Raw genomic sequence first — 114,092 nt, forward strand, 5'->3', positions numbered from 1 at the left:
GCCCCCTCCTTGGCTTTGGTCGGTAACGCCGCCTCTCCCTACACGCGAGTGCCTGTCTGTCCAGAGTCAAGACAGACTCTTTCCTTGCGCCATCGCGCCGATTTTGCCACGCCTTTGGCAACCGCAACAACGCGAAAGCCATCATGACCAATCCGCGGGCGCAGGCCCAAGAAAAGAAAGCTCCGCTGGCCCGTCGGCTTCGCGAGGGCTTCAAACGCTTTTTTGGACCTTGGGGCATGTTCGTCCGCGGGTTCATCAAGCACCCGGTCATGGTGGGATCGATCGTTCCCTCGTCGCCGACGCTGATCCGTCACATGCTGCGGCCCGTGGACTGGAAGAACACCAAGCTGTTCGTCGAATATGGTCCGGGTGTCGGTACGTTCTGCCGCCCGGTGCTGGAGCGGATGGCAGGTGACGCGACGCTGATCGCGATCGACACCAACGAGGATTTCATCGACTATCTGCGCAAGGATATTCGCGACAGCCGCTTTATCGCGGTCCACGGCTCCGCCGCCGACGTTGAAGAGATCGTTCGCGCGCACGGTTTCGAGAAGGCGGATTATGTCCTTTCCGGCCTGCCATTTTCGACGCTGCCTGCGGGTGTGGGCCCCGCGATCGCGGCTGCAACGCATCGCGTCCTTCGCCCCGGCGGCGCTTTCCTCGTCTATCAGTTCCGCGCCCGCGCCCGCGATTTTCTCGCGGCGCATTTCAACCGCATCGACAATGCGTTCGAATGGGTCAACGTCCCGCCTTGCTTCCTGTTCTGGGGCTGGAAGGACTAGGCCCGGCGATCAGACTTCGGGGTCCGGGTCGGCGAGGCCGAAATTGAGCTTTCGCGATACCGTATAATCAACCACGCCGACGACCAGCCAGGCGAGCGTCCAGCGGATGCGGGTCAGCCAGTTGCCGCGCGCCTTGTGCGATATTGACGTGATCGCCTCGCAATCCGGCCGCAATCCGGTCAGGAAATTGCGCATCTTTTCAGCAAATCCCGCATCGGCGATCCGCACCATCACCTCGACGTTCACGAACAGGCTGCGCACGTCGAAATTGGCCGACCCGATATAGACCACGTCGTCGATAACGATCAGCTTCATATGCAGCCGACATGGCTGATATTCCCAGACGTCGGCAGTTTTGCGCAGCAGATATCCATAGAGCAGGCGCGAAGCACCGATCGTCGCCGGATTGTCCGATTTCCCCGCCATCACGAAACGTGCGCGGCCGCGACGCGCCACGCGTCCCAGCCGGCGGAGCATGCCCTGGCCCGGCGAGAAATAGGCCATCGCCATGTCGAGCTGGCGCGCGTCTTCCAGATCTGCGCGCACCGCTCGTGCCCACGGCGACAGCCGCTGGGTGGGGCCACCGACGAGCCACGACACCGGACCTCCGTCGATCGGCCATTCGCGGATCAGGCGCCTGAGCATCAGGACCTTGCCATCGTCGTTGACGGTGTAATCGTGAATTTCGGCGAACCACTGTGCCGCGCGTATCACCGTCGGTCCCTTGACGATCATTCCGATGTCGAACCAGCAATCGCTGCGCGGCGGGCTGAGATAATCGTCGGCGATGTTAAAGCCGCCGGTCATGGCGATATATTCGTCGATCAGGATCAATTTCTGGTGGTTGCGGATCAGATAGGTCGAGCGCCAGCGACGCGAGAAAAAGGTGACGCTGCCACCGGCTTCTCGAAGCGGCGCAAACAGGCCGTCGGGCGTGTCGCCCGATCCGAAGCTGTCGATCACGGCGCGCACGCGAACGCCCCGCTTCGCCGCAACCAGCAAGGCATCGACGATGCGCACACCCGCAGCATCGGCCTCGAAAATATACATGATGATGTCGATGCTGTGCGCAGCGCCGTTGATCAGGTCGAGCAGCCGCGTCAGCCGGTCTCCGCCGTCAAAGAGCAGTTCAAGCCGGTGACCCGCCACATCCGCCGTCAGCCTTTGGTCGGGCGCGGCGGGGGGGCAAGCTTCGGTCATAACCTGCTCATAGGCTGGCATCCGCGGGGCCTGCAAGGGCGGCGCTTTGATTGACATCGGGCTGCGGGGCTGCTAGCGCGCAGCGCTTGCCGCCACGCCCCTCCAAAGGGCTGGCCTCTCCTATACCTAAGGAAACAATATGGCCCGCGTTACCGTCGAGGATTGCGTCGACAAAGTTCCCAACCGTTTCGACCTGGTTCTGCTGTCGGCGCACCGCGCCCGCGAAATCTCGGGTGGTTCGGAGCTGACCGTCGACCGCGACCGTGACAAGAATCCCGTCGTCGCGTTGCGCGAAATCGCCGAACAGACGGTGCGTCCGAAGGATCTGAAGGAAACGCTGGTCGGTTCGATGCAGAAGGTTGTCGTCGACGATGATGATACGCCCGATGAAATCAGCTCGATCAGCCGTTCGGCCGAAGCGCTTCGCCTGACCGCGGCTGCGCCGCCGCGCAGCCCCGCGGGCGGCGGCAGCGATTTCGATTAAGCGACGCAATCTGATCACCAAGGGGGCCGCAGGAAACTGCGGCCCTTTTGTTATGGAAGCTGGGTGAGTTCCGCGACGCGAATGGCTTTCGATGCGATCATCGGTTCGATGATTCGCTGGATGCGATGCGCGCGCGGCGATCCGATCGTGACATTGAACAGGCTGTTGGCGATCACGTCGGCGATCTGGACCCCGTCGCTGCGTTTGCTGTCGGCGAGCGACGCGCGGCCCCATTGCCCCAGCCCGGCCTGAATTTCTTCGCGCACATGCGACAGGATTTTCGGGTCATAACGTCCGTCGTCGATCACCACATCGGTGCAGACACCGCCGGTCTCGGGCAGCCAATGGCCGACGGCGCTGTTGAGCAGGGCGCCATAAAGCGCGAGATCGCTGGGAAGCGTGCCGTCCGGCTTCTGGGCAAGCTTGTCGCGCTTGGCGACGGCCACCCACGCGCGGCCGCCGGCGCGGTCGAAGAGTTCGAGCAGATAGGCGCGCTCGACGATGCTGATCCGGCTGCCCTTGAGTTCGCCGCGTAGCCCGGTCACCCCGCGAAAGCGTGCATGGATATCGGCGGCCGCCTTTGGGGTTAGCATCACCGCCGAAAAGGTCATCGCGCCGGCGTTGAGGCCGCCCGATTCATCGCAATAGATTGTCACCTAGCGGATCACCGGACGCGGCCGAAAAAAGCGACCGAGCGGCTTTGTCCGGAACCGATCGCATCGGGCCAGAGCCAGCGGACGTGGCTCACGTCGGCGGTCGTCGCGGCGCGGCGCGCGGCGCCGTCGACGGGCACTGTCAGCGCCGCCAGCGCCCCAAAGGTCTTGCCGCCATCGGTCGATACGTCGAAACCCTCCGTATCGGCGGTGCCATCGAATATCAGGCCTTCGGGGATCGGGTTGACCAGTTTGACCCCTGCAGCTGGCGCAGCGCCATTGTTCATGAAGATCAGCGTAACGCGGACGCGGTCGCCGGGGACGACCACCTCGGGCGCCACATAGGTCTTTTTCGGTGGTTGGCCGTCAGAAGAGGGTGTCGATTTTTCGAGTTCGATCTTGCTTGTCAGCGCTCCGGTTCCCTGTGCGGCGGCCGACTGCGCGCCCGCCGCGAGAAGAACCGCCAAGGCAAGGGCATTCCACGCTTTGTTGATCACCGCTGTCTCCTTTGGTCCTGTTCGCACTTTTGGCGCATCAGGCGGGGCAGGGATAGCGTTTCTTCATCAGCGTATCGAATGCCGAGTAAACGCTGACCGATTTGCGCGCCGACGCGGGGTAGCTGCGGAGATGCGAAAGCCATTGATCCGGGGTCAGGCTCCCCGATTCAGGCGGGCAGCTTGTGGTTTTGCGGCCCGCGCGACGTTCGGCATCGATCCGCGCCTTGTAGCGTTTGCCTGCGGCGACGACTTCGTCCTTGAGCTGATTTCCCTGCGGCGTCGCGAGGGCCAGCGGGCCGAGGCGTTCAAGCGACGAAGCTCGCGCAAGAAACGCCGCGACGCTCATATCCCCGGGCGCCATCGCGCACAGAAAAGGCGCGGCGACGAGGGCGGGCAAGAGGCGTACATATGTCCGTCTGGTCATACGTCGGAACTTGCCCTCAGCCAATGAATAGTCCCTGAATCGAGGGGGCTAGGCGTAATGCCTATGCCCCTTGGGGATTCGCGTCGCCGAACGGGCGCGGCTTGCGCTTGATCTGCGGGATGCCGCCCGCATGGCCCGACACGGGCTTGCCGCGCTTGGTCGCATCGTCCTCGCGGCCGATGTCTTCGCCCTTGATCGCGCGCTTCGCTTCCTCGCCCGACAGCGTCTCATATTCGAGCAGCGCGCCGGCGAGCAGGTGGAGCTCGTCGATATTGTCGGTCAGCACCTTCCGCGCGACCTTTTCGCCTTCCTCGACGAGGCGGCGGACTTCTGCGTCGATCAGCTTGGCGGTTTCTTCCGACATATTCTGCGCGCGCGACACGCTGTGGCCGAGGAAAACCTCGTCCTGATTGTCGCGATAGCGCAGCCAGCCGAGCTTTTCGGACATGCCATATTCCATGACCATCGCTCGCGCCATGTCGGTCGCCTGCTGGATGTCGTTCGACGCGCCGGTGTTGAGCTCGTCTTTGCCATAGATCAGCTGTTCGGCGATGCGGCCGCCGAAGCAGAGCGCGAGGCGCGCCTTCATCTGCTTCATATTCTGCGAATAACGGTCGCGTTCGGGCAGGTTCCACGTCACGCCCAGCGCGCGGCCGCGCGGGATGATCGTGACCTTGTGCAGCGGATCGTTGTGCTCGACATGGAGCGACACGAGCGCGTGGCCCGCCTCGTGATAGGCGGTCGCCTTCTTCTCGTCTTCGGTCATCACCATCGAGCGCCGCTCGGCACCCATCATGACCTTGTCCTTCGCCTCTTCGAACTCGTCGTTGGCGATCAGGCGCTTGCCCTTGCGCGCCGCAAGCAGCGCGGCTTCGTTGCAAAGATTAGCCAGATCGGCGCCCGAGAAGCCCGGCGTGCCGCGCGCGACGCGGCGGAGGTCGACGTCGGGTGCGAGCGGCTTCTTGCGCGTGTGGACTTCGAGAATCTTCTGGCGGCCCTCGATGTCGGGGCGCGGCACGACGACCTGGCGATCGAAGCGGCCCGGACGGAGGAGTGCCGGGTCGAGAACGTCGGGACGGTTCGTCGCCGCAACGATGATGATACCCTCGTTCGCCTCGAAGCCATCCATTTCGACGAGCAACTGGTTCAGCGTCTGTTCGCGCTCGTCATTGCCGTTGCCGAGGCCGGCGCCGCGATGGCGGCCCACCGCATCGATTTCATCAATGAAGACGATGCAAGGCGCGTTGCGCTTGGCCTGTTCGAACATGTCGCGGACGCGGCTGGCGCCGACGCCGACGAACATTTCGACGAAGTCCGAACCCGAAATGGTGAAGAAGGGAACGCCGGCTTCACCCGCGATCGCGCGGGCGAGCAGCGTCTTGCCGGTGCCGGGCGAGCCGACGAGCAGCGCGCCCTTCGGAATCTGACCGCCGAGCTTCGAAAATTTGGTTGGATCGCGCAGGAATTCTACAATTTCTTCGAGCTCTTCGCGCGCTTCGTCGATACCCGCGACATCGTCGAAGGTCACGCGGCCTTGCTTTTCGGTCAGCATCTTGGCGCGCGACTTGCCAAAACCCATAGCGCCCGAGCCGTTGTTTTTCTGAACCTGGCGGAAGACAAAGAATGCGATGCCAAGGATCAGCAAGAAAGGCAGCGACTGGACGAGCATATACATCCAGAAGTTGGGCGCTTCGGTCGCCTTGCCATCATATTTGACATTATTGTCGTTGAGCATCTTCAGCAGCTCGGGATCACGCACCACGTTCGCGCTGAAACGATCGCCGTTCGACAACGTGCCCGTCACCTTGTCTTCGGAGAGGACGACGTCCTTGACGGCGCCTTCCTCGACTTTTTGACGGAACTCGGAATAGGCAAGCGGATTGCCGACAGGCTGCGAAGCGCCGCCGAACATCGAGGCGACGAGGAGCATGGCAAGCAGGATGCCGCTCCAGATCATCACACTCTTCATCCAGGGGTTGCCCTGCGGTTCCTTGTCGTCCTGCATTCGGAATCTTTCCTCAACGGCGCGGCACTGCGCTCCTATCCCCAACAAGATAGGATAATCCGGTTAAATGACAATGAGGCAATCAGCCCTTTTTCGGCGCTTTCCGTCGTGGTGCCGCGGAAATGCGCCAAATCGTCCCTTCGAGGCCGCGAACCGCGTCGATCAGCAACGCGCCAACCATCGCGCGGCGCCCTTCGTGCATCGCCGCGATCACGCCGTCGAGCGATGCGCCGCGCAGCACGAGTTGCGGTGCATTGGCGCGCAGGCGCAGCGCAACGATGCGGCGGAACATCTCCGCCGGATAGTCATCGTTGCGGATGACCGCGATATCCGACGCGTCGGGCCAGGAGGCGATCAGCCTTTCGACCGCCCAGTCGAGCGCCTCGTCGGCTTCCGCCAGCCATGCTGCCGAGTTCGCCGCGGCGACGGGGTCGAGTGCGGTTTGCGCCCGTAGCGCATGGCGCAGGCGCGCGCGGTCGAAGCGGTCGTCGCTGTTCGACGGATCATCGACGAAGGGCAGGTCGTTTTCGAGGGCGAGATGAACGAGTTCGCTGCGGCGCCATTGAAGGAGCGGACGCAGGATCACGCCGTTCTTCGCGCGGATCGCGGCGAGACCGCCGACCCCGCTCGACCGGTTGAGCCGCATGACGATCGTCTCGAGCTGATCGTCGGCATGATGTGCGGTGACGATATGATTGAGGGCATTCGCCTCACGCCATTGTTCGAGCAGGCGATAACGTTCGGTGCGCGCGGCGGCCTGCTGCGATCCTGTAATCGGTGCCGAGGGGCGCAGCGTCGAGTGCGGAATATGTTCGCGCTCGCAGAAGCCCGCGACCATCCGCGCCTCTTCGTCCGAGCCCTTGCGCAGGCCATGATCGACCGTTGCCGCCCAGATCTGACCGGGAAGCAGCGATGCCATCAGCCAGAGCAGCGCCATGCTGTCGGGGCCGCCCGACACGGCGACGCCATAATGGAGGCGGTGCCAGCCGGGCCCAAGGAGGGCAAGCAGGTCGCCGGCGAGACGGCCGGCGACGTCGCGATCAGCAGCCTGCTTTTGTTTTTGCGGCGGCAGCATCGGTGCGGACATCCTGTGGCGCCTTGTCGCCATAGACTTCATCGAGTTCGCGGAACGCCTTGCATGCGTCGGCCTTGCGTCCGAGCTTGTCGAGCGCGACGCCCATATACATCAGGCTGTGCGGCGCGCGCGCGCCGCTCGGGCGATCCTTGTAATTATTATAGAAAGCGACAGCGGCGAGGCTCGGCTTGCCTTCGTCGAGATAGGCGCGGCCGAGCAAATTCTGCGCAAAGCTGGCCTGGCTGCTCTTCGGCCATTTGGTCACAACGGTCTTCAATTGGGCCTGCGCCTCGGGATAGAGCTTCGCTTCCCACAGGCGGTAGCCATAGTCATAGGCGTCCTTGGTCTCGTTGCCGCTCGCCGGAACCTCGACCTTCTTGACGAGCGCGAGCCGTGCGGCGTCGGTGGTAGCGGGCTTCGCCGCGGGCTTGTCGGCAGGCTTTTTCACCGTCGTGGTTGAGGCAGCCGGGGGCTTCACCGTCGGCGCGAGGCTGGCGGGTGTCGCCGCCGGTTCGGTGACCACCGCGGGATCGGCAAAGCGCTTCTCCACCTCGGCCTTATAGGCGGTAAACTGCTTTTCGAGTTCGCGCAGATGGAAGGCGTTCTGCTCGGTCTGGCCGGTCAGCGTCTGCAGTTGCGATTCGAGTGCGTCGACGCGCGCGGTCAGGTCGATCACCGGCGCGTTGGTGCGCGCGCGCTCGCCGGGCGTGTTGTCGGGCGCGATCTCACCCTCGAAGAAGGTCGGGCTGCCGCCGGGGAAGACCGAACGCTGGACCGCGCGCATTTCCTTTTCGAGCCGTTCGACGCGCTTGACCACCGTATTGTCCTGCGCGGCGGCGGGCATGGCCGCTGCGAGCGCGATCGTTGCGGCCCCAAGGAAATTAATCTGACGCATCATCATCTGCCGTTCGGTCCTCGATTATTAACCAATATGGTCGTCCATAACGCGGCAAAGCGCCGCAGCGCAAACCCATTTCGGCGCGCTGCGGTCTCGGCCGGCCCGGATGACGGGAAGGCTCAGCCCTTGGGGCGCGGTGCCGTGGCCGGGGGCGCCGTGCCTGCCGCGCCACTGCCGCCGGCGCGTGCGATCAGATCGGCGGGCTTCAGCGAGACATTCTTGACCAGCGTATCGGCAGCGCCGATCGGGCCCACGTCGCGGCCACCGACCGTGACCTTGAGTGCCTGCGGGATGCTGGTGCGCAGCGTGAACTGTTCGATATATTCGGGCGGAACCTGATAGGTCTCGCCCGCATCGAGCGTGCGCCAATTCTCGGTCTTGCCCTTGGCGTCGTCGAAGCCGATCCAGACTTCCGACAGGCCGGTGAGAACCACAGGTGCGTTCGCCGCGACGGCGGCCGCGCTGCCGGCCTTGGTCGCGGGCGTTGCCGCGGCATCGTTCTGCGGCGCTTCGGACGCATCGGCGTCGCGGTTCTGCGCTGCGATCAGCGCCTCGTCGGGCTCGACGGACAGGAAGCGCCAAACGCCATAGGCCGAGGCCAGCAGCAGCGTGATAATGACGAGTGTCCACGTCAGCCGCGCAGTGGGCAGGCGTGCCGGGTCGGTCGGTTCATAGGCCTCGTAAAGCGGACGCGAACCATAGGCGTCTTCTTCGAGTTCCTGGCGGATGGCGGCGCCGATTTCCGCTTCCGGAAGATCGACGGCACGGGCGTAGGCGCGGGCGAAGCCGGTGACATAAGTCCGGCCCGGAAGTTCCGAATAATCCGACTTTTCTATTGCGGCGAGATGGCGTTGGGTGATCCGCGTGCGCGTCGCGACATCGGCGAGCGACAGCCCCGCAGCCTCCCGCGCCAGCCGAAGCCGATCGCCGGTGCGCGTGATCGCCAACTCGCCCTGTTCGGGGGCGACGTCTTCATCTGCCATTACTGTCTCCGTGCCGGCCGTTTGACCCAGATCGACCGTGTCGTCCGTTCATCGCATTGACGGCGCGCGAAAGTCAAATGAAGTTCGGTAAACGGACGGCTGAAAAGAAGCGGAATCAAGACCGTCTGCGAGTTGGTGCCATCGTTTTCGCGGTTGGGCGCGCGAAAGCCTCCTTCGGGTAGGGACGGGCATTCAAACTATGCGTCGCCCCCGCCTTCGCGGGGACGACGACGGGTTCCGGCCGCTGGCCGACCTCAGCGGTTAAAGCACATATTTGCTGAGGTCGGTGTCGCCGACGACGTCGGCAAGCTGGCTGTCGACATAGGCGGCGTCGATATCGAGCGTCGTGCCGGGTGCGTCCTCGGCGGTGAAGCTGATTTCCTCGACCAGTCGCTCCATGATCGTCTGGAGGCGGCGCGCGCCGATATTTTCGACCTTCTCATTCACATCCGCCGCAAGCTTTGCAACGCGTGCGATCGCGTCGGGAGTAAAGTTCAGCGTCACGCCCTCGGTGCCGAGGAGCGCCACATATTGTTCGGGCAGCCCCGCCTTGGTCTCGCTGAGGATCCGCACGAAATCCTCCTCGGTCAGCGCGCCGAGTTCGACGCGGATCGGCAAGCGGCCCTGCAATTCGGGGAGGAGGTCGCTGGGTTTCGCGACATGAAAGGCGCCCGAGGCGATGAAGAGGATATGGTCGGTCTTCATCGGGCCATATTTGGTCGCGACGGTCGTGCCCTCGATCAGCGGCAGCAGGTCGCGCTGGACGCCTTCGCGGCTCACCGATCCGCCGCGCACATCGCTGACCGCGATCTTGTCGATCTCGTCGAGGAAGACGATGCCATTGGCCTCGGCATCGGCGAGCGCGACGCGCGCGACATCGTCCTGATCGAGACGCTTATCCTGCTCTTCTTCGATCAGGCGGGTCGCGGCTTCGATCACCTTCAGCTTGCGGCGCTTCTTGGGCGGGCCGCCCATCGCCTTGCCGAGCATGTCGGACAGGTTGATCATGCTCATCTGGCCGGGCTGGCCGGGCAGCTCGAAGTTCATGCTGGGCGCGTCGGCGACCTCGATCTCGACTTCGCTGTCGTCGAGATGGCCTTCGCGGATGCGCTGGCGAAAGCTCTGGCGCGTCGCCTCGCTCGCGCCCTTGCCGGTAAGCGCGTCGAGCAGGCGCTCCATCGCGGCCTCTTCGGCGGCGGCGCGCACGGCTTCGCGGCGGCGGTCCTTTTCGAGCCGCACGGCTTCCTCGACAAGGTCGCGCGCGATCTGTTCGACGTCGCGGCCGACATAGCCGACCTCGGTGAATTTGGTCGCTTCGACCTTGATGAAGGGGGCGTCCGCGAGTTTGGCGAGACGACGCGAAATCTCGGTCTTGCCGCAGCCGGTGGGGCCGATCATCAGGATATTCTTGGGGCTCACCTCGTCGCGCAGGTCGGCCGACAATTGCTGGCGGCGCCAGCGATTGCGGAGCGCGACGGCGACCGCGCGCTTCGCGGCGTTCTGGCCGATGATATGCGTGTCGAGGGCGGCGACGATCGCCTTCGGAGTCAGATCCTTGTTCATATGATTATGCCTGAATTTCGATGATTTCTTGGGTGAACTGGTCGTTGGTGTAGACGCAGATGTCGGCGGCGACTTCCATCGCCTTGCGGGTCAGCACCTCGGGATCCTTTTCATAATCGACGAGCGCGCGGGCAGCGGAGAGAGCGAAATTGCCGCCCGATCCGATCGCGGCAATGCCGCCCTTGGGCTCGAGCACGTCGCCGTTGCCGGTGATGACCAGCGTCACCTCCTTGTCGGCGACGATCATCATCGCCTCGAGGTTGCGGAGATATTTGTCGGTGCGCCAATCCTTGGCGAGTTCGACCGCGGCGCGCAGCAATTGGCCGTTATGGCGTTCGAGCTTGGCTTCGAGGCGTTCGAAGAGGGTGAAGGCGTCGGCGGTTGCGCCCGCGAAGCCGCCGATCACGCTGCCGTCGTGGAGGCGGCGGACCTTGCGGGCGTTGGGCTTCATCACCGTCTGGCCCATCGATACCTGACCGTCGCCGATGATGACGACCTTGTCGGCGCTGCGGGCAGAAAGGATGGTGGTTCCGTGCCAGGGCGCGGCACTTTGCGCATGGGGATTGGTCATGGCGCCGGATATGGGAGATGGCGGGCGGGGCCGCAAGGGGAGGGGGTTGTGGTCAGGCGGGCCAGGTCAGGAGCGCCCGGCCGCCCGCGTCGATTTCGATCGCCGACGGATCGGTGAAAAGCACCGCTTCTCCGAGACCCACGCTTTCGCCGGCGACGCGGCATCCGGCCGAGAGCGGAACGAAGGTCAGCTCGCCGGTAGCCTGTGCGAGAAGCGCCGGGTCGATCGGCGCGGCGAGCTGAGCAAGATGGAAATGCGGGCCGCTGACCAGCATATGATTGGCTTTCGAATCGACGACCGTGTCGCGCGGGTCGTGGACAGGACCGGGGTGCGAGACCTTGAGCCCCGCGTCGAGGTGCAATTCGCGCGGGCGGCCATAATCGTAGAGCCGGTATGTGCAGTCGACATTCTGCTGCACCTCGACCACGGTCAGGCCGGGGCCGATCGCGTGGATCGTGCCGGCGCGATTATAGACGAAGTCGTCGGTTTTCGACGGACGCCAATCGATCATGTCGACGATCGATCCGTCGAGCGCCGCATCGTGCAGAGCTTCGCGCGTTGTTTCGGCAGTGAGGCCGACGCCGAGTTCGGCACCTCGCTGCGCATCGAGGATCAGCCAGCACTCCTCCTTGCCGCGCGGGAAGCCCGCAGCCCGCGCGGCTTCGTCGTCGGGGTGAACCTGGATCGACAGTCGCTCCGACGTGAAAAGGAATTTGATCATGATCGGCGCATCGTCGCCGGCGGGGTTCGAGAACCAGATTTCGCCGATGCGGCGGCCGCCGAAATCGCCGAAGTCGCTCGGGATATCGGTGCGGCCCCACGGCTTTTCGACGACGATAGTTTCGAGACGAGTTAGCATCGGCCCAAAATGCGGGCGGGCTGCGGGAGCGTCAAGCGAAGAGCGTCACGCGGCCCTATGCAAACGATTGCCATTGCCGCCATTCGGCTGATCGAGCCACAGGCCGCGGGTGTCATAGACGATCTTGTCGCCGCGCTCCTCGATCGGGATCGACCGGAAAAGGTCATGGTCGACGAGGACGATGAGTAGGTCGCATTCGGCGAGCGCGCTGTCGAGGTCGATCAGTTCTGCGCCGGTGCCGGCGAATTCCATCGGCAGGCCGCGAGCGTAAGGCTCGACGATCTCGATCTGCTTGCCGAAGCGGCGGGCGAGTGCGGCGGCGACCTCGACCGCGGGGCTTTCGCGGAAATCGTCGATGTTCGGTTTGAAGGCGAGGCCGAGGCAGGCGACGCGCGCCTGCGGATGCTGCGAGACGAGCATTTCGGCAGCGCCGATGACATGCGCGGTCTTCGCCAGATTGACCTCGCGCGCGGTCCGGATCAGGCGGCTGTGATCGGGCGCGCCGTGAACGAGGAACCAGGGATCGACCGCAATGCAATGGCCGCCGACGCCGGGGCCGGGCTGCAGGATATTGACGCGGGGGTGGCGGTTGGCGAGGCGTATCACCTCCCACACGTCGACGCCCATATGCTCGGCCATCATCGACAGCTCGTTCGCGAAGGCGATGTTGACGTCGCGATAGCTGTTCTCGACCAGCTTCACCATTTCGGCGGCGCGCGCCGAGGTGGTGACGCAGGCGCCCCGCACGAACTGGCGATAGAAGGTCATCGCGCGGCGTGCGCAACGCGGCGTGATCCCGCCGATGCAGCGGTCGTTGTCGACGAGTTCGATCAGGATGCGGCCCGGAAGGACGCGTTCGGGGCAATAGGCGATGAAGATATCCGCGGCACCGGTGCAGGCGCCGGGGATTTTCAGGTCGGGGCGGAGCTCGGCGAGGAGTGCGGCGACCTTTTCGGTCGTCCCGACGGGCGAGGTCGATTCGAGGATGACGAGGTTGCCGGCGGCCAGCTTCGGCGCGATCGACCGGGCAGCCGAGAGCACATAGGCGATGTCGGGGCGATGTTCGTCGTCGTGCGGGGTCGGCACGGCGATGACGAACACGTCGGCGGGCGCGACTTCGGTCGAGGCGACGAGCGCGCCGCGCGACACGACGCCCTGGACGAGGCCGTCAAGGTCGACTTCCTCGATATGCACCTTGCCGTTGTTGACCGTGTCGACGACATGCTGGCTGACATCGACGCCGGTGACCTTGTTACCCGACCGTGCGATCAATGCCGCGGTAGGAAGTCCGATATAGCCCAGCCCGAGGACCGTGACTGTCTGTTCCGTATCAATGGGCACGCGCAACTATCTCCGCAATCTGTTTTGCCGCCGTGCCGTCGCCGAAGGGGTTATGGGCACGCGCCATGGCCGAATAGGCGTCCTTATCGTCCAGAAGCTTGAAAATTTCGGAAACAATACGCGCTTTGTCGGTTCCGACAAGCCGCGCGGTGCCCGCTTCGATGCCTTCGGGGCGTTCGGTCGTCTCGCGCATCACCAGCACAGGCTTGCCGAGCGCTGGGGCCTCTTCCTGTACACCGCCGCTGTCGGTGAGCACGAGTTCGGACGTCGCAAGCAGGCGGACGAAATGCGGATAATCGAGCGGGTCGATCAGCGCGACATTGTTGAGGCCGCCGAGGATCGGCTCCATCGCGGCGCGGACGTGCGGATTGGGATGGACGGGAAAGACGACCGCGACGTCGCTGCGCGCGGCGATGGCGGCGATGGCGTCGGCAATCGCTTTCATCCCGTCGCCGAAATTCTCGCGCCGGTGCGAGGTCACGGCGATGATCCGCTTGTCGGCAAAACGGTCGACCAACGGATCGAGCCCGGCGGCAAGGGCGGGCTCCTCGTCGATCCGTGCCCTTGTCGCGAGCAACGCGTCGATGACGGTGTTGCCGGTAACGTGGATGCGATCGGCGGGCACATTTTCGCCGCGAAGCGCGTCGGCGGCGGTTTCGGTCGGCGCGAAATGCAGGTCGGCGACCGCACCGGCGACCTTGCGGTTCACCTCCTCGGGCCAGGGATGGTAGATATTGCCGCTGCGCAGGCCAGCCTCGACATGGCCAACTGGAATCTTGTGGAAATAGGCCGAAAGCGTTGCCGCCATCGTCGTCAGCGTGTCGCCGTGAACAAGGATGCGGTCGGGCTTTTCGCGGTCGAACACGTCGCCAAGGCCGGTGACCAGCCGCGCCAGCAATCCGTCGAGCGTCTGGTTCGCCTGCATGACGTCGAGGTCGATGTCGGGGGTGATGCGGGCGATCTGCAAAACCTGGTCGAGCATTTCGCGGTGCTGGGCGGTAACGCAGACGCGCACATCGATTCCCGATTGAGCGCGCAGCGCATGAACGACGGGAAACATCTTGATCGCTTCCGGCCGCGTGCCGAAAACCGTCATTATTTTGCACGCGCTGCCCATATTTTCCGGTTTTCCTCTGGCACTTTCAAATGGCTGCTCGTCTATGAAATAGCGAAGTTTAGGATCGATTAACCCAATAGCGCATGAAAATTTCCGCTTGCCGCTACGATCCTCGTCCGGGGCTGGCGGATCGGGGCATGATCGGCTAGAGCGCGCCGCACCGGGAGCGGCCATTCGCCGTCTTCCGTTCCCCCTTTGTCATACAGTAGCAGCCCCATGTTTCGTTCGCTTTTCCGGAATAAGAAGCCGGACACCCATTCGGTTCGTCCACCCGTTTTGCCAGAGGGGATGCGCGTTTACGCCATCGGCGACATCCACGGCCGGGACGACCTGTTCGCCGAACTGCTCGACCTGATAGAAGCCGACAAGGCGGCGCGGCCGGGTGCCGACTGTGCGTTGATCCTGCTCGGCGACCTCGTCGATCGCGGTCCGTCGTCGGCCGCGGTCATCGACCGCGCCATTGTGCAAAGGGACCGATGGTCGGCCTTTCACTGGCTGACCGGCAACCATGAAGAAGTGTTCGTCAAGGCACTGACTGGCGATCTGTCGGCGCTCAAATTCTTCAGCCGTATCGGCGGCGAGGAAACGATTTTGAGCTATGGCATTGATGAAGCCAACTATGCGCGTATGACGTATGAGGAACTGTCGGTAGCGTTGATCGCGGCCGTTCCGGCGGCGCACCGGGAGTTTCTGGCGGCCGGCGAGGAATTGATCATCCTTGGCGATTATGTGTTCGTACATGCGGGCGTGCGGCCCGGCGTTTCGCTCAAATCGCAGAAGCCCGCCGACCTGCGATGGATTCGCGAACCCTTTCTGTCGGCAGGCGAAGATTTCGGGGGATTTGTCGTCCATGGGCACACGATCACTTCCACCGTCGACGAGCGGCCGAACCGGCTGGGCATCGATACCGGAGCCTATGCCAGCGGCAAGTTGACCGCCGCTGCGTTCGAGGGCGCCGAGCGATGGTATTTGTCGACCGGACAGTGATCCGGGCCGGTTTGCGAGAAGTAAACCGGACCAACCGAGTTGCAAATGCTTCTAAATACTTGTTCTGCAGTCTGGACGGGCCTAAACGGCCGGAGTGATGCGAAGCTGGAATTCAGTGGCTGAACTTGCGCTGTCATGTTTTGCGGTCGGCTCGTCGGAAGCGTCCGCGCGGCGGCCAATTTGCGGGGCGGCGCTGGCCCCGCCTTCGAAGATGTGAAGAGAGTGGTCGATTTGCACAGCCCGACGTCAGGTGCCGCGTGGCACGAAATGCTCCAGAAGCTGAATTATCGTATCACGAACGCGTTGCTGTGGCTGGCAGACCGGCCGCGCAACGAGCGGCGTGGCCTGGCGATCGCGATGGATGCCGTCCTTTGCGTCATTGCCGCGTGGGTCGCACTGTCCTTGCGCATTGGCAGCTGGGAGCTTTGGGATCGCTCGATCGCGATCGTCATCGGTTGCGCGCTCGCGTTCTGGTTTCCAATTGCATGGGCAACGCGAATCTATTCGTCGCTGATCCGCTTCGCAGGCGGACGGACGATGGCGGGTCTTGGCATCGCTTGCGCCTATTTCTCCGTTCCGATGTTGTTCGTCCTGATGGTCGTCGGCGTTCCGGGGGTCCCCCGTACAATGGGGCTCCTGCATCCGATCATCTTTCTGGCGTTGCTGACACTCAGTCGGCTCGTCATCCGGTTCGGGCTCACCGATATTCTCGGCATTATCAAAGGCAGTGCTAGCCGGCGGCGCGTGGCCATCTATGGGGCCGGACGCGCCGGCCAGCAGTTGGCGCTCGCGATGCGGCATGAACCGCATATGTGGCTCGTCGCCTTCTTCGACGACGATGCCCGGCTGCACGGGCAGCTGCTCGACGGCATCCCGGTGTACAAATCGACATCGCTGGACTCGCTGATCGACGAGTTGCAGGTCGACGAAGTGCTGTTGGCGATCCCGAGTGCATCGCGGGCGCGGCGGCGCGAGATCGTCGAAGAGATATCGGCGCACAATGTCTTCGTCCGGGCGCTTCCCAGCGTCGGGAGCATCATCGACGGCGACGTGTCGGTAAGCGATCTTCGCGAGGTCGAGATCGACGAGTTGCTGGGGCGCGACCCGGTTGCGCCCAACACCCTCCTGCTCGGGCGCACGATTGCGGGTAAGCGCGTGCTCGTCAGTGGCGCGGGCGGGTCGATCGGGAGCGAGCTTTGCCGCCAAATCCTGAATTTGCGGCCGCGGCAATTGGTGCTGGTAGAGCAGTCGGAACTCGCGCTCTATCAGATCGAGCGCGAACTTTCGCAGGTGATCCGGTCGAACGGCTTCGATACGCAGCTGGTCCCGCAATTATGCGACATTGCGGACCAGGGGTCGGCGCATCGCATTTTTGACAGATACCGGCCGGAAACCGTATTTCATGCCGCCGCCTACAAACATGTTCCGTTGGTCGAGGCGAACCCGATCGCCGGATTGCGCAACAATGTGCTCGGGACGTTGAACGGCTGCCTCGCAGCGGAAAAAGCGGGCGCGTCGCATTTCATCCTGGTCAGCACCGACAAGGCCGTGCGGCCGACCAACGTCATGGGGGCGTCGAAACGGATTTGCGAACTCGTCCTGCAGTCGCGTGCGAAGGAGCAATCCGGCACCATCTTTGCGATGGTGCGCTTCGGCAATGTTCTGGGATCGAGCGGTTCGGTCGTCCCGCTCTTCAAGGAGCAGATCCGGCGCGGCGGGCCCGTTACGCTGACGCACCGGAACGTAACACGCTATTTCATGACCATTCCCGAGGCGTCGCAACTCGTCATACAGGCCGGCGCGATGGCAAAGGGTGGCGAGGTCTTCGTGCTGGACATGGGACAGCCGATCCGGATTTACGATCTGGCGACGGCGATGATCCAGCTTTGCGGGTTGACCGTTCGATCGGACGAGCATCCGAATGGCGACATCGAAATTCAGGAAATCGGACTTCGGCCGGGCGAAAAGCTGTATGAGGAATTGCTGATCGGCGACGATCCGAAGCCGACGACGCATCAGCGAATCATCCAGTCGCACGAATCGATGATCGAATGGAACAAGTTGCAGCCGCTGCTGGCGGAATTCGCCGTCGCGCTGGAGGCTGGCGATGCCGCCCGCGCGCTGGCGATCATGGCAGGCCTGGTGCCCGAATACCGATCGGCCACGACCGATGACGGTCTGAAGGCGGCAGGTTAGTATATCGTTCGAAGCGCTTGCCATGCGCCCTCGCTCTGCGCCATCTGGACCTTGGATCGAGATAGTGCCAATGGCGCGCTTCATTGATTCGCAGGCATAGCGGCGACCCGGCTTCCGTGGGATTTTCTTATATGGTGTTCATTTCCGAAGCGTCGGGTCGGCAAGCGGCGTTCCAACGGGCATATGGAGCTATTGTTCTTCTGCTTCTGGTCTTCCTGATGGGCGGCAGCGGTCGCGCGGATAACGCATCATTCCTTTTGTTGCGGCCGATTTCGGCGTTCGCACTGGTCTTTGCGCTGTGGAAATATGGCGCGCCCTTCTGGCGCCAGCATCGTTCGCTCGCTTATCTGACGCTCGCGGTCGTCCTGGTGCCCGCGATCCATCTGGTGCCGCTTCCGCCGGCCATATGGACCGCGCTTCCGGGGCGCGAGCTGGTCGTGGATGTTTTCCGTGAAAACGGCATGGCGCTTCCCTGGCAACCCATATCGATGGAGCCGCTTTCCACGCTCAACGCCCTCCTGTCGCTGATGTTGCCGATTTCCGTGCTGCTGCTCGCCGTTTCGGCATCGCGGCCGCAGCAAGCCGATATGATGCGTGTCATTCTGCTGATCGGCGCCGTGAGCGGATTGTTGGGGCTGCTTCAGGCCATAGGCTCACCGACAAGCCCGCTCTATTTCTATCGTATCACCAACAATGGCATGGCCGTGGGCCTGTTCGCCAATCGCAACCATCAAGCCATATTCCTGGCATGCCTGATCCCCCTTATCTCGGCACATCTCTCGCTCATTTCGGGGCGGAACGAGACCGTTCGGCTGCTCAAGGCGTCGAGCGCGGCGGCGGCGATCTTCCTTATCCCGTTGATCCTCGTGACGGGCTCGCGGACCGGTCTCCTGCTTACCTTGCTGGCGATCCCGCTGTCGCTCTGGATCTATCGCGAGCCGGTCGTCGTCGGCAGGCGGATTGACTTGTCGAGTGCGCGGCGGCTGTCGCTTTTCGCTTACAGCGTCGTCGGGTTGCTGATGCTCGGGCTTCTGACGCTCGCGAGCTTCCGTGCACCCGCCGTGTCGCGCCTTCTCGCCAGCGACGCGGCGGGCGATCTTCGCTGGACGGCTCTTCCGACGTTGTTGAAGGCGACCGGGGACCTGATGCCCTTCGGAAGCGGTGTCGGAAGCTTTGTGCCAATCTATAAGGTTTACGAACCGCGCGACTTGTTGTCGCCGAACTATTTCAACCACGCGCACAATGATTATGTCGAGGTGCTGCTGACCGTCGGCCTGCCGGGCGCCCTTTTGATCCTGGTTGCCGGATTCATGCTCTTTCGTGCCGCGATGCGGGCGGCGAAGCCGTCGGCAGCGCTCGCCGCTTCGCGCGAGGATTTGATCCTGCTGCGGGCAGGGGTCGCGGTGCTAGTCCTTCTTGCTATCGCAAGCGTTGGTGACTATCCCCTCCGCACGCCTTCCATCGCTGCCCTCGGGGCTGTCGCAACGGCCTGGATAGTTGGCGCGCTCCGGAGGACCCGGCCGCAATGAGCGTGATGCAGGGTATGTGTTTTCAGGAGTCTAGGTGGATTATGGCGGTCGGAATGAGAGCGTTTGGGATAGCGGTTGCCGCCTTGGCCTTGTCGGGCTGCAACAAAACGCCGCCGCTTAAGTCGAGCGACGCTGTTGCCGTGGTGCAGCCGGGTGAACTGCCGGCGCCGTCCGATGCGATGCTGGCCGGCGTCGACGGCTATCAGATCGGGCCTTTCGATCGCATAATCCTCGACGTTTACGGATTCCCGGACCTTTCGCGCCGCGAAATCGAGATCGATGCGGCGGGTCGTTTTTCGGTTCCCATCGCAGGCGAGATCAACGCGAAGGGACTGACGCCGGCGCAAGCCGCCGACCTCGTCCGTCAGCGCCTGCAGGCGGCCTATGTCCGCGATCCGAAGGTTGCCATCAACCTGCAGGAAACAAAGAGCCGCTACGTCACCGTCGAAGGTCAGGTGACGCAGCCCGGCAACTATCCAGCCTTCACCGACATGACGCTGATGCGCACGGTGGCATCGGCGAAGGGGCTGACCGAATTTGCGAAGATCGACGATGTCGTGGTTTTCCGCACTGTCGGCGACAAGCGCATGGCTGCACTCTATAATCTGGGTGCGATCCGCCGCGGCGTCTATAACGATCCGAAGATTTATCCGTTCGACGTCGTCGTCGTCGGAAACTCCCCGGGTCGCCGCCTGTTCCGGGACTTCCTGAGCGCCGCGCCGCTGCTGGTGTCGCCGCTGGTGGCTGTACTCGACCAAAACAACTGATCGGCGCGCAGCCGTCCTTTTCCTGAATAGCGAGCATTTTGATGAGCCCAGTGGTTGAACTTTCACCGGACACTGTCGACGCCGAGAACATCGACAGCCCCGGCACGGCGAAGTCGCTGCCCGTTCTGTTCCACTATTGGAACATCGCGCGGCGGCGGTGGTGGCTTATCGTCGCGATCATCGTCGCGGCGCTGTCTGCCGGGCTGGTGATGACATTGCTCGCGAAGCCGCTCTTCACCGCGACGACGCGGATCGAAATCGGCCGTCAGCAAGCCAATGTCACCAGTTTCGAAGGCGTCCAGGCGCGCGATATGGGGCAGAATCTGGAATTCTATTCGACCCAATATGACTTGCTGAAGGCGCGCTCGCTTGCCGAGCGCGTGGTAAAGCAGATGCGCCTCGCCCGCGACCCGCAATTCGTCGAGGCTTTTGATCTCGACAATACGGGCGACGCGCTGGTTGCCAATAGCGGCTTCCGGCAGCTTTCGAGCGCGCAGCTCGAGAAGCGTGAAATCGCCGCCACGAATATTCTGTTGAGCGGGGTCAGCATCGCGCCGATCCGCGGCTCGGCACTGGTCGATATCCATTTTACCAGCCCCAGCCCGGCGCTTTCGGCTCGCATATCCAATGCCTGGGCGGAAGGATTCATCCAACAGAGCATGGATCGTCGTTTTGCGTCGACGTCCGACGCGCGAAAATTCCTCGAGACGCGTCTCGAAGGATTGCGCGCGCGATTGCAGCAGTCGGAAGGGGCGCTTGTCGATTATGCGGCGCGTCGGAAAATCGTTCGGCTTGAAGACACGCAGTCGGCCGACGGCCGCACGCGGACGACGCAGACGCTGGCGCGCGCCGACGTCGAGGCGATCAACAACGAACTTGCGAAGGCGACGGCCGATCGCGTCGCGGCAGAGTCGCGCATCGGGTCGGCTGGCCGCGGACGCAACAGCCTTGAAGCGGTCACGAACCCGGCGATCAACAGCCTGCGCGCGCGTCGCGCCGACCTGGCTTCTGAATATGCCAAGATTCTGATCCAGTTCGAACCCGAATATCCCGCCGCGCGAGCGTTGAAAGACCAGATGAGCGCCATCGATGCGAGTATCGCGAGCGAGGAGCGCCGGGTCGGGGATTCGCTCACGGCAACCTATCGGGCGGCGGCCGATCGGGAAGCGCAACTGCGCGCACGGCTCGATACCATGCTGGGCGTTCTGTCGTCGCAGGACCGCGATTCCATCCAGTATAATATCTATCAGCGCGAGGTGGACACGAACCGCCAGCTCTATGACAGCCTGCTTCAGCGCTACAAGGAAATCGGCGTTGCAGGTGTTGCGACCAACAATATCTCGGTCGTCGATGCCGCCATTGCGCCGCAGGCTCCTTCCTCGCCGCGCCTGATCCTCAATCTCGCTCTCGCGCTTTTCGGCGGCATCGGTCTCGCTGGATTGGTCGTGCTTGTCCTCGAAAACCTCGATGAAGGCATCCGCGAGCCGTCACAGCTCAGCACCGCGCTGCAGCTGCCGATCCTCGGTGTCATTCCCGACAGCGGCGATCTTACGACGATCGACCTGATTGCCGATCCCAAGTCCGAGCTCTCCGAAGCCTATATGACGGTCCGGACGAATCTGGCGCTGACGACGGATCATGGCTTGCCGCGGACCCTGTCGCTGACCTCGTCGTCGCCGGCGGAAGGCAAGTCGACATCGAGCCTGGTGCTCGCGGCGACGATCGCGCGCGTCGGCCGTTCGGTCGTTCTCGTCGACGTCGATCTTCGCAAGCCTTCGGTGTGGGACTATCTCGGCCTGCGCAACGATGGCGGCGTCAGCAACGTGCTGACGGGCCAGGGCGACTGGCGGACGTGGGTCCAGAAGACCGATCTTCCGAACCTCAGCCTGCTCGCCGCTGGCCCGACGCCCCCGAGCCCGGCCGATCTGCTGAGCGGCGACAGTCTGCGCCAACTGGTCGAGGAGCTGAGCCGCGAATATGATCATGTCATTCTCGACTCGCCCCCGCTGCTCGGCCTGGCGGACGCCGCGCTGATCGCGAATGTCGTCGAAGGCGTGATCTATGTTACCGAGGCGCAACGGACTTCCGTGCGCGCCGCGCAGCAGTCGATTGCGCGTTTGCGGCAGGCGAAGGCTCGCCTGTTCGGTGCCATTTTGACCAAGTACCGCACCGACCAGCACGGCTATGGATATGGCTATGGTTACGGCTATGGCTATGGCCGCGACGAAAACGCCGAAGGCGGAAAGAACTGATGCAACGTCGTCGACGCTCCCCCGCCAAATGGGCGAAGGAGCAACTGCTCGGAATCCGGATCAGCCGCGGTTTCGTCGGCGCCGCTGTGGTCGCCGCGCCGATCGCGCTGTTTTCCTTTTTTGCCGTTGCCGCCAATAGCGGCATTGCAATTCCGCTTTTCCGGGCGGCGGGACCGTCTCTCTATCCCGATTTCGACATTCTCGATAAGCGCGATGCTGCGATCGTCGGAAAGAAGATCACGCCGGCCAAAGCGCGCGAGCACGTTGCGGAAAGCCGCGCGCTGCTCGTCTCTGCGCCCCTGTCGTCGACGGTCGTGCGCTCGATCGCGCTCGGCCGCGACGCGTTGGGAGACAAACAGGGTGCGGCCCGATCGATGGCGATCGCCAGTCGATTGTCGCGTCGCGATGGCCTCACGCAAATGTGGCTCGCAAATGCAGCGCTTCGAAAGGAGGATGCCCAGGAAGGTTTCCGTCATTTCGACACGTTCCTGCGAACCTATTCGCCAGCGGAAACACAGGTTGCGATCGAGCAGATGGTTGGCGCTCTTCGTTTTCGTGAAGCGCGGGTGGAACTGGCGCCATATGTCAGCGCTAGCAATCCCTGGTATGAGCGTTTTATCGGTGTCGCCGCCGGGCGGGCACCAAAGGCGGCCGATGTCGCGGACTTGCTGCTTCGCGCCAAGTCGATCCCCGACAATCCCTATTTGCGCGGATATTATGCGACGCTGTTCGAGCGTCTGATCAACGAAAAGGCCTATGCCGAGGCGCTTCGCCTGTATCCGCGCCTACCCGGTGCGAAACCCGGCGTGCTTCGCGCCGTTGCCGCCACGCCCGAGACCCTGTCGGTCGGCTATGCGCCCGCGATCTGGAGCTTTGCGGACGACGTCGATCGGGGGGGCGCGCCACGAGAAACGAACAATGGCATCGGCCTGGAGTTTTATGCTCAAGCGGACACGATCGGCATATCCGGTCAAAAGCTGATACAATTTCCGGCAACTGGGAAACCGCAGACGTTTTACTGGACAGTTGCGGAGCAGGAAACCAATTCCGGATCGAGCGCGCGTTGGAAGCTGAATTGCCTTGGGCCGAAGCAACCTGCCGAGATTCAGTCGGTCAATCTGATGACGGTGCAACCGGAATCGCGGCTGCGTATGGCCGTGCCCGCAGGTTGTGAGATCGCGGTCCTGCGTATGGAAATGGCGGGCGGCGTCGGCAACAATATGGCGCGGATCGTCGTCGATCGCTTGCGCACGGAAACGGATGGCGATTCGCCAGTGAAAGCCCGCACGGCCCGGTGATGCTGAAGCGGCTGATCGATCTGACGGCGTCGGCTGCGGCGTTGCTGATCCTGTCGCCGCTGATCGGGATGGTGGCGCTGCTGATCCGCATGAAGCTCGGATCGCCCGTGCTGTTTCGGCAAATGCGGCCGGGCAAAGACGGTAAACCGTTCGCCATGATGAAATTTCGCAGCATGACCGATGGCCGCGATGCCATGGGGGAGTTACTTCCCGATAGCGAGCGGTTGACGCGGTTCGGGCGCTGGTTGCGTAGCTCGAGTGTCGACGAACTGCCGGGGCTTTGGAATATCGTGCGCGGCGATATGAGCCTGGTCGGACCGCGGCCGCTTTTGATGGATTATTTGCCGCTCTATTCTGCGGAACAGGCGCGGCGTCATGACGTCAAGCCCGGTCTGACCGGTTGGGCGCAGGTCAACGGTCGGAACGCGCTGAACTGGGATCAGAAATTCGCGCTCGACACCTGGTATGTCGACAACCAGTCATTGTTTCTGGATATCAGGATCATCGCGATGACGGTCGGAAAAGTCCTGCGTCGCAGCGATATATCCGCCGCTGGCGAGGCGACGATGCCCCGGTTCACCGGAACCGAAGCATCGCCCCCCAAAGAGATATAGTCCGCGTCCCGGGGGACGATCAGAAACTATATTCTTCGTTGTCGACGTAAATGAGCCGTGGGTCGGCGGTCGGAGCTTCGCTATCCTCAAGTATATTGTGCACCACTCTGGCGATCGTGGGCGCCGCTAGGGGCACAAATTCCAGCTTGCAGTAGGTGAAGGTGTTTGCGGTGATCACATGCGCCGATGCGAATTCGACGACCGTCCGCCCGAAAGCCGGATAATTGTCATGGCCGCGGATGCCGTTTCCGCTGATGATCGTGTTGTAGCTCAGGCTTTGAATCGCGCGCGCGATGCGGCCGCCTTCGCTGCTTATGACATTGTTGACGATCGAGCCGCGATAACGGCTGGGCCAGGTACGATGAACGGCCTGGGTTATAAAGCCGCCGGCTTTTACGATGGTCAGATTACCCTCGATCGTGAAGTCCGAGAAATCGTCGGTTCCAAAGCCGTAACCGCCGGTTTCGCCGGAAGCGACCGTCAGCACGCACCCGGTAATGTCGCCTTTCGAACCGCCGCATAGCTCGGCTGCATCATGGTCGGCGGTCGCAAAGCTGCTGTTGCGCAGGTGGACATCGTCCCCCCACAGATACACGCCGAGCCCCTCGACCCGGCCGACGTTCACATTGTCGATCCAGATGTCGCTGTTGCGCACCGATCCCGTCGTTCGGGTCTTGATCCCGCAAATCTCCAGCCAATCGCTGCCGGTGCCGACGAGATTGTTGACGCGGTTGGGATCGATCGTGAAATCGCGGAATTGCAGCGAGGTCAGGCCGTCGCCGATCGTGCGAATGACGTTGCAGAACTGGCCGTCGTTCAGATGGATCACGGCCGCGCGGCTTTGGCCACGTAATGTCGAGTGGCTCTGCGTCACCAGAATCGCGCCGGTCACACCAACCGGCAGACCAGGGCTCGCTGCAACTTGATAATTGCCATCATAGAGAAACACCGAGCCGCCAGTGGCGAGGGCTTCGTTGATTTCGATCTGATCGTCGACCCCATCGCAAACCATATCGGCGAATGCCTTGTTCGCGGGAAGCGAGTCCACAGCCGCGATCGAGATCGTGCGCGGGAATGCGACGGTGCCGGAGGTCATATTGCGAAGTTCACTGGCGGATGGCGCCAGTTCGAACGTCGCGACGCGAAGCAGCCGGCTGTTCAACTGATTTACGCCGTCCCAGGTCGCGCCAAGGTGGAGATCGGTGATCGCGATCGGATCGCCACCGGACGCGCCGCCATATTCGACACCGTCCTGACAGAACAGCCATTCGCCGTCCTTCCACGCTACCGCAATGCGCACCTTGTCGCCCGGCGCAGAGGTCGCGAGCGAAACGGAAGCAAAGGCGTTTCCACCGATGACGACCGAGACGTCGATCATGCCGCCGGTCGTGCACGCAACGGTAATCCGGTTGGTTCCGGTTGCGTCGGCCCAGTCTGCGATAGTTTGCGATGCGGTGCTCGCCGGACCGATCAGCGCTTCGACAAACAGGCCGCCGTGATCGGGAGAGGGGATGCGGGCGAACAGAACTTCATCCTTCGCCCGGGATACTACGGCGTCGCTGGTCGGGATGTAGGATAGACGCTCTCCGAGGTTCAACTGCCCGCCCCAAAGCTGGACCGTCGCGTTCGGCGATGCGCCGAAGGCTCCGCCTCGCAAAGCGATCTGGAATGCGCCGCTGGAAGCGCCCGCTATCTCCTGGCGCCCGACGCGCTGCCATTCACCGGTGACCTCGACGACCAGATAGCCGCCAGCCGCAACATGCCGGATCAGCAATGTGCAGGGCGTTTCCGAGCGAACCCATATATCCCCGGAATAGGCGGCGTTAGGCGTGAGATCCGTAACAGCCTGCGACAGCTGGCTGATATCGCTTCCGCTGTTGTTGCCGTTCAAATCGAAAACCACCTGCGCCGCCATGGATGTTCCGTCGGGAGCCAGGGCTGCATCGGGGGTCACGACGGGGGCGAGCGCGCCGCCGAAAGCCGACGCGGTCCAGGGGGACTGATCCAACTGCGCCGAACGGAGCAGGAGGTTCGTTGCGGAGCGTTCAACGAGCAGGCCGAGGTCGGTGAGGCGAGGCATGTCGGGCGCGAAGGATTCCACGCTGCCGGTGCGATTTTGCGCCGTGCCAGACGTTGGGCGCTCGACCGCAATTGCGTCATTGTCGGCAAGCGAGGCAAAGTTCGTCAGGCCGTCGCGGAAATATCCATTCGCGAACAGAAATTCGGCGCCATAGACGGCGAAGGCGATCGCCTCGTCGGATCCGCTTATGCCATAGCGAACCGCGCGGAAGCGCAGCGGGCTGGCGGCAACGCGTATCGCCTGGTCGAAGAGATCGCGCACCGCGATTTCGCCTTCGATATCGGGCGATCCCGGGACGCGCGCGGTTACCAATGCGTTCTGGATAGACTTACCGGAAATGGGGGTCTCGCTCATATGTTCCTCCTTCGGGGCGGCGAACAGTTTCGCCGATGGGATACAGCTTCATGGTCCCGGACCACGACTGGCCCGGGCTGCGATCAGTCCACGAATGCTGAACGAAGCTCTAAGAACATAGATTGAATGTAGGAAAGCGATTTTTACCTATTTGGTAAATATTTCATTCTCCGTTTTTCCGGGAGTTATGCGATGACGGTCAGTTTGCCTTGTCGTTGCGCACCACATCGGACAGGCAGTTTTCGAGTTCGCGTGCCAAGTTGTTCCGGCTGAATCTGCCATGTGCAAGAGCCTTAGTGCGCTGGGCCGCCCCCGCGAGCCACGCACTATCGCGTGCATGGTGTAGCAAGGTTTCGGCCGCCGCGTCGGGGTCGTCGGGGCTCATCGAGCCGCCGATGTCATGTTCTATGGCGATATGGCATTGCCAACCAGCATGGTTGGAAAAAACCGGCTTTCCCGCAGACAAGGAGTCGAAGAACTTGTTCTGAACGGCATCCTTCCACAGGATGGGCGGCCCGGAGAACATGGCGAGGCAGATCGAGGCGCGCTGAATCCAGCCGGCGAGAATCCTTTTCGGGACCGCCGGGACCAGCTTCAGGTTGTGATCCAGTACCCCGAGGTTCGCCGCATGCTGGGCAATCGCGTCGCGGTCTGCACCGGCACCGATGATCGCAAAACGCACCTCGGGATCGCGTTTCAGCATCGCCGCGGCGACATCGGCGAGGTAGCCGACCTTGTTTGCCTTGCCCAAGGTTCCGGCGAAGATGATGAGCGGACGGTCGCCAAGCCATTCGGCATAGTCCGCGAGCGCATCGACGGGCGGGGGCGCTCCGAAAATGTCGTTGTCGCAGCCATTGGGAATGATCGTGATCCGATCGCGCGGATAATCGGTGCTGGCAACCTCGTCACCCATACCCGGCGCCAGCGCCACGACGCGAGCCGCGCGGTGGTAAGCCTCATGCTCGAGGCGAAGGGCCAGCCAGCGAAGGATCGGATTGTTGAGGGCCCCCAGTGCGATCGGAACCGCGGGCCAGACGTCGCGGACTTCGAACACATAGGGTTTCTTCAGGCGCCAGGACGCATAGATCGCGGGGATCGCGATCGTCAGCGGGGTGCTCGTCGCGAAAATCACGTCGGCGTCGTGAAAGGATGCGGCGCGGCGCGAAGCGGCGATGGCAAAACCGAAAAAGGCCTTGATCCGGTCCAGCCAGCCCATGCTGTTGTTGTAGGGCTGGTTCTTCCAATGAACGCGAATGCCTGCTTCTTCGGTGACGCGCCAGTCGGGCCCGCCCGCGACCGGTTGCTGATCGCTGGTGATCATGTCGACCCGATGTCCGGCAGCGACGAGGCGGCGCGCCATTTCATAGGACCGCGTGCCGCCCGGTTGGTCGGGGGTGAAGAAATATTGATGCAGATAGACGATGTGCATATGGGCGTTACGGCTGGAATGCGCGCACCGCCGCAATGACCTGATCGACGTCCGCATCGGAGAGATGCTCGCCCATGGGAAGGCTAAGCAACGTCGGCGCGAACTCCGAAGCCAGCGTGGGTGTGTTGTCGCTGCGCAGATAATCATAGGCGGCGAGATCGGGAAGGGCGATCGGATAGTGGACGCCGGAGTCGATCCCTTGCTGTTTCAGCCAGCCTTGCAGCGCATCGCGATGCGCGGTTCGAACGACGAAGAGATGGAAAGCGTGGCGGACATTCTGCTTGATCGAGGGCAGCGTGAGCCCGTCGGTGCCGGCCAGTCCCGACAGGTAGCGCTGGCCGATGGCATTGCGGCGGTCGATCCAGCTCTGAAGATGGGGCAGTTTGGCGCGAAGGATTGCGGCCTGCAGCCCGTCGAGGCGGCTGTTGCGTCCCTCGAATTGGTGGTCATACTTGTCGATGCGGCCGTGATTGGCGATCATCCGCGACCTGCGGGCGAGGTCGGCATCGTTGGTCAGGATCGCGCCGCCATCGCCATAGGCGCCCAAATTCTTGCCCGGATAGAAGCTGAATGTGCCGATATGGCCAACAGCGCCGATGCGCCGGCCGTCTATTTCGGCGCCATGTGCCTGCGCGCAGTCTTCGATCACTTTGAGATTGTGACGGCCTGCGAGTTCCATCAGGCCCGTCATGTCGCAGGGGTGGCCGTAAAGATGGACGGCGATGATCGCCCCGGTTTTCGGTGTAATGCGGCGTTCGGCGTCGGCGAGATCGATCGTATAGCTGATCGCGTCGGCCTCACAGAAGACAACGCGGTGGCCTGCGCGGGTCACGGCCTCGGAACTGGCGATGAAGCTGTTCGCGGGGACGAGGATTTCGGAGTTCGCGGGCAGATCGAGCGCCTCGATCGCGATCTCGATCGCGTCGGTGCCATTGGCGACGCCGATACAATGCTCGGCCTCCTGAAAGGCGGCGAATTCGCTTTCGAAGGATTTGAGATCGGGGCCGCCGATGAAGGCGGCATTGCCGATCACGCGGGCAATGGCGGCATCGACGTCGACCTTGATCGATTCATATTGGGCGACCAGGTCCAGAAACTTCACCACCGTCAGAGATTCCTTATCTTGCGTGCGGGATTGCCCGCGTAAATTCCGGGTTCGTCGATATCGCGCGTGACCACCGATCCGGCACCGACGACGACATTGTCACAAATGGTTACGGGCAAGATCGTCGCGTTCGACCCGATCGACACCTTGTTTCCGATCCGTGTCGAACGCCATAGCGCGCGATCGCCCATTGCCGGGCCGCCGGTCTGGAAAAGGTCGTTGATGAACATCACGCCATGCGCGACGACGCAATCGTCGCCGATCGTCACCAGTTCGCACACAAAGCTGTGCGACTGAATCTTGCATCGCCGCCCGATCGACACATCCTTCTGGATTTCGACGAACGGTCCGATGAAACTATGGTCGCCGATCGTGCAACCATAGATGTTGGCGGGTTCGACCACCTTGACGCCTTCGCCGAACTGGACATCCCTTATACCGCTTTGCAGCAAAATGGGATCAGCCATCGGCGCGGCCGAGCTTGGCCATGCGCGGGTTGAAGCGCAGGTCCACGGTCTTGCCGGTCTCGATCGATTCATAGATCGCCGAAATCAGTTCGAGACTGCGACGCCCGGTCAGGCCGTCGACCAGTTGCGGGCCACCCTTGTTGATCACGTCGACGACATGCTCGTAATAGGCCTGATGGCCGAAACCATAGACGTTCGGCGGATTGACCGAATAATTTTGGATCACGGCGTCATCCTCGGCCTCGGGGTCGACGAAGTTCCAGGTTTCGAGCTTGTTCACCGCGAAGCCACCGATAACCACCGTGCCGCCTTCGCCGAGGATCGAGATCGATCCCTCGAGATCCGTGGGCCGCGTCGCCCCCGTCGCCTCGATGACGCCAAGCGCGCCATTGGCGAATTGCAGCACGACGGCGGCGGTGTCTTCGGCCTCGATGTCGACCAGCCGTGTCGCACTCATTGCCGACACACGCACAACATCGCCCATCATCCATTCGAGAAGGTCAACGTGGTGGCTTGCCTGGTTCGTCAGGACGCCGCCGTCCTGCGCCCAGGTGCCCCGCCAGCTGTCCTGATCATAATAGGCTTGCGGACGGCACCAGCGGACGCGGACGGTGCCCATGACAAGCTTGCCGAACCGGCCTTTTTCAAGCGCTTCGCGCAGCTTGGCGACAGGAACGTTAAAACGGTTCTGTTTGACTACGAACAGGCGAACGCCCGCCTTGTCGCATGCCGCGATCATCGCGTCGGCGTCCGACAGCGTGAGGGCCATTGGCTTTTCGACAACGACATGCGCACCATATCGTGCAAGTTCGATCGTGTGGCGTGCGTGGTTGCCGCTTTCGGTCAGGATCGTGACGACGGCGGGTTTGATCTCCTGCATCATCTTGTGCATGTCGGTGTACCAGGGCACGCCGAACTGCTTGCCGATCTTCTCGGCCTTTTCGGGAACAATGTCGCAGACGGCAGCCAGGCGCGCACCCCCGATGACGCCGTTCCCGAGCAATTCGCTGTGCCGCTTGGCGATTCGACCGCAACCGACAATGCAAAAGTCCAACATCGATATCCTTCCCGGGTATTTCGAACCCGCCGTGATTTTGGGAATAGCGTCCGGCGCAGCTATGCGTCCGCCGGAAAGGGGGCGCCGCCGTGGGTCAGGTACACACCGTGAGATTCAAGGGCGATTCCATGGATTCCGGTCACTTTGGCTCCTTCGCGTCCGCATAAAGCCCCTTGAGATTAAATCAATAGCTTGTAGAGGCCGGGCCAAGGGGAAGCGGCCAAGGGTGGCCCTTGTCAGGCGCATGCAAATGCGGTGTCGGGCAAGTTGACGAAATAGGATTCCCTGTGGAACAGAAAAGCGCGATGGACGGGAATGCGGATGAGATGACGGCAAATCATGTCGGCATCATCGACTATGGGATTTGCAATGTCGGATCGGTCCGCAACATGCTGCGCCGATCGGGAATTCTGGCTACCTGCATCTCTTCGCCGGACGATCTGGAGCGCTTCGACCGGATCATCCTGCCGGGTGTCGGACATTTTCGCGCCGGGATGACCAATCTCGAAAAAGGTGGCTGGATCGAGCCGATCCGCCATGTCGCGCTGACGGAGCGCAAACCCGTCCTCGGCATCTGCCTTGGCATGCAGCTTCTGGCGCATCATAGCGAAGAAGGCGATTGCGAGGGGCTGGGCTTGCTCGACATGGAAGTCCGGCATTTCGACCGGACCCGGCTCGACGCAGCCCTGCCGGTTCCGCACATGGGCTGGTCCGAAGTCGACGCCGACAAGTCGCATCCCCTGACGCAGAGCGAACAGGCGGAAAACCAGCGCTTCTATTTTGTGCACAGCCTGCACGTCGTCCCGCGTAGCGACGCGGTTCAGCCGCTGTTCTGGTGCAATTACGGCTATCCGTTCGTTGCCGGTTGCGCGCGCGACAATGTGATGGGCGTGCAGTTTCATCCGGAAAAAAGCCATATGTTCGGCGTCGAATTGCTGACCAATTTCGCGAGGATCTGATGCGCCGGCTTCGATTTATTCCCGTGCTGCTGCTCGACGGCACAAGCGCCGTCAAAACGCACCGGTTCCAGCCCGCGCGCTATATCGGCGACATCGTCAACGCCGCGCAGATCTTCAACAGCAAGATGGCCGACGAATTGATCGTCGTCGATATCGGCGCCCATCGCGGCAATGCGTCCCGGCCCGACGTCATTCGCCATCTTGCCGAGGAATGTTTCATGCCGCTCGCTTTCGGCGGCGGGATCGAGAGCGTCGAGCAGGCGGCGGGGCTTTTCAAGGACGGGATCGAGAAGATCTCGATCAATACCGCATTCGTCGAAGGCGGCGGGCTCGTCGAGGAGGCCGCAAAGCAGTTCGGTAGCCAGAGTGTCGTGGTGTCGATCGATGCGAAGCGCGAAGCTGATGGCAGTTACCAGGTCTACAGCCGGGGTGGCACGCGCGCGTTGGGCGTTACGCCGGTCGAGATGGCGCGCCGCGCCACCGATCAGGGCGCGGGCGAGATCATCATCCAGTCGATCGATCGCGACGGGTTGCGGTGCGGTTATGACAGCGAGCTGATCCGGTCGATCGTGCAGGCGACGACGCTTCCGGTCGTGGCGCTCGGCGGCGCCAATACGGTCGATGACCTTGCACAAGTCATTCTGAACGACGGCGCCTCTGCAGCCGCAGCGGGATCGATGTTCGCCTTTTACGGACGGTTGCAGGCGGTGCTGATCAACTATCCTCGCCCCGAGGAGCGCGCTGCCGCGGTCGCCACTGCACGAGCAACTTCTGAGGCGACGACTGTCGCATGACCTCCGCTTATCAGATGTGCACCCGGACGGTCATGGACACGACCGATCCGGAAATCCAGTTCGACGAAAATGGCGTATCCAGTCACTATTGGCATGCGCAGGATCTGATCGCGCGCCTCGTCAAGCCGGGCCTTACGGGGGAGGGCGAACTTCGCGCGCTCGCCGACCAGATTCGCGCAGAGGGCAGGGACAAGCCCTATGACTGCGTCATGGGGGTCAGCGGAGGGGTCGATTCCAGCTATGTCGGCGTCATGGCGCGCGACCTCGGACTCCGGCCGCTCGCGGTTCATCTGGATAACGGCTGGAATACGGACACTGCGGTGTCGAACATTCATTCGCTGCTCGAAAAGCTCGATATCGACCTGTACACCCATGTGGTGAACTGGGATCAGTTTCGCGATCTGCAGCGCTCGGTCTTTCTGTCGTCCCTGCCGAATATCGAGGCGGTGACCGATCATGCGATCAAGGCGCTTTTGCTGCAGACCGCGGAAATATTCGGCGTCCGTTATGTTCTGAGCGGATCAAATGCCAATACCGAAGCGATCCTGCCGGGGGCCTGGGGCTATAATGCCGACGATTCCCGGATCATCCTTGCGGCGAAAAAGAAGTTCGGCGATCGCCGCATCGGCATCGACACCTATCCGCACATGAGTTTCATCGACTATGTGCGCTATATTTATGTCAAGAAAATCCGGATCGTCCCGCTGCTTAATTATGGCGACTTCAACAAGGCGCGGGCGCTGGAAATCATGAAGCAGCGCATCGGCTATGTTCCCTATGCGCGCAAACATGGCGAGAGCCGCTTCACGCGCTTTTTCCAGGAATATTATCTGCCGGAGAAATATGGGTTCGACAAACGCAAGGCGCATCTGTCGAGCCTGATCGCATCGGAGCAGATGACGCGCGACGCAGCGCTGGCCGAATTGGAGAAGCCGCTCTACGATCCGATCTCCAAGATGATCGATATCGAATATTGCACGCGCAAGCTGGGTTTTTCGGAGGAGGAATGGAAGCGGGTGATGGAAATGCCAATTGCCTATCCGCGCGACTTTCCGAACAATGAAAGGCTTATAAAAGCGTCCGTTCGCGTCCGTCATTCCCTCCAAAGGACTCTCGCTGCAATTCGCGGCCGCTTCTGATGACAGGCGAAAGCACCTTGCCGCGAAATATCGCTATTTATGGCACGGGTGGATGCGGGCGTGCTTTGGCCCACTCACTCATCCAAGCGTCCAATATATGGGCTAAGAACACCGGCACAAAGATGCAGGTCGTCTTCGTCGACGATGATCCCGGCGCGATCGCGCCATTGCCGGTTGTTCCATTTGAATGTCTTGGCATAGGCGATCGTTTTGTTATCGGCGTAGCTGACGGACATACACGTAGGCGCCTAGAAAAAAAATGTCTGGAGGCAGGATTGTCCGCCTTTGATTTTCGAGCACCAAGTGCCGAAATCGGCCTTGGAAATTCGATCGGCACGGGGGTCGTTTTGATGTCGAATGCAATGATAACCACCAACGTTCGAATTGGGCGTCAGTTTCAGTGCAATATTTATAGTTACGTAGAACATGATTGCGTAATTGGGGATTTCGTGACCTTTGCTCCCCGCGTTAGTTGTAATGGCAATGTGCATATAGGCGACTATGCCTATGTTGGAGCGGGCGCTGTTATCAAACAAGGCGCCCCCGGCCGTCCGCTGACGATCGGGCAAGGCGCAGTCGTGGGTATGGGCGCCGTCGTTACGAAAGACGTCGCGCCGGGTGCCATCGTCGTCGGCAATCCGGCGCGCGTCATGGAGCAGCAATAACTTCCCGGAAATTATCCGTTTTCCGCGACCAGCTTTTTCAGCGCATTTTGCGTCGCCCGGAACCTTGCTTGATCGACCGCCGGGACGCCCATCACGGTTTCGCCATCGCCGACGGGTTTTACAACCAGCGCACCGAAACCGACGGTCGCGTCGACCCCGATGTCGACCTTGTTCAGCACCATTGCGCCCGGTGCGAGCCAGGCGCGATCGCCAATCTTGCAACTGCCGGCCACCATGGAAAGCGCAATGACCGCAGCATCTTCACCGATCTGGACATTGTGCGCGATGTGGCAAAGATTGTCGATCTTGGCCCCCCGTTTGATGACTGTGTCGGTCAGTGCTGCCCGATCGATGCAGGTGTTCGATCCGATTTCGGCATCGTCTTCGATAATCACGCCGCCGATGTGGGGAAAGCTTTCCAGTGCACCGCTCTGGTTGCGTTCATAGCCGAAGCCGGCGGCCCCGATGACGACCCCGCCATGAATGGTGACGTTGGCGCCGATCCGCGTCGGGCAATAGATGGCGACATTGGGGTAGAGGATCGATCCCGCGCCGATCACCACTTCAGGGCCGATGTAGCAATGCGCGCCAACCGACGCACTTGGGTCGATGCGGGCACCGGTCTCGACCACGGCACTCGGATGCACTCCGGCGCCCGGGCGCGCCGGTGGGAAGAACCGCTGCAGCGCACGAATGAACGCGAGGCGGGGATTTGTCACTTCGACGAGCGTCACGCCCTCGGGCGGGGATGCCGCTTCGTCGGCAATCGCCGAGCAGAGGATGACTGCTCCCGGTGCCTTCGCGATGGCGTCCGTCAGCGCGTCACCCGTTGCACGCGCGAAGGTCAGCTGGTCGGTGGCAACGCGATCAAGCGCCGCTGCGCCGGTAATGATGCGATCGGGCGTCCCGCGAACGCCGACCACGAGTTCACCGAGGCTGGCGAGAATTTCCGACAATTGCACCGTCATGGGGCTCTCCAAAATCAAAGGATGGCGCGGATGAGTTCATAGCATTCGGCGTAGGTAGCGCCGCACTGCATCCCGCGGACCCGCGCCAGTGACCGGATCGCGTCGGGATCGGTATAGATGCTGCCTTGCTGCGTCTGATAGCATTGGATCGCCGCAATCTTGCGTTCGAGCTGGCTGTCGGTGAGGCGGACGAGAAAATCGTGCCGCATGACCCGGCAATTCCAAGGAAGCTCATAGCCCAAAATCGTCGAATATTTGAACGCGCGGATGGCCTCGATCGTCAGCGTGGAATGATCCTGGTGAATGTCGTCGCGGCTCGCCGTCATCACCAGCTGCGGATTGATTTTCTGCCGCAGGCGGATGAGTTCGTCGAGCAGTTCCTGGCGGACGCGCGGGAATTCGCGCACCGGAAAGTCGAAGCCGCCGCAATGGGCGGGATCGAGGCCCAGCGTCCGCCGGCTTGCTTCGCATTCCTCGATCAACAGTTCAGGCGGGTGGCCGCGCGCGATGGTGCTGATTGCACAGTCAGAGAAATAATAGTGATGCACGTCGACGCCCGCATCGCGCAAACGGCATATCAGTCCGGCGCAGCCCATCTCGTCATCGGGGTGTGCGCCGAGCACAAGCGCGGTTTTGATCGAAAAATCCCCAAGATTCTGAAGTTCCATGCGCGTTCCTATCTTTACGATCGGGTGAGGTCTTTGATGATATTTATGTAGAGGGCACGATCGTCCTCCCAGCGCGGTATCGGCCGCGCCGCGGCACAGACTCTGGCGACTTCTGCCTTGTCGATCGTCCGGACGAGATTTTCGACATCTGCGACATTCTGATCAACGATCCAGCCGCCGCCATGAGTGCGCACGAAATTGGCCATCTCCAGCATGTTCGCGACGATCACTGGCAGGCCTGCGTGGCGCGATTCGAACAGTTTGTTCGGCAATGAATAGCGATAGCTGAGCGAAACATCCTCGCCGAGACTGAGGCCCACATCGGCCGATGCGATGAAACCGATGACTTCGGCGGAGGGGACGGGGGAAAGGACGTGGATGTTCGGGTTGGCGGCAGCCACGCCGTGTAGCCATGTTTCCATAGAGCCATCGCCCAGCAATACCAGATGACGATCCGGCGGGCAGCGCTGAAACGCCTCGACAAGGATCGGAATGCCGCGTCCATGCGTCAGTTTGCCGAGATAGACGAAGATCATGTCGGTCTCGGCCAGACCCAATCTGCTCCGAATGCCGTCGACCCGAGTGCCATTTTCCTGCGGCGTCTCGGGCATGTTGCGGATCAGGTAGGGCTTTGCGATGCGATAATGCTCGGCGTACCAGTCTGCGATGGTCGCGCTGACGACGATAACCGCATCGGCCATGCGCACGAACCGCCGTTCGCCGACGCGCGCGATGCGCTTCAGCCCGTTCGACCAGCCGGTTCGTTCGCTTTCCAGTTCGTGCGCGTCATAGACGAGCTTCGCTTTCCCGATGATCCGCGCCGCCAGGATGCCGGCGGGCATGGCCGCGAGACTATGCGCCTGGACGACCGACGGGCGGGCGCGTGCCGTTTCGCGTGCGGCACGCAGGGTCCAGAGCGGCCAGCGCATCAGGCGGGCGATCTTGCCGCCGCCGCTCGACCATTTGGGCGGCCGGATCCGGCGAAAGGTGACGCGGTCGGCCATGACCTCTTCGTCCGCAAATGCGCCCTCTTGATACCCGATCCCGATCGCCTCGCTGGCCAGCCCTTCTTCGACCGCCGCTTTCGCGGCGCGCAGCAGCCGGCTTTCATGCGCCATGTTGCTGTAATAGATATGGACAATGGGGGCTGTCGGGGTCACGCGTCGCCACCTTTCTTTCCGAAGAGTTCGCCTTTTGCGAACTTGCGTACCAGTGCCGTCGCGCGGTTGTTGTTGTGATCGAACAGCCAGCCATTGTTGGGATAATTTGTCGCGTGAACCGCCGGAGCGGCCACTACGGCGCGCCATTCGGCTTCCGAGAAACCGAGCTTGCGCGAGCAATATTCGATATCGATCATCTTTTCGACCGGGTCGTACATGTCGCGGTCGAGTTCCGCCATCGCCGCTTCGCGCGTAATCGTGTCCGATGCGATCATGCTCGAAAAATGGGCCCGGCGCTTGTCGAAGCCGAATTTTTCCGGGAGGTAATATTCCTGGAAAAAGCGGGTGAAGCGGCTCTCGCCATGTTTGCGGGCATAGGCGTTGTAGCCGAACCGTTGCTGCATCACCTTGACCGCCTGCGCCTTGTTATATCCGCCATAGTTGAGAACCGGAACGAAGCGGATTTTCCGGCGAAGGATATAGTCGAGAAAGCGCAATGGGTTCAGATGCGGATAGGTTGCAATGCCGACGTCGGGGTTGCCGAAGCGGCGTTTGATCGCCTTGATCGAACGCCAGTCGCGATTGTCGTGCCCCCAGCTGCGCGGCAGGATCGATTCGGTCTCGACATTCGATCCCGAGAGCAGGAAGCGAACGCCATGTTCGGCCGCCTTGTGATACAGAAGCGCGGTGATCGCATGATCGGTCGCGACCTCGATATTTGGAACCGAGGCGAGAAAGAGCGACCGCTGGATGTCCTTGAACTCTTCCCAATCGATGACATGCGTAAAGAGATCGATATCGAGTTCGCGCAGCAACAGTTCGATGTTCGACACGGCCGTGTCGGTGTTCCAGCCGTTGTCGAGATGCACGGCGAGCGGCCGCAGACCCAGTTCCTTTGCGCGGATCGCCACAAAACTGCTGTCCGCACCGCCGCTGACGCCCATGATGCAGTCATAGGGCTTGCCTGCGCCTTCGGCACGGATCGTTGCGGCGATATCCTCGATGCGGCGCGATCCGTCGTCGCCGGGGAAATATTCCTTGGCGAGGCGCATGCGCGCGTTGTGAAAATGGTTCGATACGCCGGCGGCGTCGAAAGAAATCGCCGGATCCGACGTATCCATCACAGTGCGGGTGCAGATTTGATAGGGGCGGGCCATCCGCTGAAATTTCCGTATTTTATCGAGCGAAACGGCTGTTGCCGCCGCTGATCCGCCATTGGACGAATCCGTCGACGAGGTAAACGGTGGCGTTCGCAAAAGCGACGCCAACGACGAAATAGGCGGCGGGGAGTTTCCACACCGCACAAACGGCTATCACCGCCGCCATCAGGCTGACGCGGAAATATTCCCAGATGCTGATATAGCGTACCGCGCCGACGATGAGCGCGCCCTTGTCGAGCGGCGAAAGGACGAACTGGAGCGCGGCCGCGACCGCGAGAGACTGGGCATAAAAGCCCGAGACGCGCCAGGTTTCTCCAAAGACCAGCGCAAAGGCTTCGGGGGCGATCAGGACGACGACCGCAAGGGGGGCGACCACCAATGCGGCGAGCGATAACATCGTGCGGACGAACAGCGACCGGAACTCGCGTTGCCGCCGCCATGCTTCGGTCGCGTTTTGCCGATAGACGTCGCCCACCGCGTTGGCGATCAGCGAGGTGGGCAGCGCGATGATCCTTTGCGCCATCATGAAAAATCCGGCTTCGCGCGGACCATATAGCGCGGCGATCGCGATCGTCGGACTTTCGATCGCGGCCTTGTCCGCGACGTGGGCCGCGAGAAGATATTTCGGGTGATGGGCATAGCGACGCGCGACGGCGACGATGTCGTGCCGCCATGCCCGTAAGGACCGGCGGCGTACCTGCCGCAGAAAATCCCGAAAGATCGTCGCGGTGGTCACCAGTTGAGCTACGAAATGGCCGAGCATCAACCCGGCGGGGCCGGACATCGTCGCCCCCATCCCGAGCTGGCCGCCAGCGAGCAGCGTCGATTGCATGACGCGGTTTCGGCTCATCACGCCATAGCGGCCCTGCCGGTTGAGCCAGTAGGTCAGCGAGACATAGCTCGCCATCAGGATCGTCGCGGGTGCGACGAGCCACAACCAGGGGAGCATCGCCGGGGCATCGACGCCGTGTGCCATCCACTCGCCGGCGAAGAAGACAAGGACCATGAACAGCAGGGCGGTGACGACGGACAGGCCCATCGACAACAGGGTCAGCGCGACACCTTTGTCGCGGTTGGCGGGCAGCATGATCGCGAGGTCATATCGGCCGGTCGCCACCACCGCGAGGAACATCGTCAGCGAAAAATAGACCGCGAAAATCCCCAGTTCCGCGGGCGTGTACAGCCGCGTCAGCAAGGGGCTGATCAGTACGGGAATGGCCTGTGCGATCAGGGTGCCGCCCATCATGATGGCGACGTTACGAACGAAAAGGCTGCGCTTTGCCTGCGCGAAGAGCGATGACAGCCGCGACACGCGCGTCAGGCCTTCTGGAAACGCTCGACCGTTTCGACGATATGATCGATTTCCGCGTCGCTCAGATAGGGGTGCATCGGGAGGCTCAATACGCGGCGCGCGGCGCTTTCGGCGTGCGGCACCGGCGCGGGAAGGCGGCAAAGGTCGCGATAGGCCGGCTGATGGTGCAGCGGCACCGGGTAGTGGATCGCGGTCGGCACGCCGGCTTCATTCAGATGTTTCGCCAGCGCGTCGCGCTCGTCGGTCAAAATGGTAAGCTGCGCCCATACGCAATCGTCGCCCTGTCGGAGGAGCGGCAAGTCTATTCCCGGGATATCGCGCAGGCGCGCCCGGTACTTGTCCCCGATCGCGACGCGGGCGCGGACTTCCTCTTCGAACGTGTCCATTTTCGCGAGCAGGATTGCGGCCTGAATCGTGTCGAGCCGTCCGCCGACGCCGATGCGGGTATGATAATATCGGCGTTCCTGGCCGTGAACGCGGATCTCCCGCATGGCCGTCGCCAGTTTGGCATCGCGCGTGAAGATCGCGCCACCGTCGCCGTAACAGCCGAGCGGCTTCGAGGGAAAGAAGCTGGTGCAGCCGATCGTCGACACACCGCAGCTCTTGTCGCCGCTGAAGGTGGCGCCAAAGCTCTGCGCGGCGTCCTCGATGACCGGAATATTACCATGGCGGGCTGCAATCTCGTTGATCGCAGCCATGTCGGCACATTGGCCATAGAGAGCGACGGGCATGATGGCCCGCGTGCGGTCGGTAATTGCCGCCTCGATCAGCGCCGGGTCGACGTTGCAGCTCGCGTCGATGTCGACAAGGACCGGCGTCGCGCCCAGCAACGCGATGACTTCGGCCGTTGCGATGAACGTGAAGGGGGTCGTGATGACTTCGTCGCCCGGACCGATGTCGAGCGCCATCAGCGCAATCAGCAAAGCCTCGGTTCCCGAGGCGACGCCGATGCAATGTTCGACGCCGACATAGTCCGCCAGTCGCGTCTCGAGCTGAGCGATCTCCGGACCCATGATATATTGACCATGGTCGAGAACGCGATGGATCGCCGCATCGACCTCGGGCTTCAGCTGCTCATATTGCCGGGCAAGGTCGATGAAACGAATGGGGGGCTGCGCGTTCATTGAGGCGTACATCCATCTTGATCGATCTGATATTCAGATGCGCAGGCGCCGCACGTCACATCGCCTTCGCCCTCCAGCCGGACGCCGCAACGGCACATCCAGCCGATACGTCGCGCGGGTACGCCTGCAACCAGCGCATGCGCGGGAACGTCGCGCGATACGACTGCGCCGGCGCCGACAAAGGCATAGGGCGCGATCGTCACGCCGCAGACAATGGTGCAATTGGCGCCCAGCGTGGCACCGCGCCCCACCAGCGTGCGCCGGTATTCATTCTTGCGTTCGACCGCCGCGCGGGGGTTGTGCACATTGGTGAACACCATGCTCGGACCACAGAATACGTCGTCTTCCAGCGTCACCGCATCATAGACCGAGACATTGTTCTGGATCTTCACATTGTTGCCGATGAGAACGTCGTTGCCGACGAAGACATTCTGGCCCAGCGAGCAATTGGCGCCGATCTGCGCACCGGCGCAAACATGGACCCAGTGCCAGATCCGCGTGCCATCGCCGATGCGTGCCCCGGCGTCGACAATGGCGGTTTCGTGGATGGTCATGGCCGCTCGCGTCAATAGTGAAGCGGCAGGGCCACGCGGCGGCCCTCGCGCGCCGAAAGATAGGATGCGATGAGCACCTCGAGCGAGCGCAGGCCCTCACGCCCGTCGGTTTCCGGTTCGGCTTCGCCGCGGAGAACCGAAATCAGATTGTCGTAATAGAGCGGATGGCCGAACCCATAGACGGAGGTCGTTTCATATGATGCCGATTTGACCTGGTCGTCGATCGGGTCGGGAGTTTCGAACTCCCAATGCTGGATTTCATTGACCGCGACGCCGCCGACGCGGACGCTGCCTTTTTCGCCAAGGATCGTGATGCTGCCTTCGAGGTTTCTCGGATAGGTCAGCATGGTGACGTTCATCGATCCGAGCGCGCCCGAGCGCCAGCGGACATTGACGACGGCGCTGTCCTCGACCTCGATGTTGCGCGCGAGCGTTGCGGTGTAGGCGTGGAGGCTTTCGATCGGGCCAATAAGCCAGTCGAGCAGATCGACATAATGGCTGGCCTGATTCATCATCGCGCCGCCATCGAATTCCCACGTGCCGCGCCAGTCGGCACTGTCGTAATAGTCCTGCGGCCGGGTCCAGAAGACGTTGATGTTGACCATATAGATGCGGCCAAACCGGCCGCGGCTGACCGCGTCCTTCAACAGTTGCAATGTCGCGTTGCGGCGGTTCTGTTTGACCACGAACAGGCGGACGCCGGCTTCGTCACAGCCGCGCACCATTCGCAGGCCGTCTTCCCAGCGCGTTGCCATCGGCTTTTCGGTGACGACATGAAAGCCAGCCTGCGCGGCTTCGATCGCCTGGCGGGAATGGAGGCCACTCGGCGTCGTCAGAATGACGGCATCGGCATCGGTCGATTGCAGCATCGCGGTGAACGAGTCATGCCCGCGCGCGCCGGTTTTCGCGACCGCCTGTGCGAGCGCCGCCGGATCGATGTCGCAGACATCGACGACTTCGGCGCGATCGCTGTGGCTTTCGATGGCGCCGAAATGATTGTTCGCAATGCGGCCGCAGCCGGCGAGGGCGAAGCGGACAGGGCGGTCGACAACGGGGGGGCGTCGAAAGAGCATCGTTATGCCTTTATGATATTGGGGCGCGGAGTGCGGTAGCGTCCGCGGGTGTCGACGATCAGCGGCGAGTTGTTCGCGATCAGATCGTAATCGAAGCCGTCATGGTCGGTCGCCAGCAACACGACATCGGCGGCGGCCAAGGTCGCAGCGTCCAGCGTCACGCTCGCCAGGTCGAAATGTCGGTGATCGCGCATCTTCGGAAAGACCGGAACATGCGGGTCGTGATAGGTCACGACCGCACCCATGTCCTCAAGGCGCTCCATCAGGACGACAGACGGGGATTCGCGCATGTCGCCGACATTCTTCTTATATGCGATTCCGAGTACGAGAACGCGCGAACCGCGGATCGTCTTGCCAGCATCGTTCAAGGCCGTTGCAAGCTTGCCGATGACATAGTCGGGCATCGACGAATTGATTTCACCCGCCAGTTCGATGAAGCGGGCGTTCACCCCGAACTCTCGCGCTTTCCAGCTGAGATAGAAGGGGTCGATCGGGATGCAGTGACCGCCAAGGCCGGGGCCGGGCTGGTACGGAACGAAGCCAAAGGGCTTTGTCGCCGCCGCGCCGATCACCTCGTGAATGTCGATGCCCATCTTGTCGGCAACAACCTTCATCTCGTTGACGAGGCCGATGTTGACGGCGCGATGGATGTTCTCGAGCAGCTTGGTCATCTCCGCCGCACGCGTCGAGCTTACTGGCACGACCGTGTCGATGATCCGGCCATAGAGGGCGAGGCCGGCCTGCTGCGACGCTTCCGTATCGCCGCCCACGACCTTCGGGATCGTGCGGGTGGTGAAGTTCGGATTGCCCGGATCTTCGCGTTCGGGCGAAAATACGAGGAAATAATCTTCGCCCACCGCGAAACCGCGAGCCGCGATCCGCGGCAACAGCTCTTCGTCGGTGGTACCGGGATAGGTGGTGCTTTCAAGCGCCATCAACTGTCCCTCGCGGATATGGGGAAGCAAAGCCTCGACCGTATCCAGCACGTAAGACAGGTCGGGCTCGCGGTGCCTTCCCAGCGGAGTCGGGACGCAGATGAGCAACGCGTCGCATTCGGAGGCGCGCGAGAAGTCGGTGGTCGCCTGCAGGCCCGCTGCCCGCGCGGCCTCGATCTGCGACGAGGGTATATGGTCGATATACGAGCGGCCTGTCTCAAGGGCGACGACCTTGGACTCGTCGATATCGAACCCGATGGTCGGAAAGCCGACTTCGCTGAAGCGCAAGATAAGCGGCAGACCGACATAGCCCAAGCCCACAATCCCGACGACGGCGTCGGTATCCGCCACACGCTTCAGAAAATTTTCAAGAATCACAACAACTCCCGCGTCATGCGATCGGTAAATATCGAGCGTCGACAGGACTGGCTACACGGCAATATGCGTCGCTGTGCAGCCGTTCCTGCGGCGCGCTGCGCACCTATCGCCGGACCTGTGCAAATGCAAATCATGAAAGGGTCACAGCGGCGCTTCGCTCGCTCGCTGCGGGCGATAGGGATGGCGCGACACAAGCAGGACGAGGACGAGAAATATCAGCAAGCCGTGGTTGAGGAAGGCGGTGATCAGGTCCGTGTCGCGGAAGATGGTATGAAAGAGCATCGCGAAATAAGTGCACATGATTGCCGGGCTGCGTTCATTGTCGCAAAAGTTGAGATAGGAGAGGATCAATCCGGTCATCAGCGAATAGGCGAAGACGCCGATCATGCCAGCATTTGCGTAACCGCTGCCGATGATGCCCGTGTTCGCCGATAGGGTAAAGTCGCCGAACATGAAGCCGCCGATTACATAGGACGGCCCGATGCTGTAAGGCGGCTGCATGAAACCAAGCGTGATTTTGGAATTGCTCCAATAATACATCGGATTGCCGGAAAAAAAGTCGACATAATAGCCGTTGAGGAGCGCGGGCGTGAAGATCGTCCGCCGCAGCAGCAGGTCGCCGACGAAATTGCTCTCCAGAATGCCCCGGCCCATCAATGCATTCTCGATATAAAAGAGAACCGCGAAGCCTACGAACCCGGCCGCCCAGATCATCATGTAATTGTACCGGAATCGGAAGGAGTAGAAGGTTATGATCAGGAAGAGGAAAGAGAAGAGAATGGCCTTGTGTGAAGAAAGCGCGAAAAGAAAAACCGCGCCGACGGCATAGCCGGCGACGAGAATGATGCGCTTGTCACGCAGCGCCAGCGCGACGCCGACGGGCAGCATCGATGCGGTTGCGGTCGATCGTGCATATTCGAATATGACCGGCAAGGATTCCCGAGCCTGGTCGCGGAATTCATATACCTCGACGAGTGAGAAGTTCAGAAACTGCGTGCCGCTGATGAACAGGATGATGAAGATCAGTGCGAAGATCGCGAGCAGAATCCATAACGAATAATCGATCGATGCCTGGGGCACCGGCCTGATCTTCATGTTGGCCGGGTAGGAGGCGACGACGGCGATGACGACCGACGAGGCGAAGGTGAGGTGGAATACCGAAAGCGGCACCGCTCCGTTCCACGCGCATACGCCGGTCGGAATCAGGATGAAGAGAATGTTCAGGGTCAGGACGAACGACGCGATCCGGTTTCGCGTGAGCAGAGTGAAAGGGGCCAGCGCGATGGCGATAGGAATGGCGATCCTGTCGATATCGACGGGCACCTTCGTGAAACCCAAATAGTAGTAATAGTTGAACAGGATTACATCGTAGAGGTAATTGTACAGAATAAAGCAAAGCAGCGACACGGCCGAAAAGACCGCAGCATTGCGCGACGATATGGACATCCCCGGCGCTGTCGTTGCGCTTTTAGGGATCGCTTGGCCTTTGACTTCCATGATTATTTTACGCGCGCTTTCGATTTGGATCGGACTTGCTAAGCGTCTTCGACTTACCTAGATCACCGCCCGCAAGCTGGATATGGATGGTTCGATGACAAGCAGAAGCTCGTGGCCCTCATACACCGCGGCGGAAGTCGCCGCTGTGGCAGAAACGCTGTCGTCAAACAAGGTCAACTATTGGACCGGCCAGCGCTGCCGCGAATTCGAAACGGCCTTCGCCCAGTGGGGCGGAAGCGCGCGAGCCATTGCCCTGACGAACGGCACCGTTGCGCTCGACTTGCCCCTGCATTGCATGGGGATCGGTCCGGGAGACGAAGTCATCGTGACGCCGCGAAGCTTCATCGCCTCGGTCTCCACCGTGATCAATGCCGGCGCGACGCCCGTCTTCGCGGACGTCGACGAAGGCAGCGGCAATATCTCCTCCCGCACGATCGAGGCGGTTTTGTCCGATCGGACAAAGGCAATCATTCCGGTGCATATCGGCGGCTGGCCGTGTGACATGCCCGCGATCATGGATTTGGCGAAATCGCGCGGGATCAAGGTGATCGAGGATTGCGCGCAGGCGCATGGCGCGATGATCGACGGCCGGATGGTCGGCTCGTTCGGTCACGTCGGCGCCTGGTCTTTCTGTCAGGACAAGATCATGACGACCGGTGGCGAAGGCGGCATGGTGACGACCGATGACGAAGAGCTGTGGGACGCGATGTGGTCGTTCAAGGACCATGGAAAAAGCTGGGACGCCGTATATAATCGCCAGCATGCCCCCGGTTTTCGTTGGGTGCACGAAAGCTTCGGCACCAATTGGCGGATGCTCGAAATGCAGGCGGCAATAGGCAATATCCAGCTTGGCTATATGGCGGACTGGACCGCGCGGCGTACCGAAAACGCGATGCGTATCGCGTCGGCGCTCGCACCCTTTGCCGATATCATACGCTGCCCCTTGCCCGATCCCGAAACGGTGACGCACGCCTTTTACAGGCTGTATGCTTATGTCAAACCGGAGGCGCTGGCCGCCGGCTGGGACCGCGACCGCATCGTTGCCGAGGTCAATGCCGCCGGCGCGCCGTTGCTGCACGGCACTTGTTCGGAAATCTATCTGGAAAAGGCATTCGATGGCACCGACTGGCGACCTGCCGAGCGTTTGCCGACGGCCCGCCGCCTGGGCGAGACGAGCGTGATGTTCCTCGTTCACCCGACCCTGACCGCCGAAGAACTGGATCATCTTTGTTCGGTGGTGGCCGCCGTGCTGGAGCGGGCACGATCGTGATCCGGATCGGGCTTGCCGAGCCGGTTCCCGTTCCGCTGCGCGGCGACGTGCAGTCGAAGCTCGCATATCTCGATGTCCGGCTCGAAAATGCCGTGCTGACCGATGAGGGAAATGCGATCGAAGCGACGCTTTTGTGGGCGCTTTCACCCGCCGAACAGGACGGGCTCGAAGCCAAGGCAAGGCAACTCGTGGTCTCGATGTGCGAGGATGCCTTCCTCCCCGATATCCGGACGCTTTCCGGGCACAAGGGGCAGATGGCGTTTACAGACGACCCGATGCCGCTTCTGCTCGCGCGGCGCGAGGTCGTTCGCGAAGGGGAGGGCTTCTTCGCGATCGGTCCGCTCCTGACCGGGCTGATGGATTTTTTCGAGGCCGAGCTGACGCAAATTGCCGAGGTCGAGGGCGCGGATCGCTACCGCTTCCCGGCGCTCATTTCGTCGGCCTATCTCGAGAAAGTACAGTATTTCAAAAATTTTCCGCACAGCCTGTCGTTCGTCAGCCACCTGAACGAGGATATCGACGATATCCAACGGTTCGCGAGCGAGGCGCATTGCTGCGGACCGGTGATCAAGGTCGATCCGGCGGTGATGTCGGCGCCAAAGGCGATGCTGTCGCCGACCGTCTGCCATCATCTCTACCATTTGCTCGAGGGCACGCGGATCGACGAAGCGGGGCTGGTCGCGACGGCGTTCGGCCATTGTTTTCGCTATGAATCGCGGAACATGGACGCGCTCGAACGTGTGTGGAATTTTACCATGCGCGAGTTGATCTTCGTCGGTGACGAGGATTTCGTCGAAGCCGGTATCGTTCGCGTTCGCGAAGCTTTTGAGAAGATATTGGCGCGGCTCGATCTCACTTATGATGTGATGACGGCGAACGACCCATTCTTCGCCGGGACATATCGGGATCAGGCCGCCTATCAGGCCGCATTCGAACTGAAATATGAGGTGCGTGCGCCGCTGCCTTATTCGGGCGGCTCGATCGCCGTGGCTTCGCAGAACAGCCATCGCGACTTTTTCGGGCGGACGCTGAATATCCGCGATCACCGCGGCGATCACGCCTGTACGGGATGCTTCGGTGTCGGTTACGAACGGCTTGCGCTGGCCTTCGTTGCCCAGCATGGGCTTGAGACGGAGCGGTGGCCCGCAGCCGTTCGGGCCGCGCTGGCCCCCAGGCAGCGACAGGCCCGATTTACCGAGCAGGATGACATATGATGGATAGCGCAATCTGGGACCAGTTGACGGCGCTGGTACGCGGGCAATTCAAGGATGAAACGCTGGAGGTCACGCCGGAAACGACCGCGCGTGACGTTCCCGGCTGGGACAGCCTTGCCCATATCCGCTTCATTCTCGCCGCCGAAAAGGCCTTTGGGATCAAGTTCCGCACGGCCGAGATTTCCTCTTTCGAGAATTTGGGCGATTTGGCCGCGATGATCGCGCAAAAGACGTGACCGGCCCGCGGCTGGTCGGCGCGGCGACGTTGGCTGCCGGTGCGCGGGTAACCGCCGCGGGCCTCGCGCGCGAAGCGCTGGCGCCCTATTATGATATGCTGCCCGTCGAGGACGCGCCGCTGCTCGCTGTGCTCGCCGACGAAATGGATGACGTCTCGACCGAGCTTGGGGCAGGGCAGGTCGCACTGGTGGATGATGCGGTCGCGGGGTTGCTTGTGGCCTATCCCGCAGCCGAACTCCGCGCGCGGCAGCAAGCGAGCCTGTTTCACCTCCTTCGGGCGAGCCCGGACGAAAGCGATGACATTCTCGCTGCGGCGGAGAAGCAGGCGCTGAGTGTTCCGCCGGTATCGGGAGATGCCTATTATCTTGCGCGTTTTGCCGTGGCATCCGCGCTGCGCGGAACGGGTGTAGCCGACGCGTTGTTGCTCGCTTTGGCCGATGCGGTGCCCGAAGCGGCACCTTTGGCCTTGCACGTGCATCGCGACAATCTGCGAGCCATCGCTTTCTATCGGCGGCTGGGTTTCGTCCGATCCGACGATGGCGACCTGCCATTCCATGCCTATCTGCGGTCGTAGTGATCGCGACCGGTGCCGATCCAGCTCGATAGCCATTTCTGGGTAGCTGCGGCGATCATTTTCGTCGCGATCCGCTTGCCCATCTTCCGGACGGGGTTCTGGTTCGGTGCGCTGAATCTGGGCGCGTTGGGCTTCATCCTCGGCGGGCGGCCCGCGCTCGCAATCCTGTGCCTCGCGACGCTCTTGTGGGGTGCCGCATGGGCGATGGAACGGCTTTCCGAGCGGTTGGCCAACCTGCTGTTCGGCGCGACGCTTGCGGGCCTGATCTTGCTGTTTTTCGCCAGCAAACAATTGTTCGAACTCGGCATCGCGGGCTCGCTCGATGCGCGAGGCATGATGATCGCCCGTGCTTTCGAATTGATCGCCTATTCCTATCTCTTCCTTCGTGCATGGGACATGCTCAACGCCGTTCGCGGCGGTACGCGGCTGGTCGATCCGCTGACCATGTCGGGCTTTCTCGCGCCCTTCTTCATGCTGCCGGCCGGGCCGATAAATGTCTATTCGGCGCACGCCGCCTTTGCGCAGGGCGACGCGCCGGCGGCGCCGTCGCTCGCCGTTTTCGCCCGCGGGGTCGAGACGATCGTTATCGGGCTGTTCGTGAAATTCGTCTTGGCCGAACTTCTGCGTCTGTGGGTCGTCGGCGCAACGGGCGACTGGCCGACCGCGACATTCGCGGGTAGCGCCATCACCTTCCTCTATATCTACCTCGATTTTGCGGGCTATTCTCTGGTCGCGCTCGGCATAGGCGGTTTGCTCGGCGTCCCGACGCCGCGCAACTTTCGATGGCCGTTTCTGGCGACCAGCCTCACCGATTTCTGGACGCGCTGGCATATTTCGCTCGGCGACTGGCTGAAGCGGAATCTCTATTTTCCCATTCAGCTTGCCCTGATGCGCCGCACAAATGGCGAATTTCCCGTGCTGACCGCGACGACGGGGCTGGTGCTGGCATTTACCTTCGCGGGTATCTGGCACCGTCTGACGCTGGCTTTCCTCGCCTGGGGCATATTGTTCGGGCTTTTGCTGTCGATCGAGAAGCTGGTGCAGGACCGTTGGTGGCGGCCGCTCTGTCGTCGTTATCCGGGGCTCGCGGTGGCGGCGCGCTGGGTGGGGCCCGTCTATGTGTGTCTGACGGTCGTTGCGATGTTGCACCTGACGGCGATGGCGCAAATGGTGGGGAATGATCGATGAGATATCTGGTCATTGCCGCACGCACCGCCGCCTGCCTCGCGATGCTGACCGCTGTCGTCGTGATGACGCAATCCGATACGGCCGCCTTCGTCTATGGGGGCTTTTGAGATGAGGCGTCTGGGCGAAGCCGGAAAGGCGGCGGCCATGCTGACCGGCCTGATACTCGCAAGCGCGATCTTCGCTTTGTCGCTGCGCAGCGCGTTCTGGAATGAACTTCAGAACAGCTATCGGACCAGTTTCAGCTGGTCGCCCGGCTCGCATTTCGGCCGCGCGATCGGGACGCTCCGGGAAGACCGCGGCGACGCCTGCGTGATCCTTGGGAATTCGGCGGCGCGAGAGGCGCTGGATCCCGTCAGGCTGACGGCGGAATCGCAGGGGCGGGGCTTCGTCAACGCGGGGACCACCGGCGGGAATAATCTGGTGTTCGAATTGCAGGCGCGCCTGCTCGAAACGCATCATGTCCGTCCGCGCTGCATGATCCTGGCGATGAACAGCTGGAACATGTTTTCGGGAGGGCGTCCGGCGATTGCGGCCGACGACTATCTGGCCCTGTTGCGCTGGCGCGATCTGGCCGCGCTGTCCTATCGCCCGCTTTCGAGCCGCGAGGGCGCCGGACTGGCGGCGGGCCTCGCTCTTCCGCTGAAATCGCAGGGCAAACAGCTCAACCGGATGTTGCGACACAATATCTGGCAGTGGCGGGCCTCGATGGGATATCGCGAGCCGCTCGCGCGCTACGCTTATTTCCCCGGCGAACTCGATCCGGCGGAAACCTATCTTTACTCAGGCAAGCCCGATATCCTCGCGAAGCAGTGGACCGAACTCGCCGAACGCAACCGTCCCTATCAGAATGGCGCGCTCTACGGGGGAGCCGAAGAGAGGCGCAGCCTTGAGGCGACGCTGGACATCATGGCCCGGATCAGCCCGGAAAATATCGTCGTCATCCTCCCGCAGTCGGCGATCCTCGAAAGCGCATCGCGGATATCCGATCCGGCGTTCAATGAAGCCTTGGCGAAAAACCGGTCTCGGATTCGATTGATAGATTGTTCTGCGGTCAACCGACCCGAATATCTCTATGACGAAGGGCATCTCAACGAGCGGGGCCGCGCGGTGCTTTCCGATGTGCTTGCGCGTGCGCTCAAGGGGCAGGATGGCCCCTGCGTCGAAGTCGGCAGCGCAAAGCCCACCGCGACCGGCAGCCACTTGCATTCATGACGTCAACATTCGACATAGGTGGCATGGATTTCGCGTTCGAAAACAGCTTCCACGATTCCATGGAAGGCTTTTATGCGCCCGCCGAGGCGGCGAAGCCATCTGCACCCCGGCTTCTTGTTTTCAACCACGCGCTTGCCGAGCGGCTCGGCCTCGCCGCGGATGCCGGCGACGAGGAACTGGCGCGCATCTTTTCGGGCGGCACGACGCCCGAGGGGGCCAATCCGCTGGCATTTGCCTATGCCGGGCATCAGTTCGGCCATTTCTCGCCGCAACTTGGCGACGGCCGCGCGCTGCTTCTCGGCGAAATCATCGCGCCCGACGGCGCGCGTTTCGATGTCCAGCTCAAGGGATCGGGCCCCACCGCCTTTTCGCGCAATGGCGACGGAAGGGCGGCGATCGGCCCGGTGCTGCGGGAGTTTCTCGTTTCGGAAGCGATGGCTGCAATGGGCGTGCCGACGACGCGCGCACTCGCCGCGGTTGCGACGGGGGATCGGGTGCAGCGCGAGCGCGCACATCCGGGCGCGGTGCTGACCCGCATCGCGAGCAGCCACATCCGCGTCGGAACATTCCAGTTCTTCGCCGCCCATTTCGGGGCCGACCACGTCGCCCAGCTTTCGGACTATAGCATCCGGCGCCATTTCCCCGAACTCGCCGAAACGGCCAATCCGCCGCTGGCCCTGCTCGAGCGCGTCATCGCGCTGCAGTGCGAACTCGTCGCGCACTGGCTTGGTGTGGGTTTCATCCATGGCGTGATGAACACCGACAATGTCGCGATCAGCGGCGAGACGATCGACTATGGGCCCTGCGCCTTCATGGATCGGTTCGCGGTGAATACCGTGTTCAGCTCGATCGATGCCAACGGGCGTTATGCCTATGGCCGCCAGCCGCAGATCATGCACTGGAACATGGCGCGTTTTGCCGAAGCCTTGCTGCCCGCGATCCACGCGGTCGATCCGGCCGGCGTCGACATGGCAAAGGCGATGGTCGAGGCGATCCCGAAACAATTCAGCGCGGCATGGCGCACGACGACCAGGCGAAAGCTGGGGCTTCTCGAAGCGGACGCGGGCGACGAGGCGCTGGCCGATGCGTTGTTCGACGAACTCGAAAAGAACCAGATCGACTTCACGCTGTTTTTTCGCGGGCTGGCGATGATGCTCCGCGGCGACGGGGCTTTGCTCGAAAGCCTGTCGCCGGATCCCGATGCCATGGCGCCGTGGATCGCCGAATGGTGGGCGCGGTTGGCGCGCGAAACCGACGCGCCGCTCGAACGGGCCGACGCGATGGATGCCGTCAATCCGCTTTATATCCCGCGCAATCACAGGGTGGAGGCGGCGCTTGCAAGCGCGGAGGCGGGCGACCTCGGACCGTGGACCGAACTGCTCGAGGTCATCCGGAACCCCTATGCCGAACGCGCCGAATGGGCCGAATATGCAAGGCCTGCCCCTGCCGATGCCGGCCCCTACACCACCTTCTGCGGAACCTGAGCACCGCAGCGGTTGAGCGCATCCCCGGGGCTTGCTAGGGGGAAGGCCTAAGCCTCCTTCAGGAAGAGAAACTTGCCCGATATCCAAGGTCAGCAGACGGCCGGAAGCACCGCTCCGGTCAAGATCACCGTCGTCGGCACCGGCTATGTCGGAATCTCGAACGCGATCCTGCTCGCGCAGCATAATCAGGTCGTCGCGCTCGACATCGATGCGCGCAAGGTCGAGCAGATCAATGCGAAGCAGTCGCCGATCGCCGATCCGGAGATCGAGGAATATCTCGCCAGCCGCCCGCTCAACCTCGTCGCCACCACCGATCGCGATGCGGCTTATGAAGGCGCCGATTTTGTCATCGTCGCGACCCCGACCGACTATGATCCCGACACCAATTATTTCAACACGCGCACGGTCGAGAGCGTGATTGCCGACGCGCTGGTCAAGGCGCCGGGCGCACTGATCATCGTCAAGTCGACGGTACCGGTCGGCTTTACCGAACGGTTGCGTGCCGAGCATGGCAGCGACGCGATCGTCTTTTCGCCCGAATTCCTGCGCGAAGGGCGCGCGCTGTACGACAATCTCTATCCGTCGCGGATCATCGTTGGCGATACGCATCCGTACGCCGCGAAATTTGCGCGCCTGTTGCTCGAAGGATCGCTGAAGCCCGATGCGGAGATATTGCAGACCGGCAATACCGAGGCCGAGGCGATCAAGCTGTTTGCCAACACCTATCTTGCGATGCGCGTCGCCTTCTTCAACGAACTCGATACCTATGCCGCAGCACACGGTGTGGACTCGCGCCAGGTGATCGAAGGCGTGTGCCTCGATCCGCGGATCGGCCAATTCTATAACAATCCGTCCTTCGGCTACGGCGGCTATTGCCTGCCCAAGGACACCAAGCAGATGCTCGCCAACTACAAGGATGTGCCCCAGAACCTGATTCAGGCGATCGTCTCGTCGAACACGACGCGCAAGGATTTCATTGCGTCCGAAGTCATCAAGCGCGCGCCGCGTGTCGTCGGCATCCACCGGCTCGCGATGAAGGCGGGCTCGGACAATTTTCGCGCCAGCAGCATCCTTGGCGTGATGAAGCGTGTGAAGGCCAAGGGGATCGAGGTGATCGTCTATGAACCGCTGGTCGACGAGGACCGGTTGTTCAACTCGCGCGTCATCCGCGATCTCGAAACGTTCAAGGCCGAAGCGGACGTCATCATCGCGAACCGCGTAACCGACGATCTCGCCGATGTCGCGGACAAGGTTTACAGCCGCGATCTGTTCGGCGCCGACTCCTGACTTTCTCCATCAACGCAACTCGCCGCATCGCCGGGAACTGTCCCATTGTCGGAGAGTTAGCTAGTCGAACGGGGAGAAACGGGTTGCACAGCCATATCTCGCAAGCCACAAGTGCGCATCGGTGGCCAGCAGATGAAAAAATCTGACATTTCGCGTATATCGTCAGGCCGCCCGCGCGTGCGGATGCGGCCGCTATTGATCGGTGCATGCTCCTTTCTTTGTCTCGCTTGGGCGGGCGCTGCCCATGCGCAGCAAGTCGAACCGCCGCAGGTCGCCCCCCCCCAGGTCGTCCGCACGGTCGAAACCGGAAAAGCGGAACCGATCGCGGCGCCTTCACCGCCGCCGGCAGATGTGGTGCTGCCCGAAGTGGCGCCGATCATCGAGGATGACGAGTTCGAAAAGGCGATCCCGCCGATCAGTGCAGAGGATGACGCCGAACTCGACCGCCCGCTCGAATCGATCGCCGATTTCGAAAAGCGTCAGGCGGCCGAGGCGACGAAAAATGGCAAACCCACCAGCGAAAGCGCCGACGCGACGGTCGAAACGCAGCCGCCCGAAATCGACGGCGTACCGGTTCCCGCGCTTGCCGACGGCGATGCGGTCGAGGCGATCGGTGACGCGCCGATCACCGACAGCGAACTGGCCGCACCGCTCCCGCCGCTCGAAAATTTCAACGTCGAGCCCGTGCAGTTCGCCGAGCCGGAAGACGACAAGGACAATGTCGAGATCGCCTATTCGGTAAAGGTCAACGGGCTCGACGCCGCCGACGATAGCACCGATGTCGATCTTGCCGACCTGTTCGGCGACCTGTCGGCGCTCTATGATGGCGACGGCAAGGCCGACAATGCAGCGATGATCCGCGCTCGCCTGACAGCCGATGGCGAACTGATGCAGCGCATCCTCGCGTCCGAGGGCTATTATGACGCGGTCGTCGACACGCGTATCGACCGCGGCGAGCGTGAGGAAGGACAGGAGGGCGCGCAAGGTCAGGAGCGTCGGCGCCGTCCGATCACCGCGGTGATCGATGTGAAGCCGGGCAAACGTTATACGCTGGCCGATATCGTGATCGACGCCGCGCCGACGGTTCCGCCGACGCTGATCGCCGATAACTTCCCGCTCGCCGTCGGCGAGCCTATCGTTGCACAGCGGATTCAGGGGGCCGAGGCAGCGATCGCGCTCAAACTGCCGCAGGAGGGCTATCCCTTCGCCAAGGTCGGGCAGCGCGACATATTGCTCGACGGTGCGACGGGAGACGGCGTCTACACCTTGCCGGTCGATATCGGAAAACGTTCGCGCTTCGGCGGGATCGAGACGACGGGCGACCTTGCTTTCGATGCGGAGCATGTAGAGGTGCTGGCCCGCTTCAAACGCGGCGACCTCTACGACAGCCGTATGGTGGACGATCTGCGGCAGGCGCTGGTCGCGACCGGCCTCTTCGCGACTGTCGCCGCCGAACCGCAAGCAACCGGCGAGAGTGCCGGCGACGATACCGAATATGTGACGATGCTCGTGACGCAGCAAGCCGGCCCGCCGCGAACACTCGCAGCCAGCGCGGGCTATGGCACCGGAGAAGGCATCAGACTCGAAGGCAGCTGGACGCATCGCAACCTGTTCCCGCCCGAAGGCGCGCTGACCTTCCGCGGTGTGATCGGGACGCAGGAGCAGGGCTTGGGCGCGACGCTACGCCGCTCGAACGCCGGGCGCCGCGATCGGACCTTCGAACTCGTCGCCGAAGCGACGCGCAGCGATTACAAGGCGTTCAACGCGATCACCGGCCGCGTCGGTGCGCGTATGAGCTATGATTCCACACCGATCTGGCAGAAAAAATTCACCTATGCCTATGGTGCCGAGCTGATCGCGACGCGCGAAGACGATTATGATTTCAACAAGGGCGAGCGGTCGTATGATTTCTATACGATTCTGGGGCTCACCGGGCAGGTCGGGATGGACCGGACCGACAGCCTGCTCAATCCGACCAAGGGTTTTCGCATCACGTCGCTGATCCAGCCCGAAGGCTCGCTTGCGGGTCGCTTCTCGCCCTATGCGCGACTCAGGACGGATATCAGCGGCTATTATCCGGTGACCGACAGCATCGTCGTCGCAGGGCGCGTGCGCGTCGGCTCGATCCTCGGCGCGGCGCGCGAGCGGCTGGCGCCGTCGCGGCGTTTTTATGCGGGCGGCGGCGGTTCGGTGCGCGGCTTCGGCTATCAGGAGCTGGGCCCCAAGGATCCGAACAATGACCCGATCGGCGGGCGGAGCGTTGCCGAGGCGGCGTTCGAGACGCGCTATCGTTTCGGCAATTTCGGCGTGGTCGGCTTCGTCGATGCCGGCCAAGTGTATCGCTCGTCGGCCCCGACCTTCCAGGATTTGCGGTTCGGGGCCGGTATCGGCGCGCGCTATTACACGAACTTCGGTCCGATGCGCTTCGACATCGCAACGCCGATCGGGCGCAAGCCCGGTGAGGCGCGGGTCAGCGTCTATGTTTCGATCGGGCAGGCCTTCTGATGGCCGACGAGGCGCCCTTCGCCGAAGACGCGGCCGTGCCGGAGAAGGCATCGCGTTCGTGGCCGCTCACGATATTGCGCTGGATCGGCCTGAGCCTGCTTGGGCTGGTGCTGCTCTTCGCCCTGTTCCTCCTCGGGCTCAACAGCGATTCTGGGCGGCGGTTCGTCGTTACCCAGATCGAGAAATATGAATTCGAAAACGGGATGAAAATTGGCATCGGCCGGCTCGACGGGTCGCTCTATGGCCAGATGGTCATCCGCAATTTGACCCTGTCCGATCCGAAAGGCGTTTTCCTCGCGTCGCCCGAGGTCCGCGTCGACTGGCGCCCGATCCGCTATCTCGCCAATCATGTCGACGTCCGCTCGGCAACCGCCGCGACGATGACAATGCGCAAGCTGCCCGAGTTCAAGGTCGTTCCCGACACCGGCGAGCCGTTGCTGCCCGATCTCGACATCGACGTCGGCTTGGTGCGCGTCGATCGCTTCGTCTTCGAGCCGCCGGTCGCCGGCGAGCGGCAGGTCGCGAAACTCAATGGCAAGATCGCGATTGCCGACCGCCGCGCACAGGTGACCGCGAACGCCGAGACGATCGCGGGCGGCGGACAGGGCGATGCGCTGAAACTGGTGCTCGACGCGGTTCCCGAAGCGAACCGCCTCGCGGTCAAACTCGATCTCACTGCGCCGAAGGGCGGCGTGCTCGCCGCGATGGGCGGTTTCGAGGAAACGCTGACTGCAAGGCTCGACGGCCGCGGTGACTGGAAGGCGTGGAACGGCGATCTGACCGCAAACCTCGGCGCCGCGCCGCTGGCGCGCGTCGCGCTGACCGGGCGCGATGGCACTTTTGCCGCGAAAGGTACGGCGCAGGCATCGCGCATGTTGGCCGCCGGGCCGGTCGTCGAACTGCTCGGCACCGAAACGGCGATCGACCTCACGGCGCGCCTCGACAAGCGCAAGGCCGCGATCGACGGGCGGCTGTCGTCCGACGCCGCTCAGCTCGGAATCAGCGGGGGAGTCGATCTCGGCACCAATCGCTACGAGGGCCTGAAACTTGCCGCCAATATCCTCCGCCCTAGCGCGATCGCGCCGGCGGTGCGGGCGAATGGTCTGCGTGCGACCGCGACGCTGGATGGCGCGTTCGCGCTGCCGACGGTCGATTATCAGGCGAACGCCAACAGCCTCGCGGTGAATGATATCATCGTCGAAGGGATCAGCCTCGCCGGCAAGGCGCGTGTGGATGCCGACCAGATCGTCATTCCTGTCGCGGGGCGCGCCGCGCGCATTCGCGGGCTCGATACCGTCGCCGGCGGGACGCTGGTGCAGGTCAGGCTCGACGGCGACCTCGCATACAGCAATGGCCGGATTCTCAGCGACAATCTGCGCCTTCGCTCGCCGCGCATCGACGCCAAAGCGATCGTCATCGCCGATCTCAATAAGGGTTTTTACACCGGCGCGATCGACGGGCGGATCAACGATTACCGGATCGAAAGCGTCGGCATCTTCGACATCGACACCGATGCCGACCTCAAAACCGCGCCGCGCGGCGGGTTCGAGATTGTCGGCAATGTGCGCGCGCGCTCGACCCGCTTGTTCAATTCCGGCGTACGCGATTTCCTCGGCGGCAATGCGACGGCCTCGAGCGCGGTGCGCTATGGCACCGACGGGATCATCCGCTTCTCGGGTCTGCGTCTCTCGGCGCCGCGCCTGCGGGTGACGGGCGGGCAGGGGAGTTACGCGCCGAACGGCCAGATTCGCCTGACCGCGCAGGCCCATTCGACCGACTATGGCCCCGTCGGTGTCCAACTCGCCGGGACGATCACCGACCCGCGCGCCGTCGTCACCGCCGCGCGCCCCGGCCTTGGCATCGGGCTTGCCAATCTGGTGGCAAAGATCAACGGCGCGCCGAACGGCTATCGCCTCGCAGCGACTGGCGACACCGATTATGGCCCGCTGTCGGCCGATGTCGTGCTGCTCACCGCCAAGGGACCGCTGACGATCGATGTCGAGCGCGGCGACCTGTCGGGGATTGGTTTCAACGGGCGGCTGGTGAAGAGCGATGCTGGGCCCTTCGTCGGCCAGCTCAACGCATCGGGGCAGGGGCTGGGCGGTCTCGTTCGGCTCACGGCCGCCGGACAATATCAGGCGGCGGCGATCAACGTCCGCGCGAACGATGTCGTGCTGCCCGGCGCGGCGAAGCTCGCCGTCGGGTCGGCGATCGTCGATGCCGACGTCACACTCTATGACACGCCGCATATCGTCGCCGACATCCAGATCGCCGACACGCAGATCCGCGAATATGACATCGCGGTCGGGCGCGTGAAGATCGATTATCGCGATGGCGCGGGCCGCGCGCAGGCGCTGGTCGAGGGAACCAGCGGCGTGCCCTTCCGTATCGCCGCGAACGCCGACCTCCAGCCGAAGCTCTGGCGCGCCTCGGTGCAGGGCCGCGCGACGGGTATCAATTTCCGCACCACCTCGCCCGCGCGCATCATTCCGGGGCCCGACGGTTATGAGCTGCTGCCGACGAACGTCAGCCTCGGCCGCGGCAGCAGCGCGCGCGTCGCGGGGCGCTTCGGCGACGGGATCATAATCCAGAGCCGGCTCGAACGCGTAAATATGGCGATCCTCAACGCCGTCTATCCCGACATGGGGCTGGGCGGCCGCGCGACGGGCAGCCTCGATTTCGAGCAGGCGAATTCGGAAAGCTTTCCGCGCGCCGACGCCCGGCTGACGATCACCGATTTCACGCGCACGACTGCGGCCTCGGTCAGCCAGCCGGTCGACGTCAATTTCGCGGGCAAGCTGCTGGCCGACGGCGGCGAGGCGCGCGCGGTGATGCGCAAGCGCGGCAGCGTGATCGGGCGCCTGCAGGCGTCGCTACGTCCGCTCGGCGCGGGAGCGGGCGGCTGGACCGAACGGCTGATGGCGGCGCCGCTCGGCGGTGGCATCCGCTATAACGGTCCCGCTGACACGCTTTATTCCTTCTTCGGCCCGGCGACGCAGCATGTGTCGGGGCCGATCGCGGTTGCTGCTGATTTCAGTTGCAGCGTCTCCGACCCCTGTCTCGAGGGTGTCGTGCGCGGCAAGGATATGGTCTATGAAAACCAGACCTATGGCACCCGGCTGACCAACATGGTCGTGAACGGCCGCTTCACCGGCAACCGGCTAGAGATCGAAAAGCTCACCGCGACCGCCGGCGACGGCACGGTCGAGGCAAAAGGCTTTATCAGCCTCGCTTCGGCCGATGGTTATCCGATGAATATTTCGGCGACGCTCAACAATGCGCGCCTTGCCAAGAGCGAGAATATCGCCGCGCGCGCGACCGGAAACCTGACGCTCGAAAAGGTGGCCGGGCAGACCGCGCTCCTCTCGGGCAGCCTTCGCCTTCCCGAGACGCGCTATCGTATCATCCGCGAAGGCGCGGCGCAGGTTCCGGTGCTGACCGGCGTGCGGCGGAAGCCGCCGGCGGGCCGTCAGCGGATCAGCGGCGACGGGCTCTCGGCGGTAGGCGGCAGCCTGTTCGACCTCATTCGCCTCGATATCGCGCTGAAGGCTCCCGACGAAATCTATGTCAGCGGCATGGGGCTCGAATCCGAGTGGAAGGCCGATGTCGTGCTCCGCGGCACGACACAGGACCCGCGCGTGACCGGCGAGATCGAGCTGGTGCGCGGCACGCTCGGTTTCGCGGGCCGTTCGTTCGAGCTTCAGGAGGGCCGCGTGACCTTCCCGACAGGCGAAGCCTTCGACCCGGCGATCCGCTTGCTTGCCAGCGATACGATCGAGACGGTGACGGTGAGTATCAGCGTCACCGGCCGCGCGAGCAATCCGCAAATCGCCTTCTCGAGCGTCCCCGGACTGCCGCAGGACGAGATCGTCTCGCGTATCCTGTTCGGCGATTCGATCACGACTTTGTCGCCGCTGCAGGCGGTCCAGCTCGCCTCCTCGCTCAATACGCTGAGCAGCGGGGGCGGGGGACTGAGCCCGCTGGGATCGCTCCAGTCGGCGACGGGTATCGACCGGCTGCGCGTGCTCGGCCCCGACGATACCGTCGGTCGCGGCGCAGCGCTGGCGGCGGGGCAATATATCACCAAGGATATCTATCTGGAGGTGATCACCGACGCGCGCGGTTATACCGCGACGCAGCTCGAAATCAGCCTGACCCCGGCGCTGTCGCTACTCAGCCAGGCGGGCGGATCGGGCCAGTCGAACCTCAGCATCCGGTATCGCAAGGATTATTGATGCGCGCCGCGGTCCTGCTCGTCCCGTTGCTGCTGCTCACGGCATGCAAGGACGAGCCGCGCTTCGAAGAGCGGTACGACAAGGCGGCGAAGGAGATTGAGGCGCGCGCAAGGGCGATGGATGCCGACATCGCCAAATCGGATGCCGCCGCTGCCGCCGGCGCATCGGAACGCTTGCAACCCGCGGCCGAGCCGTCTAACGCGCCCACGTCATCTGGGGAGTAGCCAGCCGTCGTTCGCGACGGGCCACCGTGTCAACATACTCGGCCGAGAGGTCGTGGTGCGGTGGGAGCGGGAGACCGCTTGGGCGAGACCAATGGCATCGACCTCCGTCCGGGCCGGGCGGCGGGTTTGATGCTATTTGGTATCGCGAAGCCGCCCGGCCCCGGAGTTTGTTCATGGAAGCCCTGTTCACCTCGACCGCCGTCGTTGCGCTCGCCGAAATCGGCGACAAGACGCAGTTGCTCGCGATCCTGCTCGCGACGCGGTTCAATCGCCCGGTGCCGATCATCCTCGGCATATTGGTCGCGACGCTCGCCAATCATGCGCTGGCCGCGCTGCTCGGCGCGTCGGCCGCGGCGTTCCTCGACAGTCCGGTCTTTCGTTACGCCATTGGCTTGTCCTTCATTGCGATGGCCGCATGGACGTTGATTCCCGACAAGTTCGAGGACGATGACGCACCCAAGCCGAGGTTCGGCGCCTTTCTGACCACGCTTGTCGCCTTCTTTCTCGTCGAGATGGGCGACAAGACGCAGGTCGCGACGATCGCGCTCGGCGCGCAATATCATAACGTCGTGGCGGTCACCGCAGGAACCACGCTCGGCATGATGATCGCCAATGTGCCCGCGATCTTCCTCGGTCACGAACTGCTAAAGCGCGTCGATCTCGCAAAGGTCCGGATGGTCGCCGCCGCGCTGTTCCTCGTGATCGGCCTGTGGGTGCTGGCGCAGACCGCGGGCTGGTTCGGCTAGTCGGCGTTACGCCCGGCAAGGGTGCGCTCGAAATTCCAGCTCGACGCGCACATCGCGTCGAGGTCGCGCTCCGCCGTCCAGCCAAGGTCGCGCGCGGCGCGGTCCGGGCTGGCGAAGCAACTCGCGACATCGCCGTCGCGGCGCGGCGCGATGCGATAGGGAATGCGCACCCCGTTGACGCGTTCGAACGCCTCGACCATGTCGAGCACCGAATAGCCCTGGCCGGTGCCGAGGTTCCAGATCGACAGCGGCTGGCCCATCTTGCCGATCGCATCGAGTGCGGCGACATGGCCGTCGGCGAGGTCGACGACATGGATATAGTCGCGCACCCCGGTGCCGTCGGGGGTGTCGTAATCGTTGCCGAACACCGACAGCTCGGCCAGTCGCCCGGCCGCGACACGGCTGACAAAGGGCATCAGATTGTTCGGAATGCCGTTCGGATTCTCGCCGATCAACCCGCTGTCATGCGCGCCCACCGGGTTGAAATAGCGCAGGATCGCGATCCGCCATTCGGGATCGGCGGCGGCGACGTCGGCCAGCATTTCCTCGATCATCAGCTTGGTGCGGCCATAGGGGTTGGTCGCCGAGGTCGGATGATTTTCGTCGAGCGGCAGATATTGCGGCTCGCCGTAAACCGTCGCGCTCGACGAGAAGACGAGCGTCTTGGCGCCGCAATCGGCCATCGCTTCGAGCAGCGACAAGGTACCGCGGACATTATTGTCGTAATATTTCATCGGCTCGGCGACCGATTCGCCCACGGCCTTGAGGCCCGCGAAGTGGATCACCGCCTCGATCGCATGATCGCGGATGACCTGCCGCAGCGCGTCGCCGTCGCGAATATCTCCGGTGACGAGTGGAACCGCTTGGCCCGTGATCGCCTCGAGCCGATCCATGACCGAGGGATCGCTGTTCGAGAGATTGTCGAAGCACACCACATGGTGGCCCGCTGACACGAGGGGAGCCGCAACATGGCTGCCGATATATCCCGCACCGCCGGTCAGTAATATATTCATCGCTCGATCATCTCCATTCGCGTCGGGCCGCCGCCGGCGGATATTCTATCCGGGGCCTCCTGCCAAATCATTGCCTGTCGGTCCTCTGCCGTTTTTCGTGTAACCTTCGCGGCGATATCGGCGAACAGGTCTTCAAACGCCGTTATCCGCGCCGGTACGGGATTCGTTGTTGCAGCCGCTTCGACACGTCCGCTCCGGCCGCCCTTTGTCAGGATCAGTGCCATGAGCATCGACGAACCTTCGCTGGCGCGCCTGATGGCGGCATCGCAGCGGGGGGATCGTGCGGCCTATCGCGCGCTGCTGACCGACAGTGGCAAATGGCTCACTCGCTATTTCGCGCGGCGGATCGCGCCGCACCATGTCGACGACCTCGTCCAGGAAACGCTCGTGTCGATGCACCGCAAACTCGCGACCTGGGATAGCAGCCGGGCGTTTCTGCCATGGCTCGCGGCGATCGCGCGTTACCGCTGGATCGACATGCTCCGGCGCCAGCGCGACGAGGCCGAACTGGGCGACAATGATGCCGCGGTCGGCGCCGAGGACGAAGCGGTGCACGCGAGGCTCAGCATCGATCATTTGCTCGCGCTGCTGCCGCCCGGACAGGCGCAGGCGATCACGCTGGTCAAGATCGAGGGCGCGTCGATTGCCGAGGCGTCGCAGATTTCGGGCCAGAGCGAGTCGCTGGTCAAGGTGAACATCCATCGCGGGCTCAAGAAGCTCGCCGAACTGATTGAAAGCGAATGACGATGAAGGACGCATCGATCGACGATTTGATCGACGGGCTGGCGGGCGATCTGACCCCCGTGCGTCCGCGGCGCGTCGCGCGCGGATCGTTGTGGGTCGCGGCGGGCTGGCTTGGCGTCGGCGCCATGCTGGTCTGGCTGTTCGGGATGCGGCCCGGTCTGGGCGGAGGCGTGATGCCGCCGCTTTCGATGCTCGCATTCTGGCTGATTGCGGCGACCGGCGTTGCCGCGGCGTGGAGCGCGCTGCGCATGGGCCTGCCGGGCGTCGGGCGCGACTATGGCGGCTGGCGCTGGGCGGTCGGGGCGCTGCTGGCATTGCCCCTCGCGGCGCTGGCGGTGTCCTTCGGCGATGCTCACACGCATGCCGAAACGGCCCGGGTCGGCTTCGACGTCCATTGTCTTTTGCAGGGAATCGTTTCGGGGCTGGGCGTCGGCGCCGCGCTGTTCCTGTGGCTCAGGGCCGGCGCGCCGACATCACCGACCCGTGCGGGATGGGTGATCGGCATTGCGGCGGGCGCGGCGGGGGCGTCGATCGTCGCGTTGCTGTGCTCAAGTGATGACCTCGTTCATATCACGTTGTGGCATGCGTCGGCGGTTCCGGTCTCGGCGGTCGCCGGCAGGCTGGTCCTGCCGCGGTTCCTGCGCTGGTAGGTGAACCGAGCGCGGTGCGCCGGTCGGTCGCAGCCCTCAACGGTTCGACCATTCCTTCACATACCAGTTTACGAAGGCCGGAATGCCGACGGCCAAAGGTGTCGCCGGGACAAAGCCCAGATCCCTGTTGATGTCGTCGATGTCCGCAAATGTCTGATAAACATCGCCGTCCTGCATCGGCAGCAGGTTGATTTCGGCCGACCGTCCGCAGGCTTCTTCGATCGCCTGAATCAAGCCGGTCAGTTGTTCCGGCCGGTTGTTGCCGATGTTGTAGAGCCGGTGCGGCGTCGTGAACCCTCCGGGTTTGGGACCACCATCATCGGCGGGTGGATGATCGAGCGCCAGGATCACGCCGCGCACGATGTCGTCGATAAAGGTGAAATCGCGGAGCATGTCGCCGTGGTTATAGACGTCGATCGGGCGGCCCTGCAGGACCGCCTCGGTGAATTTCCATACGGCCATGTCGGGTCTGCCCCATGGTCCATATACGGTAAAGAAGCGCAGGCCCGTCTGCGGTATCCGGAACAGATGCGCATAGGTCTCGCTCATCAGTTCATCGGCGCGCTTTGTCGCCGCATAAAGTGAGATGGGCGTGTCGGCGCGATCGGCGACGCGGAAAGGCGTGTCCGCCCGAAGTCCGTAAACCGACGAGGAGGATGCGTAGACGAGGTGCGAAATATCGCTGTGGCGCGCCAGCTCCAGGATATTCACATGGCCCGATATGTTCGAATGGATATAGGCGGCGGGATTCTCGAGCGAATAGCGCACGCCCGGCTGGGCACCAAGATGCACGATCCGGTCAATCTTCTCGTCGGACAGTGCATGGGTGAGCGCTGCGGCATCGCCGAAATCGACGTCCCGGAACGAAAAGGACTGACCGTAAAGCGCATCGAGGCGAGCGACCCGCGCGCGCTTGAGGTCGAGCGAATAATAGGGCGTGAAATTGTCGATTCCGACGACATCTTCGCCGCGTTCGAGCAGCGCTGCCGCGACATGCATCCCGATGAACCCGGCCGCACCGGTTATAAGCGTTGTCACATGCACTCCCCATGTCCCCGGCGACGTCCTTGCCGGCCTTCGTCGCTTGTAGCCGGCCAAAGGTAAATTCACAGGCAAGAGCCGCAAGGATAATGTCGCCGATCTCTCTTCGTCTCACCTTCGGCGGACCTCGCGCAATTTTGCCTTGGCCTGTAGGCGTCAATCGCGGTACCGCCGGTCGCCTGTAGGCAGGGAAAGGCATCCGGTGCGGCTATCACGACGGGAATTCTCTTTGGCGCTGGCGACGGGTCTGATGGCGGCGCCGATGGCGCGCGCGGCGGTGAAAGGCGGGGCGAACGATGCGGCGTTTACCGCCTTTCTCGACGCGGCCTTTGAGGCGGAGATCGCGCTCGATCCCGAACAGCTGACCCAGCTCGGCCGCAAGGAGCAGCAGGACCGGTTCACCGACCCGAGTGACGCCGCCGCCGCCGCTCGGCTTGCTTGGCGCCGCGCCAATGTCGCCGAAATGAAGAAGACATTCGATCCCGCCACCCTCGGTGACGACGCGCGTGTATCCTATGATATGTGGCTGCTCGAACTCGATCGGGCCGAGGCGTCGACCAAATGGCGCGGGCATAATTATATCTTCGACCGCAACGGCCCGCATACCGGGCTGCCGAACTTCATGATCAACCAGCACCGCGTCGATACGCCCGCCGATATGGACGCCTATGTCGCGCGCGTCACGGCGCTCGGACCGACGCTCGATATCTATCTGGAGCGCGCGAAGGCATCGGCGGCGAAGGGCGTGCGCATGCCCGGCTTCGCCTATGATCAGTCGATCGAGCTCGTCGGGCGGCTGACCACCGGGGCGCCGTTCGACGCCGGCGCCGACAACGCCCTGTTCGCCGATGCCAAGTCGAAAGCGGCGGGCCTCGTGAAATCGGGCCAGATCGATGCCGCCGCGGCCGATCATTATGGCACACAGGTCGCCGCCGCGATGACGGGGGCGATGAAGCCCGCTTACGACCGCCTCCGCGCCTGGCTCGTAGCCGACCGCGCGAAGGCCTCGGCCGACCCGCGCGGGGCGGGGGCGCTGCCCGACGGCGCGGCCTATTATAATGCGATGCTGCGGCTGCAGACGACGACCGACATGACCGCGGACGAAATTCACGCGCTCGGCCTGTCCGAAGTCGCGCGGATCCGCGCCGAGATGGAGGCGCTCAAGAGGGCGATCGGCTTCGAGGGCAAGCTTGAGGATTTCTTCGTCTTCCTGCGCAGCGACGACCGTTTCTATGTCGCCAACGACGATGCCGGCCGCGCAATCTATCTGAAAAAGGCCGAGGACTATCTCGCCGGCATGCGCGCGCGGCTCCCCGAGCAGTTCAGGCGGCAGCCCAAGGCCGACCTGATCGTCAAGCGCGTCGAGGCGTTTCGCGAGGAGCCGGGCGGCGCGGCGCATTACTCGCCCGCGGCGCTCGACGGCTCGCGCCCCGGCATCTTCTATGTCCACCTCGCCGATACGCGCGCGACCCCGATCTACGAAATCGAAGGCACGGTATATCACGAAGGCCACCCCGGCCATCATATGCAGATCGCACTCGCGCAGGAAATGACGGGCACGCCCGAGTTCCGGAAGAATTATTTCTATGGCGCCTATGGCGAGGGCTGGGCGCTTTATGTCGAGCGGCTGGCAAAGGAGATGGGTTTCTACACCGATCCCTACAGCGACTTCGGCCGGCTCGGGCGTGAGATCTGGCGCGCCATCCGCCTCGTGGTCGATACCGGCATCCACGCCAAGGGGTGGAGCGAGGCCGAGGCGCTGGCCTGTTATACGGCGAACTCGCCGCAACCGATCGGCAAGATCCGTTCGGAGATTCGCCGCTATTTCGTCACTCCGGGACAGGCGACGTCGTACAAGGTCGGCATGCAGCGCATCCTTGCGCTGCGCGACAAGGCGCGAACGGCGCTCGGCCCGCGTTACGATCAGCGCGTGTTTCACGAGATTATCCTCGGGCGCGGCTCGGTGCCGCTACCCGTGCTCGATGCACAGGTCGATCGCTGGATCGCCGCGCCGGCCTGAAGGCTGGCGCGGTCGGCGCGGCTTTCGCGCCAACGCCGGATTAATATTGTAATTGAGAATCGTTCTCGATAATGGCCGTGCATCTTTTCGGCAGAACTTCCAGATGCACGCACCCACTCCCTCGCGACCGGCGACCAAGAAAAGCCGGAAAGCCTTTTGGCTGAAACAGTTGCACATGTGGCACTGGATGAGCTCGGCCATCAGCCTGATCGGGCTGCTCTTGTTCGCGATCACCGGCTTCACGCTCAACCATGCGGCCGATATCGAGGGGACGCCGGTCGTCACGCAGGGATCGGCGCAGATGCCACCCGCGCTGCTCACGCGGCTGAAAGCCGCGGTGCCCGACGCCGAAAAGGCGCCGCTGCCACCCGTCGCGGCCGAATGGGTCGAGAAAAATTTCCCCGTAAAGGCGTCGGCCGAGGCCGAATGGTCTGCCGACGAAGTCTATCTTCCCGCCCCGCGTCCCGGCGGAGACGCGTGGGTCGCGATCGATCTCGCGACGGGAGAGGCGTCGAGCGAAGTTACCAGCCGCGGCTGGATTTCCTATCTCAACGACCTCCACAAGGGCCGCAATTCGGGCGGCGAGTGGAGCCTGTTCATCGACATCTTCTCCTTCGCCTGTCTCGTCTTCGCGATCACCGGCCTGTTCCTGCTCCAGCTTCACTCGGCGAAGCGCAAGAGCACCTGGCCGCTCGTCGGGCTCGGGCTTGCGATCCCCGCCGCCATCGCCGTCATCTTCATTCACTAGGGAGACCTTCATGCAGCTTTCCACCCCTGCGCGCATCCTCGGCGGCACGATCGGCCTCGGTGCCATGCTCGGCGCGCCCGTCTTTGCCGCCAATCCCGGCACGATGGACGTCACGGTCAACATTCCGCGGCTGAAGGTCGCCGAATATCACAAGCCCTATGTGGCGATCTGGGTCGAGAAAGCCGGCGCACCCGCCAAGACCGTCGCGGTCTGGTACGATTATGACATGAAAGCCAATGAAGGCACCAAATGGCTGCGCGATGTGCGCCAGTGGTGGCGCGCCGCGGGCCGTTCGATGACTTTCCCGGCGAACGGCATCAGCGGCGCGACGCGCGCGCCCGGCGCACACAAGGTCTCCTTCACGCGCGCGCAGCTCGGCGCGACAGCGCCCGGCCAGTACACGCTGGTGATCGAGGCGGCACGCGAGGTTGGCGGCCGCGAACTTCTGCGTATTCCGTTCACCTGGCCGGCCAAGGCCGGGGCGGGGGGGCGTGCCGCCGGAACGACTGAATTGGGGGCCGTGTCGGTCGCCTTCCGTTAAAGGCGATTTCGAGCGGAGCGGGACGTTCCGCAGCTCGGAAATCGCGAAAGAAAAGCAAAGCCTGAAAGGACAGGGATATGAAAAAGCGAATTTGGGGTTTCGCCGCGACCGCCGCGCTGGCCGCACTGGTTGCCGTTCCGGCTTCGGCGCATCGCCAGTGGATGATGCCGTCGTCGACCGTCCTCTCGGGCGATGACGTCTGGGTCACTGTCGATGCGGCCGTGTCGAACGACCTCTTCTATTTCGAACATCAGCCGATGCGTCTCGACGCGCTGAAGGCATGGGCGCCCGACGGGACCGAAGCGGCGATCGAGAACAAGGCCACTGGCCGCTATCGCAGCACGTTCGACGTCCATCTGACGCAAAAGGGCACCTGGCGCATCGCATCGATCTCCGACGGCGTGATGGGCAGCTATGACCTGAACGGCAAGACCGAGCGCCTGCCGCGCGGCACCACCACCGCGAACCTCGCCGAACGCATCCCCGCCGGCGCGACCAATGTGAAGACCGCCGAATCGAGCAACCGCAACGAGATTTTCGTGACGGTGGGCGAACCGACGACGACTTTGTTCAAGCCGGTGGGGAAGGGCATCGAACTCGTCCCCGTGACGCACCCCAACGATCTGATCGCGGGCGAGGCGGCAACCTTCCAGTTCCTGCTCGACGGGAAGCCCGCCGCAGGCCTGCCGGTCACGGTGATCCCGGGCGGCATCCGCTATCGCGATCAGCTTGGGCAGATGGACCTCAAGACGGGTGCCGACGGCAAGGTCGAGGTCAACTGGACCGAACCCGGCATGTACTGGCTGAACGTCACGACGCCGCAGGCCGAGCGTGAAGAGGGTGCGGCAACGCCCGCAACCCCGCCGGCGCCCCAGCGCCGCGCGAGCTATTTCACGACGCTGGAAGTCCTCGCGCCCTGACCGACCGCATTCTGATCCCCCGCGCGCTCACGCCCGCGGCCTTTGCAGGGCGTGACGCCGGGGCGATCATCGAAAGATTCTCCGGCGAGACGATGGGAACGAGCTGGTCCCTGCAAGCGGTGTCGCCGCCTGCGGGGACGGCTGAAGGCGTGCAGGCCGCGCTCGACATCGTCGTCGCGCAGATGAGCCAGTGGGAGCCGGCATCGGACCTCTCGCGCGTCAACCGCGCTGCCCCCGGCCTGTGGCATGACGTGCCGAACGAACTTGCCCATGTCGTCGAAACCGCGCTCGATATCGCACAGGCGAGCGGCGGGGCGTTTAATGCCGGCCTTGGGCAGCTGACCGAAGCCTGGGGTTTCGGCAGCGCCGGCTCGGTGGGCGCGGTCCCGGAACGATCCGGCGCCGCCATCGACCGCACGATCGATTTCGATCCCGCGGCCCGGCGTATCCGGCGCGCGGAAGGCGCCGCGCTCGACCTTTCCGGCATCGCCAAAGGCTATGGCGTCGACCTCGTCGCCGAATGGCTGCTGGACAGCGGCATACGGCATTTCCTGTTCGAAGTCGGCGGTGAGCTGCGCGGCGAGGGGATCCGCCCCAACGGACAGCCCTGGTGGGTGGACATAGAAATGCCGCCGACATCCTCCATTCCGCCATGGCGTATCGCACTGCACGACCTGTCGGTGGCGACATCGGGCAATTATCGCCGCGGTTTCAACGCCGGCGGCCAACATTATTCGCACAGCTTCGATCCAGAAACGGGGCGTCCGATCGTCAATGGCGTCGCGTCGGTGACGGTGCTGCACCGTCAGTGCATGATGGCCGACGGCTGGGCCACCGCGTTGACGGTGATGGGGCCGGAAGCGGCTATTGCGCTTGCCGATCGGCAAGAGCTCGCGGCGTGCGTTGTTGCGGGTGACCGCGAGCATGTGTCGCGCGCATGGCGCGCCATGATGGATTAGCTGTCGGCCCAGAGGCGGAGCAGGTTGTGATAGATGCCGGTGAGTTCGATCACCGAGCGGTCCTTGCCGCCAAGCTCTCCGGTCAGCCGCTGCACCGCGCGGTCGAGGTCGAACAGGGTGCGCCGTTCCTCGGCATTGCGAACCATCGACTGCAGCCAGAAAAAGGAGGCGACGCGGCGCCCGCGCGTGATCGGGGTAACGCGGTGGAGGCTCGACGAGGGGTAGACGACCGCGTGACCCGCGGCCAGCTTCACCCGCTGGACGCCATAATGGTCCTCGACGAGCAACTCGCCGCCGTCATAATTTTCGGGCGCCTCCAGAAAGACCGTGATCGACAGGTCGCTGCGGATACGGAAATCGCTGCCGCGTTTGATGCGGATGGCATTGTCGACATGCGTGTCGAATTCCTGTCCCGCGCCATAGCGATTGAACAGCGGCGGATAGATGCGCAGCGGCAATGCCGAGGCAAAGAAGATCGGCGAGCGGCCGAGCGCCTCGAGGATCAGCCGGCCCGCCTGACGCGCGGCCTCGCCATCCTCTGGCAATTGCTCGTTATTCTTGGCGAGCGCGGCCTGATGGCCCGACGTCGCGTTGCCGTCCACCCATTCGGCGGCATCGATGATGGCGCGGACTTCCGCCAGTTCGGCGGCTGTCAAAAGATCGGGAACGGCAATCAACATGAGCGGGATGTCCCTTCGGCACGACCGCTTCGCGCTGCCACAAATGAGAAACTCGATCAATGACGGGAGCGACGCGAGGCCGCTCCCGTCACCGATTGTCAGAAGCCGACCGTCAGCGTCAGCACTGCCGACCGCGCATCGCCGGGGGTGGCCCAGCCATTGTTGCGGATGCGGGTGTAATAGAGCTTGTCCGTGAAATTCTTCACGTTGAGCTGCGCCGAAATCTTGTCGGTGAAGTCGTACCCGAGGAAGGCATTGTGAACCCAATAATCGTCCGACTTCAGGATCGTCGGGTTCGTTGCGGTCGGCACATTGAACGCGAACTTGCCCTGATAGGTCGCCCCATAACCGATCTTCAACCCGAACGGCAGTTCATAGGTGGTGAACAGGCTACCCGAATGCTTCGGCGTATTCTGAAGCTGGGCGCCGCCGGCCGGGTCGGGGTTCGCGGCCGTATTGCCGCATCCCGTTGCGGCGGGGTTCGCAAGGCAAAAATCCGACACTGACTGACGGATCTCGCTGTCGAGATAGGTGTAGTTGGCGGTGACCGACCAACCCGGCAGGATCTGACCGACCGCGCTCAGTGCAATGCCGTCAACACGCGAATGACCGTCCAGGACCTGGTCGGGGAACTGCGGATCGTTCGAATTGACGCGATAGCTGTCACGTTCGTTGCGGAATGCTGCAGCGCTCAGCAACAGGCGGCCCCCTGCGACTTCTGCCTTGACCCCGATCTCGTAATTTTTCGCGCTTTCGGGCTTTACGTTGCAATTGCCGTTGGTCGCGGCTTCCGAACAGCTGCCATTGACCGACGACTGTGACGGCGTCTGCGAATTGCCGTAGGCGGCATAAAGCGTGACCGCTTCGACCGGCTTGTAAACCAGCCCGATGCGGTACGAGAAGATATTGTCGTCATAGCTCGTGATCGTCGGGATGCCGAGGCCGACGCGGCTCGACCCGCTGGTCTTTTCGTAACGAACGCCGCCATTGATCTCGAACTTGCCGATCTTCATCGCGTCGAACAGATAGACGGCATAATTGTCGACCTCGCCGATCGTGCGACCGGTGTAGGTGTAATTGACCGGGCCGTCATAGACGTTGCTGCCATAGGAGAAGCCGGCAGGAAGCGCCGGGCCGACGACGACCTCGTTCGGGTTGGCGATATTGATCAGCGGATAGCGGGAATAGAAGGCGGTGCCATCGGCATTGCGCAGTGCGTTGCCGCTGTTCAGCGTGTATTTTTCCCACAGCGCCGAGGCGCCGACGACTAACGTATGCTCGATCGCGCCGGTATTGAACGTACCACGCAGGTCGAGCTGGTCGTACATCAACTCATTCTTCGAATCGCGCAGGTTTCCGCGCGGTCCGCCGATATAATAATAGCCGTTGGGCACGGTGAAGTTGCCGAAACCGGTCACGGCGACGACGCAGCTCCCGCCGCTGGCCGAAACGCCCGACGGAAGGCAATAAGTACCCTGCGGCGGCCCGACGACCGTAAGTTGGCTGACCTGCTGCCAGCGTGCGAGGTTGCGGATCGACCAGCTGTCGCTCAAGTCGTGCTCGACGGTGATCGTCGCCTGGTCGACGGTGATCTCCTGCCGGTCGACATTGCGGTAACCGAAATAGTCGCTGCGATCGACGCCGGGGACGAGGCCATTGTAATAGGGCACGCCATATTGCGGGATATTGTCGTCTTCCTGATGCAGATATTGCAGCGTCAGCTTGGTCGGGCCGTTCATGCCGATGCTCACCGACGGCGCGATGCCCCAGCGCTTGTAATTGTCGACGTCGCGACCGGGCACGTCATTCTTGTGTGCCATGGCGTTCAGGCGCACTGCGATCAGGTCGCTGACGCGCAGGTTCGCATCTACGGTACCGCGGTAATAATTGTCGGTGCCGATACCGCCCGTTGCGATGACGCGCGTTTCGTCAAGCGGGCGCTTGGTGACGATGTTGATCGACCCGCCGACCGAGCCCGCACCGCTCTGCACCGAATTGGCGCCGTTGACGATTTCAAGCTGCTCGAGGTTGAACGAATCCGACCGGCTGTATGCGGCGCTGTCGCGCACGCCGTCCTGCGTGATGTCGCTGCCCGCCGAATAGCCGCGGAAGTTGATCGAGTCTGCCGGGGGGGAGCCACCTTCGGCGGCGCCAAAAGTGATACCGGGGACGGTCGAAAGCATATCGCGCAGCGTCAGCAGATTCTGCTGTTCGATCGTCTCACCCGTGATGACGGTGACCGTCTGCGGCGTGTCGCGCACGGGGCGCGTCGATTTCGGCGATTCCTGCTGGGTCTGATAATGCTGACCGGTGACGATGATCTGCTCGCGCTCGTCGCGGCGTTCGCGCTCGGTCTGCTGATCGGACGATGCTTCGGCACCAGCATCGGCCGCCATGGCCGAGGTGCTGATCAGGCTGCCGACGCAGGAGAGCGCCAGGAAAGTGGCGGACGTCGTAGGCTTCACGGCTGTTACCCCCTTGTTATGGACGGGCCGCCGCTATTGAGAGTCGGTTGCAATGTCAACTCTAATGCGAATCATTCGCGATATTGTCGCAATTCCTTCGAGATGTGCGCAATGATCGAGAAGTTCCCCCTACCGCCGCTCAAGCCACCAGCTCTGCCGCCAACCATATTGGCTGGCGATCGCTTCGCCGACGGCGTTGGTTGCCGGCTTGAAACGAAACCGCTCCTCGATCAGATCGCAGGTTGTCCGGTCGAGCGAGCTGTCACCACTCGACCGGGTCACGCGGCATCCGCTCACGCGCCCATTCACCTCGATCGTAAAGCGCACCTCGACTTCGCCGCCGGCTCTCGCCCGGCTGGCCTCTCGCGGATAATCACGGTCGCGGATCGTGCCGCTCCGCCAGACGGCCTTGCTACCACCACCGGTGCCGCTGCCCGTTCCGCCCGCGCCCGTTCCGTCGCCCCGGCCACCGGCGCCCGAGCCCGGGCCGGGGTTTTGCGTCGCGCCCGCCGATGGATCGCTTCCAGCCCCGGCTTCGACTGCGGTAGCGACAGGCGGCACGACGGGACGCAGTCTCGGCGGCGGTGTAACAACGGCTGCTGCTTTGGCGGCCTTGTTCGGCGCCGAAGCTTTGCCGCTGGCTCTCTCGCTTGGCGCCTTTGTCGGCGTTGCGTCCTTATGAGGGGGCGGAGGAGCAGGGATGGCGATTGCTGTAATCGTCTCTCCCGCCTTGCGAACGATATCCAAATCAAGGCCGCTGGCCAGGCCGAGCCCGACCGCAACGACGGCGAGCAACGCCCCGCTCCCAGACGCGATCCTCTGCCGCCCCGTAATCTGCCCCGTATAGGCCATCGCGCCGCCTCTTGTCGCGCGCCGTAGCGCGCAGCCGGCAATGCTTTTAGAGGAATTCGTCTAGCGTGGACATGAACCGGTCGAACTGGTCGTGATGCAGCCAGTGGCCGGCATTCTCGAACTCGATCACTTCGGCGGTTTTGAAATGTTCAAGCCGACCGTCCCTCTCGGGGTTCGACGCCCAGCTGTTGGCGCCATAGAGCAGCAGCGTGGGGCATGTGATCGCGCCCCACAGTGCGGCGATGTCGTCCTGCGGCATATCGAACGCCGGCCAGACATTGAGGTAATTGTCGAATTTCCAGCTCCACGTGCCGTCCTCATTGCGGCTGATGCCGTGGATGGTCAGGTGACGCGCCTGCGTTTCGGTCAGGTAGCTATTCTCGCCCATCATGCGCGCCAGCGCATCCTCTAGGGTTGCATAACGGCGAGGCGTACGCCCCGCAGCCTGACGTTTGTCGTCGATCCATTTGCGAAAGCGTTCGGCATAGCCGGTCTTTGCCCGTTCGGCGATCACCTTGGGCGAGGGACCAAGTCCCTCTATCGCCACAAGCTTGCGGACGTTTTCGGGATAGAGGCCGGTATAGCGCAGCGCGATATTGCCGCCCATCGAGTGCGCCACGATCGACAGCGGCCCAAGATCGAGCTGATGGATCAGCTGCGCCAGGTCATAGACAAAAGTGTCCATGGCGTAGTTGCCGTCGGGCGACCAGGCACTGTCGCCGTGACCACGCAGGTCGGGGGCGATGATGTGATAGCGATCCTGCAGCTTTTCGGCGACCCAGTCCCAGTTGCGACAATGGTCGCGTCCGCCGTGCACCAACAGCAGCGGCGGTGCGCCGCGATTGCCCCAGTCCACATAGTGAAGCTTCAACCGCTGCGAGACGAAGCTATTCGAGGTGGGACCGGCACTTGCCATCGGATCATCCTTGCTGTCTGGTCCAGTTTCAAAAGGCGACTGGTTTCGATCCGTCAACCCCGCATCGGCATCACTGGCCTTCAAAGACAAGATAAGGGAGAATAGCATGACAACATTTCGCGATAATCTGCTGGTCGGCAAGACGGCCTTCGTCGCCGGAGGCACGAGCGGTATCAGTCTCGGCATAGCAAAACGCTTTGCCGAACTTGGCGCGAAGGTTGCGGTGGCCGGCCGCGACCCTGACAAGGCGCAGCGCGCCGCCGCCGAAATCGGACATGATGCGATCGGCTTGTCCGGCGATGTGCGTGACTATGCTGCGATTCGCGGCGTGATGGAGACGGTCGTCGAAAAATTCGGTCCGATGGACATCGTTATCTCTGGTGCGGCGGGAAATTTCCTCGCGCCGGTCCTCGGCATGTCGGCAAATGCATTTCGCACCGTGGTCGATATCGACCTCAACGGCACATTCAACGTATTCCGCGGTTGCCATGATCTGCTCAACCGCCCGGGCGCATCGTTGATTGCGATCACTGCGGGGCAGGCGATTAACGCCTCTGCGCTGCAGGCGCACGCCTGCGCGGCGAAGGCCGGGATCAATCAGTTGATCCGGGTGCTCGCGCTCGAATGGGGCCCCGAGGTGCGCGTCAACGGCATCTCGCCGGGGCCGATCGCGGGAACCGAGGGCATGGCGCGTCTCGCGCCCGACGCTGCAACGCGCCAGTCGCATTTCGACCGCATCGCGATGAAGCGTTGGGGCGAGATTGAGGAGGTCGCCGAATCGGCGGTGTTCCTGTGCTCACCCGCCGCCGGCTATATTACCGGAACGATCCTTGACTGCGACGGCGGAAGCCAGATCGGCGATGCGTCGCGCGGCGATCTGGCGAAGGGAATGGCCTGAAAGCAAAAACGCCGCCAACCCGTTGGGGTGGCGGCGTTTTTAATGGTGGGCGTGGCAAGGATTGAACTTGCGACCCCTGCGATGTCAACACAGTGCTCTACCACTGAGCTACACGCCCATCCCTTGGGGTGACGCGCCCCCTAAATGCCTCTGCGCGACTTGGCAAGCCCTTCGCGCAACGTCGCGTCGTTATTGTTGGCTCGAACGGTCGGCGCGGCCGAACATGTTATCGACTTCACGCACCAGATCCTTGAGGTGGAACGGCTTCGAGAGCAGCTTTGCTTGCGGAACATTTTCCTCGGCGCGCAGCGAAACCGCTGCAAAACCGGTGATGAACATCACCTGCGTCTGCGGTGCCGCCTTGGCGGTGTGCTGAGCGAGTTCGATCCCGTCCATCTCGGGCATCACGATATCCGACAGCAAGAGGTCGAAGGTTCCCGAATCGATGTAGGGAACGGCAGCGGTGCCGCGATCGACGGCGGTGACATGATAGCCGGCGCTCGTGAGCGCGCGCGCCAGATATTCGCGCATCACATCATCATCTTCCGCCAGCAAAATGCGAATCATGTTGAAATCGGTTCCCTGGTCCTTTGGCGCAGCCGGTTCCGGTCGGCGACACCCTCTGTCATGTTATGCATAGCGTCAGAGATTTAACAAATTGACGTGCGGCGCTGGATTCGGCCCGCTTTTTTTGCCACCCATGCCTCATGTCGCTGCGTAGCATCCCGTCTGCCGCTTTCGCTGTCAACCGGCCCGCGGTGAGTGGGCCGGTGATCGTGTCCGTGCCCCATGCCGGACGAATCTATCCTCCGGACATTCTCGATGCGGCGCGAGTCGAACAAGGGCAGCTCGAGCGCCTCGAAGATGCATGGAGCGACCTGATCGCGGCCGAAGCAACCGGTGCGGGAGCTACGGTCGTGCAAGCACTATGGGCACGCGCGGTTGCAGACCTCAACCGCGGCGAGGGGCAGATGGCCCCCGGAGAGGTTGCGATGCCGTTGCGGGCCCAATTTTCCGTGCCGGGGCGCAAGGAACGCGCCGGGCTCGGCGTTGTACCGACGCGGCTTGCCGATTGTGGGCCCCTGTGGAAGCGGCCGATCGACGGCGCCGGCCTTCATTGGCGGCTCGAATCATTCCATCGGCCGTATCACGCCGCGCTGGCCGAGGCCTTGAAAAGCGCGCGCAACCGTTTCGGCTATTCGATTCTGATCGACCTGCATTCCATGCCATCGATTCCCGTGACGCAGCCGGGATGTGGTGCACGAATCGTAATCGGCGATCGCTTTGGCGAAACCGCCGGGACATGGCTGATCGATCGCGTGATGATGTCTGCGAGGTGCTTGGGCGAAGTCGTGACCCGCAACCAGCCCTATGCCGGCGGTCATATCATTCGCACGCACGGACGGCCGGGTGACGGCGTCCATGCGGTGCAGATCGAAATCGACCGTTGCCTTTATCTGATGCCGGATCGATCGCCGGATTCGGCGCGTGTCGCCCGGTTGGCGCGCTGGTTTGCCGAACTTGTGAAGGATCTGGGCCAGATGCGGCCCGACACCGAAATATTTCCCCAAGCCGCTGAATAAAAAACCACCTCGTACCGAAGTACGAGGTGGCCAGGGTCCAGGGAGGACGCATCCGCGCCAAAGATGGCGGGACACTCGCCGCGATGGAAAGGGGGAAAACCACGGCGGCGTAGTTTGAATTTAGGGGTTTCTTCGCCGACTTACAAGAAGGGACGATGCAGAATCTGCAATATGCAGGAAATTGGTCGGGGAGAGAGGATTCGAACCTCCGGCCCCTGCCTCCCGAAGACAGTGCTCTACCAGGCTGAGCTACTCCCCGACCGATCTGCGCGCCGACCGGGGTCGCCGCGAAGGCAGGGCGGTCCTCTAGACGTGCAATCTGCGAACTTCAAGCGCCAATCGGCACATTGAAGATGATTGCTGGAACTAGAGCATTTCGGCAGTTCGAAAACTGAAATGACCGCCCGCGACGAAAATCAGATGATCGACCAGATCGATGCCCGCGGTGCGCAGGAAAAATGCGGCGTCATGCGTCGCGGCGATATCGGCATCGCTTGGCCATGGCATGTCGGACGGGTGGTTGTGCGCCATGAGGACCGCCGCAATGCTGCTGTCCAGCAAAGCGCGCCAGCAATGCGGGGTGATGACGCAACGGCCGGTCATGTCGCCTTCGACGTGTTTGAGGCGGACAAGGCGTTCGAAGGGGTCGAACGCAGCAAGAAGCAGGGTTTCACGTTCGTTGTCGAACAACGGGCGCAGCAGCAGTTGCGCGAAATCGTCCTCAAGCTGGCACGGCACGAAGCCGGCCGCTGCCGACGGGGACGGCACTTCGCCGACGGGTTCGAACAGGGCCATCCTTTTTTCCATGCTCAAAGCGTAGGCGATTCCCAACATCCGACTGCCCCGCATCGGAGGCTTTGTGCTGCCGGGCAGCTTGTGTTTCCCGTTGCTCCCTTGTCGCGTTGCGGCGCGAGGCCTAGCACCGGAAGGCAAAACCGGGAGCTGAGCCTTGTCTGATTCCATCCATTATGAACTGCAATATCTGGACCTGATGCGGCGTATCTGGGTCGAGGGCGACGAACGAGTCGACCGGACCGGAGTTGGTACGCGCTCTCTGTTCGGCGAGACGATGCGATTCTCGCTGCAGGACGATGCGATCCCGTTGCTCACGACCAAGCGCGTCTATTGGAAGACCGCATTGCGCGAGTTGCTCTGGTTCCTGACCGGCGACACCAATATCCGGTCGCTCGTTTCGCAAGGTGTGAAGATCTGGACCGACTGGCCGCTCGACAAATATCGCCGCGCGACCGACGACCAGATCAGCGCGGAGGATTTCGAGGCGCGCATCGTCGCGGATGAAGATTTCGCAGCGAAGTGGGGCGATCTTGGCCCCGTCTATGGACATCAATGGGTGAACTGGCCGCGCTATGAGGCGGCGGGTGAGGGGCTTTTTCGCCGCGCGGAGCGGGGGCACAACCAGATTGCTGCGCTGATCGATTCACTGAAAAACAACCCGGGGTCGCGGCGACATATCTTCACGGGTTGGAATGTCGCCGACCTTGACCGCATGGCCTTGCCACCATGTCACATGACCTATCAGTTTCATGTTCGCAGCGATGGCGGTTTGTCGTGTCTTCTGTTCCAGCGCTCGTGCGACTTGGGCTTGGGCTTCGCCTTCAACGTCTTCGAAGCGGCACTGCTCACGCGAATGGTCGCCGAGCAGGCGGGGCTTCATGCGCATGAACTCGTCTGGACCGGCGGCGATGTGCATCTGTATCTGAACCACGCCGAACTGGTCGAACAGCAGCTGTCGCGTGTTCCGGGCGGGGCGCCGAAGCTACGCATCCTTCGTCGCCCTTCGAGCATTTTTGACTATCGGTTCGAGGATTTCGCAGTCGAGGAATATGCGCCGCAAGCGCATATTTCCGCGCCTGTCGCGGTCTGAGCGCCATCATTGCATTCGTATGGCGACTGTAATATTATGTCGTCACGTTGAAATATAACTAGGCGCCGATTCGCGCCTTCAAAGGGAAGAAGATATGCCTGAGACGCCTCAGCGCCCGGCGAGCAATTTGCCGCCGCTGTCGCTTCATATCCCCGAACCGCGTTATCGCCCCGGCGATACTCCGGACTTTGGCGATATCGAAGTTCCCGCGGTCGAAGCGACCCCGCGCCCGAGCGAAGCGACCAAGCCCGACGCGATGCGCGAGCTGAGCTATGGCCTCGTCCGCGTGCTCGATTTCGACGGGCAGGCGAAGGGGCAGTGGGATCCGAAGCTGTCGCCCGAGCGGCTGCGGACGATGCTCCGCAACATGATGCTGACCCGCGCGTTCGACGACCGCATGTTTCGGGCACAGCGGCAGGGCAAGACCAGTTTCTATATGAAGTGCACCGGCGAAGAGGCAACCTCGGTTGCATCGACGATGGCGCTTGACCGCACCGACATGGTGTTCCCGAGCTATCGCCAGCAGGGCATCCTGATCACGCGCGATTACCCGCTGATCCAGATGATGAACCAGATTTACTCGAACCGCGGCGACCATCTGCTCGGCCGCCAGCTGCCGATCATGTATTCGGCGCCCGAGCACGGATTCTTCAGCGTGTCGGGCAACCTCGCGACTCAATATCCGCAGGCCGTGGGCTGGGCGATGGCGTCGGCATCGAAGGGCGACAGCCGCATCGCGACCGTATGGTGCGGCGAAGGCTCGTCGGCGGAAGGCGACTTTCACTCGGCGCTGACCTTTGCGACCGTCTATAACGCGCCGGTCATCTTCAACGTCGTGAACAACCAGTGGGCGATCTCGAGCTTCTCGGGCTTTGCCGGCGGCGAGCGCACGACGTTCGCGGCGCGCGCGGTGGGTTACGGCATTGCCGGCTTACGCATCGACGGCAACGACCCGCTTGCGGTTTATGCCGCAACGCAGTGGGCGGCCGATCGCGCCCGCACGAACAACGGCCCGACGCTGATCGAACATTTCACCTATCGCAGTGAGGGGCACAGCACCTCGGACGACCCGAGCGCTTACCGCCCCGCCGATGAGGCGACCGCCTGGCCGCTTGGGGACCCGATCGCGCGGCTGCGCCAGCACCTCGAGGCGCTCGGCGAATGGGATGCCGAACGCCACGAGGCGCAGGCGAAGGAACTCGACGATCTGGTGAAGACGACCCAGAAACAGTCGGAGAAGCTCGGTATCCTCGGCCACGGCATGCACCAACCGTTCGAGACGATGTTCGACGACGTGTTCGAAGAGTTGCCTTGGCACCTCAAAGAACAATGCGCGCAGATGCTCGCCGAGCAAGAGGCCAAGTTCGGCCCCAACTGGAAGCCCGAATGATGAGCGGCGATGTGAAAACCATGAACATGATCGAGGCGATCAACAGCGCCATGGACGTCATGCTCGAACGCGATCCCAACACCGTCGTGATGGGTGAAGACGTCGGCTTTTTCGGCGGTGTGTTCCGCGCGACCGCCGGCCTTCAGAAGAAGCATGGCAAGACGCGCGTGTTCGACACGCCGATCAACGAATGTGGCATCATCGGCGTCGCGGTCGGCATGGGCGCCTATGGCCTGCGCCCGGTCCCCGAAATCCAGTTCGCCGACTATATCTATCCGGGGCTCGATCAACTCGTCAGCGAAGCGGCGCGCCTGCGCTATCGTTCGGCGGCGGACTTCATCTGTCCGATGACGGTGCGCACGCCGTTCGGTGGTGGTATCTTCGGCGGCCAGACGCATAGCCAGTCGCCCGAAAGCATCATGACGCACATCTGCGGCGTGAAGACGGTGATCCCGTCGAACCCCTATGATGCCAAGGGTCTGCTGATCGCGGCGATCGAGGACAACGACCCCGTCGTCTTCCTCGAGCCCAAGCGCATCTACAACGGCCCGTTCAGCGGCTATTATGATCGCCCGGTCGAGCCCTGGTCGAAGCATGAGGCGAGCGCGGTGCCCGAGGGGCATTACCGCATCGAACTCGGCAAGGCCGCGACGGTGCGTTCGGGCGAGGCGCTGACGATCCTAGCCTATGGCACGATGGTCCATGTGACGAAGACCATCGTCGAGGAAATGGCCGTCGATGCGGAAATTATCGACCTGCGCACGCTGCTGCCGCTCGATATCGACGCGATCGAGACGTCGGTGAAAAAGACCGGCCGCTGCCTGATCATCCACGAAGCGACGCGCACCTCGGGCTTTGGCGCTGAACTCGCGGCGCTGGTGCAGGAACGCTGCTTCTACCATCTCGAGGCACCCATCGAACGCGTTACCGGCTTCGACACGCCTTATCCGCATAGCCTCGAATGGGCCTATTTCCCCGGCCCGGTGCGCATCGCGACCGCGCTGACCAAGATTTTGAAGGACTGACGCCATGGCCCGTTATTCATTCCGTCTGCCCGACATCGGCGAAGGCATTGCCGAGGCCGAAATCGTCGCCTGGCACGTCAAGATCGGCGAGCGCGTCGAGGAAGACGCGCAGCTTGCCGACATGATGACCGACAAGGCGACCGTCGAAATGGAATCGCCCGTTTCGGGGATCGTCGTCGAACTCGCGGGCGAGGTCGGCGACCTGATCCCGATCGGCTCGACGCTGGCGGTGATCGAGACCGATGGCGACGGCGATGTCGAAGCGCCGCCCGCGGACACGCCGGTCGAGCAGGAAATCGTCGCGGAAACGCCGGGCGCCGAGGAAATCTCGGTGGCCGAGGTCGCTGCGTCTGCGCCCGTTGCGGTTCCCGCGCCGACGCCCGCTCCGGCACCGGCCTCCGCAGCGGTCACCGCTCCAGATCAAAGCCGCGCTGTGCTCGCATCGCCCGCCGTCCGTGCGCGCGCCAAGGACCTCGGTGTCGATCTCGGCCAGGTTCAGGCCGAAGGCGACCGCATCCGCCACGCCGACCTCGACGCCTTCCTCCGCTACAGCGGCGGGCAGGGCTATCACGCGCCCGGCGCCAGCCGTGCCCGCGCCGACGAGCCGATCAAGGTCATCGGCATGCGCCGCAAGATCGCGGAGAATATGGCGGCATCGAAGCGCGCGATCCCGCACTTCACCTATGTCGAGGAAATGGACGTCACCGCGCTTGAAGAAATGCGTGCCGATTTGAACGCCAATCGCGGCGGCCGTCCGAAGCTGACGATGCTGCCGTTCCTGATTGTCGCGATCTGCCGTACCATTCCGCAATTCCCGATGATCAACGCGCGCTACGACGACGAAGGCGGCGTCGTGACGCGTTATGGTGCGGTGCATCTTGGCATGGCGACGCAGACCGACGCGGGGCTGATGGTTCCGGTTATCCGCGACGCGCAGGACAAGAATGTGTGGCAGCTCGCTAGCGAGATCACGCGTCTTGCCGAAGCCGCGCGCACGGGCAAGGCGAAGGTCGAGGAACTGACGGGCGGCACGTTGACGGTGACGTCGCTCGGCCCGCTCGGCGGTATCGCGACGACTCCGGTGATCAATCGTCCCGAGGTGGCGATCATCGGTCCGAACAAGATCGTCGAACGCCCCGTCTTCGACGGAGACGATATCCGCAGGGCAAAGCTGATGAACCTGTCGATCAGCTGCGATCACCGCGTCGTCGATGGCTGGGACGCTGCGAGCTATGTGCAAGCGCTGAAGAAGCTGATCGAAACGCCGGTTCTGCTGTTCGCGGACTGACATAGATACGAAGCTATCCGGGGCAGTGGACGCTCGCCCCGGATAGCTTCGCTATCTGCGCGGCGGGCTTACAGCCCGAGCCCCGCGAAACTCGTCTGGTCGAACTTCAGTTTGAAGGTCACATAGGCGCCCGAGCGCGAGAAGCGTGCGTCCTCGAAATCGCGATCGTGGAAGCCCGCGAAATTATAGCCGAAGGTGATGTTCGCGTTGGTCATCGGCGCCAGCGTCACCGTCGGGCCGCCCGCCCAGCTCACCGTATCGGCGTCAGTGCCGACGCGCACGGTGCCCGACGCGCCGACGTCGACATGCTCGCCGAGGTTGAAACGGACGTCTGCGCCGATCAGGTTCGACCAACCCTTTACGTCGTCTACGCCGAAGCGGTCGAAATTGTAGCGCGTGCCCCAGAAGAGGCCGATCTCGGCGCGTTCATACCAACCCTTGCCGAAACCGCGATCGCCAAGCGGTGTCCAGTTCACCGACAGGCTGTTGAGCAGGCGGCGGCTCGTCGCGTCGCCGTCGATCGTCAGCGTGCCGCCGATCGGGCCAGCCTGACCCGCTATCGCATCGCGAACCTTGTCCGAACGAAATTCGCTTTTGTTGAGCCATGATACTCGCGAATCGGCGGGACGGTGCGCCCAGCTCATCTCGAAGTTGATGACCTCGGTCGTTGGCGTCGTACCGCTGCCGCTTGCCTTCGCATAGGTGAAGAGTGCGCCGAGCGCCCGCCCTTCGCCAAGCTGGCGGAGGCCGCCGAGCGTCAGGCCGTAACGGTTGGCGATTTCGCCATTGCGATATTCGGCGCGACCGGTCAGTGTCCAGCGGTCGGCGCGATAAGTGGCGCCGGTGCTGATCGCGAGGAAATCTTCGGTCAGCGTGCCATTGCCGCCTAAAAAGCCGCCCGAAGCCACCGGATGCTCGGTGTTGAGTACGTCGCCCGCGCGGACGCCGCCGATGGTGCGATTGCCGTCGACCGACACATCGACCGACCAGCGTTCGCCGAGCTTCAGCGATTGCGACAGACCATAGGCGGCAAAGCTGCGCGGACCATATTCGCCGATCTCCTGTTGGTTTGCGGTCGCGAGCAGGCGCGCGCCGGACCAGGGTGTGAGGTCGAAGCCAAGCCGCGCGGTGCGCGCCTTGATCGTGTCGCCGTCGGCAATCTCGTAGCTGCCGACCAGATTGACGTCGCGGTTGATCGCGTAGCGGGCGCCGAGACGATGGCGGGTCGGGAAATCGATGCTCGCATCCTTGCCACCGAGCGCAAATTCGGTCTGCGCGTCAAGTTCAAGCCGTTTATTGAAGAGCCGCTGCGTCGCGCCGAGCTGGACGATGTTCGAGCGGTTGCGGCTGCCGTCGGTCAGGCGGTCGTCGGCGTGGGTCAGCCCGGCGCGCGCGACGCTGATGCCATTGTCATATTCGACCAGCGCACGGGCGGCACGGCGGCGGGCATTGGTGTCGAGATAGTCCTCCTGCCACGCACTGCCGGTCACCGAGAGGTTGCGGCTGGCTTTGAACCGCGCATCGAAACCGAATTTGCGCGTGCCATTCTCGCTGCTGTTGAGCTGACCGGTACCGAAACCCGCTTCGCGTTCGCGAACATAGGCGAGGAAGTCGGCGTTGCTGCTGTGATGCTCGGCCTCGATCAGCCATGCCTTGGCGGTGCCGTCGGCGGTCGTGCTGCCGTTCGTTGCCTTGGCATCGCTGACCGCGAGTTCGGCGCGGACCTCGGTCTCGATCGTCGGGCGATAGCGCGCATCGACGCCGCCGAGGTTCGTCTTGGCGTTGCCGTCCTCGTCATGGATGAAGGTCGCGCCGACGCGCAATTTCTCGTCATTCGACTGATAGCTGACGCGGCCGCCGGCGTTGAGCACACGGTGACCGACACCATCGACCTCATATTCGGCGACGATGAACTGCGGATCGAGGTTCGAGGAGCGGCTGAGCACCGGCTCGCGGAAGCGGATCGTTCCCGACAGATAATCGATATCGTAATCGACGTGGCGCGACAGGCTGACGCTGTCGACGATGCGTTCGCTGTGCAGCCGGTTGCGCGTCTCGATCGTGATGCGCTCGCTGTTCGGCAGGATATCCTTTGCACCGAGCTGGTACGGACCCGTCAGGCCGTTGCCCTGAATCTCGTCGCGGCGGAAGCGATAGGGTGTGTCGGCGACGAAGGCGGTCGCCGCGACATTGCGGCCGCGATACTCGGCCTTGCCGCCGTTAAGCGCGCGTTGGTAACGTGCGAGTTCGGGTTCGGAGATCCCAGTCTCGATATCGCCGAACATCGCATAGAATTGCGGGCGTTCGAGGCGGATGTAGAGCTTGCGCACCGAGGCGGCGTCATAGCGCGTCTCGTTGCGATCGGCGTAGATGGTATAATAGGCGCGCGGATCGATCACGCCGCCGAACCGGGCGTCGTCCTTGTCCTTGTCGCTGTCATAGGCCAGCGTCATCAGCCATTTTCCGCGCACACGGCCCTTGGCATAGAGCGCAAGGCGGGCATCGGCGTTGAGATCGCCCGTCGTCTCCGCCACCGGCTCCATCCGGTCGTCGAGCGTGTTGTAACCCAGCGTGCCTGCGGCAAAGCCTACGACGGTCCATGGACGATTGCCCGGGTCGAGCCAAGTTTCGATCGTCTGCTTGCGCGTCACCTTGTCGTCGCGGAAGGTGAAATCCATCGCGAGCGTGCCCGACGCGGTGGTCGGTTCGAGCTCGATATAGGCCACGCCATCGTCGCCGTCGATCTTCCACACCGGTTGTGCGCGTTCGAGGCCCGCGAGCTGGCGTGCCTGCTGCGCATCGGCTTCGACTGCCGGATAATAAGGCGTGGGAACGTTGAATTCGCCCGTCAGGCCGGCGCGGATCGGCTTGCCGTCGCGGTCGGTCAGGCGCACCGCGATCACCGGGCGCGTCACGCCGTCGGCGACGAGCACCGACTTTTCGCGGATCAGCGATGCGCGCATCGGGGTGATCGAATAATGAACATTGCGCTCGAGCGTTTCGACGACGGATCCGCCTGCATCCTTCACCTCGGCGACGAGGCGGTTTTCGCCCTCGCGGATTTCAAGGCCGCGCCACAGGCTGACCACGACGCTGCCGTCGGCCGACTTGCTGACGCCTTCGAAGGTCAGGGGATCGGCGGGCTTGCCGTTGACGCGGAGCGACACCTTTTGCCCCGGGGCGTGCTTCACCGCGGCGCGGATCGCCTTGGCGCGCGGATTGTGGTCGGTGGTGGGGAACAGCCAGCCGATGCCGGGTGCTTCGCCTGCGACCCAATCGCGACCGGAGCCGGCCGCGTCGGGGTCGCTCAGCACCTTGGGCGCTTCGATTGCGACTTTGTTCGGCGCGGCGCGCGGCGCGCTGGCAACGGCGCGGAAGTCGGCGCGCTTCAGGGCGCCGCCGCGACCTTCGACAAAACGCGAAATCGGGCTGCCGGCGCTTTGCGTCGAGCGGGCGCAGTCGATGGCTTCGCGATCCAGTGGGAGCGTCGACGGGTCGATCTGAACGACGTGCAGGCCGGGGCGCACACCCTCGAAATGATAGCGGCCATCCTCATCGGTGACGGTGTAGCTGCCATCCTGCAGCATCACGCGGACGCCCATGACGCCGTCGGCCTTGCCCGGATCGACGTTGCAGCCGCCGTCGGTGATGCGGCCGATGATCGTCATGCGGTCGCCGAGCTGGTCGCGTTTGATCGAAATCGTCGCTTCGGCGATATTGCTGGTCGAGCCGCGATTGTCGGTGGCGGTGGCGCGGTTGAGCGCGTTGCCCGGCTGCGCCGATACGATGACTTCGGCCAGATAGGTGAGCAGCGCCGAACGCGATGCCGCAATGCCGGGCAGGGTGACGGCGAACTCGCGGCCGTTCGCTGCGACAACGGCGTCGGTGCGCACGCCATCGACGCGGACGGTATCGGCGCGTAGCCGCATGCCGGCGGGCAGTACGTCGCGCACCGTCACCGCGCCGGTGTTGCGGCGCGTGTCGCGGTTCGCGACCTCGATGCGATACTGGATGACATCGCCGGGCACCGCGACCTGCGTCGAGGTCGTCTTGCGCAGGATCAGCGGCAAGCCGGGCTGGTCGACGGGAATATCGACGCGGACGGGCGCGGGGCTGCTCAGCGTGAACGGATTGCCATAGCTGGCGCCCGTGATCTCGAACGGCTGGCCGTCGTCTGGGCGGCGGAGGCCGGCGAGCGCGGCCGGGCTCGACGTCGACGGTGCGGTATAGGGGGCGGGCGGCGAGACGATCAGCCGGTAGGTCCCCGGCGCAACGAACGGGAAACGATAGTCGCCCGGCGGGAAGCTGTAGGTCGTGCCGCCAGCGTCGGTGACGGGCTGCCCGGTGATCACGCTCGACGGATAGGCCGACACGCCGTCGTCGCCGAATACCTGCGCGGGCTGGCCGGTCGCTGCATCGACGAGCGTAACGCGGCTCCCCGCGACGGGCGCACCGTCGCCGCTGTCGAACACGATGCCGAAGGGGTCGACGAGGAAGTCGATTGTCGCGAGTGCGACAAGGCTGGCATTCGCCTGGTCGGTCACGCGCAGCGTCAACGGCGCACCCGGATTGACCGACAGGCGGCAATCGCCCTGCACGACAGCAGGCGGGACGCCGATGGTGTTGATGATACCCACGAACTCGCCGCTGTTGTTTGCGGTCTCGGTCAGCGTGATCGCCTCGCGGTCGCCATTTTCGAGTTCGAGTATGACGGGCAGGGTGTCACGCGCCTGCGGATCGACGTTGGCCGATGCGAGCGTGACCCCGACGACCAGCACTTCGCCGACCCGGAAATTGCTGGTGGATTGCAGCGACGCCGGCGCGGTCGAGATGCCTTCATAGACGCCGCCGAGATCGATCGTGCTGGTCGCGCTACGTGCCGCCGGGCGGCTGCATTGTGTGGGCGCGAGTGCTACCGATTTGTTGCCGCCGCCGTTGGTCAGGCGATAGGTGGTGATCGTCGGCCGCTCGGGCGGGCGCGCCGTCACCGTCACATCGACGCGATTCGACAGCGCCTGACCGGGCTGCCCGTCATGCGTCCACTGCGCCGAAGCCGTGTTCGTGATCACTTGTGCGTGCGCCGGGTTTGCCGCAGCCAGCATGGCTGCCGCGACCAAAGCGGTCACAAGGCCGGAAAATTTCGTGCGGAGTGCCATAATAGCCCCGAAGGGAGCAGCGGGAGACGGTTTTCGGGCCGCAACCGCTGCTCCATCGGTTTTCCGATCAGTTGACCGTCGCGCGGAAAACGAGGGTGCTTGCGGCCCCCGCAGCGATCGAGGCGATCGTGCCCGACACGTTCGGCGCGGCGTAACTGCCGCCGGCGGTGCCGTTGAAATCGCACACTCCGCCCGTAACGGTGCCGCCCAGCAGGATCGTACCCGCATTGAACGTCAACTGGCCCGGAACCGGATCGGTGATCACGACCGACGTTGCAGCCGCGCCGCCGGAGTTGGAGACCGCGATGCAATATTCGACGACTGCACCCGGAATCAGTTTCGGATTCGTTGTGTTGTTGAACGGATCCGAGATGACGCGGCTGCTTTTACTGACCGCAAGCGTCGCCGTTTGCAAGGTGTAGTCGTCGTTGTCGCTGTGCGAACCGTCGCGCGCGACATCGCCCGCAGCGCCGGCGATATCGGCGAAGACGGTGTCCTTGCCGGCGGTGTTCGCGCCGGTGGTTTCAGTGATCGCTGCACCCTGTGTCCCGGCAAGTCCGCCCTCGCGCGCCGTGGCACGCAAGGTCACGCCGGCGACTGCGCCGTTGACGACGGCAGGCACTGCAAGCGTCGTCGGGATGTCTGCGACAACGAACAGGCGAATCGCCGTATCGACGACGAGTTCGTCGACATAACCGGTGAGCAGGGTGTCGCCGACATCCCAGCTGCCGACCGTACCCGTGACGGTATTGTCACGATAGATGCGGATGTTGTTCACGTTGAACGTGTCGGTGCCGCCGTGTGCGGCGGTGCCGCCCGCGATCTGCGACGCGACGAGCGCAAAATCGAGCGTTTCGTTCGACGTGTTCGTCAACTGAAACGTCGTGACGGCATTCGCCTGTCCGGGCACGACGTTGGTCGTGACCGTACCGACCTCTTCGACGAGGAGGTTGATCTTGCGGTCGACGACGAAATTGTTCGCCGCTTGCTGCTGGGCCTGTGCGACGCCACCGACCTGATAGTCGACGGTAGCGGTATTCGTGATCGTGGTGCCCGCGGTCGTGCCGGCGGCAAAGGCCGGCGTGGCGGCGACGCTCGAAAGCGCCGCCAGACCGATGACACCCATATACGTCAGCTTGCTGGTCATAGCTGAGCTCCTGGGCTTTATGCTGGTTGCCGTTTCCCCACCGCTGGCAACCGTTAAGCGGTTTTATTCAGTCGCTATTTGACGACTCCCCGAAACATGAGTTTGCCTGTTCCGCCTGCAGGGATCGGCTTTTGGAAAGCCCAGCGGACGTGCGTGACGTCCGCCGGCTGCGCTGCGCGCCGCGAGCCGTCCGTCATCGGAATGCTGAGGTCGGAAAGCAGTCCCCACTGCTTGCCGCCATCGACCGAAACGAGCGGGCTGCTATCGCCCGCGTCCGCAAAGCGGACCGCGGCGGGCATCGGGTTGGTAATGACGAACTTGTCGGCTGGCTGTGCGCCGGCGTTGCGATAGTTGAGCACGAAGACGAGCCGATCGCCGGGAACGACGACCTTCGGCTCCTCGAGCAGGATCTTCTGCTTGCCCTGGGCATCGGTCGACACGCGTTCGACGAACACATTATTGTCGAGCGCAACCTGGTTGGCAGCGAGCGCCTGGCCCGGCATCAGCGTGGCGAGCAAAAGCAAAAGAGCGGTGCGCATACGCATCTCCATCAGTTAATTCGGGTGCGGAAGGTGACGGTGCGGGTCTGCCCGCCGGCGACAGTGCCGAGCGCAACGTTGATCCGCGTGCCGTTGTAATCGCCCGCATCGGCGTCGGCCGCATCTGACAGGCCGCCGCCGCCGAGCGTGATCGAGCCGGGGACATAGCTGGTGTCTGCGGGGATATTGTCGGTGATTGCCAACCCGCTGACCGAGCCGCTGCCCGCTACGGTGGCGACAATTGTGTAAGTGATTATCGCGCCGGGAACCGGATCGGCCGTACCAAGCGAATTGGTGACGACGGCCGATTTGACGAGCGTCACCGTCGCTGCAGATACGATGAAGGCGCCTGCATCCTGACCGTCAGCACCCGTCGAGCCGACAACGGCGTCGCCGCCGCCTTCGCCCCGTCCTGCAAAGCTGGTTCCTGGAGCGCCGGTGCCCGTTTTCGCCGCCGCGACGAGGCTGACGATGCCGCGATTTCCATCGACGACCGTTCCCGGTGTCGTCGCGAGGACAAAAACAGTGATGCTCTGGTCGGGATTGAGCGAGGGGTCGTTTGCGCCCGCTGTATAAAGTGTGTCGGTGCTCGCATCGAAAACGCCGTCGCCATTATCGATATAGATTTGCGTAACGACGGGGTCGTAATTGTCGCCGCCGGCGTTCGCGATCGTCGTGAGCCCAAAGGCCTCGACGCCGTTGCCGTTATTGGTGACCGAGAAGGTGAGCACCTGCGCCGTTGCGCCCGGTGTGGTCGGAACGTCGGCAGGATTGCTCGAATCGACCGTGACGTCGAGCAGTTCGTCGACAAGCAGATCGACGCGGTTCGAATCGACCGTGGTCGTGCCGCCGCCAGTGTCGAAACTCGCGCTCGCGGTGTTGCTGATGGTGGAACCGGCACGGGTGCCGGCTGCTTCGGCCTGCATCGGCAGCGCGAACGCGGCCAGCAAGGCGAGAATTGAACACGAGGGTAGAAGCTGATGCTTCGCGCCCCCCACAGGCGCTTTCATCATCACTTTGACTCCGAACAGGTTGGTCCTTGGAGCCTTTCGTCGCCGATAAAGGGTAATTTCTGGTTAAAAAGCAGGAAGAAGGACGCGCTTTTGACCCAGATAGGGACAGTGGATCGCGCGATCTGACGCAAAACGGGGCGACTGGCGCGGAAAGTAAAGCTCGCGTAAGACGAGCCGGTTAACGAGGAGAGCAGGGTGGCGGACGAGCGGGGCGGCAAGGATGTGCGTTCGTCGCGCGTCAATCCGCTGCACCAGATCGAGATCGACGATTTTCGCCGCGACCGGCTCCTTGCCGCGCTTGCGCTGATCCTCGGCGCGAGCTTTTGCCTGGGGCTGCCATTCGCCTTGCAGGCGGGTGCCGAATTCTTCCTGCCGCTGACCGCCGCGATCGTTATCGCGATCGCATTGGTTCCGTTGCTCGAATGGCTGGAACGGCGAGGTGTGCCGTCGGCACTCGCGTCTTTCCTAGCGCTCGCGACGTTTCTGGCGATCATCAACGCCGCGCTCGCGATCATTGTCGTACCGGCAACGGGCTGGTTCGCGCGAATCCCCGAATCTATTCCCCGCATTCAAAGCAACCTGGCGCCGTTGATTGATTTTTATTCGACGCTGCAACGCTTCGTCGATCGCACGCTGATGTCGGTGGCGAGCGGAACCGAGGCGACCGCGCAGGCGGTGGCGGCAACCGCGCCGACCTCTGTCGTCGACTATTTCATCTCATCGGCGCCTGCCGCGGCGATTCAGCTCTTCTTCGCCATACTCGTCATCTTCTTCTTTCTCGCGGGTTGGACGCGGCTGCGAAAGGGCACGATCCGGCGACGCGGCAGCTTCGACGGTGCGATGCAAACCGCGCGCGTGATCCAGAATGTCGTCGATGCGACCGCCGATTATCTGGCGACCATCACGATGATCAACGCGATTCTCGGTCTGACTGTGTCGCTCCTGCTTTGGGCGCTTGGCATGCCGTCGCCCTTCATGTGGGGCGGGATCGTCAGTATCTGCAATTTCGTACCCTATCTGGGACCGATCGTCGCCGCGGTGTTGCTCGGGCTCGGTGGACTGATGACATTCGATGCCGTCGGGCTCGCGCTTTTGCCTGCGCTGATTTTCATCGGCGTCCATCTCGTCGAGGCGAATCTGATCACGCCTTTGGTCCTCGGCAAGCGGCTGACGATCAATCCGCTGCTGATTCTCGTATCGCTGAGCTTCTGGGGATGGATATGGGGCACTCCGGGTGCGCTGCTGGCGGTGCCGCTGCTGCTGATTTTGCAGACCGTGCTTGCGTCGACCGGAACCCCCGATCTCGCAGGTTTCCTGTTCGAACATGGCACGCTGACCACCACCGACGACGTGCGTGATCGATTAAATCGCACGCAGGATGAAAGCGACGGTTGACAGGTCGGGGCGGGGGCCATATTGGCGCGGCTCCCAAGCACACGCGGGTGTAGCTCAGTTGGTTAGAGTGCCGGCCTGTCACGCCGGAGGTCGCGGGTTCGAGCCCCGTCACTCGCGCCATTCCTTCCTTTTTTAGGATAGGATGGCCACCGCAGCTTGGGAGTTTCCATCACCGGAAATATTGGATTGGCGCCGCTCTCTAGCGGCGCCAAGTCCCTAACTCCATCCAGCGCAGCAATGGCTTCAGCGGCGCGATCCATATGATCCCCGCCACCAGATAGAAGATCGCCTGCACCAGCACCGGCCAGGTGCCGACCCATGGCGAGAGGCTGACGACAATCGCGGTCCAGCCGCCGATCAGTGCGAGGATGAGGAACATGCCCGCAGGCTTGCGCCAGCTTGGCTGGGGATTGGCCGGACCCTGATTCACAAACGATCTCCGCAAAGGATGAATTCCTGTTCGGTCAATATCGCGTCGAGCGCGACATCGGTCGATTCACGCGGCGTAGCGTCGATTTCCTGTACCGACCAGCCGATACCGATGCGCAGCGCCCCGGGATGGGCGGCGAAATAGCGGTCATAATGACCGCCGCCCTGACCGATCCGGCCTCCCTGCCGATCGAAGCCGACCAGCGGACAGAAAATGAGGTCCGGCGTTGCCGTTGGCGCATCGTCGGCGGGCTGGCGGGTGCCCCAAGGGCCTTTGACCAGCGTTTCGTCTGGCCGCCAGCGTCGAAAGTTCATTTCAGCGATGCGGCCATCGTGATGGGGAAGGCCAAGCGCGCCCGCTTCCGCGAGACTCCCGACCATTGGCAGAATGTCGGGTTCGTCACCCCATGCGACATAGGCACCGATCATTGCATGGTTGGCGAGAAGCCCGGAAAGTGGCGCCGGGAGCGCTCGAAAGGCCGCAAGCTGCGCCATGCCATCAAGATGCGCAGCGAAATGCCGCCTCCGAAAGCGGAGCCGCTCGCGCAGTTTTCTCTTCTTCTCGATGAGGTCGGCGGACAGGTCGGTCATCGCCTCCTCGGGAATTTGGTGGCTGGTTGGCGGGACCACCATAGTCGTTTGCCGGAAAATCCTCTGACGCCAGTAACGTCAGGTGGGGACCATGTACGTCGGACCAGGGTCCGGGCAGGGACAGCCCCCTTGGATGATGTATCGCCTCAGGGATATTCGCAACGGCTCGTGCAGGGCAGCGCCCGCCGCCGCCTATGTAGGGGCAGCGCCCGACTTCCTCAAGGGAGCTGCTCGACTTTCGTTGCGAGCGCTTCGATCCGGTCGGCGATTTGGAGTAACGCGCGATCGTTCGATGGATTTGACGGAGCCGAAGAACTGAGAGGTGTCTGCCGCGCCGTTTCGAGTTCCTTGAGTGCAGCCTTCTCCCGCGCAACCGCCGCTTGCAACTCGTCGCGCGCCGCTGCCTCGCGGCTTTCGGCGAGCGCAACTGCCGCGCGCAGCGAATCGGATTGCGGTTCGGCTTTTTCGATCTTGCCTCTCGCTTCCTGTGCTTCGTCCGCAAGCATGAGTGCTGCAAAAAGCAATTGGCGGACCTCGGTCCCGCCCGGCATCGTGCGGACTTTTTCGTCGACGACGGATGCGAGTTGGATCAGCTGGGTTTCCTGACCGTCGGCGCAATGAACGTCATAAGGGCGCCCGGCAATGGTAAGCTTGACGTCAGCCACGGTCGGCCTCCGCAATCAGCAGGTCGAGTTCGCCAATCACGGCGGCAACCTCTGCCTTCAGCGCTGACTGTTCGGATGAGGGTGCCGCTACGGCAGGCGCCGCGCGGTTTGCCCGGTCTGTCAGGGCTTTTTCAATACGGCTCAGGGCGCGTTCAATGCGGCCGATGGCCAGACTGGATTCGTCGAGATCGAGTTCCATGACCAAGGGTTAGCAGTGCGGGGGGAGCGGTGCAATTGCCTCTCCGCACCGAAATGCGCCGTAAATTGTGCTGCATTCGTGCCACGGGCGGTTGACTCCTGACCCTGTGACCGCAAAGGGCTGTCCCACCGAATCCGGTCACCTTCACATCCTTTTCCGGGGGACTCATGACACTGCCCGAACGTCAACTCGCCAACGCGATCCGTGCGCTTGCGATGGACGCCGTACAGGCCGCGAATAGCGGCCACCCTGGGATGCCCATGGGCATGGCCGACGTCGCCACCGTCCTTTATTCGGATTATCTGAAGTTCGACCCGACCGATCCGAAATGGGCCGATCGCGATCGATTCGTACTGTCGGCAGGCCATGGGTCGATGCTCGCCTATGCGACGCTCAACCTCGCGGGCTATGCGCGGCCGACGCTGGGCGACATTCGCAATTTCCGCCAGTTGCACAGCCCGTGCGCGGGGCATCCCGAGAATTTCGAACTCGAAGGCGTCGAGACGACGACCGGGCCGCTGGGGCAGGGGCTCGCGACTGCGGTGGGCATGGCGATCGCCGAGCGGCATCTCAATGCGCTCTATGGCGACGATCTTGTCGATCATCGCACATATGTCATAGCCGGTGACGGGTGCCTGATGGAGGGCATCAACCACGAAGCCATTGGTTTGGCTGGGCATTTGGGGCTTGGTCGCCTGACCGTGCTGTGGGACGACAACAAGATCACGATCGACGGCGCGACCGACCTGTCGACGAGCGAGGATATCGCGGCGCGCTATGCGGCGACCGGCTGGCATGTCGAAAGCTGCGACGGGCACGATCCCGCCGATATTCGCCGTGCTATCGATGCCGCGCTCGCCGATCCGCGCCCGTCGCTGATCGCGTGCCGCACGATCATCGGTTTCGGCGCGCCGAACAAGCAGGGCACCTCGGCAACGCATGGCGCCCCGCTCGGCGCCGACGAGATTGCAGCAGCGCGCAAGGAACTTGGCTGGACCGCCGAGCCGTTCGTCATCCCCGCCGATATCGCGTCGGCTTGGGCGGCCTTTGGCGAAAAGGGCAAGGCGCTTCACGCCGAATGGAGTGAACGCCTTGCAAGTAACGAAAAGAAAAGTGAATTTTCTGATCGTTTGAGTGGCAAGATCGTTCCGGGCGATGCGTTCAAGGCCTATCTCGATGGCCTTGTCGCCGAGCCACCCAAGGTCGCGACGCGCAAGGCGTCGGAGAACACGCTCGGCGCCCTGACCGCCGATATTCCGGCGCTGATCGGCGGAAGCGCCGACTTGACCGGTTCGAACAATACCAAAACTTCGTCGACCAAGCCGTTGACCAAGAATGATTATTCTGGACGCTATATCTATTATGGCATCCGCGAGTTCGGCATGGCCGCCGCGATGAACGGCATGGCGCTGCACGGGGGCATTATGCCCTATGGCGGCACGTTCCTGGTGTTCGCCGACTATTGCCGCGCCGCGATCCGCCTGTCGGCGCTTCAGAAGCAGCGCGTCGTCTATGTGATGACGCACGACAGCATCGGGCTCGGCGAAGACGGTCCGACGCACCAGCCAATCGAGCATCTCCAGTCGCTGCGCGCGATGCCGAACCTGCTCGTGCTGCGTCCCGCCGACGCGGTCGAGACCGCCGAATGCTGGGCGCTCGCACTGGCGCAGGAAGACCGGCCATCGCTGCTCGCGCTGACCCGCCAGAACCTCCCGCCGCTGCGCCATGACGTCAGTGAAAATCTTTGCCTGAAAGGCGGTTATCGCCTTCGCGATGCGGCTTCGGCGCGCAAGGTCGTGCTCGTCGCGACCGGCTCCGAAGTCTCGTTGGCGATCGAAGTCGCGGATAAGCTTGAGGCCGCAGGCCACGGCGCCGACGTCGTTTCGATGGTCTCGACCGAATTGTTCGACGAACAGACCGCCGCCTATCAGGCCGACATCCTGCCCGACGATGCGCTGATCGTGTCGATCGAGGCGGGCACGACCTTCGGTTGGGAACGCTACACCGGCCGCCACGGCCTGCGCTTCGGTATCGACAGCTTTGGCGCATCGGCGCCGATTGAAGACCTATTCAAGCATTTCGGCCTTACGGCCGATGCTATCGCACCCCAAATTCTGGCAAAGCTCGGCAATTAAGGACCGGGTTACCCTACGCAGAAAGGACTCCTCGACATGGCAGTGAAAGTCGCAATCAACGGTTTCGGACGCATCGGCCGCAACGTGGCGCGCGCAATTCTCGAGCGTACCGACCATGATCTCGAACTGGTGTCGATCAACGACCTGGGCGATGCCAAGGCGAATGCCCGCCTGCTCCGCCATGATTCGGTGCATGGCGCATTCAACGGCACCGTCGAAGTCGATGGCAGCGACCTGATCATCAACGGCAAGCGTATCCAGGTGACCGCCGAGCGCGATCCGGCCGCGCTGCCGCATGCCGCCAACGGCATCGACATCGTGATGGAATGCACCGGCTTCTTCACCAACAAGGCCGGCGGCCAGAAGCATCTCGACGCCGGTGCGAAGCGCGTCCTGATTTCGGCCCCCGCCAAGGAAGTCGACCTGACCGTCGTCTATGGCGTCAACGACGACAAGATCACCGCCGATCACCTGATCATCTCGAACGCGTCGTGCACGACTAACTGCCTCGCGCCCTTTGCCAAGGTGCTGCATGAGGCAATCGGGATCGAGCGCGGCCTGATGACGACGATCCACGCCTATACCAACGACCAGAAGATCCTCGACCAGATCCATGACGATCCGCGCCGCGCCCGCGCCGCCGCGATGTCGATGATCCCGACCTCGACCGGTGCGGCGGTTGCCGTCGGCTTGGTCCTGCCCGAACTCAAGGGCAAGCTCGACGGCTCGTCGATCCGCGTCCCGACGCCGAACGTCTCGGTCGTCGACCTCACCTTCACGCCGCTTCGCGAAACCACGAAGGAAGAGGTCAACGCGGTGCTCAAGGCTGCCGCCGAAGGTCCGCTGAAGGGCGTGCTCGGCTTTACCGAAGAGCCGCTGGTTTCGATCGACTTCAACCATAATGCGGCGAGCTCGACGATCGACAGCCTCGAAACCGCCGTCATCGACGGCAAGCTGGTGCGCGTGCTCAGCTGGTACGACAATGAATGGGGCTTCTCGAACCGCATGATCGACACTGCGGGCGTGATCGCCAAGTTCCTCTGATCCAAAGGAAGCGTCGATGACTGCGTTCAAAACCCTCGACGATATCGGTGACGTCACCGGCAAGCGCGTGCTCGTGCGCGTCGACCTCAACGTCCCGATGATCGATGGCGCGGTCAGCGACGCAACGCGGATTCAGGCGGCGATGCCGACGATCCGCGAACTGTCGGAAAAGGGTGCGATCGTCCTGCTGCTTGCCCATTTCGGGCGGCCGAAGGGCGCGAAGAACCCGACCCAGTCGCTCAGCCTCGTCATGGGCGGCGTCGAGGATGTGCTGGGCCATTCGGTCATGTTCATTCCCGAAGCCGTCGGCGACGGCGCCAAGGCCGGCATCGCGGTGCTCGCCGCAGGCGATGTCGCGGTGCTGGAGAACACGCGCTTTTATCCCGGCGAAGAAGCGAACGATCCGGCGTTTGCCGACGCTTTGGCTGAAATCGGCGACCTTTATGTCAACGACGCCTTTTCAGCCGCGCACCGCGCGCACGGTTCGACCGAAGGCATCGCGCGCCGCCTGCCGGCCTATGCCGGGCGCGCGATGGAGGCCGAACTCAAGGCGCTGGATGCCGCGCTCGGCAATCCCGCGCATCCGGTCGCAGCGGTGGTTGGCGGCGCGAAGGTGTCGAGCAAGATCGACGTGCTGCGCAACCTCGTCGGCAAGGTCGATCATCTGATCATCGGTGGAGGCATGGCGAACACCTTCCTCGCTGCGCGCGGGGTCGATGTCGGCAAGTCGCTGTGTGAACATGACCTCGTCGATACCGCCAATGCGATCTTCGACGCCGCCGATGCCGCGGGCTGCACGATCCATCTGCCTTATGACGTCGTCGTGGCAAAGCAGTTCGCTCCCAACCCGCCGACGCGCACCGTCAACGTGCACGAAGTCGCCGCCGACGAAATGATCCTCGACGTCGGTCCCGCCGCCGTCGAAGCGCTGGCCGATGTGCTCAAGAATTGCCGCACGCTCGTATGGAACGGGCCGCTGGGCGCGTTCGAGACGCCGCCGTTCGACACGGCGACGGTCGCGCTCGCCAAGACGGCTGCGGCGCTGACGCGCAGCGGGACGCTCATTTCGGTCGCGGGTGGGGGCGATACCGTCGCGGCGCTCAATCACGCCGGTGCAGCGAGCGATTTCACCTTCGTTTCAACCGCGGGCGGTGCGTTTCTCGAGTGGATGGAAGGCAAGCCGTTGCCGGGCGTCGACGCGCTGACGGCCTAGGCTTTCCCGCCGCATTGCATCCCGGCAACGGGGTCGCTATGCGGACCGCCACATACGTATGCAAACAACCGGAGATCCTATGACCAGCGCCAATGCCGCCATGCTCGACCAGATCAAATCGGGACAGGGCTTCATCGCCGCGCTCGACCAGAGCGGTGGTTCGACGCCCAAGGCATTGAAGGGTTACGGGATCGAAGCCGACGCCTTTTCGAACGATGAGGAAATGTTCGGCCTGATCCACGACATGCGCAGCCGCATCGTGACCGCGCCGTGCTTCAACGGCGAGAAAGTGATCGGCGCGATCCTGTTCGAGCGCACGATGGATGGCGAAGCGGGCGGTAAGCCGGTTCCGGCGCTCCTTTGGGAGCGCAGCGTGGTACCGTTCCTGAAAGTCGACAAGGGGCTCGAAGACGAAGCCGATGGCGTCCAGTTGATGAAGGCCAACCCCGGCCTCGACGAGTTGTGCGAACGTGCGGTGTCTAAGGGCGTGTTCGGCACCAAGATGCGCAGCGTCGTCAACCTCGCCAATCCGGTCGGGATCAAGGCGATCGTCGAGCAGCAGTTCGCCGAAGCCGCGCGCATCGCGGCGCACGGCCTCGTCCCGATCATCGAACCCGAAGTGAACATCAAGAGCGCCGAGCGCGACGCCGCGGACCGGCTGCTGCTCAAGGAAACGCTCGCGGCGCTCGACGCGTGGACCGGTGCTCCCGTCATGCTCAAGCTGTCGCTCCCGACCGAAGCCGGCCTGTTCCAGCCGCTGGTCGATCATCCCAAGGTGCTGCGCGTCGTCGCGCTGTCGGGCGGCTTCGCGCGGCCCGAAGCCTGCGTCGAGCTTGCAAAAAATCCGGGCATCATTGCGAGCTTCAGCCGCGCTTTGCTCGAAGACCTGCGCCATCAGATGAGCGATGACGAGTTCAACGCGTCGCTCGGCGGCGCGATCAAGGAAATTCACGCGGCCTCCGTGGCCTGAAGTGATGGGAGAGCGGTGGCAAGCCGTCGACGACTATATCGCCGGCAAATTGCTTGGCGACGATGACGCGCTTGCCACCACCCTCGCTTACAATGCCCAAGAGGGCTTGCCGCCGATCGATGTGTCCGCGGCGCAGGGCAAGGTGCTCTTCCTGCTCGCTCAGATGGCGGGCGCGCAGCGAATCCTCGAGGTCGGCACGCTCGGCGGCTACTCGACGATATGGCTTGCGCGGGCACTGCCTGAAGGCGGATCGCTGGTGACGCTTGAACTCGAAGCGCATCATGCGCGCATTGCGCAAGCGAATCTGGAAACCGCGGGATTGGCTGGCAAGGTCGATATCCGCGTTGGTCCTGCGGTCGACAGCCTGAGGGCGATGACCGATGAGGCACCGTTCGATTTCGTTTTCATCGACGCCGATAAACAGAGCAACGTCCGCTACGTCGAAGAAGCCATCCGTCTCGGTCGCCCGGGCACGACGATCATCGTCGACAATGTCGTGCGCGAGGGCGGGGTGCTGGATGCGGACAGCGACGACGAACGCATCGTCGGCACGCGCGCGCTGTTCGATATGCTGAGCGCCAATCCCCGCCTGGACGCGACCGCCATCCAGACGGTCGGCGCCAAGGGCTGGGACGGCTTCGTACTGGCGCGCGTGCTTTAAAGCCCGCCTGCGAAGCGGAACGAGAAGCGATAGTCCGACGGCTTGATCGTCACATTGGTCATCTTTTCGGGCCGCACCGATTCGAGCGTGAACTGCCCGTCGGCAAGCTGAACCGGCTCGCCCAGCGTCGCTTCGAACGGCTGTTTCTCGCCATTGCCGCGAATCCAGACCATCTTTACCCGCACGCGGCCCGCCCAGACGCAGCGCGCGTTCATCGGACAGCGGCTATCCTCGATCACCTCGACCGGCTGGACGAGCGGGCCGTCGACATAGGCTTTCTGGCCGAGTGCGACGTCGCTGCCATCGGGCAGCGGCGCGCCGCGCGTCGTGGCGCAGGCGGAAAGGGCGAGGGCAGCGGGGAGGGCGACGATCGCGAGGCGGTATATGTTCTGCATTTGCCCGTCTGTGACGGCGCCGCTATGAACGCGCCATGAAAGCACCGACCTGCCAACTTTACCTCATTTCACCGCTCGATGTCGGCGGCGATTTTCCGGGCCAACTTGCTGAAGCATTGGCCGCCGGCCCCGTTGCTGCGTTCCAGTTTCGCGTCAAGAATATCGACCAGCATGAAGCGGCGCGGCTCGCCGAACCGCTGCAGGCGATCTGCGCTGACCACGATGTCGCGTTCATCGTCAACGACGATGTCGCGCTCGCGAAACGCTTGGGCGCCGACGGCGTGCATCTGGGGCAGGGCGACGGCGATCCCAAGGAGGCGCGCAAGCTATTGGGACCGGAAGCGCAGATTGGCGTGACCTGTCATGCGAGCCGCCATCTGGCGATGGAAGCGGGCGAGGCGGGCGCCGATTATATCGCATTCGGCGCCTTCTTCCCGACGACCACCAAGACGGTCGAACATCATGCAGATCCCGAAATCCTCGAATGGTGGCAGGGCATGTTCGAGCTGCCATGTGTCGCGATCGGCGGGATCACCGTCGGCAATGCTTCGGCGCTGATCGATGCGGGGGCGGATTTTCTCGCGGTGTCGGGTGGCGTCTGGTCGCACCCCGAAGGACCGGCAGCGGCCGTTCGCGCGTTCGGCGCCCTTCTGGACGATCAACCCGCGGGGTAATCGCGCCCGGGCGTTTTCGGGGCATCTTTAGGACTGCGCGGCGCCGCCGCATCCTTGCGCCAGCCAAAAAGGCCGGCGCAAGGCGCCCCGCGCGGTGTTGCTGCGGTGCCGCGAGGGGGCGGCGGGGTCAGATCGATATTCATCATGGCCCCGTGTCGCATCGATGCAGCGCCGCATATTGGATCGATGCGTCAAAAGGCGATCGGGCCGTCGCTTTTGGCGTTTCCGTCCAACGAAATCGGGTTCATGGATTATTGCTTGCGCCGCACATGGCGCCCCCGCAAGACAGCGGATGGGGAGAATGTTGATGACCGAAACGACCACGCCGACTTCGCGCGGACGCGAACTCACCATCCGCGCGATCCTGCTCGGTGGCTTGCTGACGTTGGCGTTCACGGCCGCGAACGTCTATCTCGGGCTGAAGGTCGGGCTGACCTTTGCGACCTCGATCCCCGCCGCGGTGATTTCGATGGCGCTGCTGCGCTATATGGCGGGATCGACGATCCTCGAGAATAATATCGTCCAGACGATCGCGAGCGCCGCGGGCACGTTGGCCGCGATCATCTTTGTGCTGCCGGGGCTCGTCATGGTCGGTTATTGGCAAGGCTTTCCGCTGCTGGAGACCACCGCGATCACGATGCTTGGCGGCATATTGGGTGTGCTCTTTTCGGTGCCGCTTCGCCGCGCGCTCGTCGTCGATTCGGATCTGCCCTATCCCGAAGGCCGCGCTGCCGCCGAAGTGCTGCAGGTCGGCGCCGCGAGCGCCGAGGGTGCCGAGGAAAATCGCGCCGGATTGTCGGCGTTGATGTGGAACAGCATCGTCGCGGCGGGCTTCACATTGCTCACCCAGATGAAGCTGGCGGGAGCAGAGGTCGCGCGCTGGTTCGCGGTCGGCAGCGGCGCGACGGGCATTGCCGGGGGCCTCGCCTTTGCGCTGTTCGGGGTCGGGCATCTTGTCGGCCTGTCGGTCGGAATGGCGCAGCTTGTCGGGCTTGTTACCGGCTGGTGGGTGCTGTTGCCGATCCTGACGCAGGGCGGCGCGGGCGACGCCGAGACGCTTGCCAACACGGTGTTCCGCGCCGACGTGCGCTTCTTTGGCGCGGGTGTGATTGCCGTTGCGGCGCTTTGGACGCTGATCAAGATCGCCAGGCCGGTGGTGGGAGGCATCCGCTCGGCGATGGCCGCGAGCCGTGCACGCGAAGGCGGGGCGGCGCTCGCGATCGAAGAACAGGATATGTCGATCAAATGGGTTTTCGGCGGATCGCTGGCGCTCATGCTGCCGATCGGCATCCTGCTCTGGTCCGAGCTTTCAGGCGGTCCGCTTGCGGGTGCGTCGATGGTCCTGATTGCGGGGGCGATCCTGTTCATCGTCGTCGTCGGCCTGATGATCGCATCGGTCACCGGCTATATGGCTGGCCTGATCGGTGCGTCGAACTCGCCGGTGTCGGGCATCGGCATTCTCGCGATCATCGCTTCGTCGCTGTTGCTCCTCGGCCTGCTTGGCCGGGGCGGCGGCGAGGAAGAAGTCGCGGCGATGGTTGCCTATGCGCTGATCGTCACCGGCCTGGTGTTCGGTATCGCCACGATCTCGAATGACAATCTTCAGGACTTGAAGACCGGCCAGCTTGTCGGTGCGACGCCGTGGAAGCAGCAGGTCGCCTTGATCATCGGCGTCATTTTCGGCTCTTTGATCGTTCCGCCCGTGCTGAACGTCCTCAATGAAACACTCGGCTTCGTCGGTGCGCCGGGGGCGGGGCCGAACGCCCTCGCGGCGCCGCAGGCGGGGCTGATCTCGTCGCTGGCGCAGGGTGTCCTCGGCGGCGACCTCAACTGGGCGATGCTCGGTTACGGCGCGCTCGCTGGGGTCGGTTTCATCATTATCGACGCGCTGCTCGGCCGCGCGGGCAAACTCCGGCTGCCGCCGCTCGCGATCGGCATCGGCATCTATCTGCCGATGGCGGTGATCCTGCCGGTGGTGATCGGCGCCGTCGGCGGTTGGTTCTATGACCGCTGGGCGGCCAAGCGCCCCAATGCGAGCTTCGCGCATCGCATGGGCGTGCTCACCGCGACGGGCATGATCGTCGGCGAAAGCCTGTTTGGCGTGCTCTACGCCGGCATTGTCGCGGGCAGCGGCAGCGACGCGCCGCTTGCGGTCGTCGGCGACGGCTATGCGCCCTATGCGCCGTGGGTCGGGTTGATCCTGTTCGTCGGCCTCGTGTGGCTCAGTTACAAGCGCACGCGCACGATGGTCGTCGCCACGCCCTGACACGCGGCTTGCCCTTCGGCGCTGGCGCGGCTAAAGGCGCGCACCTGACTGCTGTGCCCGGGTGGGCGCCGCTTTGCTCTTTCCATCCTTGAACTGTGAGTGTGCGCGATGAAAATCACCGGCGTTGAAATCCGTCCCGGCAATATTATCGAATATGAAGGTGGCATCTGGAAGGTCACCAAAATCCAGCACACCCAGCCGGGCAAGGGCGGCGCCTATATGCAGGTCGAGGCCAAGAACCTGATCGACGGGCGCAAGCTCAACAACCGCTTCCGCAGCGCCGACACGGTCGAAAAGGTTCGCCTCGACACCAAGGATTTCCAGTTCCTCTATGCCGAGGGCGACGACCTGGTGTTCATGGACAAGGACACGTTCGAACAGATCAACATCAGCAAGGATGTCGTCGGCGAAGCGCATGAATTCCTGCAGGACGGAATGGACGTCGTACTCGAGCTTTGGGAAGAACGCCCGATCTCGGTCGAACTGCCCGAAACGATCGAAGCGACGATCGTCGAGGCCGACGCGGTGGTGAAGGGGCAGACGGCGTCGTCGTCGTACAAGCCTGCCATTCTCGACAATGGCGTTCGCGTGATGGTGCCGCCGCACATCACCAGCGGAACCAAGATCGTCGTGCATGTGTACGACCGCGAATATGTTCGCCGCGCCGACTAACTGAAATCACCGCCCGCAATTCGGGCGGGTGGAGATTTGATATGGCCGTATCTGGCATCATTACCGTCATGGAACGCGCCGCGCGCAAGGCTGGCACGAAACTGCGCCGTGACTTCGGCGAAATCGAGCATCTGCAGGTCTCGCAAAAGGGGCCGGCGGATTTCGTGTCGAAGGCCGATCAGGCTGCCGAGCGCACGCTCTATGACGAACTTGGCCGCGACCGTCCGGGCTGGGGCTTCAAGATGGAAGAAGCTGGCGAGATCGAAGGCGAATATGGCAAGCCGCGCTTTATCATCGACCCGCTCGACGGAACTTCCAATTTCCTGCACGCGATTCCGCATTTCGCGATCTCGATCGCGGTGCAGGAGCCGAAGCCTGGCGGCGGCTGGGGCGACGTCACCGCAGCGCTCGTCTATCAGCCGATTACCGATGAAAGCTATTGGGCCGAACGCGGCCGTGGCGCCTGGCTGCACGACCGCCGCCTTCGCGTCGCATCGCGCCGTCACCTCAACGAGTGCCTGATCTCGACCGGCATTCCGTACATGGGCCATGGCAATATGGCGCAGTGGAGCCGCATTTTCGGTGCGGTCGCCCCCGAAGTCGCCGGTATCCGCCGCTTCGGCGCCGCCAGCCTCGACCTCGCATGGGTCGCGGCGGGCCGCTATGACGGTTTCTGGGAAAGCGACCTGCAAGTCTGGGACGTCGCGGCGGGCATGTTGCTCGTGCGCGAGGCGGGCGGCTTCGTCAGCGATTTCCGCGGCGGCGATCGTGCGATCGAACGTAGCGAGTTTATCGCGGGCAGTGCCGCGGTGCACTCGAAGCTTCAGAAACTGGTTGCGGGGGCGCTCCGCAACGCCTGACCTATTCGTAGATGAACTCGGCGAAGACGGTCATCAACTCGTCCCATAGCTCGATATTGTAGAGGAAGAGCGCTTTCGACATTCCGCCGGCGGCAAGGTTGAAATCCATCCGCAGGCCGGCCTCTCCGCCGCTTTCGATCACGGCGCGAGAGAAACGGCGGTCGAGGTTGAACTGGTTGAGCGTTGTGACGGTCGCCTTGCTGCCCGTGTAGAGCGAGTGGAACTGTAACGAGTTGCATTTCGCGCCGTCGGTGCAGCCATAAAAATAGATGGTGAATTTGGCGCCTTCGTCGAACTGGGTCTGCAGGACCGGATTGCCGTCGCCGTCCTTTTCCTGCTGACCGGCATGCCGCGGCCTTTGAGCGCTGCGGTGACGGATGCAGGATCGGCCGATATGGTCTGGGCTGTGGCAGGCGTGGCGGAAACGGCATCGGCCGCACCGCGCGCGCACCGTTCAGGGGAGGGCTTCGGCCCTATTTTTCGAAAACATACTCGCGAAAGCTGTCCATCAGCGACGCCCAGGTGTTGAAGGTCTCGCCGACATTTTCGCGCGGGATTCCGCCGAAATCGAGATCGACGTCCATTTCGAGCACCGGATCGCCCTCGTCATCCTTGTACGCGCGGGCAAAGCGCTTGTCCTTGTTCCACTTGTTGAGCCTGTCGAGCGAGACGTCCTTGGCGTCGCTGAACCCCATATAATATTGCAAGGTCTTGCACTTCTTGCCCTCGTCGCAATTCATGAAGAGGACGAGGAATTTGAGCCCGTTGCGATTGCTTTCGAGATACGGATCGTCGCCGGCCTTGCTGACCAGCGTCGCGGGCCAGCCCTGTGATTCGAGGATGGCCTTGATCGTCGCCGGATTCGTCGCGTTGACCAGTTCGGCGTGCGCCGGAGTTGCCGCAAAAAGCGCGGCGGCGCCCAAAGTCGTGACGGCGCGAACGGTGATTGGTCCCATGGATGCTCCCTTTACCCAAGTTGCGCTGGAAAAGCGCGGCAGTGCGACCCTTTTCCGGTTGCGTATCACAGCGATAGGTCCGCTCGCCAGCGTGCAATATGCTTTTGGTCACACAGGAGACGAAAATCCTGCCCGCAGCGCTTGCGACATGCGGCTTCGTGGCCTAAAGCGCCCCCGATAAACGGGTGCAAAGACACCCCAAAACAACAGAACTGCGAGCTCCCATGGTCGATCTGACGCAATATTTGCCGATTCTGATCTTTCTGGTCGTCGCCGTCGGCCTGTCTTCCGCCTTCGTGTTCCTTCCGATGGGCGTCGCGCGGCTGACAGGGGCGCACAAGCCCGATCCGGCGAAGCTGACCGAATATGAATGCGGTTTCCCCGCTTTTGAAGACGCGCGCAGCCAGTTCGACGTGCGTTTCTACCTCGTCGCCATCCTTTTCATCATCTTCGACCTCGAAGCGGCCTTCCTCTTCCCCTGGGCGGTAAGCCTTGAGGAAATCGGCTGGGCCGGCTGGGCCACGATGATGATCTTCCTCGCCGAACTCACGCTCGGCCTTGTGTACGCGTGGAAAAAAGGCGCGTTGGATTGGGAATGAGCACTTCCAGCATCATCATGCCCGGCCAGATGCCGGTCGCAAGTCCTGTCGCTCCGGGCACGAACCCGGATCAGGGTTTCTTCGACGACCTCAACAGCGAAGTCGGCGACAAGGGCTTTCTCGTCACCTCGACCGAGGATCTGTTCAACTGGGCGCGCACCGGCTCGCTGTGGTGGATGACCTTCGGCCTCGCTTGCTGCGCGGTCGAGATGATCCACGTCAACATGCCGCGCTATGACATGGAGCGTTTCGGCGCGGCGCCGCGCGCCAGCCCACGCCAGTCCGACGTGATGATCGTCGCGGGCACGCTGTGCAACAAGATGGCGCCCGCACTGCGCCGGGTTTACGATCAGATGTCGAACCCGAAGTACGTCATCTCGATGGGCAGCTGCGCCAATGGCGGCGGCTATTATCATTACAGCTATTCGGTGGTGCGCGGCTGCGACCGCATCGTGCCCGTCGACATCTATGTCCCCGGTTGCCCGCCGACAGCGGAAGCTTTGCTCTATGGCGTGATGCAGTTGCAGCGGAAGATCCGCCGCGTCGGGACGATCGAACGCTGATGGCTCATCCTGCTCCCCTCATCGCGCCGCGCGAAACGCTGGCGGCCGAACTTAAGGCGCTGCTCGGCGCCGACCTGCTGGCGCATGTCTTCACCGTCGACGAAGACAGCATCACCGTGTCGCGCGATGCGATCGCCGGCGTGATGGTCGCGCTGCGCGACAATCTCGAATATCAGCAGATGATGGAGATCGCGGGCGTCGATTATCCTGACCGCGCCGAACGCTTCGAAGTCGTCTATCACCTGCTCAGCGTCACGCGGAATCACCGCCTGCGCGTTCGCGTGTCGACCGATGAGGCCACGCCGGTGCCGACGATCGTTCCTGTCTGGCCGAACGCCGGCTGGCTCGAACGCGAAGTGTTCGACATGTATGGCGTGCTGTTTTCGGGAAATACCGACCTTCGCCGCATCCTGACCGACTATGGTTTTCAGGGGCATCCGCAGCGCAAGGACTTCCCGCTGACCGGCTATACCGAGCTTCGGTACAGCGAAGAGGACAAGCGCGTCGTGTACGAGCCGGTGAAGCTCGCGCAGGATTTCCGCAATTTCGACTTCCTGTCCCCATGGGAAGGCGCAGACTATGTGCTGCCCGGCGATGAAAAGGCCGGCGGGACGGGCGAGGCCCCCGGCAAGGGCGCGCCGACGCCGCTGACCGCGGCCGAGGTCAAGAAGGCCGACGAAGCGAAAGCTCCGCCGCCGCCGACGCCGAAGACCACCGAAAAACCCGAGCAGACCGGAGCAGGGGCAAAGGCCAACCTCAAGGCCGCGAAGACGAGCCGCGATGGCGCCAGTGCCAAGCCGGCCACCAAGGCTGCGAAAACGCCCGCGACGGCCAAGGCCGAAAAGGCGCCCGCCAAGCCGCGCGCGCCGCGCAAGCCCAAGACGGGAGGTGACGCATGACCGACTCCCCTTATGTGAAGCATCACGGCAGCGACATGTTCGAAGGCTATCCGGTCGATACCGCCGATACCGCGGGCGATCAGGCCGTTACCAATTACACGATCAACTTCGGTCCGCAGCACCCCGCGGCGCACGGCGTGCTGCGCATGGTGATGGAGCTCGACGGCGAAATCATCGAGCGTGTCGACCCGCACGTCGGGCTGCTGCACCGCGGCACCGAAAAGCTGATCGAATATAAGACCTATCTGCAGGCTTTGCCCTATTTCGACCGGCTCGACTATTGTTCGCCGCTCGGCATGGAGCACTCTTACGTGCTGGCGATCGAGAAGCTGCTCGACCTCGAAGTGCCCGAACGCGCGCAATATTTGCGCATGCTGTTCGCGGAACTGACGCGCATCTGCAATCATATGCTCAACATCGGGTCGCACGTCATGGACGTCGGCGCGATGACCCCGAACCTCTGGGTGTTCGAGCTGCGTGAGGATTGCCTGAACTTCTTCGAACGTGCGTCGGGCGCGCGGATGCACTCGGCATATTTCCGTCCGGGCGGTGTTCATCAGGATGTGCCCGAACGCTTACTCTACGACATCGGCGAATGGTGTGAAAAGCGCCTGCCGAAGCTGTTCGGCGACGCGATGAGCCTCGTCATCGACAACCGCATCTTCAAGCAGCGCAACGTCGACATCGCGACGGTGAGCAAGGAAGATGCGCTGGCGTGGGGCTTCTCGGGCCCGATGATCCGCGGCAGCGGCATCGCATGGGATCTGCGCAAGTCGCAGCCCTATGACGCCTATGCCAAGATGGAATTCGACATTCCCGTCGGCACGCGCGGCGACTGCTACGACCGCTTCATGGTTCGCGTGCAGGAAGTCTATCAGTCGGCGCGCATCATCCTGCAGTGCCTGCGCGACATGCCCACCGGCCCGATCGCCAGCCTCGACCGCAAGGTCGTGCCGCCCAAGCGCGGCGAGATGAAGCAGTCGATGGAATCGCTGATCCACCACTTCAAACTCTACACCGAGGGTTTCCACGTCCCCGCGGGCGAGGTCTATGTGGCGACCGAGAGCCCCAAGGGCGAATTCGGCGTCTATCTGGTCAGCGACGGCACCAACAAGCCGTACCGCTGCAAGATCCGCCCGACGGCGTTTTCACACCTTCAGGCGATGGACATGATGTCGAAGGGCCACATGCTCGCCGACACCACCGCGATCATCGGCGCGATCGACGTCGTGTTCGGGGAGTGCGACCGGTGACGAAGCTGGAAATCGCCGAAAAGATGATCGCGCATTACAATGCGCAGGACGCCGACGCCTATGTCGCGCTGATGACCGACGATGCGGCGGAAGCCGGCTATCGCGGTGCAGTCGTGCGCGACGGCAAGGAAGGCGTTCGATCGGGCTTGAAGGCGATGTTCGCCGAATTTCCGCAGAACCGGGCCGAAATCCTCTCGGGCTATACGCTCGGTGATTTTGCCGTCCTGCACGAGAAGGTCGCCCGTTCGCCGGAGGCCGAGCCGTTCGAGGTTATGACCATCTATAGTTTTGAAGGCGACAAGGTGTCGCGTGTGGAGTTTGTCCGCTAATGGCCGACGCACCCCAAATCCCCGATGAAGCCGAAACCCGCGCGCGCTGGGGCGCTTTTGCGTGGACGGCTGAAAATGCTGAGAAGGCCAAGGCGGTCATCGCGCGCTATCCTGCGGGGCGCCAGCGCTCGGCGGTAATGCCGCTGCTCGACCTCGCGCAGCGCCAGGTCGGCGCCGAGACGCAGACGCAGGGCTGGCTTCCGGTGCCGGTGATCGAATATGTCGCCGCGCAGCTCGATATGCCGTTCATCCGCGCCTATGAGGTCGCGACCTTCTATACGATGTACAATCTCGTTCCGGTCGGTCGCTATCATGTGCAGGTGTGCGGCACGACGCCGTGCCTGCTGCGCGGGTCTGACGATGTGATGGCCGCGTGCAAGAACCGCGGCATGGTGAAGGGCAAGACGACGCCCGACGGCCTGTTCACGCTGACCGAAGTCGAGTGCATGGGCACCTGCACCAACGCGCCGATGGTTCAGATCAACGACGATAATTACGAAGACCTCGACTATGACAGCACCGTCCGCATCCTTGATGCCCTCGCTGCGGGCGAACAGCCGAAGGCAGGGACGCAGCTTGCGAACCGCCACACGAGCGAGCCCGACGGCGGTCCGACGACGCTGAAGGACATGGTCAAGGCCAACCACGACTATCGGAAGGAATGGTAAGCCATGCTGGCCGATAAGGATCGCATTTTCACCAATCTCTACGGCTTCCAGCCGTGGAACCTCAAATCCGCGCAGGCGCGGGGCGATTGGGACAATACCAAGGCGCTGATGGCTGCAGGGCAGGACGCGATCATCGAAACGGTGAAGGCATCGGGCCTGCGCGGCCGTGGCGGTGCGGGCTTCCCGACCGGGCTCAAGTGGAGCTTCATGCCGAAGGAGCCGCGCGCCGATCGCCCGAGCTTCCTCGTTATCAACGCCGACGAATCCGAGCCGGGGTCGTGCAAGGACCGCGAGATCATCCGCCACGATCCGCACAAGCTGATCGAAGGCGCACTGATCGCGGGTTTCGCGATGCGCGCGCGCGCCGCGTACATCTACATCCGCGGCGAGTTCATCCGCGAGGCCGAGACGCTCTTCGCAGCCGTGCAAGAGGCGTATGATGCCGGCCTGCTCGGCAAGAATGCGGCGAAGTCGGGCTATGATTTCGACGTCTTCGTCCACCGCGGCGCCGGCGCTTACATCTGCGGCGAAGAAACCGCGATGATCGAAAGCCTCGAGGGCAAGAAGGGACAGCCGCGCCTCAAGCCGCCTTTCCCGGCGGGCGCGGGTCTCTATGGCTGCCCGACGACGGTGAACAATGTCGAGAGCATCGCGGTGGTCCCGACGATCCTGCGTCGCGGCGCGCCGTGGTTCGCCTCCTTCGGGCGCGAGAATAACAAGGGCACCAAGCTCTTCCAGATATCGGGCCATGTCGATCGCCCGTGCGTCGTCGAGGAAGAGATGGGCATCACCTTCCGCGAACTGATCGACAAGCATTGCGGCGGCATTCGCGGCGGCTGGGACAATCTGCTCGCGGTGATCCCCGGCGGGTCGTCGGTTCCGCTTGTTCCCGCGGCCGAGATCATGGACGCGCCGATGGACTTCGACGGGCTGAAGGCCGTCGGATCGGGGCTCGGCACCGCCGCCGCGATCGTAATGGACAAGTCGACCGACGTCGTCCAGGCGATCAGCCGGATCAGCTATTTCTACAAGCATGAAAGCTGCGGCCAATGCACCCCGTGCCGCGAAGGCACCGGCTGGATGTGGCGCGTGATGGAGCGGCTGCGCACCGGCGACGCCGACATCAGCGAGATCGATACGCTGTTCGACGTCACCAAGCAGGTCGAAGGCCACACCATCTGCGCATTGGGCGATGCCGCCGCGTGGCCGATCCAGGGCCTGATCAAACATTTCCGACCCGAAATCGAACGCCGCATCCGCGAAAATGGCGGCGCGCTGGAGGCTGCGGAGTGAGCGAGGCCGAAATCAAAAGCCTTATACTGATCGCCTTCGTGGCGATGCTGGCGCTCGGCGTGCGGGCCCTGTGGGGCAAGCGGTCGCCGCAGCCTTCTGCGAAGAATGGCTGGCGCAAAACTGACGAATCAAAGTCCGGCCGCTGGTTCGATGACCAGGGTGCCGGCGGCGACCCGATGACGGGCGGAGCAGACTGATGCCTAAAGTAACCGTAGATGGCGTAGAACTCGACGTCCCGCAGGGCGCGACCGTTTTGCAGGCGTGCGAGATGGCGGGGAAGGAAATTCCGCGCTTCTGCTACCACGAACGCCTGTCGATCGCCGGCAATTGCCGCATGTGCCTCGTCGAAGTGTCGCCCGGCCCGCCGAAGCCGCAGGCGTCGTGCGCACTGCCGACCGCCGAAGGGCAGGTGATCAAGACCGACAGCCCGATGGTGAAGAAGGCGCGCGAAGGCGTGATGGAGTTCCTGCTCATCAACCACCCGCTCGACTGCCCGATCTGCGATCAGGGCGGCGAATGCGACCTGCAGGACCAGTCGGTCGCTTATGGCCGCGGCGCGACGCGCTATGACGAAAACAAGCGCGCCGTCACCGAGAAATATATGGGCCCCATCGTCAAGACGGTGATGACCCGCTGCATCCAGTGCACGCGCTGCGTCCGCTTTGCGGAAGAAGTCGCGGGCGTGGAAGATGTCGGCGCGATCTATCGCGGCGAAAATATGCAGATCACGTCGTATCTCGAACGCGCGGTCGGCAGCGAGCTGTCGGGCAATATCGTCGACCTGTGCCCGGTCGGCGCGCTGACCAGCAAGCCCTATGCGTTCGAAGCGCGTCCGTGGGAGCTCACCAAGACGCTCGGCATCGACATGATGGACGCGGTCGGCACCAATGTGCGCATCGACGCGCGCGGCCGTCAGGTCCTGCGCGTGCTGCCGCGCGTCAACGATGACGTGAACGAGGAATGGGCGAACGACAAGACGCGCCACCATGTCGACGGCTTGACCCGTCGCCGCCTCGACCAGCCCTATGTCCGCGTGAACGGCGCGCTGCAGCCCGCAAGCTGGGCCGAAGCCTTTGCCGCGATCAAGGCGGTGAACGCCGGTTCGTCGGTTGCCGCGATCGCGGGGGATCTTGCCGACTGCGAGACGATGTTCGCGGCGAAGTCGCTGGTGACCGCGCTCGGCGGCAGCCTGCTCGAAGGGCGTCAGACCGGGCTCGACTATGACGTCACCAGCCTGTCGGCGGTCAATTTCAACACAGGCATTGCCCAGGCCGAGAACGCCGACGTGATTCTGCTCGTCGGCACGAACCTTCGCTGGGAAGCGCCGCTGATCAACACGCGCATCCGCAAGGCGGTGTGGAAGAAGGGCGCGAAGGTTTTCGCCATCGGCCCCGAAACCGACCTCACCTACAAGACCGAATGGCTCGGCGACGACGCCTCGCTCGTTTCGAAGCTGCCCGCGCATGTGCTCGACGCGCTCAAGGGCGCCGAGCGGCCGATGCTGGTCTTCGGCGGCGGCGCCTTGTCGGTGCCCGGCGTCCACGGCGCAGGCCTCGCGCTCGCCAAGTCGGTGAACGCGGTCAAGGACGGCTGGAACGGCTATAATGTCGTCCATTTCTCGGCCGCGCGCATGGGTTCGCTGATGCTCGGTTACGGCCTGCCCGGCGGGATCAAGGATGTGATCGCGGCGAAGCCGAAGCTCGCTTTCTTCCTCGGCGCCGACGAGGTCGATTTCGCGGCGCTGCCCGACACATTCAAAGTCTATGTCGGCCACCATGGCGACAAGGGCGCGCATGCCGCGGACGTCATCCTGCCGGCCGCCGCATGGACCGAAAAGGACTTCACGACGGTCAACACCGAGGGCCGCGTCCAGCGCAGCGAAAAGGCGGTGTTCGCACCAGGTGACGCGCGCGAGGACTGGAGCATTTTTCGCGCCCTTGCCGATACGCTCGGCGTTTCGCTCGGCTTCGACAGCTTTGCGCAGTGCCGCGCGGCGATGATCGCCGCGGTGCCGGCGCTGGGCGTCGAAGGTCTCGCCGACTATGGCTGGACGGTGCCGAAGCTGCCCGCGAAGCCCGAAGCACGCGCAATCCCGTCGCCGATCAAGGATTTCTACCTCACCAACGCCATCTGCCGCGCGTCGCCGACGATGCAGCGCTGCTCGGAAGAGCTGATCCATGGCGCAGACTTTGCGGAGGCCGCGGAATGACCCCGGTGCATGCGATTGCCAGCGTGTTGCTGGTCGGGATGGGCTATTCGGTGTGGCGCGGGTTCAATCCGCGCAAGTCGGAAAAGCCCGGGCCGCATAATGGTTGGAAAAACCAGGACGGGGCCAAGAAATGACCGAGACCTTCATCTCGTGGGGCATGGACCCGAATTGGGCATGGGGCGTCGCGACGATTTGCGGCATCCTGCTCATCGCGCTGCCGCTGATGCTCGCGGTCGCGATGATCATTTATGCCGACCGCAAGATCTGGGCGGCGATCGCGCTGCGCCGCGGTCCGAACGTCGTCGGTCCCTTTGGCCTGCTGCAGTCGTTCGCCGACGGTTTGAAAGTCTTCCTGCAGGAAACGATCATCCCGACCTCGGCGAACCGCGGGCTGTTCCTGATCGCGCCGATCATCACCTTCACGGTCGCGTTGCTCGCGTGGGCGGTGATCCCGTTCAATTCGGGCGCGGTGCTCGCCGACATCAACGTCGGACTGCTCTACATTCTCGCGATCTCGTCGCTCGGCGTCTAT

107 protein-coding genes, 3 tRNA genes and 1 riboswitch (1 of these 111 only partly in view) are annotated in these 114,092 nt (G+C 63.1%); of the genes, 60 read left to right on the forward strand and 50 right to left on the reverse strand.

Going from position 1 to position 114,092, the window contains the following annotated elements:
- The first annotated feature begins 143 nt into the window (after window positions 1–143).
- Window positions 144–782, forward strand: a complete 639-nt coding sequence (locus BLW56_RS12275; protein WP_093511002.1) for a class I SAM-dependent methyltransferase — start codon at window positions 144–146, stop codon at window positions 780–782.
- 9 nt (window positions 783–791) lie between these two features.
- Here the strand turns inward: BLW56_RS12275 and BLW56_RS12280 are convergent, their stop codons facing one another.
- A complete protein-coding gene (locus BLW56_RS12280; RefSeq protein WP_093511003.1) occupies window positions 792–1,982 on the reverse strand; it encodes a phospholipase D-like domain-containing protein in 1,191 nt (396 codons plus the stop codon).
- Window positions 1,983–2,121: 139 nt separating this feature from the next.
- Between BLW56_RS12280 and rpoZ the strand changes: the two genes are divergently transcribed.
- The gene (rpoZ, locus tag BLW56_RS12285) at window positions 2,122–2,466 is read left to right on the forward strand and encodes a DNA-directed RNA polymerase subunit omega (protein ID WP_093511004.1); all 345 of its coding nucleotides are present in this window, start codon (window positions 2,122–2,124) and stop codon (window positions 2,464–2,466) included.
- Between the two features lie 50 nt (window positions 2,467–2,516).
- Here rpoZ and BLW56_RS12290 read toward each other — a convergent pair whose 3' ends face one another.
- From BLW56_RS12290 to wecB, 12 genes are all read right to left on the reverse strand, one after another.
- Window positions 2,517–3,122: a DUF3800 domain-containing protein gene (locus BLW56_RS12290; RefSeq protein WP_093511005.1), complete on the reverse strand. Its 606-nt coding sequence runs from the start codon at window positions 3,120–3,122 to the stop codon at window positions 2,517–2,519.
- A gap of 8 nt (window positions 3,123–3,130) precedes the next feature.
- On the reverse strand, window positions 3,131–3,616 hold the full coding sequence (locus tag BLW56_RS12295) for a DUF11 domain-containing protein (protein WP_177175958.1): 486 nt from the start codon (window positions 3,614–3,616) through the stop codon (window positions 3,131–3,133).
- Between the two features lie 37 nt (window positions 3,617–3,653).
- A complete protein-coding gene (locus BLW56_RS12300) occupies window positions 3,654–3,977 on the reverse strand; it encodes a hypothetical protein (protein ID WP_256203439.1) in 324 nt (107 codons plus the stop codon).
- Window positions 3,978–4,101: 124 nt separating this feature from the next.
- Window positions 4,102–6,045 (reverse strand): ATP-dependent zinc metalloprotease FtsH, encoded by a 1,944-nt coding sequence (gene ftsH, locus BLW56_RS12305; protein ID WP_093511008.1) that lies wholly within the window; start codon window positions 6,043–6,045, stop codon window positions 4,102–4,104.
- Window positions 6,046–6,127: 82 nt separating this feature from the next.
- Window positions 6,128–7,132, reverse strand: a complete 1,005-nt coding sequence (gene tilS / locus BLW56_RS12310; RefSeq protein ID WP_093511009.1) for a tRNA lysidine(34) synthetase TilS — start codon at window positions 7,130–7,132, stop codon at window positions 6,128–6,130.
- Entirely contained in the window at window positions 7,086–8,021 is a 936-nt protein-coding gene (locus BLW56_RS12315; RefSeq protein ID WP_093511010.1) for a tetratricopeptide repeat protein, read from the reverse strand. The genes tilS and BLW56_RS12315 overlap by 47 nt, the downstream gene beginning before the upstream one ends.
- A 116-nt stretch (window positions 8,022–8,137) precedes the next feature.
- Window positions 8,138–9,001: a helix-turn-helix domain-containing protein gene (locus BLW56_RS12320; protein WP_093511011.1), complete on the reverse strand. Its 864-nt coding sequence runs from the start codon at window positions 8,999–9,001 to the stop codon at window positions 8,138–8,140.
- Between the two features lie 261 nt (window positions 9,002–9,262).
- The gene (hslU, locus tag BLW56_RS12325) at window positions 9,263–10,564 is read right to left on the reverse strand and encodes an ATP-dependent protease ATPase subunit HslU (protein ID WP_093511012.1); all 1,302 of its coding nucleotides are present in this window, start codon (window positions 10,562–10,564) and stop codon (window positions 9,263–9,265) included.
- Between the two features lie 4 nt (window positions 10,565–10,568).
- Window positions 10,569–11,135: an ATP-dependent protease subunit HslV gene (gene hslV, locus BLW56_RS12330; RefSeq protein ID WP_093511013.1), complete on the reverse strand. Its 567-nt coding sequence runs from the start codon at window positions 11,133–11,135 to the stop codon at window positions 10,569–10,571.
- A gap of 52 nt (window positions 11,136–11,187) precedes the next feature.
- Window positions 11,188–11,994, reverse strand: coding sequence for a class I mannose-6-phosphate isomerase (locus BLW56_RS12335; RefSeq protein WP_093511014.1), 807 nt, complete (start codon window positions 11,992–11,994; stop codon window positions 11,188–11,190).
- Between the two features lie 45 nt (window positions 11,995–12,039).
- Window positions 12,040–13,335, reverse strand: coding sequence for a UDP-N-acetyl-D-mannosamine dehydrogenase (wecC, locus tag BLW56_RS12340; protein ID WP_093511569.1), 1,296 nt, complete (start codon window positions 13,333–13,335; stop codon window positions 12,040–12,042).
- Entirely contained in the window at window positions 13,325–14,395 is a 1,071-nt protein-coding gene (wecB, locus tag BLW56_RS12345; protein WP_305809699.1) for a non-hydrolyzing UDP-N-acetylglucosamine 2-epimerase, read from the reverse strand. Before wecB ends, wecC begins: the two co-directional genes overlap by 11 nt.
- Before the next feature lie 345 nt (window positions 14,396–14,740).
- On the opposite strand from wecB, the gene BLW56_RS12350 reads away from it, so the two are divergent.
- The 7 genes from BLW56_RS12350 to BLW56_RS12380 all read left to right on the forward strand — a co-directional run bounded on the left by BLW56_RS12350 (window position 14,741) and on the right by BLW56_RS12380 (window position 24,095).
- On the forward strand, window positions 14,741–15,439 hold the full coding sequence (locus tag BLW56_RS12350; protein WP_256203441.1) for a metallophosphoesterase: 699 nt from the start codon (window positions 14,741–14,743) through the stop codon (window positions 15,437–15,439).
- A 267-nt stretch (window positions 15,440–15,706) separates the two neighbouring features.
- Entirely contained in the window at window positions 15,707–17,635 is a 1,929-nt protein-coding gene (locus BLW56_RS12355) for a polysaccharide biosynthesis protein (RefSeq protein ID WP_093511570.1), read from the forward strand.
- A gap of 257 nt (window positions 17,636–17,892) precedes the next feature.
- Complete coding sequence (locus BLW56_RS12360; protein ID WP_177175959.1) at window positions 17,893–19,164, forward strand: O-antigen ligase family protein; 1,272 nt, start codon at window positions 17,893–17,895, stop codon at window positions 19,162–19,164.
- Window positions 19,165–19,217: 53 nt separating this feature from the next.
- Entirely contained in the window at window positions 19,218–19,931 is a 714-nt protein-coding gene (locus tag BLW56_RS12365) for a polysaccharide biosynthesis/export family protein (RefSeq protein WP_256203442.1), read from the forward strand.
- A gap of 41 nt (window positions 19,932–19,972) precedes the next feature.
- Complete coding sequence (locus tag BLW56_RS12370) at window positions 19,973–22,183, forward strand: GumC family protein (RefSeq protein WP_093511018.1); 2,211 nt, start codon at window positions 19,973–19,975, stop codon at window positions 22,181–22,183.
- Window positions 22,184–22,269: 86 nt separating this feature from the next.
- On the forward strand, window positions 22,270–23,481 hold the full coding sequence (locus BLW56_RS12375) for a hypothetical protein (protein ID WP_143043455.1): 1,212 nt from the start codon (window positions 22,270–22,272) through the stop codon (window positions 23,479–23,481).
- Window positions 23,481–24,095 carry a sugar transferase gene (locus BLW56_RS12380; RefSeq protein WP_093511020.1) on the forward strand — a complete coding sequence of 205 codons (615 nt, stop codon included), beginning with the start codon at window positions 23,481–23,483 and terminating at the stop codon, window positions 24,093–24,095. Before BLW56_RS12375 ends, BLW56_RS12380 begins: the two co-directional genes overlap by 1 nt.
- 19 nt (window positions 24,096–24,114) lie before the next feature.
- On the opposite strand, the gene BLW56_RS12385 is transcribed toward BLW56_RS12380, so the two are convergent.
- From BLW56_RS12385 to BLW56_RS12405, 5 genes are all read right to left on the reverse strand, one after another.
- Window positions 24,115–26,529 carry a phage head spike fiber domain-containing protein gene (locus BLW56_RS12385; RefSeq protein WP_143043456.1) on the reverse strand — a complete coding sequence of 805 codons (2,415 nt, stop codon included), beginning with the start codon at window positions 26,527–26,529 and terminating at the stop codon, window positions 24,115–24,117.
- A gap of 199 nt (window positions 26,530–26,728) precedes the next feature.
- Window positions 26,729–27,958, reverse strand: coding sequence for a glycosyltransferase family 4 protein (locus tag BLW56_RS12390; RefSeq protein ID WP_177175960.1), 1,230 nt, complete (start codon window positions 27,956–27,958; stop codon window positions 26,729–26,731).
- A 7-nt stretch (window positions 27,959–27,965) separates the two neighbouring features.
- Window positions 27,966–29,063: a DegT/DnrJ/EryC1/StrS family aminotransferase gene (locus BLW56_RS12395; RefSeq protein WP_093511023.1), complete on the reverse strand. Its 1,098-nt coding sequence runs from the start codon at window positions 29,061–29,063 to the stop codon at window positions 27,966–27,968.
- A gap of 2 nt (window positions 29,064–29,065) precedes the next feature.
- Complete coding sequence (locus tag BLW56_RS21005; protein WP_093511024.1) at window positions 29,066–29,530, reverse strand: acyltransferase; 465 nt, start codon at window positions 29,528–29,530, stop codon at window positions 29,066–29,068.
- Window positions 29,523–30,587 carry a Gfo/Idh/MocA family protein gene (locus BLW56_RS12405; protein WP_093511025.1) on the reverse strand — a complete coding sequence of 355 codons (1,065 nt, stop codon included), beginning with the start codon at window positions 30,585–30,587 and terminating at the stop codon, window positions 29,523–29,525. The genes BLW56_RS21005 and BLW56_RS12405 overlap by 8 nt, the downstream gene beginning before the upstream one ends.
- Window positions 30,588–30,913: 326 nt before the next feature.
- Here BLW56_RS12405 and hisH point away from each other — a divergent pair, with 326 nt between their 5' ends.
- The 4 genes from hisH to BLW56_RS21010 are packed head-to-tail and all read left to right on the forward strand — an operon-like array spanning window position 30,914 to window position 34,144.
- Window positions 30,914–31,546: an imidazole glycerol phosphate synthase subunit HisH gene (gene hisH, locus BLW56_RS12410; protein ID WP_177175961.1), complete on the forward strand. Its 633-nt coding sequence runs from the start codon at window positions 30,914–30,916 to the stop codon at window positions 31,544–31,546.
- The gene (locus BLW56_RS12415) at window positions 31,546–32,340 is read left to right on the forward strand and encodes a HisA/HisF-related TIM barrel protein (RefSeq protein WP_093511027.1); all 795 of its coding nucleotides are present in this window, start codon (window positions 31,546–31,548) and stop codon (window positions 32,338–32,340) included. Before hisH ends, BLW56_RS12415 begins: the two co-directional genes overlap by 1 nt.
- Window positions 32,337–33,479 (forward strand): N-acetyl sugar amidotransferase, encoded by a 1,143-nt coding sequence (locus tag BLW56_RS12420; RefSeq protein ID WP_093511028.1) that lies wholly within the window; start codon window positions 32,337–32,339, stop codon window positions 33,477–33,479. The genes BLW56_RS12415 and BLW56_RS12420 overlap by 4 nt, the downstream gene beginning before the upstream one ends.
- The gene (locus BLW56_RS21010; RefSeq protein ID WP_177175962.1) at window positions 33,479–34,144 is read left to right on the forward strand and encodes an acetyltransferase; all 666 of its coding nucleotides are present in this window, start codon (window positions 33,479–33,481) and stop codon (window positions 34,142–34,144) included. The genes BLW56_RS12420 and BLW56_RS21010 overlap by 1 nt, the downstream gene beginning before the upstream one ends.
- An 11-nt stretch (window positions 34,145–34,155) precedes the next feature.
- Here BLW56_RS21010 and BLW56_RS12430 read toward each other — a convergent pair whose 3' ends face one another.
- The 10 genes from BLW56_RS12430 to BLW56_RS12475 all read right to left on the reverse strand — a co-directional run bounded on the left by BLW56_RS12430 (window position 34,156) and on the right by BLW56_RS12475 (window position 44,922).
- Window positions 34,156–35,112, reverse strand: a complete 957-nt coding sequence (locus BLW56_RS12430) for a UDP-3-O-(3-hydroxymyristoyl)glucosamine N-acyltransferase (protein ID WP_093511029.1) — start codon at window positions 35,110–35,112, stop codon at window positions 34,156–34,158.
- A 14-nt stretch (window positions 35,113–35,126) separates the two neighbouring features.
- Window positions 35,127–35,780 (reverse strand): PIG-L deacetylase family protein, encoded by a 654-nt coding sequence (locus tag BLW56_RS12435; protein WP_093511030.1) that lies wholly within the window; start codon window positions 35,778–35,780, stop codon window positions 35,127–35,129.
- 14 nt (window positions 35,781–35,794) lie between these two features.
- Entirely contained in the window at window positions 35,795–36,940 is a 1,146-nt protein-coding gene (locus BLW56_RS12440; protein WP_143043457.1) for a glycosyltransferase, read from the reverse strand.
- On the reverse strand, window positions 36,937–38,097 hold the full coding sequence (locus BLW56_RS12445) for an N-acetyl sugar amidotransferase (protein WP_093511032.1): 1,161 nt from the start codon (window positions 38,095–38,097) through the stop codon (window positions 36,937–36,939). The genes BLW56_RS12440 and BLW56_RS12445 overlap by 4 nt, the downstream gene beginning before the upstream one ends.
- Before the next feature lie 19 nt (window positions 38,098–38,116).
- On the reverse strand, window positions 38,117–39,412 hold the full coding sequence (locus BLW56_RS12450; protein ID WP_093511033.1) for a lipopolysaccharide biosynthesis protein: 1,296 nt from the start codon (window positions 39,410–39,412) through the stop codon (window positions 38,117–38,119).
- A 5-nt stretch (window positions 39,413–39,417) separates the two neighbouring features.
- Window positions 39,418–40,536 carry a DegT/DnrJ/EryC1/StrS family aminotransferase gene (locus tag BLW56_RS12455; RefSeq protein ID WP_093511034.1) on the reverse strand — a complete coding sequence of 373 codons (1,119 nt, stop codon included), beginning with the start codon at window positions 40,534–40,536 and terminating at the stop codon, window positions 39,418–39,420.
- Window positions 40,533–41,090, reverse strand: a complete 558-nt coding sequence (locus BLW56_RS12460; protein WP_093511035.1) for an acyltransferase — start codon at window positions 41,088–41,090, stop codon at window positions 40,533–40,535. Before BLW56_RS12460 ends, BLW56_RS12455 begins: the two co-directional genes overlap by 4 nt.
- Window positions 41,091–41,101: 11 nt before the next feature.
- Entirely contained in the window at window positions 41,102–42,163 is a 1,062-nt protein-coding gene (locus BLW56_RS12465) for a Gfo/Idh/MocA family protein (protein ID WP_093511036.1), read from the reverse strand.
- A gap of 2 nt (window positions 42,164–42,165) precedes the next feature.
- A complete protein-coding gene (locus BLW56_RS12470) occupies window positions 42,166–43,476 on the reverse strand; it encodes a nucleotide sugar dehydrogenase (protein WP_218140519.1) in 1,311 nt (436 codons plus the stop codon).
- 141 nt (window positions 43,477–43,617) lie between these two features.
- A complete protein-coding gene (locus BLW56_RS12475; RefSeq protein WP_143043458.1) occupies window positions 43,618–44,922 on the reverse strand; it encodes a hypothetical protein in 1,305 nt (434 codons plus the stop codon).
- Window positions 44,923–45,067: 145 nt separating this feature from the next.
- Here BLW56_RS12475 and BLW56_RS12480 point away from each other — a divergent pair, with 145 nt between their 5' ends.
- The 12 genes from BLW56_RS12480 (at window position 45,068) to BLW56_RS12535 (ending at window position 61,149) form a co-directional block, all read left to right on the forward strand.
- The gene (locus BLW56_RS12480; protein WP_093511574.1) at window positions 45,068–46,243 is read left to right on the forward strand and encodes a DegT/DnrJ/EryC1/StrS aminotransferase family protein; all 1,176 of its coding nucleotides are present in this window, start codon (window positions 45,068–45,070) and stop codon (window positions 46,241–46,243) included.
- Window positions 46,240–47,457, forward strand: coding sequence for a hypothetical protein (locus BLW56_RS12485; protein ID WP_143043459.1), 1,218 nt, complete (start codon window positions 46,240–46,242; stop codon window positions 47,455–47,457). Before BLW56_RS12480 ends, BLW56_RS12485 begins: the two co-directional genes overlap by 4 nt.
- Window positions 47,454–47,693 (forward strand): acyl carrier protein, encoded by a 240-nt coding sequence (locus BLW56_RS12490; RefSeq protein WP_093511039.1) that lies wholly within the window; start codon window positions 47,454–47,456, stop codon window positions 47,691–47,693. The genes BLW56_RS12485 and BLW56_RS12490 overlap by 4 nt, the downstream gene beginning before the upstream one ends.
- The gene (locus BLW56_RS12495; RefSeq protein WP_218140520.1) at window positions 47,690–48,268 is read left to right on the forward strand and encodes a GNAT family N-acetyltransferase; all 579 of its coding nucleotides are present in this window, start codon (window positions 47,690–47,692) and stop codon (window positions 48,266–48,268) included. Before BLW56_RS12490 ends, BLW56_RS12495 begins: the two co-directional genes overlap by 4 nt.
- 12 nt (window positions 48,269–48,280) lie before the next feature.
- Window positions 48,281–49,456 (forward strand): MBOAT family O-acyltransferase, encoded by a 1,176-nt coding sequence (locus tag BLW56_RS12500; RefSeq protein WP_093511040.1) that lies wholly within the window; start codon window positions 48,281–48,283, stop codon window positions 49,454–49,456.
- Between the two features lie 108 nt (window positions 49,457–49,564).
- Window positions 49,565–50,668: a hypothetical protein gene (locus BLW56_RS12505; RefSeq protein ID WP_093511041.1), complete on the forward strand. Its 1,104-nt coding sequence runs from the start codon at window positions 49,565–49,567 to the stop codon at window positions 50,666–50,668.
- Window positions 50,669–50,691: 23 nt separating this feature from the next.
- Window positions 50,692–52,152: a protein adenylyltransferase SelO gene (locus tag BLW56_RS12510; RefSeq protein WP_093511042.1), complete on the forward strand. Its 1,461-nt coding sequence runs from the start codon at window positions 50,692–50,694 to the stop codon at window positions 52,150–52,152.
- A gap of 72 nt (window positions 52,153–52,224) precedes the next feature.
- Entirely contained in the window at window positions 52,225–53,439 is a 1,215-nt protein-coding gene (locus tag BLW56_RS12515) for a nucleotide sugar dehydrogenase (protein ID WP_371262235.1), read from the forward strand.
- Window positions 53,440–53,622: 183 nt separating this feature from the next.
- On the forward strand, window positions 53,623–55,944 hold the full coding sequence (locus tag BLW56_RS12520; RefSeq protein WP_256203443.1) for an autotransporter assembly complex protein TamA: 2,322 nt from the start codon (window positions 53,623–53,625) through the stop codon (window positions 55,942–55,944).
- A complete protein-coding gene (locus BLW56_RS12525; RefSeq protein WP_093511043.1) occupies window positions 55,944–60,179 on the forward strand; it encodes a translocation/assembly module TamB domain-containing protein in 4,236 nt (1,411 codons plus the stop codon). Before BLW56_RS12520 ends, BLW56_RS12525 begins: the two co-directional genes overlap by 1 nt.
- Window positions 60,179–60,403: a hypothetical protein gene (locus BLW56_RS12530; RefSeq protein ID WP_093511044.1), complete on the forward strand. Its 225-nt coding sequence runs from the start codon at window positions 60,179–60,181 to the stop codon at window positions 60,401–60,403. The genes BLW56_RS12525 and BLW56_RS12530 overlap by 1 nt, the downstream gene beginning before the upstream one ends.
- Window positions 60,382–60,560: riboswitch (yybP-ykoY riboswitch) on the forward strand. It overlaps the preceding gene by 22 nt.
- A gap of 16 nt (window positions 60,561–60,576) precedes the next feature.
- Window positions 60,577–61,149, forward strand: a complete 573-nt coding sequence (locus BLW56_RS12535) for a TMEM165/GDT1 family protein (protein WP_093511045.1) — start codon at window positions 60,577–60,579, stop codon at window positions 61,147–61,149.
- Here the strand turns inward: BLW56_RS12535 and galE are convergent.
- Both galE and BLW56_RS12545 read right to left on the reverse strand, forming a co-directional pair.
- Window positions 61,146–62,162 (reverse strand): UDP-glucose 4-epimerase GalE, encoded by a 1,017-nt coding sequence (gene galE / locus BLW56_RS12540; protein WP_093511046.1) that lies wholly within the window; start codon window positions 62,160–62,162, stop codon window positions 61,146–61,148. The two genes, BLW56_RS12535 and galE, sit on opposite strands and share 4 nt — an antisense overlap.
- Complete coding sequence (locus tag BLW56_RS12545) at window positions 62,159–62,386, reverse strand: hypothetical protein (RefSeq protein WP_143043460.1); 228 nt, start codon at window positions 62,384–62,386, stop codon at window positions 62,159–62,161. The genes galE and BLW56_RS12545 overlap by 4 nt, the downstream gene beginning before the upstream one ends.
- Here BLW56_RS12545 and BLW56_RS12550 point away from each other — a divergent pair.
- Entirely contained in the window at window positions 62,385–62,906 is a 522-nt protein-coding gene (locus BLW56_RS12550) for a sigma-70 family RNA polymerase sigma factor (protein WP_093511048.1), read from the forward strand. The genes BLW56_RS12545 and BLW56_RS12550 overlap by 2 nt on opposite strands.
- Window positions 62,903–63,556 (forward strand): NrsF family protein, encoded by a 654-nt coding sequence (locus BLW56_RS12555; protein WP_093511049.1) that lies wholly within the window; start codon window positions 62,903–62,905, stop codon window positions 63,554–63,556. The genes BLW56_RS12550 and BLW56_RS12555 overlap by 4 nt, the downstream gene beginning before the upstream one ends.
- A 36-nt stretch (window positions 63,557–63,592) precedes the next feature.
- Here the strand turns inward: BLW56_RS12555 and BLW56_RS12560 are convergent, their stop codons facing one another.
- Complete coding sequence (locus tag BLW56_RS12560) at window positions 63,593–64,594, reverse strand: NAD-dependent epimerase/dehydratase family protein (RefSeq protein WP_093511578.1); 1,002 nt, start codon at window positions 64,592–64,594, stop codon at window positions 63,593–63,595.
- Between the two features lie 232 nt (window positions 64,595–64,826).
- Here BLW56_RS12560 and BLW56_RS12565 point away from each other — a divergent pair, with 232 nt between their 5' ends.
- From BLW56_RS12565 to BLW56_RS12585, 5 genes are all read left to right on the forward strand, one after another.
- Window positions 64,827–66,617: a DUF885 domain-containing protein gene (locus BLW56_RS12565; RefSeq protein WP_218140521.1), complete on the forward strand. Its 1,791-nt coding sequence runs from the start codon at window positions 64,827–64,829 to the stop codon at window positions 66,615–66,617.
- Between the two features lie 103 nt (window positions 66,618–66,720).
- Entirely contained in the window at window positions 66,721–67,365 is a 645-nt protein-coding gene (locus BLW56_RS12570; RefSeq protein ID WP_093511051.1) for a PepSY-associated TM helix domain-containing protein, read from the forward strand.
- Between the two features lie 10 nt (window positions 67,366–67,375).
- Complete coding sequence (locus BLW56_RS12575) at window positions 67,376–67,906, forward strand: DUF2271 domain-containing protein (protein ID WP_093511052.1); 531 nt, start codon at window positions 67,376–67,378, stop codon at window positions 67,904–67,906.
- A 77-nt stretch (window positions 67,907–67,983) separates the two neighbouring features.
- Entirely contained in the window at window positions 67,984–68,826 is an 843-nt protein-coding gene (locus BLW56_RS12580; RefSeq protein WP_093511053.1) for a DUF4198 domain-containing protein, read from the forward strand.
- A gap of 92 nt (window positions 68,827–68,918) precedes the next feature.
- Complete coding sequence (locus BLW56_RS12585; RefSeq protein WP_218140522.1) at window positions 68,919–69,785, forward strand: FAD:protein FMN transferase; 867 nt, start codon at window positions 68,919–68,921, stop codon at window positions 69,783–69,785.
- Here the strand turns inward: BLW56_RS12585 and BLW56_RS12590 are convergent.
- The 4 genes from BLW56_RS12590 to BLW56_RS12605 all read right to left on the reverse strand — a co-directional run bounded on the left by BLW56_RS12590 (window position 69,782) and on the right by BLW56_RS12605 (window position 74,698).
- A complete protein-coding gene (locus BLW56_RS12590; RefSeq protein ID WP_093511055.1) occupies window positions 69,782–70,465 on the reverse strand; it encodes a Fe2+-dependent dioxygenase in 684 nt (227 codons plus the stop codon). The two genes, BLW56_RS12585 and BLW56_RS12590, sit on opposite strands and share 4 nt — an antisense overlap.
- A gap of 98 nt (window positions 70,466–70,563) precedes the next feature.
- A complete protein-coding gene (locus BLW56_RS12595) occupies window positions 70,564–72,861 on the reverse strand; it encodes a TonB-dependent receptor (RefSeq protein ID WP_093511056.1) in 2,298 nt (765 codons plus the stop codon).
- A gap of 198 nt (window positions 72,862–73,059) precedes the next feature.
- Window positions 73,060–73,491, reverse strand: a complete 432-nt coding sequence (locus tag BLW56_RS21015; protein WP_305809700.1) for an energy transducer TonB — start codon at window positions 73,489–73,491, stop codon at window positions 73,060–73,062.
- A gap of 337 nt (window positions 73,492–73,828) precedes the next feature.
- On the reverse strand, window positions 73,829–74,698 hold the full coding sequence (locus BLW56_RS12605) for an alpha/beta fold hydrolase (protein WP_093511058.1): 870 nt from the start codon (window positions 74,696–74,698) through the stop codon (window positions 73,829–73,831).
- Between the two features lie 106 nt (window positions 74,699–74,804).
- On the opposite strand from BLW56_RS12605, the gene BLW56_RS12610 reads away from it, so the two are divergent.
- Window positions 74,805–75,596, forward strand: a complete 792-nt coding sequence (locus tag BLW56_RS12610) for an SDR family oxidoreductase (RefSeq protein WP_093511059.1) — start codon at window positions 74,805–74,807, stop codon at window positions 75,594–75,596.
- A 43-nt stretch (window positions 75,597–75,639) separates the two neighbouring features.
- On the opposite strand, the gene BLW56_RS12615 is transcribed toward BLW56_RS12610, so the two are convergent.
- Both BLW56_RS12615 and cpdR read right to left on the reverse strand, forming a co-directional pair.
- Window positions 75,640–75,714, reverse strand: a tRNA-Val gene (locus BLW56_RS12615).
- A 71-nt stretch (window positions 75,715–75,785) separates the two neighbouring features.
- On the reverse strand, window positions 75,786–76,163 hold the full coding sequence (gene cpdR, locus BLW56_RS12620) for a cell cycle two-component system response regulator CpdR (RefSeq protein ID WP_062180140.1): 378 nt from the start codon (window positions 76,161–76,163) through the stop codon (window positions 75,786–75,788).
- 140 nt (window positions 76,164–76,303) lie between these two features.
- Between cpdR and BLW56_RS12625 the strand changes: the two genes are divergently transcribed.
- A complete protein-coding gene (locus BLW56_RS12625; RefSeq protein ID WP_256203444.1) occupies window positions 76,304–77,179 on the forward strand; it encodes an N-formylglutamate amidohydrolase in 876 nt (291 codons plus the stop codon).
- Between the two features lie 182 nt (window positions 77,180–77,361).
- On the opposite strand, the gene BLW56_RS12630 is transcribed toward BLW56_RS12625, so the two are convergent.
- Window positions 77,362–77,438 (reverse strand) — tRNA-Pro (locus BLW56_RS12630).
- Between the two features lie 107 nt (window positions 77,439–77,545).
- Entirely contained in the window at window positions 77,546–77,974 is a 429-nt protein-coding gene (locus BLW56_RS12635) for a JAB domain-containing protein (protein WP_256203445.1), read from the reverse strand.
- 154 nt (window positions 77,975–78,128) lie between these two features.
- Here BLW56_RS12635 and thyA point away from each other — a divergent pair, with 154 nt between their 5' ends.
- The 4 genes from thyA (at window position 78,129) to BLW56_RS12655 (ending at window position 82,767) form a co-directional block, all read left to right on the forward strand.
- Entirely contained in the window at window positions 78,129–79,064 is a 936-nt protein-coding gene (gene thyA / locus BLW56_RS12640) for a thymidylate synthase (RefSeq protein WP_177175963.1), read from the forward strand.
- Between the two features lie 94 nt (window positions 79,065–79,158).
- Window positions 79,159–80,454: a 3-methyl-2-oxobutanoate dehydrogenase (2-methylpropanoyl-transferring) subunit alpha gene (locus BLW56_RS12645; RefSeq protein WP_093511062.1), complete on the forward strand. Its 1,296-nt coding sequence runs from the start codon at window positions 79,159–79,161 to the stop codon at window positions 80,452–80,454.
- A gap of 20 nt (window positions 80,455–80,474) precedes the next feature.
- Window positions 80,475–81,479, forward strand: coding sequence for an alpha-ketoacid dehydrogenase subunit beta (locus tag BLW56_RS12650; protein WP_093511580.1), 1,005 nt, complete (start codon window positions 80,475–80,477; stop codon window positions 81,477–81,479).
- Window positions 81,480–81,483: 4 nt separating this feature from the next.
- Window positions 81,484–82,767 (forward strand): dihydrolipoamide acetyltransferase family protein, encoded by a 1,284-nt coding sequence (locus BLW56_RS12655; protein ID WP_093511063.1) that lies wholly within the window; start codon window positions 81,484–81,486, stop codon window positions 82,765–82,767.
- 68 nt (window positions 82,768–82,835) lie between these two features.
- Here the strand turns inward: BLW56_RS12655 and BLW56_RS12660 are convergent, their stop codons facing one another.
- From BLW56_RS12660 to BLW56_RS12675, 4 genes are all read right to left on the reverse strand, one after another.
- Window positions 82,836–87,893 (reverse strand): hypothetical protein, encoded by a 5,058-nt coding sequence (locus BLW56_RS12660; RefSeq protein ID WP_256203446.1) that lies wholly within the window; start codon window positions 87,891–87,893, stop codon window positions 82,836–82,838.
- Window positions 87,894–87,990: 97 nt separating this feature from the next.
- A complete protein-coding gene (locus tag BLW56_RS12665) occupies window positions 87,991–89,070 on the reverse strand; it encodes a DUF11 domain-containing protein (RefSeq protein WP_093511065.1) in 1,080 nt (359 codons plus the stop codon).
- A gap of 74 nt (window positions 89,071–89,144) precedes the next feature.
- The gene (locus BLW56_RS12670) at window positions 89,145–89,609 is read right to left on the reverse strand and encodes a hypothetical protein (protein WP_256203447.1); all 465 of its coding nucleotides are present in this window, start codon (window positions 89,607–89,609) and stop codon (window positions 89,145–89,147) included.
- A gap of 11 nt (window positions 89,610–89,620) precedes the next feature.
- Window positions 89,621–90,559 (reverse strand): DUF11 domain-containing protein, encoded by a 939-nt coding sequence (locus BLW56_RS12675; protein WP_256203448.1) that lies wholly within the window; start codon window positions 90,557–90,559, stop codon window positions 89,621–89,623.
- Between the two features lie 258 nt (window positions 90,560–90,817).
- Between BLW56_RS12675 and BLW56_RS12680 the strand changes: the two genes are divergently transcribed.
- Together BLW56_RS12680 and BLW56_RS12685 are read left to right on the forward strand one after the other, a co-directional pair.
- Window positions 90,818–92,017, forward strand: coding sequence for an AI-2E family transporter (locus BLW56_RS12680; RefSeq protein ID WP_256203449.1), 1,200 nt, complete (start codon window positions 90,818–90,820; stop codon window positions 92,015–92,017).
- A 43-nt stretch (window positions 92,018–92,060) separates the two neighbouring features.
- Window positions 92,061–92,137 (forward strand) — tRNA-Asp (locus BLW56_RS12685).
- A 79-nt stretch (window positions 92,138–92,216) separates the two neighbouring features.
- On the opposite strand, the gene BLW56_RS12690 is transcribed toward BLW56_RS12685, so the two are convergent.
- The 4 genes from BLW56_RS12690 to BLW56_RS12705 all read right to left on the reverse strand — a co-directional run bounded on the left by BLW56_RS12690 (window position 92,217) and on the right by BLW56_RS12705 (window position 93,901).
- Complete coding sequence (locus BLW56_RS12690) at window positions 92,217–92,447, reverse strand: DUF2842 domain-containing protein (RefSeq protein WP_093511068.1); 231 nt, start codon at window positions 92,445–92,447, stop codon at window positions 92,217–92,219.
- Window positions 92,444–93,079 carry a 5-formyltetrahydrofolate cyclo-ligase gene (locus tag BLW56_RS12695; protein ID WP_256203450.1) on the reverse strand — a complete coding sequence of 212 codons (636 nt, stop codon included), beginning with the start codon at window positions 93,077–93,079 and terminating at the stop codon, window positions 92,444–92,446. Before BLW56_RS12695 ends, BLW56_RS12690 begins: the two co-directional genes overlap by 4 nt.
- Window positions 93,080–93,255: 176 nt before the next feature.
- Entirely contained in the window at window positions 93,256–93,702 is a 447-nt protein-coding gene (locus BLW56_RS12700; RefSeq protein ID WP_093511069.1) for a cell division protein ZapA, read from the reverse strand.
- Window positions 93,695–93,901: a hypothetical protein gene (locus BLW56_RS12705; RefSeq protein WP_093511070.1), complete on the reverse strand. Its 207-nt coding sequence runs from the start codon at window positions 93,899–93,901 to the stop codon at window positions 93,695–93,697. Before BLW56_RS12705 ends, BLW56_RS12700 begins: the two co-directional genes overlap by 8 nt.
- Before the next feature lie 167 nt (window positions 93,902–94,068).
- On the opposite strand from BLW56_RS12705, the gene tkt reads away from it, so the two are divergent.
- The 5 genes from tkt to BLW56_RS12730 all read left to right on the forward strand — a co-directional run bounded on the left by tkt (window position 94,069) and on the right by BLW56_RS12730 (window position 99,924).
- Complete coding sequence (gene tkt / locus BLW56_RS12710; protein WP_093511071.1) at window positions 94,069–96,036, forward strand: transketolase; 1,968 nt, start codon at window positions 94,069–94,071, stop codon at window positions 96,034–96,036.
- A gap of 36 nt (window positions 96,037–96,072) precedes the next feature.
- Window positions 96,073–97,080: a type I glyceraldehyde-3-phosphate dehydrogenase gene (gene gap / locus BLW56_RS12715; protein WP_093511072.1), complete on the forward strand. Its 1,008-nt coding sequence runs from the start codon at window positions 96,073–96,075 to the stop codon at window positions 97,078–97,080.
- Between the two features lie 16 nt (window positions 97,081–97,096).
- Window positions 97,097–98,293 (forward strand): phosphoglycerate kinase, encoded by a 1,197-nt coding sequence (gene pgk / locus BLW56_RS12720; protein ID WP_093511073.1) that lies wholly within the window; start codon window positions 97,097–97,099, stop codon window positions 98,291–98,293.
- 100 nt (window positions 98,294–98,393) lie between these two features.
- The gene (locus BLW56_RS12725) at window positions 98,394–99,263 is read left to right on the forward strand and encodes a fructose bisphosphate aldolase (protein ID WP_177175982.1); all 870 of its coding nucleotides are present in this window, start codon (window positions 98,394–98,396) and stop codon (window positions 99,261–99,263) included.
- A 4-nt stretch (window positions 99,264–99,267) separates the two neighbouring features.
- Window positions 99,268–99,924, forward strand: coding sequence for an O-methyltransferase (locus BLW56_RS12730; RefSeq protein WP_093511075.1), 657 nt, complete (start codon window positions 99,268–99,270; stop codon window positions 99,922–99,924).
- On the opposite strand, the gene BLW56_RS12735 is transcribed toward BLW56_RS12730, so the two are convergent.
- On the reverse strand, window positions 99,921–100,319 hold the full coding sequence (locus BLW56_RS12735) for a hypothetical protein (protein WP_256203451.1): 399 nt from the start codon (window positions 100,317–100,319) through the stop codon (window positions 99,921–99,923). The genes BLW56_RS12730 and BLW56_RS12735 overlap by 4 nt on opposite strands.
- A gap of 35 nt (window positions 100,320–100,354) precedes the next feature.
- Between BLW56_RS12735 and thiE the strand changes: the two genes are divergently transcribed.
- The 4 genes from thiE (at window position 100,355) to BLW56_RS12755 (ending at window position 104,791) form a co-directional block, all read left to right on the forward strand.
- The gene (thiE, locus tag BLW56_RS12740; protein WP_093511076.1) at window positions 100,355–100,993 is read left to right on the forward strand and encodes a thiamine phosphate synthase; all 639 of its coding nucleotides are present in this window, start codon (window positions 100,355–100,357) and stop codon (window positions 100,991–100,993) included.
- Window positions 100,994–101,300: 307 nt separating this feature from the next.
- Window positions 101,301–103,259 (forward strand): OPT family oligopeptide transporter, encoded by a 1,959-nt coding sequence (locus tag BLW56_RS12745; protein WP_093511584.1) that lies wholly within the window; start codon window positions 101,301–101,303, stop codon window positions 103,257–103,259.
- Window positions 103,260–103,367: 108 nt separating this feature from the next.
- Window positions 103,368–103,931 carry an elongation factor P gene (gene efp, locus BLW56_RS12750; protein WP_058815473.1) on the forward strand — a complete coding sequence of 188 codons (564 nt, stop codon included), beginning with the start codon at window positions 103,368–103,370 and terminating at the stop codon, window positions 103,929–103,931.
- A gap of 41 nt (window positions 103,932–103,972) precedes the next feature.
- Window positions 103,973–104,791, forward strand: a complete 819-nt coding sequence (locus BLW56_RS12755) for an inositol monophosphatase family protein (protein WP_093511077.1) — start codon at window positions 103,973–103,975, stop codon at window positions 104,789–104,791.
- Window position 104,792: 1 nt separating this feature from the next.
- Here BLW56_RS12755 and BLW56_RS12760 read toward each other — a convergent pair whose 3' ends face one another.
- Window positions 104,793–105,242 carry a YbjN domain-containing protein gene (locus BLW56_RS12760; protein WP_093511078.1) on the reverse strand — a complete coding sequence of 150 codons (450 nt, stop codon included), beginning with the start codon at window positions 105,240–105,242 and terminating at the stop codon, window positions 104,793–104,795.
- Between the two features lie 22 nt (window positions 105,243–105,264).
- Window positions 105,265–105,747 carry a YbjN domain-containing protein gene (locus BLW56_RS12765; protein ID WP_093511079.1) on the reverse strand — a complete coding sequence of 161 codons (483 nt, stop codon included), beginning with the start codon at window positions 105,745–105,747 and terminating at the stop codon, window positions 105,265–105,267.
- A 224-nt stretch (window positions 105,748–105,971) separates the two neighbouring features.
- Here BLW56_RS12765 and BLW56_RS12770 point away from each other — a divergent pair, with 224 nt between their 5' ends.
- The 11 genes in view from BLW56_RS12770 to nuoH are tightly spaced (at most 35 nt apart) and all read left to right on the forward strand, a layout consistent with a single transcriptional unit that may run on beyond the window.
- On the forward strand, window positions 105,972–106,346 hold the full coding sequence (locus BLW56_RS12770; protein ID WP_037510808.1) for an NADH-quinone oxidoreductase subunit A: 375 nt from the start codon (window positions 105,972–105,974) through the stop codon (window positions 106,344–106,346).
- 17 nt (window positions 106,347–106,363) lie between these two features.
- Window positions 106,364–106,909, forward strand: coding sequence for a NuoB/complex I 20 kDa subunit family protein (locus BLW56_RS12775; protein ID WP_371262247.1), 546 nt, complete (start codon window positions 106,364–106,366; stop codon window positions 106,907–106,909).
- Window positions 106,909–107,808: an NADH-quinone oxidoreductase subunit C gene (locus BLW56_RS12780; protein WP_093511080.1), complete on the forward strand. Its 900-nt coding sequence runs from the start codon at window positions 106,909–106,911 to the stop codon at window positions 107,806–107,808. The genes BLW56_RS12775 and BLW56_RS12780 overlap by 1 nt, the downstream gene beginning before the upstream one ends.
- Window positions 107,809–107,843: 35 nt before the next feature.
- Window positions 107,844–109,061, forward strand: a complete 1,218-nt coding sequence (locus tag BLW56_RS12785; protein WP_177175983.1) for an NADH-quinone oxidoreductase subunit D — start codon at window positions 107,844–107,846, stop codon at window positions 109,059–109,061.
- 23 nt (window positions 109,062–109,084) lie between these two features.
- Entirely contained in the window at window positions 109,085–109,390 is a 306-nt protein-coding gene (locus tag BLW56_RS12790; RefSeq protein WP_093511586.1) for a nuclear transport factor 2 family protein, read from the forward strand.
- Complete coding sequence (locus tag BLW56_RS12795; protein ID WP_093511082.1) at window positions 109,390–110,058, forward strand: complex I 24 kDa subunit family protein; 669 nt, start codon at window positions 109,390–109,392, stop codon at window positions 110,056–110,058. The genes BLW56_RS12790 and BLW56_RS12795 overlap by 1 nt, the downstream gene beginning before the upstream one ends.
- A 3-nt stretch (window positions 110,059–110,061) precedes the next feature.
- Window positions 110,062–111,351 (forward strand): NADH-quinone oxidoreductase subunit NuoF, encoded by a 1,290-nt coding sequence (nuoF, locus tag BLW56_RS12800; protein ID WP_093511083.1) that lies wholly within the window; start codon window positions 110,062–110,064, stop codon window positions 111,349–111,351.
- Complete coding sequence (locus BLW56_RS12805) at window positions 111,348–111,548, forward strand: hypothetical protein (protein ID WP_093511084.1); 201 nt, start codon at window positions 111,348–111,350, stop codon at window positions 111,546–111,548. The genes nuoF and BLW56_RS12805 overlap by 4 nt, the downstream gene beginning before the upstream one ends.
- A complete protein-coding gene (gene nuoG, locus BLW56_RS12810) occupies window positions 111,548–113,560 on the forward strand; it encodes an NADH-quinone oxidoreductase subunit NuoG (RefSeq protein WP_093511085.1) in 2,013 nt (670 codons plus the stop codon). Before BLW56_RS12805 ends, nuoG begins: the two co-directional genes overlap by 1 nt.
- Window positions 113,557–113,694: a hypothetical protein gene (locus BLW56_RS20645; protein ID WP_177175964.1), complete on the forward strand. Its 138-nt coding sequence runs from the start codon at window positions 113,557–113,559 to the stop codon at window positions 113,692–113,694. Before nuoG ends, BLW56_RS20645 begins: the two co-directional genes overlap by 4 nt.
- A protein-coding gene (nuoH, locus tag BLW56_RS12815) for an NADH-quinone oxidoreductase subunit NuoH (RefSeq protein ID WP_093511086.1) crosses the window boundary here: on the forward strand, window positions 113,691–114,092 show its start. 642 nt of this gene lie beyond the right edge of the window; the window shows 402 of its 1,044 coding nt (coding positions 1–402); the start codon lies at window positions 113,691–113,693; its stop codon lies beyond the right edge, outside the window. The genes BLW56_RS20645 and nuoH overlap by 4 nt, the downstream gene beginning before the upstream one ends.

This window comes from Sphingopyxis sp. YR583 (genome assembly GCF_900108295.1).
Classification (GTDB): domain Bacteria; phylum Pseudomonadota; class Alphaproteobacteria; order Sphingomonadales; family Sphingomonadaceae; genus Sphingopyxis.

What these genes read in the sequence shown, in the direction of transcription:
- BLW56_RS12275 (WP_093511002.1), top strand. Translation starts at nt 144, where the DNA reads ATGACCAATCCGCGGGCGCAGGCCCAAGAAAAGAAAGCTCCGCTGGCC.
- BLW56_RS12280 (WP_093511003.1), bottom strand. Translation starts at nt 1,982, where the DNA reads ATGACCGAAGCTTGCCCCCCCGCCGCGCCCGACCAAAGGCTGACGGCG.
- rpoZ (WP_093511004.1), top strand. Translation starts at nt 2,122, where the DNA reads ATGGCCCGCGTTACCGTCGAGGATTGCGTCGACAAAGTTCCCAACCGT.
- BLW56_RS12300 (WP_256203439.1), bottom strand. Translation starts at nt 3,977, where the DNA reads ATGGCGCCCGGGGATATGAGCGTCGCGGCGTTTCTTGCGCGAGCTTCG.
- ftsH (WP_093511008.1), bottom strand. Translation starts at nt 6,045, where the DNA reads ATGCAGGACGACAAGGAACCGCAGGGCAACCCCTGGATGAAGAGTGTG.
- tilS (WP_093511009.1), bottom strand. Translation starts at nt 7,132, where the DNA reads ATGTCCGCACCGATGCTGCCGCCGCAAAAACAAAAGCAGGCTGCTGAT.
- BLW56_RS12315 (WP_093511010.1), bottom strand. Translation starts at nt 8,021, where the DNA reads ATGATGATGCGTCAGATTAATTTCCTTGGGGCCGCAACGATCGCGCTC.
- BLW56_RS12320 (WP_093511011.1), bottom strand. Translation starts at nt 9,001, where the DNA reads ATGGCAGATGAAGACGTCGCCCCCGAACAGGGCGAGTTGGCGATCACG.
- hslU (WP_093511012.1), bottom strand. Translation starts at nt 10,564, where the DNA reads ATGAACAAGGATCTGACTCCGAAGGCGATCGTCGCCGCCCTCGACACG.
- hslV (WP_093511013.1), bottom strand. Translation starts at nt 11,135, where the DNA reads ATGACCAATCCCCATGCGCAAAGTGCCGCGCCCTGGCACGGAACCACC.
- BLW56_RS12335 (WP_093511014.1), bottom strand. Translation starts at nt 11,994, where the DNA reads ATGCTAACTCGTCTCGAAACTATCGTCGTCGAAAAGCCGTGGGGCCGC.
- wecB (WP_305809699.1), bottom strand. Translation starts at nt 14,395, where the DNA reads ATGTTTCCCGTCGTTCATGCGCTGCGCGCTCAATCGGGAATCGATGTG.
- BLW56_RS12350 (WP_256203441.1), top strand. Translation starts at nt 14,741, where the DNA reads ATGCGCGTTTACGCCATCGGCGACATCCACGGCCGGGACGACCTGTTC.
- BLW56_RS12355 (WP_093511570.1), top strand. Translation starts at nt 15,707, where the DNA reads ATGCTCCAGAAGCTGAATTATCGTATCACGAACGCGTTGCTGTGGCTG.
- BLW56_RS12365 (WP_256203442.1), top strand. Translation starts at nt 19,218, where the DNA reads ATGAGAGCGTTTGGGATAGCGGTTGCCGCCTTGGCCTTGTCGGGCTGC.
- BLW56_RS12370 (WP_093511018.1), top strand. Translation starts at nt 19,973, where the DNA reads ATGAGCCCAGTGGTTGAACTTTCACCGGACACTGTCGACGCCGAGAAC.
- BLW56_RS12380 (WP_093511020.1), top strand. Translation starts at nt 23,481, where the DNA reads ATGCTGAAGCGGCTGATCGATCTGACGGCGTCGGCTGCGGCGTTGCTG.
- BLW56_RS12385 (WP_143043456.1), bottom strand. Translation starts at nt 26,529, where the DNA reads ATGAGCGAGACCCCCATTTCCGGTAAGTCTATCCAGAACGCATTGGTA.
- BLW56_RS12390 (WP_177175960.1), bottom strand. Translation starts at nt 27,958, where the DNA reads ATGCACATCGTCTATCTGCATCAATATTTCTTCACCCCCGACCAACCG.
- BLW56_RS21005 (WP_093511024.1), bottom strand. Translation starts at nt 29,530, where the DNA reads ATGGCTGATCCCATTTTGCTGCAAAGCGGTATAAGGGATGTCCAGTTC.
- BLW56_RS12405 (WP_093511025.1), bottom strand. Translation starts at nt 30,587, where the DNA reads ATGTTGGACTTTTGCATTGTCGGTTGCGGTCGAATCGCCAAGCGGCAC.
- hisH (WP_177175961.1), top strand. Translation starts at nt 30,914, where the DNA reads ATGACGGCAAATCATGTCGGCATCATCGACTATGGGATTTGCAATGTC.
- BLW56_RS12415 (WP_093511027.1), top strand. Translation starts at nt 31,546, where the DNA reads ATGCGCCGGCTTCGATTTATTCCCGTGCTGCTGCTCGACGGCACAAGC.
- BLW56_RS12420 (WP_093511028.1), top strand. Translation starts at nt 32,337, where the DNA reads ATGACCTCCGCTTATCAGATGTGCACCCGGACGGTCATGGACACGACC.
- BLW56_RS21010 (WP_177175962.1), top strand. Translation starts at nt 33,479, where the DNA reads ATGACAGGCGAAAGCACCTTGCCGCGAAATATCGCTATTTATGGCACG.
- BLW56_RS12430 (WP_093511029.1), bottom strand. Translation starts at nt 35,112, where the DNA reads ATGACGGTGCAATTGTCGGAAATTCTCGCCAGCCTCGGTGAACTCGTG.
- BLW56_RS12435 (WP_093511030.1), bottom strand. Translation starts at nt 35,780, where the DNA reads ATGGAACTTCAGAATCTTGGGGATTTTTCGATCAAAACCGCGCTTGTG.
- BLW56_RS12445 (WP_093511032.1), bottom strand. Translation starts at nt 38,097, where the DNA reads ATGGCCCGCCCCTATCAAATCTGCACCCGCACTGTGATGGATACGTCG.
- BLW56_RS12455 (WP_093511034.1), bottom strand. Translation starts at nt 40,536, where the DNA reads ATGAACGCGCAGCCCCCCATTCGTTTCATCGACCTTGCCCGGCAATAT.
- BLW56_RS12460 (WP_093511035.1), bottom strand. Translation starts at nt 41,090, where the DNA reads ATGACCATCCACGAAACCGCCATTGTCGACGCCGGGGCACGCATCGGC.
- BLW56_RS12465 (WP_093511036.1), bottom strand. Translation starts at nt 42,163, where the DNA reads ATGCTCTTTCGACGCCCCCCCGTTGTCGACCGCCCTGTCCGCTTCGCC.
- BLW56_RS12475 (WP_143043458.1), bottom strand. Translation starts at nt 44,922, where the DNA reads ATGTCCATATCGTCGCGCAATGCTGCGGTCTTTTCGGCCGTGTCGCTG.
- BLW56_RS12480 (WP_093511574.1), top strand. Translation starts at nt 45,068, where the DNA reads ATGACAAGCAGAAGCTCGTGGCCCTCATACACCGCGGCGGAAGTCGCC.
- BLW56_RS12490 (WP_093511039.1), top strand. Translation starts at nt 47,454, where the DNA reads ATGATGGATAGCGCAATCTGGGACCAGTTGACGGCGCTGGTACGCGGG.
- BLW56_RS12505 (WP_093511041.1), top strand. Translation starts at nt 49,565, where the DNA reads ATGAGGCGTCTGGGCGAAGCCGGAAAGGCGGCGGCCATGCTGACCGGC.
- BLW56_RS12510 (WP_093511042.1), top strand. Translation starts at nt 50,692, where the DNA reads ATGGATTTCGCGTTCGAAAACAGCTTCCACGATTCCATGGAAGGCTTT.
- BLW56_RS12520 (WP_256203443.1), top strand. Translation starts at nt 53,623, where the DNA reads ATGCGGCCGCTATTGATCGGTGCATGCTCCTTTCTTTGTCTCGCTTGG.
- BLW56_RS12525 (WP_093511043.1), top strand. Translation starts at nt 55,944, where the DNA reads ATGGCCGACGAGGCGCCCTTCGCCGAAGACGCGGCCGTGCCGGAGAAG.
- BLW56_RS12530 (WP_093511044.1), top strand. Translation starts at nt 60,179, where the DNA reads ATGCGCGCCGCGGTCCTGCTCGTCCCGTTGCTGCTGCTCACGGCATGC.
- BLW56_RS12535 (WP_093511045.1), top strand. Translation starts at nt 60,577, where the DNA reads ATGGAAGCCCTGTTCACCTCGACCGCCGTCGTTGCGCTCGCCGAAATC.
- galE (WP_093511046.1), bottom strand. Translation starts at nt 62,162, where the DNA reads ATGAATATATTACTGACCGGCGGTGCGGGATATATCGGCAGCCATGTT.
- BLW56_RS12550 (WP_093511048.1), top strand. Translation starts at nt 62,385, where the DNA reads ATGAGCATCGACGAACCTTCGCTGGCGCGCCTGATGGCGGCATCGCAG.
- BLW56_RS12545 (WP_143043460.1), bottom strand. Translation starts at nt 62,386, where the DNA reads ATGGCACTGATCCTGACAAAGGGCGGCCGGAGCGGACGTGTCGAAGCG.
- BLW56_RS12555 (WP_093511049.1), top strand. Translation starts at nt 62,903, where the DNA reads ATGACGATGAAGGACGCATCGATCGACGATTTGATCGACGGGCTGGCG.
- BLW56_RS12570 (WP_093511051.1), top strand. Translation starts at nt 66,721, where the DNA reads ATGCACGCACCCACTCCCTCGCGACCGGCGACCAAGAAAAGCCGGAAA.
- BLW56_RS12575 (WP_093511052.1), top strand. Translation starts at nt 67,376, where the DNA reads ATGCAGCTTTCCACCCCTGCGCGCATCCTCGGCGGCACGATCGGCCTC.
- BLW56_RS12580 (WP_093511053.1), top strand. Translation starts at nt 67,984, where the DNA reads ATGAAAAAGCGAATTTGGGGTTTCGCCGCGACCGCCGCGCTGGCCGCA.
- BLW56_RS12585 (WP_218140522.1), top strand. Translation starts at nt 68,919, where the DNA reads ATGGGAACGAGCTGGTCCCTGCAAGCGGTGTCGCCGCCTGCGGGGACG.
- BLW56_RS12590 (WP_093511055.1), bottom strand. Translation starts at nt 70,465, where the DNA reads ATGTTGATTGCCGTTCCCGATCTTTTGACAGCCGCCGAACTGGCGGAA.
- BLW56_RS12595 (WP_093511056.1), bottom strand. Translation starts at nt 72,861, where the DNA reads ATGGCGGCCGATGCTGGTGCCGAAGCATCGTCCGATCAGCAGACCGAG.
- BLW56_RS12605 (WP_093511058.1), bottom strand. Translation starts at nt 74,698, where the DNA reads ATGGCAAGTGCCGGTCCCACCTCGAATAGCTTCGTCTCGCAGCGGTTG.
- BLW56_RS12610 (WP_093511059.1), top strand. Translation starts at nt 74,805, where the DNA reads ATGACAACATTTCGCGATAATCTGCTGGTCGGCAAGACGGCCTTCGTC.
- cpdR (WP_062180140.1), bottom strand. Translation starts at nt 76,163, where the DNA reads ATGATTCGCATTTTGCTGGCGGAAGATGATGATGTGATGCGCGAATAT.
- BLW56_RS12625 (WP_256203444.1), top strand. Translation starts at nt 76,304, where the DNA reads ATGTCGCTGCGTAGCATCCCGTCTGCCGCTTTCGCTGTCAACCGGCCC.
- BLW56_RS12635 (WP_256203445.1), bottom strand. Translation starts at nt 77,974, where the DNA reads ATGGCCCTGTTCGAACCCGTCGGCGAAGTGCCGTCCCCGTCGGCAGCG.
- BLW56_RS12645 (WP_093511062.1), top strand. Translation starts at nt 79,159, where the DNA reads ATGCCTGAGACGCCTCAGCGCCCGGCGAGCAATTTGCCGCCGCTGTCG.
- BLW56_RS12650 (WP_093511580.1), top strand. Translation starts at nt 80,475, where the DNA reads ATGAACATGATCGAGGCGATCAACAGCGCCATGGACGTCATGCTCGAA.
- BLW56_RS12655 (WP_093511063.1), top strand. Translation starts at nt 81,484, where the DNA reads ATGGCCCGTTATTCATTCCGTCTGCCCGACATCGGCGAAGGCATTGCC.
- BLW56_RS12665 (WP_093511065.1), bottom strand. Translation starts at nt 89,070, where the DNA reads ATGACCAGCAAGCTGACGTATATGGGTGTCATCGGTCTGGCGGCGCTT.
- BLW56_RS12670 (WP_256203447.1), bottom strand. Translation starts at nt 89,609, where the DNA reads ATGCGCACCGCTCTTTTGCTTTTGCTCGCCACGCTGATGCCGGGCCAG.
- BLW56_RS12695 (WP_256203450.1), bottom strand. Translation starts at nt 93,079, where the DNA reads ATGGTGGTCCCGCCAACCAGCCACCAAATTCCCGAGGAGGCGATGACC.
- BLW56_RS12705 (WP_093511070.1), bottom strand. Translation starts at nt 93,901, where the DNA reads ATGGAACTCGATCTCGACGAATCCAGTCTGGCCATCGGCCGCATTGAA.
- tkt (WP_093511071.1), top strand. Translation starts at nt 94,069, where the DNA reads ATGACACTGCCCGAACGTCAACTCGCCAACGCGATCCGTGCGCTTGCG.
- gap (WP_093511072.1), top strand. Translation starts at nt 96,073, where the DNA reads ATGGCAGTGAAAGTCGCAATCAACGGTTTCGGACGCATCGGCCGCAAC.
- pgk (WP_093511073.1), top strand. Translation starts at nt 97,097, where the DNA reads ATGACTGCGTTCAAAACCCTCGACGATATCGGTGACGTCACCGGCAAG.
- BLW56_RS12725 (WP_177175982.1), top strand. Translation starts at nt 98,394, where the DNA reads ATGCTCGACCAGATCAAATCGGGACAGGGCTTCATCGCCGCGCTCGAC.
- BLW56_RS12730 (WP_093511075.1), top strand. Translation starts at nt 99,268, where the DNA reads ATGGGAGAGCGGTGGCAAGCCGTCGACGACTATATCGCCGGCAAATTG.
- BLW56_RS12735 (WP_256203451.1), bottom strand. Translation starts at nt 100,319, where the DNA reads ATGCAGAACATATACCGCCTCGCGATCGTCGCCCTCCCCGCTGCCCTC.
- thiE (WP_093511076.1), top strand. Translation starts at nt 100,355, where the DNA reads ATGAAAGCACCGACCTGCCAACTTTACCTCATTTCACCGCTCGATGTC.
- BLW56_RS12745 (WP_093511584.1), top strand. Translation starts at nt 101,301, where the DNA reads ATGACCGAAACGACCACGCCGACTTCGCGCGGACGCGAACTCACCATC.
- efp (WP_058815473.1), top strand. Translation starts at nt 103,368, where the DNA reads ATGAAAATCACCGGCGTTGAAATCCGTCCCGGCAATATTATCGAATAT.
- BLW56_RS12755 (WP_093511077.1), top strand. Translation starts at nt 103,973, where the DNA reads ATGGCCGTATCTGGCATCATTACCGTCATGGAACGCGCCGCGCGCAAG.
- BLW56_RS12765 (WP_093511079.1), bottom strand. Translation starts at nt 105,747, where the DNA reads ATGGGACCAATCACCGTTCGCGCCGTCACGACTTTGGGCGCCGCCGCG.
- BLW56_RS12770 (WP_037510808.1), top strand. Translation starts at nt 105,972, where the DNA reads ATGGTCGATCTGACGCAATATTTGCCGATTCTGATCTTTCTGGTCGTC.
- BLW56_RS12775 (WP_371262247.1), top strand. Translation starts at nt 106,364, where the DNA reads ATGCCCGGCCAGATGCCGGTCGCAAGTCCTGTCGCTCCGGGCACGAAC.
- BLW56_RS12780 (WP_093511080.1), top strand. Translation starts at nt 106,909, where the DNA reads ATGGCTCATCCTGCTCCCCTCATCGCGCCGCGCGAAACGCTGGCGGCC.
- BLW56_RS12785 (WP_177175983.1), top strand. Translation starts at nt 107,844, where the DNA reads ATGTTCGAAGGCTATCCGGTCGATACCGCCGATACCGCGGGCGATCAG.
- BLW56_RS12790 (WP_093511586.1), top strand. Translation starts at nt 109,085, where the DNA reads ATGATCGCGCATTACAATGCGCAGGACGCCGACGCCTATGTCGCGCTG.
- BLW56_RS12795 (WP_093511082.1), top strand. Translation starts at nt 109,390, where the DNA reads ATGGCCGACGCACCCCAAATCCCCGATGAAGCCGAAACCCGCGCGCGC.
- nuoF (WP_093511083.1), top strand. Translation starts at nt 110,062, where the DNA reads ATGCTGGCCGATAAGGATCGCATTTTCACCAATCTCTACGGCTTCCAG.
- nuoG (WP_093511085.1), top strand. Translation starts at nt 111,548, where the DNA reads ATGCCTAAAGTAACCGTAGATGGCGTAGAACTCGACGTCCCGCAGGGC.
- BLW56_RS20645 (WP_177175964.1), top strand. Translation starts at nt 113,557, where the DNA reads ATGACCCCGGTGCATGCGATTGCCAGCGTGTTGCTGGTCGGGATGGGC.